This window comes from Pontibacter sp. YIM B11418 (genome assembly GCF_059278805.1).
Map to the genome: position 1 here is coordinate 229702 of NZ_JCAEMH010000006.1, position 115343 is coordinate 345044.

The 115343-nt window shown below is 51.6% G+C and carries 87 protein-coding genes (2 of these 87 only partly in view); 30 read left to right on the forward strand and 57 right to left on the reverse strand.

From position 1 onward, the window contains the following. Both AC4QZR_RS16065 and AC4QZR_RS16070 read left to right on the forward strand, forming a co-directional pair. Window positions 1-1004, forward strand: the 3' portion of a protein-coding gene (locus AC4QZR_RS16065) for a T9SS type A sorting domain-containing protein (RefSeq protein WP_494481833.1). It extends 91 nt beyond the left edge of the window; the window shows 1004 of its 1095 coding nt (coding positions 92-1095); the start codon falls outside the window, past its left edge; its stop codon occupies window positions 1002-1004. 116 nt (window positions 1005-1120) lie between these two features. Next, a complete protein-coding gene (locus AC4QZR_RS16070; RefSeq protein WP_494481834.1) occupies window positions 1121-2116 on the forward strand; it encodes an alpha/beta fold hydrolase in 996 nt (331 codons plus the stop codon). A gap of 62 nt (window positions 2117-2178) precedes the next feature. Here the strand turns inward: AC4QZR_RS16070 and AC4QZR_RS16075 are convergent, their stop codons facing one another. Next, the gene (locus tag AC4QZR_RS16075; RefSeq protein WP_101443338.1) at window positions 2179-2406 is read right to left on the reverse strand and encodes a hypothetical protein; all 228 of its coding nucleotides are present in this window, start codon (window positions 2404-2406) and stop codon (window positions 2179-2181) included. A gap of 202 nt (window positions 2407-2608) precedes the next feature. On the opposite strand from AC4QZR_RS16075, the gene AC4QZR_RS16080 reads away from it, so the two are divergent. Further along, the gene (locus AC4QZR_RS16080; RefSeq protein ID WP_494481835.1) at window positions 2609-2980 is read left to right on the forward strand and encodes a hypothetical protein; all 372 of its coding nucleotides are present in this window, start codon (window positions 2609-2611) and stop codon (window positions 2978-2980) included. A gap of 77 nt (window positions 2981-3057) precedes the next feature. On the opposite strand, the gene AC4QZR_RS16085 is transcribed toward AC4QZR_RS16080, so the two are convergent. Continuing rightward, complete coding sequence (locus AC4QZR_RS16085; protein WP_494481836.1) at window positions 3058-4470, reverse strand: DEAD/DEAH box helicase; 1413 nt, start codon at window positions 4468-4470, stop codon at window positions 3058-3060. Between the two features lie 301 nt (window positions 4471-4771). Here AC4QZR_RS16085 and AC4QZR_RS16090 point away from each other — a divergent pair, with 301 nt between their 5' ends. Both AC4QZR_RS16090 and AC4QZR_RS16095 read left to right on the forward strand, forming a co-directional pair. After that, window positions 4772-5350, forward strand: coding sequence for a helix-turn-helix domain-containing protein (locus AC4QZR_RS16090; RefSeq protein WP_494481837.1), 579 nt, complete (start codon window positions 4772-4774; stop codon window positions 5348-5350). Window positions 5351-5361: 11 nt separating this feature from the next. Then, window positions 5362-5811: a DUF305 domain-containing protein gene (locus AC4QZR_RS16095; protein ID WP_253405412.1), complete on the forward strand. Its 450-nt coding sequence runs from the start codon at window positions 5362-5364 to the stop codon at window positions 5809-5811. An 86-nt stretch (window positions 5812-5897) separates the two neighbouring features. Here AC4QZR_RS16095 and AC4QZR_RS16100 read toward each other — a convergent pair whose 3' ends face one another. Together AC4QZR_RS16100 and AC4QZR_RS16105 are read right to left on the reverse strand one after the other, a co-directional pair. Next, entirely contained in the window at window positions 5898-6314 is a 417-nt protein-coding gene (locus tag AC4QZR_RS16100; RefSeq protein ID WP_494481838.1) for a response regulator, read from the reverse strand. 2 nt (window positions 6315-6316) lie between these two features. Continuing rightward, a complete protein-coding gene (locus tag AC4QZR_RS16105) occupies window positions 6317-9664 on the reverse strand; it encodes a PAS domain S-box protein (RefSeq protein ID WP_494481839.1) in 3348 nt (1115 codons plus the stop codon). Window positions 9665-9959: 295 nt separating this feature from the next. Between AC4QZR_RS16105 and AC4QZR_RS16110 the strand changes: the two genes are divergently transcribed. Together AC4QZR_RS16110 and AC4QZR_RS16115 are read left to right on the forward strand one after the other, a co-directional pair. After that, on the forward strand, window positions 9960-12194 hold the full coding sequence (locus AC4QZR_RS16110) for a heavy metal translocating P-type ATPase (protein WP_494481840.1): 2235 nt from the start codon (window positions 9960-9962) through the stop codon (window positions 12192-12194). A 37-nt stretch (window positions 12195-12231) separates the two neighbouring features. Next, window positions 12232-12441 carry a heavy-metal-associated domain-containing protein gene (locus AC4QZR_RS16115; RefSeq protein ID WP_494481841.1) on the forward strand — a complete coding sequence of 70 codons (210 nt, stop codon included), beginning with the start codon at window positions 12232-12234 and terminating at the stop codon, window positions 12439-12441. 67 nt (window positions 12442-12508) lie between these two features. Here AC4QZR_RS16115 and AC4QZR_RS16120 read toward each other — a convergent pair whose 3' ends face one another. From AC4QZR_RS16120 to AC4QZR_RS16130, 3 genes are all read right to left on the reverse strand, one after another. Then, window positions 12509-12901 (reverse strand): transmembrane 220 family protein, encoded by a 393-nt coding sequence (locus AC4QZR_RS16120; protein ID WP_494481842.1) that lies wholly within the window; start codon window positions 12899-12901, stop codon window positions 12509-12511. Window positions 12902-13031: 130 nt separating this feature from the next. Further along, window positions 13032-14048 carry a PorP/SprF family type IX secretion system membrane protein gene (locus tag AC4QZR_RS16125; protein ID WP_253405427.1) on the reverse strand — a complete coding sequence of 339 codons (1017 nt, stop codon included), beginning with the start codon at window positions 14046-14048 and terminating at the stop codon, window positions 13032-13034. Window positions 14049-14054: 6 nt separating this feature from the next. Beyond that, window positions 14055-20591 (reverse strand): DUF8696 domain-containing protein, encoded by a 6537-nt coding sequence (locus AC4QZR_RS16130; RefSeq protein WP_494481843.1) that lies wholly within the window; start codon window positions 20589-20591, stop codon window positions 14055-14057. 986 nt (window positions 20592-21577) lie between these two features. Between AC4QZR_RS16130 and AC4QZR_RS16135 the strand changes: the two genes are divergently transcribed. The 7 genes from AC4QZR_RS16135 to AC4QZR_RS16165 all read left to right on the forward strand — a co-directional run bounded on the left by AC4QZR_RS16135 (window position 21578) and on the right by AC4QZR_RS16165 (window position 29605). Further along, window positions 21578-22972, forward strand: coding sequence for an undecaprenyl-phosphate glucose phosphotransferase (locus AC4QZR_RS16135; RefSeq protein WP_494481844.1), 1395 nt, complete (start codon window positions 21578-21580; stop codon window positions 22970-22972). A 7-nt stretch (window positions 22973-22979) separates the two neighbouring features. Continuing rightward, window positions 22980-23798 carry a WecB/TagA/CpsF family glycosyltransferase gene (locus tag AC4QZR_RS16140; RefSeq protein WP_494481845.1) on the forward strand — a complete coding sequence of 273 codons (819 nt, stop codon included), beginning with the start codon at window positions 22980-22982 and terminating at the stop codon, window positions 23796-23798. A gap of 299 nt (window positions 23799-24097) precedes the next feature. Then, the gene (gene rfbF, locus AC4QZR_RS16145) at window positions 24098-24898 is read left to right on the forward strand and encodes a glucose-1-phosphate cytidylyltransferase (protein WP_253405432.1); all 801 of its coding nucleotides are present in this window, start codon (window positions 24098-24100) and stop codon (window positions 24896-24898) included. 78 nt (window positions 24899-24976) lie between these two features. Next, the gene (gene rfbG / locus AC4QZR_RS16150) at window positions 24977-26083 is read left to right on the forward strand and encodes a CDP-glucose 4,6-dehydratase (RefSeq protein WP_494481846.1); all 1107 of its coding nucleotides are present in this window, start codon (window positions 24977-24979) and stop codon (window positions 26081-26083) included. 61 nt (window positions 26084-26144) lie between these two features. Beyond that, complete coding sequence (rfbC, locus tag AC4QZR_RS16155) at window positions 26145-26696, forward strand: dTDP-4-dehydrorhamnose 3,5-epimerase (RefSeq protein ID WP_494481847.1); 552 nt, start codon at window positions 26145-26147, stop codon at window positions 26694-26696. Between the two features lie 144 nt (window positions 26697-26840). Next, window positions 26841-28187: an NAD(P)H-dependent oxidoreductase gene (locus AC4QZR_RS16160; RefSeq protein ID WP_494481848.1), complete on the forward strand. Its 1347-nt coding sequence runs from the start codon at window positions 26841-26843 to the stop codon at window positions 28185-28187. 203 nt (window positions 28188-28390) lie between these two features. Continuing rightward, entirely contained in the window at window positions 28391-29605 is a 1215-nt protein-coding gene (locus AC4QZR_RS16165; RefSeq protein WP_494481849.1) for a glycosyltransferase family 4 protein, read from the forward strand. A 9-nt stretch (window positions 29606-29614) separates the two neighbouring features. Here the strand turns inward: AC4QZR_RS16165 and AC4QZR_RS16170 are convergent, their stop codons facing one another. The 3 genes from AC4QZR_RS16170 to AC4QZR_RS16180 form a co-directional block, all read right to left on the reverse strand. After that, window positions 29615-30856, reverse strand: a complete 1242-nt coding sequence (locus AC4QZR_RS16170; protein WP_494481850.1) for a glycosyltransferase family 61 protein — start codon at window positions 30854-30856, stop codon at window positions 29615-29617. Between the two features lie 61 nt (window positions 30857-30917). After that, window positions 30918-32042, reverse strand: a complete 1125-nt coding sequence (locus tag AC4QZR_RS16175) for an alginate O-acetyltransferase AlgX-related protein (RefSeq protein ID WP_494481851.1) — start codon at window positions 32040-32042, stop codon at window positions 30918-30920. Further along, the gene (locus tag AC4QZR_RS16180; RefSeq protein ID WP_494481852.1) at window positions 32043-33521 is read right to left on the reverse strand and encodes an MBOAT family O-acyltransferase; all 1479 of its coding nucleotides are present in this window, start codon (window positions 33519-33521) and stop codon (window positions 32043-32045) included. A gap of 602 nt (window positions 33522-34123) precedes the next feature. Between AC4QZR_RS16180 and AC4QZR_RS16185 the strand changes: the two genes are divergently transcribed. After that, complete coding sequence (locus AC4QZR_RS16185) at window positions 34124-36472, forward strand: LamG-like jellyroll fold domain-containing protein (protein WP_494481853.1); 2349 nt, start codon at window positions 34124-34126, stop codon at window positions 36470-36472. A gap of 336 nt (window positions 36473-36808) precedes the next feature. After that, window positions 36809-37285 carry a hypothetical protein gene (locus AC4QZR_RS16190; protein ID WP_494481854.1) on the forward strand — a complete coding sequence of 159 codons (477 nt, stop codon included), beginning with the start codon at window positions 36809-36811 and terminating at the stop codon, window positions 37283-37285. A 292-nt stretch (window positions 37286-37577) separates the two neighbouring features. Here AC4QZR_RS16190 and AC4QZR_RS16195 read toward each other — a convergent pair whose 3' ends face one another. The 17 genes from AC4QZR_RS16195 to AC4QZR_RS16275 form a co-directional block, all read right to left on the reverse strand. Then, window positions 37578-40196, reverse strand: a complete 2619-nt coding sequence (locus AC4QZR_RS16195) for a PA14 domain-containing protein (protein ID WP_494481855.1) — start codon at window positions 40194-40196, stop codon at window positions 37578-37580. A gap of 652 nt (window positions 40197-40848) precedes the next feature. Then, a complete protein-coding gene (locus tag AC4QZR_RS16200; RefSeq protein WP_494481856.1) occupies window positions 40849-42132 on the reverse strand; it encodes a right-handed parallel beta-helix repeat-containing protein in 1284 nt (427 codons plus the stop codon). 9 nt (window positions 42133-42141) lie between these two features. Continuing rightward, window positions 42142-42981, reverse strand: a complete 840-nt coding sequence (locus AC4QZR_RS16205) for a glycosyltransferase family 2 protein (RefSeq protein WP_494481954.1) — start codon at window positions 42979-42981, stop codon at window positions 42142-42144. A gap of 102 nt (window positions 42982-43083) precedes the next feature. Next, window positions 43084-43980, reverse strand: coding sequence for a nucleotide-diphospho-sugar transferase (locus AC4QZR_RS16210; RefSeq protein WP_494481857.1), 897 nt, complete (start codon window positions 43978-43980; stop codon window positions 43084-43086). A gap of 102 nt (window positions 43981-44082) precedes the next feature. Beyond that, a complete protein-coding gene (locus tag AC4QZR_RS16215; RefSeq protein WP_494481858.1) occupies window positions 44083-45384 on the reverse strand; it encodes an O-antigen ligase family protein in 1302 nt (433 codons plus the stop codon). 52 nt (window positions 45385-45436) lie between these two features. Next, window positions 45437-46627 carry a glycosyltransferase family 4 protein gene (locus tag AC4QZR_RS16220; protein WP_494481859.1) on the reverse strand — a complete coding sequence of 397 codons (1191 nt, stop codon included), beginning with the start codon at window positions 46625-46627 and terminating at the stop codon, window positions 45437-45439. An 86-nt stretch (window positions 46628-46713) separates the two neighbouring features. Then, entirely contained in the window at window positions 46714-48249 is a 1536-nt protein-coding gene (locus AC4QZR_RS16225) for a lipopolysaccharide biosynthesis protein (protein ID WP_494481860.1), read from the reverse strand. A 104-nt stretch (window positions 48250-48353) separates the two neighbouring features. Next, a complete protein-coding gene (locus tag AC4QZR_RS16230; RefSeq protein WP_494481861.1) occupies window positions 48354-50726 on the reverse strand; it encodes a GumC family protein in 2373 nt (790 codons plus the stop codon). A gap of 5 nt (window positions 50727-50731) precedes the next feature. Next, entirely contained in the window at window positions 50732-51430 is a 699-nt protein-coding gene (locus AC4QZR_RS16235) for a polysaccharide biosynthesis/export family protein (RefSeq protein WP_253405467.1), read from the reverse strand. Between the two features lie 552 nt (window positions 51431-51982). Then, window positions 51983-52195: a hypothetical protein gene (locus AC4QZR_RS16240; RefSeq protein ID WP_253405469.1), complete on the reverse strand. Its 213-nt coding sequence runs from the start codon at window positions 52193-52195 to the stop codon at window positions 51983-51985. 172 nt (window positions 52196-52367) lie between these two features. After that, window positions 52368-53684 carry a sensor histidine kinase gene (locus tag AC4QZR_RS16245; protein WP_494481862.1) on the reverse strand — a complete coding sequence of 439 codons (1317 nt, stop codon included), beginning with the start codon at window positions 53682-53684 and terminating at the stop codon, window positions 52368-52370. After that, on the reverse strand, window positions 53668-55047 hold the full coding sequence (locus AC4QZR_RS16250; protein WP_494481863.1) for a sigma-54-dependent transcriptional regulator: 1380 nt from the start codon (window positions 55045-55047) through the stop codon (window positions 53668-53670). The genes AC4QZR_RS16245 and AC4QZR_RS16250 overlap by 17 nt, the downstream gene beginning before the upstream one ends. Window positions 55048-55101: 54 nt before the next feature. Further along, the gene (locus tag AC4QZR_RS16255) at window positions 55102-56280 is read right to left on the reverse strand and encodes an ABC transporter permease (RefSeq protein ID WP_494481864.1); all 1179 of its coding nucleotides are present in this window, start codon (window positions 56278-56280) and stop codon (window positions 55102-55104) included. Next, window positions 56277-57518, reverse strand: a complete 1242-nt coding sequence (locus AC4QZR_RS16260) for an ABC transporter permease (protein ID WP_494481865.1) — start codon at window positions 57516-57518, stop codon at window positions 56277-56279. The genes AC4QZR_RS16255 and AC4QZR_RS16260 overlap by 4 nt, the downstream gene beginning before the upstream one ends. 2 nt (window positions 57519-57520) lie before the next feature. Next, window positions 57521-58225, reverse strand: a complete 705-nt coding sequence (locus tag AC4QZR_RS16265; protein ID WP_494481866.1) for an ABC transporter ATP-binding protein — start codon at window positions 58223-58225, stop codon at window positions 57521-57523. 151 nt (window positions 58226-58376) lie between these two features. Continuing rightward, window positions 58377-59837 (reverse strand): TolC family protein, encoded by a 1461-nt coding sequence (locus AC4QZR_RS16270; RefSeq protein ID WP_494481867.1) that lies wholly within the window; start codon window positions 59835-59837, stop codon window positions 58377-58379. A 101-nt stretch (window positions 59838-59938) separates the two neighbouring features. Beyond that, window positions 59939-61183 carry an efflux RND transporter periplasmic adaptor subunit gene (locus AC4QZR_RS16275; protein ID WP_494481868.1) on the reverse strand — a complete coding sequence of 415 codons (1245 nt, stop codon included), beginning with the start codon at window positions 61181-61183 and terminating at the stop codon, window positions 59939-59941. Window positions 61184-61446: 263 nt separating this feature from the next. On the opposite strand from AC4QZR_RS16275, the gene AC4QZR_RS16280 reads away from it, so the two are divergent. The 6 genes from AC4QZR_RS16280 (at window position 61447) to rluF (ending at window position 68724) form a co-directional block, all read left to right on the forward strand. After that, complete coding sequence (locus tag AC4QZR_RS16280) at window positions 61447-62427, forward strand: hypothetical protein (protein WP_494481869.1); 981 nt, start codon at window positions 61447-61449, stop codon at window positions 62425-62427. Window positions 62428-62511: 84 nt separating this feature from the next. Further along, window positions 62512-63651, forward strand: a complete 1140-nt coding sequence (locus tag AC4QZR_RS16285; RefSeq protein WP_494481870.1) for an OmpA family protein — start codon at window positions 62512-62514, stop codon at window positions 63649-63651. Between the two features lie 160 nt (window positions 63652-63811). Beyond that, window positions 63812-65590: an aminopeptidase P family protein gene (locus tag AC4QZR_RS16290; protein WP_494481871.1), complete on the forward strand. Its 1779-nt coding sequence runs from the start codon at window positions 63812-63814 to the stop codon at window positions 65588-65590. Window positions 65591-65710: 120 nt separating this feature from the next. Next, entirely contained in the window at window positions 65711-66640 is a 930-nt protein-coding gene (gene ctlX, locus AC4QZR_RS16295; RefSeq protein WP_494481872.1) for a citrulline utilization hydrolase CtlX, read from the forward strand. A 74-nt stretch (window positions 66641-66714) separates the two neighbouring features. After that, the gene (locus AC4QZR_RS16300; RefSeq protein ID WP_494481873.1) at window positions 66715-67626 is read left to right on the forward strand and encodes an AEC family transporter; all 912 of its coding nucleotides are present in this window, start codon (window positions 66715-66717) and stop codon (window positions 67624-67626) included. A gap of 87 nt (window positions 67627-67713) precedes the next feature. Beyond that, window positions 67714-68724: a 23S rRNA pseudouridine(2604) synthase RluF gene (gene rluF, locus AC4QZR_RS16305; protein WP_494481874.1), complete on the forward strand. Its 1011-nt coding sequence runs from the start codon at window positions 67714-67716 to the stop codon at window positions 68722-68724. Between the two features lie 171 nt (window positions 68725-68895). Here the strand turns inward: rluF and AC4QZR_RS16310 are convergent, their stop codons facing one another. The 3 genes from AC4QZR_RS16310 to hemN form a co-directional block, all read right to left on the reverse strand. Continuing rightward, entirely contained in the window at window positions 68896-69555 is a 660-nt protein-coding gene (locus AC4QZR_RS16310; protein ID WP_494481875.1) for a hypothetical protein, read from the reverse strand. 59 nt (window positions 69556-69614) lie between these two features. After that, window positions 69615-70157: a CopD family protein gene (locus AC4QZR_RS16315; RefSeq protein WP_494481876.1), complete on the reverse strand. Its 543-nt coding sequence runs from the start codon at window positions 70155-70157 to the stop codon at window positions 69615-69617. Window positions 70158-70287: 130 nt separating this feature from the next. Next, on the reverse strand, window positions 70288-71658 hold the full coding sequence (gene hemN, locus AC4QZR_RS16320) for an oxygen-independent coproporphyrinogen III oxidase (RefSeq protein WP_253405510.1): 1371 nt from the start codon (window positions 71656-71658) through the stop codon (window positions 70288-70290). Window positions 71659-71812: 154 nt separating this feature from the next. Here hemN and AC4QZR_RS16325 point away from each other — a divergent pair, with 154 nt between their 5' ends. Further along, on the forward strand, window positions 71813-72994 hold the full coding sequence (locus tag AC4QZR_RS16325; RefSeq protein ID WP_494481877.1) for an alanine racemase: 1182 nt from the start codon (window positions 71813-71815) through the stop codon (window positions 72992-72994). 73 nt (window positions 72995-73067) lie between these two features. Here AC4QZR_RS16325 and AC4QZR_RS16330 read toward each other — a convergent pair whose 3' ends face one another. Further along, window positions 73068-73931 (reverse strand): M28 family peptidase, encoded by an 864-nt coding sequence (locus tag AC4QZR_RS16330; RefSeq protein ID WP_494481878.1) that lies wholly within the window; start codon window positions 73929-73931, stop codon window positions 73068-73070. Window positions 73932-74123: 192 nt separating this feature from the next. Between AC4QZR_RS16330 and AC4QZR_RS16335 the strand changes: the two genes are divergently transcribed. Further along, window positions 74124-75005 (forward strand): glycoside hydrolase family 25 protein, encoded by an 882-nt coding sequence (locus AC4QZR_RS16335; RefSeq protein WP_494481879.1) that lies wholly within the window; start codon window positions 74124-74126, stop codon window positions 75003-75005. Window positions 75006-75105: 100 nt separating this feature from the next. Here AC4QZR_RS16335 and AC4QZR_RS16340 read toward each other — a convergent pair whose 3' ends face one another. Beyond that, window positions 75106-75846: a hypothetical protein gene (locus tag AC4QZR_RS16340; protein WP_494481880.1), complete on the reverse strand. Its 741-nt coding sequence runs from the start codon at window positions 75844-75846 to the stop codon at window positions 75106-75108. A gap of 85 nt (window positions 75847-75931) precedes the next feature. Beyond that, window positions 75932-77743: a glycosyltransferase family 2 protein gene (locus AC4QZR_RS16345; RefSeq protein WP_494481881.1), complete on the reverse strand. Its 1812-nt coding sequence runs from the start codon at window positions 77741-77743 to the stop codon at window positions 75932-75934. Between the two features lie 224 nt (window positions 77744-77967). Between AC4QZR_RS16345 and AC4QZR_RS16350 the strand changes: the two genes are divergently transcribed. Together AC4QZR_RS16350 and AC4QZR_RS16355 are read left to right on the forward strand one after the other, a co-directional pair. Then, window positions 77968-79281, forward strand: a complete 1314-nt coding sequence (locus tag AC4QZR_RS16350) for a glycoside hydrolase family 2 TIM barrel-domain containing protein (RefSeq protein ID WP_494481882.1) — start codon at window positions 77968-77970, stop codon at window positions 79279-79281. A gap of 238 nt (window positions 79282-79519) precedes the next feature. After that, window positions 79520-80335 (forward strand): nucleotidyltransferase, encoded by an 816-nt coding sequence (locus tag AC4QZR_RS16355; RefSeq protein WP_494481883.1) that lies wholly within the window; start codon window positions 79520-79522, stop codon window positions 80333-80335. A 198-nt stretch (window positions 80336-80533) separates the two neighbouring features. Here AC4QZR_RS16355 and AC4QZR_RS16360 read toward each other — a convergent pair whose 3' ends face one another. The 3 genes from AC4QZR_RS16360 to AC4QZR_RS16370 all read right to left on the reverse strand — a co-directional run bounded on the left by AC4QZR_RS16360 (window position 80534) and on the right by AC4QZR_RS16370 (window position 82574). Continuing rightward, the gene (locus AC4QZR_RS16360; protein WP_494481884.1) at window positions 80534-81019 is read right to left on the reverse strand and encodes a GNAT family N-acetyltransferase; all 486 of its coding nucleotides are present in this window, start codon (window positions 81017-81019) and stop codon (window positions 80534-80536) included. A 3-nt stretch (window positions 81020-81022) separates the two neighbouring features. Next, window positions 81023-81448 (reverse strand): EamA family transporter, encoded by a 426-nt coding sequence (locus AC4QZR_RS16365; protein ID WP_494481885.1) that lies wholly within the window; start codon window positions 81446-81448, stop codon window positions 81023-81025. Between the two features lie 97 nt (window positions 81449-81545). Then, window positions 81546-82574 (reverse strand): phosphatase PAP2 family protein, encoded by a 1029-nt coding sequence (locus AC4QZR_RS16370; protein ID WP_494481886.1) that lies wholly within the window; start codon window positions 82572-82574, stop codon window positions 81546-81548. 449 nt (window positions 82575-83023) lie between these two features. Between AC4QZR_RS16370 and AC4QZR_RS16375 the strand changes: the two genes are divergently transcribed. Together AC4QZR_RS16375 and AC4QZR_RS16380 are read left to right on the forward strand one after the other, a co-directional pair. Further along, entirely contained in the window at window positions 83024-83191 is a 168-nt protein-coding gene (locus AC4QZR_RS16375) for a hypothetical protein (protein WP_494481887.1), read from the forward strand. A gap of 175 nt (window positions 83192-83366) precedes the next feature. Next, the gene (locus AC4QZR_RS16380; RefSeq protein WP_494481888.1) at window positions 83367-84830 is read left to right on the forward strand and encodes an aminoacyl-histidine dipeptidase; all 1464 of its coding nucleotides are present in this window, start codon (window positions 83367-83369) and stop codon (window positions 84828-84830) included. A gap of 76 nt (window positions 84831-84906) precedes the next feature. On the opposite strand, the gene AC4QZR_RS16385 is transcribed toward AC4QZR_RS16380, so the two are convergent. The 6 genes from AC4QZR_RS16385 to AC4QZR_RS16410 all read right to left on the reverse strand — a co-directional run bounded on the left by AC4QZR_RS16385 (window position 84907) and on the right by AC4QZR_RS16410 (window position 92734). Then, a complete protein-coding gene (locus AC4QZR_RS16385) occupies window positions 84907-86118 on the reverse strand; it encodes a sensor histidine kinase (protein WP_494481889.1) in 1212 nt (403 codons plus the stop codon). Beyond that, a complete protein-coding gene (locus tag AC4QZR_RS16390; RefSeq protein WP_494481890.1) occupies window positions 86108-86680 on the reverse strand; it encodes a chemotaxis protein CheB in 573 nt (190 codons plus the stop codon). Before AC4QZR_RS16390 ends, AC4QZR_RS16385 begins: the two co-directional genes overlap by 11 nt. Next, window positions 86680-87510: a CheR family methyltransferase gene (locus tag AC4QZR_RS16395; protein WP_494481891.1), complete on the reverse strand. Its 831-nt coding sequence runs from the start codon at window positions 87508-87510 to the stop codon at window positions 86680-86682. Before AC4QZR_RS16395 ends, AC4QZR_RS16390 begins: the two co-directional genes overlap by 1 nt. After that, the gene (locus AC4QZR_RS16400) at window positions 87500-91555 is read right to left on the reverse strand and encodes a response regulator (protein WP_494481892.1); all 4056 of its coding nucleotides are present in this window, start codon (window positions 91553-91555) and stop codon (window positions 87500-87502) included. The genes AC4QZR_RS16395 and AC4QZR_RS16400 overlap by 11 nt, the downstream gene beginning before the upstream one ends. A 162-nt stretch (window positions 91556-91717) precedes the next feature. Next, entirely contained in the window at window positions 91718-92242 is a 525-nt protein-coding gene (locus AC4QZR_RS16405; RefSeq protein WP_494481893.1) for a DUF421 domain-containing protein, read from the reverse strand. Window positions 92243-92335: 93 nt separating this feature from the next. Then, on the reverse strand, window positions 92336-92734 hold the full coding sequence (locus tag AC4QZR_RS16410) for a GNAT family N-acetyltransferase (RefSeq protein WP_494481894.1): 399 nt from the start codon (window positions 92732-92734) through the stop codon (window positions 92336-92338). 344 nt (window positions 92735-93078) lie between these two features. Here AC4QZR_RS16410 and AC4QZR_RS16415 point away from each other — a divergent pair, with 344 nt between their 5' ends. Continuing rightward, window positions 93079-93294, forward strand: coding sequence for a hypothetical protein (locus tag AC4QZR_RS16415; RefSeq protein WP_494481895.1), 216 nt, complete (start codon window positions 93079-93081; stop codon window positions 93292-93294). Between the two features lie 160 nt (window positions 93295-93454). Here the strand turns inward: AC4QZR_RS16415 and AC4QZR_RS16420 are convergent, their stop codons facing one another. The 14 genes from AC4QZR_RS16420 to AC4QZR_RS16485 form a co-directional block, all read right to left on the reverse strand. Further along, on the reverse strand, window positions 93455-93916 hold the full coding sequence (locus tag AC4QZR_RS16420) for a hypothetical protein (RefSeq protein ID WP_494481896.1): 462 nt from the start codon (window positions 93914-93916) through the stop codon (window positions 93455-93457). Window positions 93917-93992: 76 nt separating this feature from the next. Then, on the reverse strand, window positions 93993-94430 hold the full coding sequence (locus AC4QZR_RS16425; protein ID WP_494481897.1) for a contact-dependent growth inhibition system immunity protein: 438 nt from the start codon (window positions 94428-94430) through the stop codon (window positions 93993-93995). A gap of 91 nt (window positions 94431-94521) precedes the next feature. Then, complete coding sequence (locus tag AC4QZR_RS16430; RefSeq protein ID WP_188500063.1) at window positions 94522-94890, reverse strand: methylglyoxal synthase; 369 nt, start codon at window positions 94888-94890, stop codon at window positions 94522-94524. 268 nt (window positions 94891-95158) lie between these two features. After that, the gene (locus AC4QZR_RS16435) at window positions 95159-96361 is read right to left on the reverse strand and encodes a threonine synthase (RefSeq protein WP_494481898.1); all 1203 of its coding nucleotides are present in this window, start codon (window positions 96359-96361) and stop codon (window positions 95159-95161) included. Window positions 96362-96423: 62 nt separating this feature from the next. Then, a complete protein-coding gene (locus AC4QZR_RS16440) occupies window positions 96424-97329 on the reverse strand; it encodes a LysR substrate-binding domain-containing protein (RefSeq protein WP_494481899.1) in 906 nt (301 codons plus the stop codon). Between the two features lie 72 nt (window positions 97330-97401). After that, complete coding sequence (locus AC4QZR_RS16445) at window positions 97402-97647, reverse strand: hypothetical protein (RefSeq protein ID WP_494481900.1); 246 nt, start codon at window positions 97645-97647, stop codon at window positions 97402-97404. Between the two features lie 118 nt (window positions 97648-97765). After that, on the reverse strand, window positions 97766-100495 hold the full coding sequence (locus AC4QZR_RS16450) for an alpha-L-rhamnosidase-related protein (protein ID WP_494481901.1): 2730 nt from the start codon (window positions 100493-100495) through the stop codon (window positions 97766-97768). A gap of 543 nt (window positions 100496-101038) precedes the next feature. Further along, window positions 101039-102214, reverse strand: a complete 1176-nt coding sequence (locus tag AC4QZR_RS16455; protein WP_494481902.1) for an aldose epimerase family protein — start codon at window positions 102212-102214, stop codon at window positions 101039-101041. Window positions 102215-102233: 19 nt separating this feature from the next. After that, the gene (locus AC4QZR_RS16460) at window positions 102234-103820 is read right to left on the reverse strand and encodes an alpha-amylase family glycosyl hydrolase (RefSeq protein WP_494481903.1); all 1587 of its coding nucleotides are present in this window, start codon (window positions 103818-103820) and stop codon (window positions 102234-102236) included. Window positions 103821-103971: 151 nt separating this feature from the next. Next, a complete protein-coding gene (locus AC4QZR_RS16465) occupies window positions 103972-105009 on the reverse strand; it encodes a SusE domain-containing protein (RefSeq protein ID WP_494481904.1) in 1038 nt (345 codons plus the stop codon). 67 nt (window positions 105010-105076) lie between these two features. Then, complete coding sequence (locus AC4QZR_RS16470; RefSeq protein WP_494481905.1) at window positions 105077-106666, reverse strand: RagB/SusD family nutrient uptake outer membrane protein; 1590 nt, start codon at window positions 106664-106666, stop codon at window positions 105077-105079. 13 nt (window positions 106667-106679) lie between these two features. Beyond that, window positions 106680-109970 carry a SusC/RagA family TonB-linked outer membrane protein gene (locus tag AC4QZR_RS16475; RefSeq protein WP_494481906.1) on the reverse strand — a complete coding sequence of 1097 codons (3291 nt, stop codon included), beginning with the start codon at window positions 109968-109970 and terminating at the stop codon, window positions 106680-106682. 16 nt (window positions 109971-109986) lie between these two features. Beyond that, complete coding sequence (locus AC4QZR_RS16480) at window positions 109987-111021, reverse strand: FecR family protein (RefSeq protein WP_494481907.1); 1035 nt, start codon at window positions 111019-111021, stop codon at window positions 109987-109989. A gap of 144 nt (window positions 111022-111165) precedes the next feature. Next, window positions 111166-111741, reverse strand: a complete 576-nt coding sequence (locus AC4QZR_RS16485) for an RNA polymerase sigma factor (RefSeq protein ID WP_494481908.1) — start codon at window positions 111739-111741, stop codon at window positions 111166-111168. A gap of 210 nt (window positions 111742-111951) precedes the next feature. On the opposite strand from AC4QZR_RS16485, the gene AC4QZR_RS16490 reads away from it, so the two are divergent. Further along, window positions 111952-114771 carry an alpha-amylase family glycosyl hydrolase gene (locus AC4QZR_RS16490; RefSeq protein ID WP_494481909.1) on the forward strand — a complete coding sequence of 940 codons (2820 nt, stop codon included), beginning with the start codon at window positions 111952-111954 and terminating at the stop codon, window positions 114769-114771. Between the two features lie 84 nt (window positions 114772-114855). Here the strand turns inward: AC4QZR_RS16490 and AC4QZR_RS16495 are convergent, their stop codons facing one another. Then, window positions 114856-115343, reverse strand: partial view of a M48 family metalloprotease gene (locus AC4QZR_RS16495; RefSeq protein ID WP_494481910.1) — the end only. Its footprint extends 973 nt past the window's final position; only the last 488 of its 1461 coding nucleotides appear in the window; the start codon falls outside the window, past its right edge; it ends in the stop codon at window positions 114856-114858.

Below are 115343 nucleotides of genomic sequence, written 5' to 3' on the forward strand. Positions count from 1 at the left end.
AGTCGGGCCAGCAAAAGCACAAGACGCACATCAAAATGATCCGCACCGTGGATGGCAAAACGGAGGTCATCGACACCACTTTTACAGCCGAGACCAAAGAGGCCTTGATGAAAGCCATGAAAGCCGCGCGGCTGGATAGTGCGCACCTGCGCCTGCTGGACGGCAGAGTAAGGGCCTATACTTTGGGCAGAGAGGGAAACACAGCCCTCAAGGCAAGGATGAAGGCTATGGAGGGAGACAGCGCCATGTTGCGCGCGCTGAAAGAGGTGCGCGTGCTCACCTTGTCAGTTGACAGCCTAAGCAAAGATGTCATGAAGCGCTTCAAAGTGGTACAGGGCGACTCGCTGCTGATCGGTGATGGGCCACGGGTGTTTGTGCGCACCCTCATTGACTCTTCCATCGTCCATATCGGCGATGGTGGCAAGGCCATCACCACCAACCCGAGAGAGATGGAGCGTATCGTCGTAAGAGTGATGCCTAGCCAGGAGCGCATCGACTCGCTGATGAGACTGCAGGAGAATATGAACTTCAAAGTAATCGTGAAAGACGGCGAAAAGAAGGTATACCGCATCCACGAAGATGGCAGAGAGGAAGAAGTGCCACATACCGATTTCAGGTTCGATGATGGGAAAATGGGCCGGAGGATCTTCATCTCGCGCATGGCCAAAGTAGAGGACGTGACCAAGGCTGACAAAGAGCAGCTAAAAGCCACCGGCGCTCCCGTAGAAATGAAGTCGCGCGAGGCACTGAAAGTGGAAGAGATCATTTTCTCGCCAAACCCCAACAACGGGCGCTTCAACCTGAAATTTTCGCTTAAAAACAAAGGCACGACCGTCGTGCGGGTGATGGATGACAAAGGCCAGGAGGTGTTTGTGGATACTGTGGAAAAGTTAACCGGTGTGTATGAGCGTGAGATTGACCTGACGCCTTTTGGCCGGGGGCTCTACTTCCTGCAAGTAGCGCAGGGAGACCGCTACCATACCAAAAAGGTGCTGGTGCAATAGTATAGTTTAGCAATATGGTTCAGTAAAAAGCCCGGTGCCTGCAGCGCCGGGCTTTTTGTATGATAACTCTTGCAGCCTGCAACAAGTAAAAAGAGCAGAACCTATACCTGCACCTGATGAAGAAACCGCTATACACACTCATACTCCTTTTGCTTATTCACATACCGCTTGCGGCACAATCGCAGCAAACCTACAACGCCACGCTGAGCGACTATGCCTACCGTTACCCGGTGAACTACCTGGAGGTGGAGCAGGAGGGGCAGAAGTACAAAATGGCCTACATGGATGTGTCGCCGCCCACCAGCTTCAAAAATCCGCAAACCGTCGTGCTCCTGCACGGCAAAAACTTCCTGGGGGCTTACTGGCATCAGACCATCAACTTCCTGGCCGGTCAGGGTTATCGGGTCGTGGTGCCCGATCAACTGGGTTTCGGCAAGTCGGACAAGGCAGCAGTGCATTACAGCTTCCATCAACTGGCGCAGCACACCCGAAAGCTGCTGGACCACCTCAAGATAAACCAGGCTGTGGTGGTCGGGCACTCCATGGGCGGTATGCTGGCCACGCGCTTTGCCCTCATGTACCCGGAAACCACCGCCAAGCTAGTGCTTGAAAATCCGATCGGGCTGGAGGACTACCGCCGCATGGTGCCTTACAGGAATCTGGACGAGTTGTACCAGGAGGAGCTGAAACGCACGGAAACAGGAATCCGGGATTATCATAAGACCTACTATACCTCCTGGAAGCCGGCCTACGACGAATGGGTGCGTATACCTGCCGCCCAGTTGCGCAGCCCGGACTATCCGCAGGTAGCGCGCGTGGCGGCGTATACCTATGCCATGATCTATGAGCAGCCGGTGGTGTATGAGTTTAGTGACCTGCAGATGCCTGTGCTATTGGCCATTGGCCTGGAGGACCGCACGGTCGTGGGCAAGGCCTACATCAAAAGTGAGGAGGAGCGCAAAAAGTACGGGCAGTATCCGCTGTTGGGTCAGCAGACAGCGGGCGCTATACCTAACGCACGATTGCTGGAGCTAACCGGTGTGGGACACATCCCGCACATCGAAGCACCGGATCAGTTTCACAAAGCGCTGCTGGAGTTCCTGAAGCAATAGGCTATACCTGTTACAAGCCGATTAGGCATGTACAGGGTCCTGAAGCAGTAAGCTATACCTGCTTAATGATGGTGGTGATGATCGTGGTCGTCGGGTTTGCTGTTGAAATTGGCGATGGTGCCTGCCCCGAAGAAAACAAACCAACAGAGGTATAGCGCGTTAAAGTTCTCCACTGTCTTACCGATGAACAGCAGGATCACGTTTGCCAGAATGGTCATTACCAAACCGGTCATGGCCACAAACTGGTAGGAGTTCATCTCGCGCGGGTCGTAAATTTTGGATAGTTTCATAAGCTTTTCGCTTCCGGTTCTCTCTGTAACGCAATTGGGCCGCCATACGTGCCATCGGGTCACCTAATTTCGCTCAAAGATAATTGAAAGAAATGTGACATCTGTAATAGTGTTTGGTTGAAAAGTTATGTTAAGTAACGAGAGCTATACCTAACTGAACTCATGGGTGAGCGTATACACAGGTAAACAAAGCAATTGAATTATGGCAACCAGAGATGAAGATATACAAAACACGCCCAACAGGCCGAAGAATATAAACGAGAAACACCGCAAAGGCCAGACCATGGGCAACAAACCCGACCCCAGCGCTAAACGCAATGTGGGGTATGGGGGAGCACTGGAGCGCGGTGACCAGAAAGACAGCCTGGAAAACCTGCACATACAGGGAAACGAAACCACCGGCTATGGCGCCAACAACCCCAATAGCACAGAGGAGTTCGCGCAGGGACCCGGCTTTGAATACGAAGGCAGCGATACCGCCATGGACGACGACGTAAACGGCATTCGCAGTCGTGATCAACCTTTTGGGGCAGACGACACGGAACAGAATGACAGCGACCAAAGCCGGATTTAAGGTATAGCCTCTGACGGAAAGCAAAAAGCCCTGCCACTTTACGAAGTGGCAGGGCTTTTTTTAGGTACAGCTACATACTAAGCTCCACGCTTCACAGATGGTCTGCTTTGGCCGGTTCCCTTTTTGTCGCGCCAGTTTCTATTATTTCCGCCCGCCGAGCGGCCAGAAGTGCCAGCACTCGCTGTAGCACGGTTACCGCCTTCGTTTCCACCTGAACGGCTGTTGCCGTTACGGTTCCCGGATGGTCTGTTACTGCCAGCCGCTGCACGGCCGCCGTTGTTGGAGGCACCGCCGCGGGGCTCTCTGCCAGCCGGGCCTTTTGGCTTTTTGGCATTCTCCAAGTTCACTGACAGGTGCTCTGGCAAAGCGAACGGATGGTTGGCATCCACCTTGATTTGCTTTTTGATTAGCTTCTGGATATCGTGCAGATAATAGCGTTCTTCCTCATCGCAAAACGATAGGGCTATACCTGCGTTGCCGGCACGACCCGTACGCCCGATGCGGTGCACGTACGTTTCAGGCTCATTTGGAAGTTCATAGTTTATCACGTGCGACAGCTCCTCCACATCTATACCGCGGGCGGCGATGTCGGTGGCCACCAGCACGCGGGTGCTACCATCCTTGAAATTGCTCAAAGCACGCTGACGTGCATTCTGAGACTTGTTACCGTGGATGGCTTCCGCCTGTATGTTCGCCTTGTTCAGGTCTTTTGCCACGCGGTCGGCGCCATGCTTGGTTCTGGTGAACACCAGCACGCGTTCTATATCCTGATCAGAAAGCAGGTGACGGAGCAGGTCGCGTTTGTCGTTTTTCTCCACAAAGTATACCGCCTGGCCTACTTTCTCGGCCGTAGACGACACGGGGGTCACCTCCACCTTCACCGGATTGATCAGGATGGTATCGGCGAGCGCCTGAATAACAGGCGGCATCGTAGCGGAGAAGAAAAGTGACTGGCGCTGCTTAGGCAGCATCGGGATGATGCGCTTGATATCATGGATAAAGCCCATGTCCAGCATGCGGTCCGCTTCATCCAGCACGAAGAACTCTACGTGCTTCAGGGAGATAAAACCCTGTCCGATCAGGTCCAGCAGTCGTCCCGGCGTAGCGATCAGCACGTCTACACCGCGCTTTATAGTCTGTACCTGCGCATGCTGCGACACGCCACCGAATATAACGGTATGGCACACGCCTGTGTTCTTGCCGTAAGAGGCAAAGCTTTCGTTGATCTGTATAGCCAGCTCCCGTGTAGGAGTCAGGATAAGCGTTTTGATGGTGTTGGATGCTCTGTGCTTCTGGTTGTGCAGCATTTGCAGCACAGGTATGGCGAAAGCAGCTGTCTTGCCTGTGCCCGTCTGAGCGCAGCCAAGCACGTCCCTGCCAGCCAAAAGATGTGGAATAGCCTGTTCCTGTATTGGCGTAGGCTGCGTATAGCCCTCCGCCTGAAGCGCCTTCAGGATAGGATCTATTAAGTTTAATTCGCTAAATGTCATGTATGATTGATTATTGCAAGCTACAAAGGTAAGTCTATTATTCGGGCTTGCTCTTATTTTATTTATGCCCCCTCTGCACTGCCTTGCAGCAGGTATAGAAAAGGTTGAATAAAGGTACAACAGGAAGTGTATCGTAATAATTCAAAGCAGGTACCGCGGGGTGTGATGTTCAGTAAAAAGGCGCGGGAGCGTTTGGGTGAAATGTTTTGTTAGATTTGCAAAGGTATAGGCAGGTATGCACTCCGGATAAAATTATGTTCTGGTGCGCTGCCGCCTTCTACAGACCTCAAAATAAGCTAAAATGAAGCAACCACATACCTTGCACATCCGCAACATGGTGTGCCCCCGTTGCCTGAAAGTGGTGAACCAGGAACTTGATAAACTGGATCTGCAGCCATTGGCCATCCAACTGGGCGAAGTGAAGCTCGAGCAGGAGCCTACCACCGAACAACTGCAAAAACTGCGGGAATCTTTGCACGAGAATGGATTCGAATTGATAGAAGATAAGAAGGCAGAGCTCGTCGAGAAGATCAAGATCACCATCATCGAACTGATCCGCTCGGGAGAGGTGGAGCACCTGATTATCAACCTGTCGGATTACCTGGCGCAGGCACTCGGCCGCGACTACCATTACCTGAGCACGCTCTTTTCGGCTGAGGAGGGGCTCACGATAGCGCGCTACGTGGTGCTGCAGAAAGTGGAGCGGGTCAAGGAGCTGCTGGCCTACAACGAATTGAGCCTGAGCCAGATCAGTTTTCAGTTAGGGTACAGCAGCGTGGCGCACCTGTCGGCACAGTTCAAGCAGGTAACCGGGATGTCGCCATCCGAGTATAAGAAAGCAGCGGCCCCATCGCGGAAGCCGCTCGATAACGTTAACTGAAAAAGGTGCTTATGGAGAAGGGGAACTATGGAAAGTTTATGCTGATGTTAGGCCTTTCCTTTGTGGTGATGTATGCCGTCATGTTCAGCAACATAGCCGAAATAAGCCACTTTGACTTAAACCTTAACCGCCTGTACATGACCATCCTGATGGTAGCGCCCATGGCTTTGATCATGCTGCTGGTAATGCGGCCGATGTACAGGGATAAAAAGCTCAACACCATTATCACCGTCATGAGTATTATCGCAATCGTCGGCTCGTTTATTACGCTGCGTAACCAGTCCTTTGTCGGCGACAAAGCTTTCATCAACTCCATGATCCCACACCACTCATCGGCTATACTGGTAAGCGAAGAAGCCAGAATCCATGATCCGGAGCTGAAGAAACTGGCTGAGGAGATCATCCGGTCACAGAAAGAGGAGATAGCGGAGATGGAGAAGATACGCCAGCGCATAGACTAGGTAATCAAGGCCTCCAAAAACCAGGAGCGCATGCTTCGTCGGTACAGACGGGGCATGCGCTCCTGGTTTTTATGGGGAAGGAAAGATTATTCTACTCGCACCAAAAACTCTTCTCTGATGAAATCGAGGATCTCGGGAGAAAGCGGCTTTGAGAAGAACTCTTTTACCTCTTTGTGGCTGCGGGCGCACTGAATGTCTTTGCGGTCCACGGCCGAGGATAGCATAAACAGGCTGCACTTCTGAGTAGCATGTTCCGGTAGCTTGCGGTACTCCTCAATAAAATTCCAGCCGTCCATACCGGGCATGTTAATATCCAGGAAAATCAGATCGGGGAATTTATCTCCCGAGGGCTCAACCGAAGACTTCAGAAAGTCAAGCGCCTCTTCAGCTCCTTGAAAGCTGAAAACGTCTTCGGCAAAGTTCTCATTCCGGATGATGCTCTCGCAAACGAAGTTATTCACTTCATCATCATCGATTAAAACGACTCTTTTCAATGTATTCATTACTACAGGGTGTGTCTAAAATAAATATTAAAAGTAGTGCCCACGTTTACCTGGCTTTCTACTTCCACTTTGCCGCCAAGCAGCTCTGTCTGGGTTTTGACAAGGTGTAACCCCAAGCCCCGGCCTCCTCCATGGGAATGGAATCGCTTGTATAAACCAAAGATTTTTTCTTTTTCCTTACCCAGGTCGATCCCAAGTCCATTATCCGAGACGCTCAGACAAATATAGTTAGGAATAGTGAAAGTTTTAAGCCGCAGATGCAAATTTCTCTCAGGGGATCGGTATTTCAAAGCATTTATTATTAGATTATGCATAATACTGTGCACATAGCTACGAACACCTATCACAGTGGGGGCTTCTTCAAAATCCCGTTCCAGCCGGGTACGCTCCCCTAATAATTCTGTGGGCAGGCTGTCATATATTTCATTGAACGTATCTTCAAACCGGATCTTTTCCTGCACATTGTTTAACTCGCTCCGGATCGTGAGAAGGTCGTTCAGGTCGCGGATTGTCGTGTCGAGGAGTTTAGCAGATTTGAACAGGTTCTCGATCACCCGCGGGTTCATGGGCGAGTCGGGCTTGTGCTTATTGTAAATGGTGGTGAGGCCCAGTATGTTCGCAATAGGGGCCCTGAGGTTGTGCGACACAATGTAGGCGAACTGCTGCAGGCTCTGGTTCTGCCTTAGCAACTGATCGGTCAGCTCATCTCGTTTTTGCTGCGCCTCTTTGTAAGACGTCATATCAGAGCCAGCGCCATCGATACGGTGAACGATCCCGTTTTCATCTTTCCTGGGCGAAACGCGGAACATCAGCCATCGGCACTCCCCATCCTTTGTTATGATGCGCATTTCGTAGTGCTGTCGCTCCCCTCTTTTCAGGGCAGGCAGAATATGTTGTTTAAGGTATTCCTGATCTTCCGGGTGAATGATCTTGTACCAGAACTTAGTCTTGCCTGTAAACTCTTCTTCGGTGTAGCCAGTCAGTTCGCGGCACTGCGAACTGACGTAGAGCATCTTAAGTGTCGAGTCGGCGGAGAAGATCATTTCCGGAATGTTATCCAAAGTGGACTGCAGCAGGTTCTTCGTCTTCAATGCCTCCTGCTCAGTTCGTTTGCGGTCTGTGATATCCTGAACGGAACCATGGAACCGTACCAGCCTGCCCTGCGCATCATATTCCGGCTCGCCTATCTCATAGACCGTGCGCTTTTGTCCATCAGGCCGCACAATGGTGTGCTCTACCGATAGGATCTGCTTGTTGTTGGAAGCCGCTTCGATCGCCCCCAACAGGTGCGCATGTTCTTCTTCCGGCACAAAATGCATGATATTGGTTCGCGATGGAATAAAAGACATTCTGCTGACACCGTAAATGTCATACACGCTGTCAGACCAGATAATCTGATCGTGCTCCATGTCAAGCTCCCAGTTGCCAAGCTGCGCCAGTTTCTGTGCCCGGGCCAGTTGCTCTTCGTTGCGCTTGATGGTTTCCAGGGCCCGTTTGCGCTCCGAGATATTGAGCAAGCTCAGGGCAACTGCCAGCACGCGGTTATCAGACCCAAATACGGGACGAAGTGACACTTCATGCCAGTATTTGCCGTGTCCGTCTTCACACAGGATCGTTTCGCCATTCATGGCCCGTTTATGCTGCTCCCGAAATTTCGCTTCTTTTTCTTTGCTTACCAGATCCAGAAAGTTCATACCTGCTTTCAACTCAGTTATCAACGTGTTGCGTACGTCCTTCCTCGCCACAGCATTACACATCATCAGGCGCATCGACTTATCTAGCAGGTATATGGCTTGGGGGGAGCTGTCAAGCAGGGCTTTCAGGTTTGCCTCGCTAGCCATGAGTTTGTCCTGTGCTATGATTTGCTCTGTGATATCGATCAGAGTGCCGTTCCAAATTACGTGGCCGGCCTCTTTACAGGTAGGGAGCCCGTGGGTCTGTACCCACTTCCACCTGCCTTCCTGCGGCTGTCTGATCCGGAAGCTTACTACCAGCGGAGACAGATTTTGGTAAGAGTCGCTAATTGCCTGTAGTACCTGCGCTACATCGTCAGGCTCAATGTGTCGGTATAGCGCAGCGGTACTATTATAAACCTCTTCAGGGCTTATGTGGAAAAGATCCCGGATACCATCGCTGACGAAGGTGAAGGCGTAGTGGGACAGGCTCCTCATCTCCAGCTGAAATACGGCGCCCGGTATACTGGAGCTAATCTCGCGCAGCTGTTTTTCGCTGGTCTGCAGCTTGTCTATCATTTCCAGGCGCTCATCCACGTTCATGGCCACCACCAGGCGTGGCATACTCTCCCCAATGCGGGGCAGGGCATGCGAGATCACTTCTACCTCGAACGTACTGCCGTCGCTGCGTTTGTGGCGCACTCTGCTCTGTTGCGATTTTTGCTTGTCTATCTGGTCCAGCTGCTGTTTCAGAAGCGGCACGTCATCCTCCGGCCTGATATCAAATATGTTAAGTGCCAGGAAGCTTTCTCTGCTGTAGCCGTATTCGCGTAGGGCAGCCTCATTTACGTCCAGAAACTGCATGGTGAGCCGGTCATACACCCACATGGGCATCGGGTTCAGGTCAAAGAGCATCTTGTACTGTTTCTGACTGTCGAGCAGGGCTTTTTGCAGTTCCTGCCGTTTCTGAATTTCTGCATTGAGCAATTTGTTGTCATGCCGGAGCCGCTGGATGACGTTGCGGAGCAGGAGCGGGGCCGCTACGCTGATCAATACGATGAGTGCTAGAACAAGCTTGTGGCTGTCTATGAACGAAGAAATAGACCGGGATGCCCACTCGCCACTTTGGCGCGTGGCCTGGCGTATGCTCTCGCTTAGCTCTTTGAGGTGGTTCTGGTGCTGCTGATACTCCGGGGTGATCACCAATCGGTTATAGGCCAGCGCCTCTGCTATGTTCCCACTGCGGCTAAGCTGCAAAAGGTGCGCGATCAGGGTGTCATGCGCCGCAGTTTCATTTTCAAAACGGCCGAGTATGCGTTTGCGCCCGTCATTTACGATCATGGCCATTAACTGGCTGGTGATGGTGGCACTCTGCGCCTGGGTAGCCCGGATTTCCTGTTCGTACTCGGCTTTTTCGGCTTTGCTGTCAGTGGTGAGGTGTAAGAGCACTGCTTTGTGTACGGCATCATCATTAGTCTGCAGGTTATCGATCAGCTCGAGTTCCTGCAGTGCCAGCATAACATAAGCGTCGTGACTAAGCTGCACCTGGCGGGCCTGCCAGAAGGTATAGGAGGTAAGAACAAGCAGGATGGCCAATAGGCCCGCGAACGCAAACAGCACAAGATAAGTCGTGCGCGATGCTGCATGCAGATGCGTGGGCGGGTTTGTTTTCAGCATAGGTAAGGTAAAATGTACTGAATGACGCAGTACATATATTTGGGTAGCGAATTTGCACTGATTTTCATCAGTGTTTATCCCCGAACATAAACAATTGTTATATTAAAAACAAAAATAACGCACCCGATAAGTTTCATGCAGTTGATTCACAGTTCCAATTTATATGGCCCAAAAGGGATAGCTATTGATCAGGCTACCCAAAATATGTAAACCTTTCCGGGGAAACTGTAACACTTGGGGCATGGAACAGGCGTACCTTTGTTTAGTTAATTGGAAGATAAACCAGCAACGCAACATGGAAACGATAGAAAAAAAAGCCTATAAAAAAGATACTTTCCCGGTAGAGGGGATGACCTGCGCCTCCTGTGCGTCCAGCATCGAGAGCATGCTGCGCACAGTCGACGGCGTGCAGGAGGCCAACGTGAACTTCGCCGGCAAGACGGTGCAGGTAGCCTACGCTCCAACTCAGGTAAAGCCCGACCAGCTGCGCGACACTCTGCATGAGATTGGCTTCGAACTGTTGATCGGACAGCACACGGAGGAGGAGTTGGAGGAGCGGCAGGAGCAGGCCCTTGCTGTGCTCAAGACCAAAACCATCGCGGCGGCGGTACTAGCCTTCCCGGTATTTGTGCTGGGCATGTTCTTTCACAATACCTTCAGCTGGGGCAACTGGGCTATGCTGGCCTTTACTACCCCGATCCTGTTCTGGGCCGGCCGTCACTTTTTTGTGAACGCCTGGGGACAGGCCAAGTACCTGCGCGCTAACATGGATACCCTGGTAGCCTTGAGCACAGGTATAGCCTTCGCTTTCAGCTTGTTCAATACCGTATACCCAGCTTTCTTTCTGAGCCGTGGCCTGGAGCCGTACGTGTATTACGAAGCCGTGGCCGTGATCATTGCCTTTATCTTGCTGGGTAAATACCTGGAGGAAGGCGCCAAAAGCCGGAGCTCGGAAGCCATTAAAAAGCTGATGGGGCTCCAGCCCAAAACGGTACGAGTGCTGCGCGACGGCGTGGAAGCGGAGATCCGCATAGAAGAGGTTCGGATAGGGGATGCTGTGTTGCTGTTGCCCGGCGATCGGGTACCGGTGGACGGCGAAGTGCTGTCAGGCGGTTCTTATGTGGACGAGAGCATGCTGAGTGGAGAGCCGCTTCCGGTGCAGAAACAGGTAGGTGATATGCTGTTTGCCGGTACGATTAACCAAAAAGGCAGTTTGCAGCTCGTTGCCCGCAAAACCGGTGGGGAAACTATGCTTGCCCATATTATCAAAATGGTGCAGGAGGCGCAGGGCAGCAAGGCGCCTGTACAAAAGTTGGTGGACAAGATTGCAGGTATCTTCGTGCCCGTTGTGCTGCTGATCGCGGTCCTGACCTTTGTGGCGTGGATCGTGTTGGGTGGCGAAGCGTATTTGTCTCAGGCGCTGGTGTCTATGATCTCGGTACTGGTGATCGCCTGTCCTTGTGCGCTGGGTCTGGCGACGCCTACCGCCATTATGGTGGGTGTGGGCAAAGGTGCTGAAAACGGCATCCTGATCAAAGACGCGCAGAGCCTGGAGGATGCCTACAAAGCAAATGTTATCCTGCTTGACAAGACGGGCACCATCACACTGGGTAAACCCTCTGTAACCGATGTGGTGTGGGACGAGGGCGTAGAAGGCCAGGAGCATCTGGAGCAGCTTTTCTATTCGATCGAGGCGAAGTCAGAGCACCCGATTGCGCAGGCCATCTATACCTATTACAAAGAGCAAGGTATAGCCACCCTGGAGCCAGATTACTTTAACAGCGTCACAGGTATGGGAGTGGAAGCGGCCTTTGGAGGAGAGAAATTCTTTGCCGGTAACAAGAAGCTGCTGCACCAGGAAGGTATCAGCATTGTAAGCCAGCTGGAAGATGCTGCCCGACAGCTGCAGGAAAACGCCAAAACGGCCGTATACTTTGCCAACGGGCAAAAAGCGCTGGGTGTGTTCGCGGTGAGTGACCCGATTAAGCCTGCCGCCGCTGAAGGTATAGCCCGCCTGCACGAAGCAGGTCTGGAGGTATACATGCTCACCGGAGACAATGCACAAACTGCAGCCGCCGTATCCCGACAGGTAGGAATAACTCATTACGAAGCCGAATTACTGCCAGGTGACAAGGCCGACTTTGTGAAAAAGCTGCAGGAGCAGGGCAAAGTTGTGGCCATGGTGGGAGATGGTATAAACGATGCGCAGGCTTTGGCCACGGCTGACGTCAGCATTGCAATGGGCCATGGTACTGATGTGGCGATGGATGTAGCCGGCATCACGCTGATGCGCTCTGACCTGATGCAGGTAGCGGCGGCCATTAATCTTTCACGGGCAACGGTGCGCACGATTCGCCAGAACCTGTTTTGGGCCTTTATTTACAACGTGATCTGTATACCTGTGGCTGCCGGTTTACTGTTCCCGTTCACGGGTTTTCTGCTCAACCCGATGGTGGCGGGCGCAGCCATGGCCCTCAGTTCAGTTTCAGTGGTAAGCAACAGTCTGCGTCTGCGCGGAAAGAAATTATAAAGAGTTATTTTTAATCAGTTTATAAATTATGTTAAATATGAAGACCTATAAATTTAAGACGACCATTAATTGCGGAAGCTGTATAAAAGCTGTTACACCTCATCTGAACAAGCTGGAAGGGGTGCAGGATTGGAAAGTGGATACTGACAATCCGGACAAAATTCTGGAAGTGAGCACCGACAGCCTGGATGCGCAAACGATTAAGAGCACAGTAGAAAAAGCCGGTTTCAAGGCAGAGCAGGTATAAGTATAGGAAAGAAGTGGCCTATAGAGTAAGGTCTGCTTTTATATAAAAGAATGGGCAGGCTGAGCAATCAGTTTGCCCATTTTCCTTGCCGGTATATTAGTTTTCTGGGATGGAGCCGTGCTCTGCTTCTGCTAAACAAGGCAAAGGTCAGCATTGTGATACTGTTGATGGCCAGACCCAAAAACTCACGCGCTTCCTCAATATTTTTGATATCGCCCCCGCCAATTGTTATCCCTTCCCATTTAGCAGGCCAGAAGAACACAGCCCCTATCGCATAAGCAACAAAAGCTATTAAGAGTATATTCTGGTTTATCCTGTTGAAAGCCACCAGGAAACTAAAAATGGCTGCCACCAGATAAATGGCTATCCAAACTACAGCGTCAGGGTCATTGTATTGCATAGCAGCGAAAACAATGAAAACAATACCCATAAAAGTCGAGAGGATCTGTTTGATAGCCATAATTGACAGGGATGATTACATAACTATACTGTAATAATATGTAAAAGTTTTGTGTTTTACTAGTGCTTATAAAAGTAAACGAGCAGCCATTGGCTGCTCGTCAAAATCTCTTAAACCTATACTGATTAGCTTACCAGGCCCATTGTGGACAGATAATTTTGGCGGTGTTGCGCAGTTTTAAGCCCAGCACCACTTCATGGCTGCCCGAGTTGGTGCTGCCCAATGGCGAAACGCTGGCATCGTAAGAATAGCTCAGGTCCATCAGGTAACTGATGTTAACCCCAGCCATCACGGCTACGGACTCGTTGTGACGGTAGGAGGCCGCCGCCCAGATGCGGTCGCTGTACATGGCCTTGAGTGTAGCATCCACCGACACCGGGCTTGGCTGTGCCATTTTCACCATCACTGAAGGTATAAGTGCCAGGTCAGGCGACACGTCCAGCCTGTAACCGCCGGTCAGGAAGTAGTGCTTCTGCAGTCGGCCGCTGTTGTCAGTAGCATTTCCAGTTGTCAGGTGTTCGCGCTTGCTGGGCACAAGCTGCGCACCGGCTATACCTACATAATAATTATAAGAGTACAGCCAAAGACCCAAGTTCAGGTCAAACTTCATCTCGTTGATGCGCCCGTCGTTGATGGCTTTGTCATTCGGATTGATGACGCGCACGGCCGAGGGGTCCAGGTTGTACTGTATCAGGCCCGGAGCCACACCGGCAGCCACACGCAAAGTGCGGGAAAGCGGCTGGTGGTAAGCGTAGCTCACGTTAAAACTGCTGCGCTTGAGTGGACCCGTGGCCGTCGTCATGGCCATGGCGCCCAGACCGTGGTGCGGCCTGATGCGACGGTAAGAAGTTGGCTTTTTGGTGGTGGCCTCTTTGGCGGGCGAGCTGTTACGTTGCGCCGCTGTTATGGGAGTCGGCTCTTTCATCAGTGGCGCATGAATCGTGGCATAGTAAGACACGGGAGCGCCTTCCAGACCGGACCACTGTTGCCGGGTGCCGATTTTCACGTCGGCGTAATCCTCTATACCTGCAATGGCTGGATTGAGCAGATAGTTATTGAGCGTATACTGGGAGTACTGCGGCTTTTGCTGCGCCATGGCCTGGGTAGCCAGCAGAAGCACAAATCCTAAAGCTAAAAGTTTATTCATAAACGATTATTTAACAATTGTCACACTTCCTGAAAGCGGTTTTTCCTGGTTGCCAAGCTGAATGAGGTAATAGTAAGTGGCGATTGGGAGCTCTTTGCCGTTCTGGCGTCCGTCCCATGGCAGTTTATAGCCCTCTGAGCTGAACACGGTATTGCCCCACTGGTTGAACACCTGCACCTTACAGTTCGGGTATTGCTCAATGTTGAGGATCTCCCACACATCGTTTACACCGTCCTGGTTGGGCGTAAAGGTGTTCGGCACGTACACCAGCTGCTGCACCGTAATCGTCACCTCGTCCGTAGACACACAGCCTGCTTCGTTGGTCACGGTCACGGTATAGGTCGTGGTTTTCTCCGGTTTGGCGTATGGGTTGGCAATGTTCGGGTTACTTAGGCCCTCAGCAGGCGACCAGGTATAGGTTGCGCCGCCCGTTGCTTCCAACTGCACGGTTCTGCCCAGCATCAGGGTCTGGTCTATACCTGCATGGGCGCTCGTAGCAGGCACTGTTACCGTTACCGGACGACGCTCGCTAGCGCAGGACGAAGCCACTTCCTGTACATAGTAGGTGGTGCTGCTCGTTAGCACAGGAGTTGTGAAGCTGGATCCCACCTGAATCGGTTTGCCGCCTTGTGCTTCTGTGTACCACTCCAGTCTGCCGCCCTTGCCTGAAGCGGTCAGCGTGGTTTTGGTACTGTGGCAGATGGTCTGGCTACTCGCCACCGGCATGTCTGGCAGTGGCGTCACGGTTACTTTTATGGCCTCGCTCACCAGGCGCTCGCACGACTCCGATGTCACGATTCTTCTGAACCAGGTGGTCTGGGTAAGTCCTGCCGATTGGAAATCTTTGCCATCGTTGTTTCCAACTGCTGTTGTAAAGCCATTGTCCGGACCGCTGGTGCTGCTTTCCCAGCTATAGGTATAGTTGCCGCTGCCACCGGTTGGCAGGGTACCAACTAACACAGATGGTGCCGTGCTAAAGCAAACAGTCTGACTGGTGCTGATGCGGTTGTTGGCCATTGGCGGTCGCACGTTGATGAACACGGCCGCGCTGGTGTCTGGCTTAGGGCCGGAAAGCACCACCCGGCGGAACCAGGTAGACTGCGTGAGCGCTGCCGGGCTGTAATCTTTGCCGGTGCTCTGGCCCGTAGCCGTCATAAAGCCAGTTTTAGCGCCTTTCGTGCTGGCCAGCCACAGGTATAGGAACTGTCCGTCGCCGCCTACAGGCACTGAGCCGTTAAGCATTGCCGGTTTGTTGCCCGCACATATCACCTGATCACTATAGATGTTGTTGTTTGTCACGCCTTTGTGCACTTCGATCAGTACCGGGTCGGATGTCGTCTCACAACCACCCGAGAACACACGGCGGCGGAACCAGGTTGACTCATGCAGCGCCTCCGGGGTATAATGACGGCCGTTATTTATACCTGCTGCCGGCTGAAAGCCACCCTGCTGGCTGTAGCTGCTTTCCCACAGATAGGTATAGCTGCCCGCACCAGCGCCGCCGCTCGGGTTGGTCCCCGAAAGCGGAGCCGGTGTCTGGCCACGGAAAATGCTTTGGTTCAGACCGATGGTGTTATTGCTGATGACAGGCGATACCGTAATAGTCACCACATTCGATACCTGCTGGCACGGACCGGACTCCACCACACGGCGGAAGGAGGTCGTCGTGGTCAGGATGCCCACCGTCAGGTCGGCAGATGCGCTGTTGTTTACTTTGCGGAATACACCGTCATTGCCTGCTGCTTCCCAGTAATAGGTATAGCTGCCGGTGCCTCCTGTCGGCTGTGAGCCTGTGAGTTTTGCAGGAGCAGTGCCCGTACAAATCACTTGGTCCGCAGAGATCGTGTTGTTCACAATTACTGCAATCACCAGAATCCGCACTTCTGCTGAAGTATTGAAACACTCACCAGCCACCACTTTGCGACGGAACCAGGTGGTTTCTGATAACTGGCTCGGCTGGTAGTTCATGCCGGTGTTGTTGCCTGCTGCTGGAGCAAATTCAGTACCCTCAGTGCGGCTTTCCCACAGGTATACCGGCTGCTCATTGCCGCCAGTTGGTCGGGTAGCTTTCAACTCGTCTAGCGTATCCCCCGCACATATCGCATGCGATTGTGTGGTGATGGTATTATTGGCAATAATCGGCTGCACCACGATCTCCATAACCGGGCTAACCGATTGCTGGCAAGGAGCAGAATACACCACTCTTCTGTACCACATGCGCTCGGTCAGTGGAGCAGTGGCCTGGTAGTCCGGTTGGTTGTTAGTACCTGCAGCGGCGGTAAAGTGCTGACCATCGCGGCTGCTCTCCCACAGATAGGTGTAGCTGCCATTGCCGCCGGCTGGCGCTGCGCCTTTTATTTGTGGCAGCACATCACCTGCGCAGATGGTGCTCTTCTCGACTGCAATCGTGTTGTTGCTGATGGCTGGCAGCACGTCTACTTTTACGGCAGGGCTGGTGTGCGCCTCACACGGACCAGACAGTACCACTCTTCTGAACCAGGTTGTTTTCTCCAGCGCTTCCGGCTGGTAAGTAGCGGCAGTGGCACCCGCTACTGGGCTGAAGCCTGTTTCTGGGCCCTGCTCGCTGCGCTCCCAACGGTAGGTATAACTGCCGTTGCCGCCAGTAGGTGGCGTACCTGTCAGCACCTCTGGACGCTGGCCGGCACAAATTGGGGCACTCGGGGCTGTCAGACTGTTGCTGTCGATGCGCTTGTTGACCGTTACGGTTACAGGGCGGCGCTCGCTGCTGCCGCAACCATTCACGTTCACAGCTTCTACAAAGAAAGTTGTCGTTTCGTGCAATGTTGCTGTCTCAAAGCTGTAGCCTTCATATAGGTGATCCTGAGCAGAAGCATTGGCATACCATCGGAACGTGTTAGTAGTTTGGCTGTTCACGGTCAGGGTAGCCGAGCTGCCTTCGCAGACTGTAACAGGAGCTACTTCTGGTGCTGCTGGCAAGCCTACCACCGTTACCTCGATCACATCTGAGTTGCTGATACACTCACCTGACACCACTTCACGCATGTACCAGGTGGTTTGAGTAAGGGCAGTAGGGCTGGTGTAGTTTTGATCAGTAAATTGACCAGGAGCTGGGTTGAAAGTCGCATTTGGACCAGCTGTGCTGTATAGCCAGCGATAGGTATAGCTGCCGTTTCCGCCGGTTGGTTGTTGGCCTGTGAGCGTGGCGGCGGCGGTGCCTTCGCAAATAACCGGCTGTCCGGCGATCTGGATGGAATTACCTGTAATAGCAGGCTGCACCAGTATCTGGACTTCGCTGCTGACGTTTTCGCCGCAAGGTCCGCCTGACACCACACGACGGTAGAACATGGTTTTGTCCTTGATCTGCGGCGTATAATTCAGACCGGTGTTAGTGCCAAGAGCAGGCTCAAAGCTGCCGTTCTCGCTGCGCATCTCCCAACGGTAGATCTTTTGGTCAGTGCCTCCCTGCGGCATGCTGCCGATGATAACAGATGGCGTGCTGCCACTGCAGATCGTGTTCTGCTGCACCGATACAAAGTTCATCGTGATCGGCTTCACTACCGTCACTTTCACGGCTTCGCTAATATGTTCCTGGCAAGTGCCGGAAGTCACTTTGCGACGGAACCAAGTGGTTTCATTCAACACACTCGGATGGTAGTGCTGCTCCCGGTTATTGCCGTTTGCTGCTCTAAAGCTGCCGCTGGTGCCAGTCGTACTGTATTCCCAGGTATAGGTATAGCTGCCCGTGCCGCCAATTGGTTCACTGCCAACCAGGGCAGGTGCCTCAGCGCCTTCGCAAATAGGAGCAATGGCGGTGATTGTATTTTGATCGATGACAGGTGTTACAGTGACAGCAATAGGAGCAGAGGTATGGGAGCAACCTGCTGACATTACCGTTCTTCGGAACCAGGTGGTGCGGTTAAGCGTGCCCGGCTGAAAAGTAGCGCCCGTAGCGCCAGTTAATACTTCAAATCCCTCGTCAGCGCCTGTCACGCTGGCTTCCCAGGTATAGGTATAGCTGCCGTTTCCGCCGATAGGAGCGGAGCCTGTGAGCAGAGCAGGAGACTGGCCTGCGCAGATCACCGCTACTTCATTCAGCATGTTGCGGTCAAGGGCCGGTAAAATAGTAACAACTGCGGCTACCACCGGACTGTAGCAGCCATTCGTAACACCACGCACATAAAAAGTGCTGATGCCTTCCGGCAAGTTATTAGCAGTGAAGCTTCTGCCAGTTTCCAAAGCTTGAGTAGCTGCTGCATCAGCAAACCATTCGTAGGTGCCGGCATTGCCTTCTGCGATCAGGGTGGCACTGCTGCCTGACCTGCAGAGGGTAACAGGAGCTATTACAGGAGCTGGAGTGGCTGGGTATGCTTCTACTTTGAATGGCGTGCGCACACTCGAGCAACCGCCTTCTACTGTGGTTTGGGCGTAAAATGTTGTAGTCTGATCAAGTGTTGAAGTCTGAAAACTGCTGCCTTCGTACAGCAACTGACCGCCGGTTGGCTGGTCGTACCACTGAACAGTGCCTTCAGCCTGCAGTACCTGTAGCAATGCGGTGCTGCCCGGACAAAGTGTCGCCACCGGCTGCACGGTTGGAGCAACTGGTAAGTCATTCACCGTGATCGTGATAGACTCGGAAACTTCGCACACACCAGCACGATAGGTATAGGTTAAGGTATAGGTGCCAACAGCAGCCGGGTTAAACTGTCCATCAGCTGATACATACTCAGAACCGCTCCAGGTGCCGCTTTCGTGCGAGGCCTGCAACGGCATGATGCCGCTGTTCAGACAGACCACTTCTTTTGGAGCGCTCAGCTCAAGCACAGGTATAGCATCGATGGTGATTTGCTGTGTGGCTTCTTCTGAGTCGCCGCATTCGTTGGTTGCGATCACTTTCACGCTGTAAGTACCCGGCTCAGCAAAACGGATGACCGGATAAGCAACGCCTGCATGGGTTCCTTCCTCAAAACTCACATTGGCAGGTCCGCTTACTTCCCATCGGTAGGCGCTGATCGTGCCCGACTGAGCGTCATACACCGGTCTGTGGGCAGGGTTAGCCTCTGAAAAAGCAATGGTTTGTGGTCCACAGTAGGTCTGCGCTGCTGGAAGCGTGGCAATCGGTTTATGAATGACGATGATCTCGGTTTCCTGCTTGCTCACGGCAGAACAGAAACTGCTGGCCAGCAGGGAAACGGTATAGGAGCCTGATTTGTCGAAGCTGAATACTGGATTCTCGGAGTTTGCATCGGTGCCCTCGGCAAAGCTCCAGCCTTCAGCAGCCGAAACCGCCCAGGTATACTTCAGATCTGCGCCAGTGGAGTTGTTTTGGGCTCTATAAATAGCAGGAGCGCACACGCCGCCGTCCGGGGTTAGGTCGAAAGCTGCTTTCGGAACGTCGTTTACCACGATCATCTGCTCCATTACCGTTGGTAAGCAGGTCGAGTTCGGGTCAAGCGGGTAGGCGGTCAGGCGCACCAGGTACTCGCCCAGTTCGTTGAAAACCACATTCGGAGAAAGTGTTGTGCCATTACCGGAAGAGAATCTCCAGCCAGTTTCCGGGAAGATCTCCCATTGCACACGGTAGCGGTCGTTTCTGGCGGAGGCGTCGTAGCCGTTTTTGGTCTTGTCCTGGAAGCGAACCGGCTCGTTCAAACACACATTGCCGATGGCAAAATCAGCTATTGGGCCTTTGGAGATACGAATGCCGGTAAACGTGGCAATCGATACGTTACACTGGTTAGTAGCGGTGCCTTTCAGGGTAAAACCGTTAGGCTTGTCTTTGGAAGACTCCAGGAATTCGTGGCGCAGGATGCGGTCGGCGGGTAGCTCATTGTGCTTGAAAACATAGGCTGGCGTGCCGTCGTCGAACTGGAAGGTATAGACGGTGTGCGGTGAGTTGCCTTCCACACCCGTGATCCGGAAGCCATAGGATACCGGGGCACAGTCGATGTTGTTGCCATCGCTGGTGATGCCCAGGCCGGGGTTGCTGCCGATAAACAGTTTTTCCGTGAATGTGCCTTCGCAGCCGCCAGCGTCGGTGGCGGTTACAGTGATGGTGTACAGGCCGGCGGCCGTATAAGTATGGCTGGTTCGCTCAAAATCAGCACCGAAGGTATTGCTTTTGCCGTCGCCCCAGCTAATGGTATAGCCCGTGTTAGTGGCTGCCGTTTTAGAAGCATTCTCGACTTCCAGCTTAAAGGAATTAGCGCTACCGGTATAGCTGCAATAGGTAAAGTCATACAGCGGGTCTTTGATAGTGGCATCGGGTCTTTCACTGATCTGGACAGGTGCCGAGGTTGCTGTACAGCCATCCTCAGAGGTGGTAGTCACCGTGTAAGTGTCTGCTGTTGTGACGGTAATGCTACGGGTGGTTGCGCCGTTCGACCAATTGTAACTAGCTGCCTGTGTGGCAGTAAGGGTTGTTTCGCCCTCAGCGCACAGCGAAGGGGAGCCCGAAATAGTTATAATAGGAGTGCAACTTTGCGCTAAGGTTTTTGCACCAAAACAAAGCACAGAAAGCAGGGTGAGCACGACAAACGCGAGGCTCTTTTGTACCAGTTGCATAGAGGGTTCTGTATAAGTTTGCTATAGATGAATGCTTTTATATGAAAATGGCTATGGCCGGAAAATTCAATTCAGTTTCAGGGGATATCTTTATAGAAAAGGAGCACTACTGGCTTTTTCTTATGTCACTCAGATAGTTATCAGGGTATCATAAAAATGAATTTCGAAGCCTGAAAACTTTTATCACCTTTTGCCGAACATTTTTATGGTCTGTCCGTATTGTGCAAAATGTTTTTTGGAGTTACTTGGTTCAAAAAATAGTAAATTTTTTATGAACTGGTTTTTTAGGCTTTTAATGTGATAGGGTCTTTTATCAGTTGTTTCCGTCCCAATGACCCTCCGGAACCCGCCTTCTAATCAATTCCTGCCTGTTAACACACCCTGCAGTAAAATAATTAGATAGTACTTTGTATTATTTTTATATGATATTAAAATATGCTTGGGTGTGTTTAAGTGGTGTATTCTCGTGTATCTTCTAATAAAATAAATCCACTTTTTGGTGACAGGTTTTAAAAGAATCTCTTTTGAGGTTTTCGGGCGGGCATAAATATTTTTTTACAAAATAAATAGACTCCCATATGTAACCTTTTGAGAAATGACAGGCCAAAACAAGGTGTTTTATTAGAATGGTTATATAACAAAGTTGTTAGTTATTATTTTACCTTATAACTATTTAAAAATATAAATATGTTAATATTTACGCTTTAAATTTTATTCCTGATTTAGCGATAAATTAATAAACCTTAATATAAATGCAGTCGTATTTCAGTCTAAATTCTGATAGCTAACTCGAAGCCAAATCTAATCTGGCAGAGGAAGACCCAAAACAGAAATAAAACTTAAAATATAAAAGTGAATACAGACATTAAGAATGTCATTGCTCCCGGAGCAACGTGGGGATTGACAAAGTGATTGAAGGTTAGAGGCGTTAGAAGGTCAATTTAGGGAAAAAGGGAATTATGATTCAATAAGTACAATTACAGGTTATGCACAAATACAGACACTATAATAGTTTTAATAGAATAATCTTATTAATACTAGACATTACGCTGATAGCTTTCGCTTTTAAGCTTTCAAACCTTTTCAGATACGGCGATCTGGAACTCACCCACCAATACAGTATCTTCTTTGTACTTTTCGCGCTGGTGTGGTGGATCGTATCAGGGTTCAAGAACTTCGTTTTCAGAGTGGACGCTTTCCTGCCAGTGGGCAGAAGGACAGGTAACCTGTTGAATGCCTTTGCGATACACGCCGTGATCCTCACCAGCTGTATCGTAATCTTCAACCTGGAGCATCTGTCCCGCTTGTTGCTTCTGTATACCTATCTGTTTACAGCCTTGCTGATTGGTGTTAGCCGTGTGGTTCTTTTCCTGGCCCAGCGCTACTTCTCGAAATCGGATATGGCTTACAGCCGCTACGTGATCGTAGGGATGGGACCAGCCGCCATCAACCTGCACCAGACCTTCAGCAACGACGAAGCGCCAGGCCGTAAGTTTATGGGCTTCTTCACAGACAAGGCCGACGAACTGAGCAAACACAGCAGCATGGTGAAAGGCAATGTGTCTGATCTTCAGGATTTTTGCCTCCAGAACAACATCGACGAGGTATACTATACCCTGCCTGTAAATGACAAAGAGCACATCGACGAGCTCACTGAGTTTGCTGACGAGAACTTCATCTACTTCCGTATTGTGCCTGATTTCAGCGCCATTGTGCAGCGTGAAGTGAATATGTACTTCTACCAGAACATCCCAATGATCAGTGTGCGTAAAGAGCCACTGGAGCAAGTGACCAACCGTGTTGCGAAGCGTGTATTTGATATTGCCTTCTCTTCTGCTGTTATCCTGCTCCTGTTCCCGATCGTAATGCCGATTATCGCGCTGGCTATCAAAATCAGCTCACCGGGGCCTATTTTCTTCAAGCAGCTGCGTCCTGGTAAAAAGAACCGCCTGTTTGTGTGCTACAAGTTCAGAACCATGCGTGTGAATAACAGCACTGAACTACAAGCCACTAAGAATGACCCGCGTATTACAAGAGTGGGTGCCTTCCTGCGCAAGACGAACCTGGACGAATTGCCACAGTTTTTCAACGTGCTGCTAGGAGATATGTCGGTAGTGGGACCGCGTCCGAACCTGGTATCGCAGCTGGATCACTACTCTAAAGTGATCAACAAATACAAGATGCGTCACTTCGTAACACCGGGTATCACAGGATATGCACAGGTGAGCGGCTACCGCGGCGAAACCAAAGAAGTGCACCTGATGGAGAAGCGTGTGGAGTACGATGTGAAATACATGGAGAACTGGAGCTTCATGATGGACATGAAAATTATTTTCCTGACCGTGTGGAACATGGTGAAAGGCGAGAAAAATGCATACTAACGATATAATGGAACCAAGCACCCTACGCAGAACGGCAGCACCCCTGCAGCAGAAGCGTCGCTTACTGAATTCCTACATTACCACGGGTCGCTTCGATGAATTTGTGGAGCAGGTCTTCTGGATGACCGAAAACAGAGACTCTTCTTATGTGTGCTTTGCCAATGTGCATATGCTGGTAGAGGCTTCTCAGGATCCGGGATTCAATAAAATTTTAAATGAGGCAGATGTGGCCTCGCCAGACGGAGGGCCTTTGTCGAAACTGATGAAGCTGAAGTACGGCCACCAGCAGGACCGCGTGCCAGGTATGGACCTGATGCCGCGCCTGATCGAGGAGGCTGCTGCCAGAGGCAAGTCGGTTTTCTTCTACGGCTCTACAAACGATGTGCTGGAGGCTGTAGTCGCCACAGCCAAGGCGAAGCACCCTAACATCGAAATAGCGGGCCATTACTCGCCGCCTTTCCGCCAACTGACGGAGGCTGAGGACCAGTCGATCGTGGATATGATCAACGACGCAGGAGCTGACCTGGTGTTTGTTGCCCTGGGTTGCCCGAAGCAGGAGCGCTGGATGGCTGAGCACAAAGGCCGCGTGAAAGCCTGTATGCTGGGAGTAGGACAGGCCTATATGACGTACGCCGGTCTGGAGAAGCGATTGCCGAAGTGGGCGCGTGACCTGTCGCTGGAGTGGACGTACCGGCTGTACCAGGAGCCAAAGCGGCTCTGGAAGCGCTACCTCGTCACCAACAGCACCTTCGTATACCTGACCCTGAAAGATGCACTCTTTCCAAAAGATAAACATAGCAAAGCCACCACCGTTACGGTAAGCTAGCCAACAAAAAATGCGCTGTGCAGGTATAGAAGCCCGCAGCGCATTTTTTTCATTCGATCTTCCCGATTTTCAAAATGGCGCTTTTTGGAGGATACTCGGCAAAGGCCCAACCTATCCGCCAAATGCAGGTATAAGAACGGAAGGTTACCGGCTGAGGCGTGTTATAACATGTGAGGTCCTGACTATCAGGTAGCTAATTTGTCGCCTTCAGAAAAACAACATTATCAAAATCAAAATATAGTAATTGTCGTATAGATGACAGATTTAAATATAAATTCAACCCAAACCCTTAGAAATTAATGAAAGCTGTAATACTGGCAGGCGGATACGGAACCCGCATCAGTGAGGAGAGTGGCATCAGGCCGAAGCCTATGGTGGAGATCGGCGGAAAACCCATCCTCTGGCATATCATGAAAATATACTCGGCCCACGGCATCAACGACTTTGTAATCTGCTGCGGCTACAAAGGACACATGATCAAAGAGTATTTCGCCAACTACTTCCTCTATAACTCCGACGTGACCTTCGACATGAACAACAACAGCATGGAGGTGCACCAGAATAAAACAGAATCGTGGAAGGTGACGCTCGTGGACACGGGTGAAGGCACTTTGACGGGCGGCCGTCTGAAGCGCGTACGTGACTACATTGGTGATGAAACCTTCTGCCTGACGTATGGCGACGGCGTGAGCGACGTCGACATCAGCGCCTCTATTGCCTTCCACCGGCAGCAGGGCACCAAAGCTACGCTTACGGCCGTGCAGCAGCCCGGTCGATTTGGTGTTTTCACACTTTCCGGAGAAGATACACATGTGCGCCACTTCCAGGAAAAGCCGGAAGGCGGCGAGCAGCCTTGGATAAACGGCGGCTTCTTTGTGCTAGAGCCTTCTGTAATTGACTACATCGACGGTGACCATACCACCTGGGAGCGCGAACCGATGGAGCGACTGGCCCGCGAAGGCGAGATGTCAGCTTTCAAGCACACCGGCTTCTGGCAACCAATGGACACCTTGCGAGACAAAAACTACCTGGAGGAATTAATTCAGGCTGGCAATGCGCCATGGTACAATGTAATCAAAAACCAACCCGTAAATGCCTAAACGGATCCAGGTATACCGGAATGTTTGCGCTTGCGTATAACATATCCTATACCTGACCTTTTAGCGAAACATAAGCTGATGAAGAGAGAATTTCTGCAGCAAACCTATCAAAACAAAAAAGTATTTCTGACGGGCCACACTGGCTTCAAGGGTTCCTGGATGCTGCAAATGCTACATTCCCTGGGCGCTGAGGTGATGGGCTACGCGCTTGCACCTGAAACTGACGAAGACCTGTACCACCTGATGGACGGCGACAGTCTGTGCGAGTCGGTGATTGCTGACATTCGTGACAAGGAGGCGGTGGAAAAAGCCATACTGCGTTTTCAGCCGGACTTTATATTCCATTTGGCAGCCCAGCCGCTGGTGCGTCTTTCCTACGAATTTCCGTCGGAGACTTTTGCCGTGAATGCCATCGGCACGGCCCATGTGCTGGATGCGGTTCGTAAATTGGAAAAGCCTTGCACCGTTGTGCTGATCACAACGGACAAGGTATACGAGAACAAGGAATGGGTATACCCCTACCGCGAAACCGACCAGCTGGGCGGCTACGATCCATATAGCGCCAGCAAAGCCTGTGCGGAACTGGTAATTTCGTCCTATACCCGCTCGTTCTTTCATCCGGACACCTACCACAAGCATCAGAAAACAATTGCCAGCACCCGTGCCGGTAACGTGATCGGTGGCGGCGATTGGGCCAAGGATCGTATTATACCGGATATTGTGCGGGCGCTGCGGGTAGGAGAGCCGGTGACGGTGCGCAACCCGAATGCGGTGCGTCCGTGGCAGCACGTATTGGAGCCGCTGGGCGGTTACCTCTTGCTTGGTGCTAAAATGGCGGAAGATCCGAAAGCCTTTGGGGGTGCCTGGAACTTCGGTCCACAGGCCGGCGACAACAGTCCGGTGGAGGATTTGGTGCAAAAAGCCTTACAGGTATGGGGCTCAGGCAGCTACGACAAGCCGGAGCTCAAGAACCAGCCACACGAAGCAGGTCTGCTCAAACTTGACATTAGCAAAGCGCTGGTAGAGTTGGGCTGGACGCCGAAATACAACTCAGCGCAGGCCATTGAGCGCACCATCGGCTGGTATAAGACTTACCACGAAGGTATAACCGACATCAAAGAATTTACGATGGGGCAGATCGCGGAATACCTGGGAGAAGAACAACCCGTATACCTGCCATCTTAATCCGAACGACAGACGCCTGCAAGGCAGCCCTTTGCAGGTGTTCTCAAATACATCAACACACATGATCTTTACAGAAACCAAGCTAAAAGGCGCCTACATCATCGACATCAAAAAGCTGGAGGACGAGCGTGGCTTCTTCGGCCGGGCCTATTGCCAGAAGGAGTTTGAGCAGTACGGACTCAACACCAACCTGGTGCAGGCGAATGTGAGCTACAACTACAAGAAAGGCACTTTGCGTGGCATGCACATGCAACTGGCCCCACACGTTGAGACTAAACTGGTGCGCTGTACCCGAGGTGCTATTTACGATGTGATTGTGGATCTGCGTCCGGACTCCGAAACGTATAAGCAATGGATAGGCGTAGAACTGACTGCTGACAATTACCGCATGCTTTATGTGCCGGAAGGATTCGCGCACGGCTACCTCACGCTGGAGGATAACTCCGATGTAATGTACCAGGTAACGGCCTTTTATGCGGCAGGAGCAGAGCGCGGCCACCGCTGGAACGACCCGGCTTTCAATATTGAGTGGCCGATGGAGCCACAGATCATCTCGGAGAAAGACCAGAACCATCTTTTGCTGGAGACCATACCTGAGCAGTCGGCTTTGTAGAAAAGAACCTGGCAAAAGACTGATTGACAAAGGACAAAAGACTTTCAAAATGCGATTACAGCTGATTACAGCGGGGCCTATATAGTAGTCCTTTGTCCTATGTCAAAAAACTCCTTTGTCTAAATTTTACTTAACGAGAACAATATGATCATTATAGATACTGCATTAGCCAAACGAGAAGCCGAGGGCAGACCTGTCCGCGTAGGGATGGTAGGAGCCGGCTTTATGGCCAAGGGTGTGGCGTTGCAAATAAAAAACCACGTGCCAGGTATGCAACTGGTGGCTATCTCGAATCGGACCATTGACCGTGCCCGCGAAACTTACAACGAAGCAGGTATAGCTGACGTGGAGGAAGTAGATTCTGTAGAGGCTTTGCAGGAGAACATCCGGAACGGCAGGTATAGCATCACCAACGACCCGATGCTGCTGTGTCGCGCAGAAGGTATAGACGCTATTCTGGAAGTTACCGGTGCCGTAGAGTTCGGAGCGCAGGTGGCGCTGGAGGCTATCCGTAACGGCAAGCACACCATCATGATGGATGCCGAAGTGGACGGTACGGTTGGTCCGATTTTGAAGGTATACGCCGACAAGGCGGGCGTCGTGTTCACGAATGTGGACGGCGACCAGCCCGGTGTGATCATGAACTTGTACCGCTACGTGAAGTCCATCGGCATGAAGCCCGTGCTTTGCGGCAACATCAAAGGCCTGCACGACCCATACCGCAACCCGACTACGCAGGAGGGTTTTGCCAAGCGCTGGGGACAGAACCCTGCCATGGTCACTTCCTTTGCCGATGGTACCAAGATTTCCTTCGAGCAGGCCATTGTGGCGAACGGAACAGGTATGCGCGTGGCCAAGCGCGGCATGCTGGGGCCATATGCACCCCAAGGAGCCAATATCCGGGAGTCGGTGAATCTGTTCCCACTGGAAGAACTCACCAACGGACCCGGCATTGTGGACTACGTGGTAGGTATAGCCGAGCCGGCTGGCGGCGTGTTTGTCCTCGCTACGCAGGACAATCCGCGGCAGCAGCATTACCTCAACTATTACAAAATGGGCGAGGGTCCACTGTACTGTTTCTATACCCCGTACCACCTCTGCCACCTCGAAGTGCCTCTCACCATCGCCAGAGCCGTGCTCTTCCAGGACGCCGCCCTCACGCCACTGGATCGTCCGTATGTGGAGGTAGTGACTGCCGCCAAGATAGACCTGAGAGCGGGAGAAACCATCGACGGCATCGGCCACTACATGACCTACGGCCTTTGCGAAAACGCCGATGTGACCGAGCGCGAGAATCTGCTACCAATGGGTATAGCCGAAGGCTGTGTACTGAAACGCGACATTCCGAAAGACCAGGTACTGACCTACGACGATGTGATTCTGCCGGAAGGCCGGACGATCGACAAGCTACGGGAAGAGCAGCGCCTGTATTTCGCTTCTGCTTTTGCGGAGAACAAAGCACAATCACCCAACACAACTGCGATCGCCTAAACCCTCAGGTTTATAAAATACGGCATCATGCAAAATCCCGCCCGGGCCATACCTGACCTAGTCGGGATTTTGCATGATGGATATGCTACTGCCAACAGGCGATCAGGTATACACTTATCTCGTAGGTATTGGGCTATACCTTGGAGCAGACGCGATTTTAATTCTTTACAGTTACAGAATCATTGATTTAACTCACCCTTTACATGCGCATTCTTCAAGTTCACAACCATTATAAAATTTCCGCTGGCGAAGACACCGTTTTCTATGCAGAGGCGGCTTTACTTGAAAATCACGGGCATACGGTGGCTAAATTCACGCTCTCTAACGAAGATGTAAACTCGGTCACTGAAAAGCTCGGGGCTGCGCTCGGTGTGGTATACAATACCAAAAGTGCCCGCATGCTGAAGGATAAAATCAAGGCCTTTCAGCCGGACATCATCCACGTGCACAACTTTTTCCCCCTGATTTCGCCTGCTGTGTTTGATGTCGCCTACAAACTGGGTGTGCCTGTTGTAATGACCCTGCACAACTACCGGCTGATCTGCCCAAGCGCCTACCTGCACTATAACGGCCGCATTCACATGGAGAACGTTCACAAGGCTTTTCCGCTACAAGCTATACTGGACAAGGCCTACCGAAACTCCATGTTTCAAACGGCATCCGTCGTGCTGACCACAGGTGTGCACAAACTACTGGGTACCTGGCAGCACAAAGTGGATCGATTCATCACGCTCACACAAGGGGGCAGCGATCTGTTTTTCAATTCCTCTCTCAAACCCAGACGAGGGCAGCTGGTTGTAAAACCGAACTTCACGGCTGACCTGGGTCTGAGCGTAGCAGAAAGAGGGGACCACTTTCTTTTTGTCGGAAGGCTGTCTCCGGAGAAAGGGATCGGCACACTCCTGAAGGCAACGGAACTGTATCCTTTTAAGCTTAAAATAATAGGGGATGGCTCCATGCGCGAAGAAGTGGAACGGCATGCCGCAAACTATCCGAATGTAGAATATTTAGGCTATCAAAAACTAGACAGGGTGGAGCAGGAGCTGAAAACTGCCAAAGCGCTCATTTTTCCATCGGAATGGATGGAGACATTCGGCATGACCATCATCGAGGCTTTCTCGACTGGCACACCGGCCATAGCCGCCAAAATAGGCGGAGCGGAACAGCTGGTCGAAGATGGTATAAACGGTCTGCACTATACCCCCGGCCAGCCCGCTGAGTTGGCTGAAAAAGTGCGTATGCTGCTGCACGATCAGGACTTGGCGCAGCGTTTAGGTATAGCCGCCCGGCAGCGCTATGAAACGCAATACACCCCGGAGGCGAATTACCGCATGCTCGTCTCCATATATGAGGATGTGATCAGGTCTAAAAAGAGAAAAGCCCCTGCAACCGAAGTCGCAGAGGCAAATTTTTCCTAAAATCAGGTTCTAAACCGTTTCCACACTACTTTTCTTTCCCGAACTCTTTCGCATTTTCTCAAGGATTTCTACTACCTGATTGGTGTCTACGAGCAGGTGCTGGCGTTGTCCTTCGTCGGCATTGTGCACCGGCTTGTCGCCTTTGCAGATGATGTAGTCGTAGTCCAGATCTATTTTAGTGGCGATATCATAGAAAGGCTCTATTACAAACCCTTCATGGAAGATCTCAATGATTTTGGTGCCCGGCTTGCAGAAGAACATGCTGATCAGGCCGGCCCCTGTGGCGGAAACGACCACTTTGGCCTGTGAAAACATCCTGATCTTCTCCAGAATGCTATACTTACTCGAAACGATCGACTTAAAACTATAGGGTTCCAAGGCCTCCAACAGTTCCTTTTCATTCAGTACATTGCGCATAGCCGAGTCGCTACGGCTGATGTACAGGTAAGGTACCCGCTCAGATGCAGGTAAGATTTCATGCTGTACCAAAGGCAGGAAGGAGTCGCGGATGTACTTGCCCAGCCAGCGCGGCACCAGGGTATGGTTTCCGCGCGGCGCCGTGGAGGCGATGATGCGGTCAGCGGTGAGGTGATGGTATTCTATCGATGTGATGATCTTCTCGGCAGGTATACCCAGCAGTTCCAATGTTTCGGTTTGGTAACTGTAGCGTGTGCTGGGCACCAGGAACCAGTCTACTTCGTTGTAAAGGCCGCTTTCGCGGAGCAGGTGCAGGCGCGGCAGCACATCCATAAACCAGTGGCCGATGTTGTTGAGTCCTGCGCCACCGGTCAGCATGCTGAACACTGTGCCCTGAAAGCGGGTCGGTGCCTGAAAATAACTCTGGGTAAAGATATTATTCTTAGCGGCACTTACCACTTTGCCATCCACCAGACTAAGCGATACATTTTCTATGATGCGGTTTTGCTGAGACACGATGGCCACGCTGCTCTCATTGTCTGTGTAGATGCGTCCGTTAGGCACCTCCGCCACAACGTAGTCTGTAGTGACGCTTCGCATAGGCTTCCAATAGTCAGAGCAGGCCTTGTAAAGGTCCTCTGATATCTCGAGCGGGGTAGTCAGGTTAGGGTAGATGCTATGCACCTTCACCTCGGATGTGGGGCAGTCAGTCTGACCACCTTTGTTAATCTGGCAAACGCCAATAGGTCTGAATCGGGTGTTATGGGGGATGATACGTCCAAGAATCTTTTTCAGACGTTTGGTAGATTTATCGTAAAATACCTTTGGTTTCATATATATAAGGTGAGTAATAGTTGCTATACGTTTGTAATTCGAATTTGGCTGTGTTGTACCATCAATCCAGCTGTTTCACCAGGTGCCGGGTGTTGAGCTCAGTGCTGTCACCAGCCTGTTGCAAATGTTGCGTCAGTAGGCTTGCGGCAGCCACCACCGCTATGTTGTTCCAGTGCCCGTCGTCGGCAGGATACAGCTTCTTCTTTTCGTTTTGATACAGGTGTTCGAACGCGCCTTGCGTGTCTACTACTGTTATGTCCCTGCTTTGGAGCTCAGCAACCAGCCGGGGCAGAAAATCCGGTTTACGCACCGATGGCAGTAGCTGGTGGTAAATGTTTTCTTTGTTAGGTATAGGCATGAACACAAAAGGTATTCCACGCGCTGCCAGTGCATGTTTGTAGCCTTCCAACACATCGGCAATCTGCTTTATTTCTTCGTCACTGAAGGTTCGGTTAGCGAGCTCGCCTTCCATGAAAAATTCATTCTGGTACTGGATGTACTGCTTTTTGCCAAACTTCCGCTCAATGTTAGCCAAGGTGCGGTGATAGAGCGCCAGCTTCGAAATGCGGTCTGCCGTCACGGCCAGCCAGGTTAGCACTTCGGAGGAGTTAATAAAGGTGCCTGTGCGGTCGCGGAGTTTGTTGCCTATACCTGTGGCGCCCACGGCGGGCAGCTCGGGTATACGGCGCTCAATGCTCGAAACCACCACCATCTCAGGCGGATTTTCCTCGAAGCGCCTAGTACCCAGAAAACGGTTGACCGTGGCGGGCGCGAAGGAGTATACCTCTTTTGCCAGCTGCTTTTCCAGCACTTCAGCCAGCGTTTCCTCCTGCGAGAGCTTGGCACCGGTGATGTTGGAGTCCCCGATCAGCAGCACCTCGGCTTTGGTGTCGCGGTTGCGGTAGCCGTAGGGGTCCGTAAACCATTCCACCTGCTTTTTCTCAGCATAAGGGGTGCGTGGGGCCAGTTCGCCCTCTTCCTCCATGCGCAGGTGCATGTTCGGGTAAAAAGGTCCTGACAACAGGCGTACACTGTTCACCGAAATGGTTTCCCATACCCTGAAGGTGAAGGTGTCCATCGGCAGCACTACAGCCTCTATAATGGGCCACAGCACGAACGGCAGCACGAGTAGCGTCAGTTTCCCGAAGAGCCTTTTTACCTCGTTATTTTTCGTTTCGCGTGCCATTTAGAACTGAAAGTAAATGAACTCCTGGTGTCCGAACTGCCCGAAAAGCAGCACCGCAACAATGGCTGCATAGTAAAGTCCCCAGCGCACCACGGCGGGTTTTTGGCCAATGAGCTGCGATACGCTGCCGTGCCGCTGTATGAGGTGCACCGTTTCCATGATCATGATCGAGACAACAGACACGGCGAATACCTTAAAGCCCTGGTCCATAAACAGGATGTGCTGCAGGTCTATACCTGCCAGCAGCTGCCGGACGTTGCTTATACCTGTCACACTTCTTTGTAGAATGTAGAAGGCTTCCCCGATAGAGTTAGCCCGGAAAAACACCCAAGAGAAAAGCACCAGTGCAAACACACTCAGCACCTGCACCCATTTGTAGAGCAGCGGGCTTTTCATAAGGCCCAGCGATCTGGCCAGGGCATTTCGCTGACTGGCCGTCACGATAGCAAACACCAGGTAAAAGCCGTGCAAGGCTCCCCACACTACAAAGGTCCAGTTAGCGCCGTGCCACAGCCCGCTCACCAAAAACGTAATGAACAGGTTGTAATACCAGCGCCATTTTACCACGCGGTTGCCTCCCAGCGGAATATAGAGGTAGTCGCGAAACCAGGACGAAAGTGAAATATGCCAGCGACTCCAGAACTCAGAGATGCTCTTAGAAAAGTAAGGCCTGCGGAAGTTCTCCATCAGCCGGAAACCCATCACCTGCGCCGCCCCTATGGCGATATCAGAGTAGCCCGAGAAGTCGCAGTAGATCTGGAAGGCGAAAAAAACAGTGGCGATGATCAGCGTGATGCCTTCATAGTCGGTTGGGTTGTTGTATACCTGGTTCACCATCAGGGCCAGGTTGTCCGCGATCATGATCTTCTTGAAAAATCCCCAGCCCATGCGCCGAAGGCCAGCCACAACGCGCTCGTAGCTGAACTCGTGCTTTATTTTGAGTTGTCCGATCAAGTTCCCCGCCCGCTCAATGGGACCCGCCACCAGCTGCGGAAAAAAGGTGACAAACAGCGCAAAGATGCCCAGATGCCGCTCTGCCTTAATGCGCCCGTGGTACACGTCGATCGAGTAACTCATGGTCTGGAAGGTATAGAAGGAGATACCCATCGGCAGCAGCAGCTCAAAAGCCGGCACGGCATAGCTCATGTTCAGGGCCGAGGCCACATCCCGTGCGCTGTCGTTAAAGAAATTGTAATACTTGAATAAGCCGAGTATGCTCAGGTTAGAGAACAGCGAGAGCCAGAGGTAGGGCTTGCGTTTGTGTTTTTCCTCGTCGCTATACCTGCCCATAGCACGGCCGCAGAAATAATCAACCAGGGTAGACCCGATCAGGATCAGGGTATAGGCGGGCCGCCATGAGGCATAGAAGTAATAGCTGGCCAGCAGCAGGATGAGCCATCTTCGGTTCGGGGGCGTCAAAAAGTAGAGCGTGACTACTACCGGGAAGAATATGAAAAATTCAGTAGAGTTGAATAACATACGCAGACGCTGTTATGGATCGAGAGAAGTGTGTAGTCCTATGCCGTTTGTCTGCTTTCAATCCCTCCCTGACTTGTGACAAATGAAACCAGCAGGCATTTTCCCCTATTATATTTAGTGTCGGGTCAAAAGGTTTAGGATATTAGTATATATTTTACCGGCAGTAGAGGCGCCTTGGACTAATTGTGCAGCTTTCTATACGCATCTTGTCTGAAATAGCTGTTAGGTAAATGAAAAAATTGCATTGACCGGCTTATCTGCTATTCTCCTGCGCCGTCGTGTGTCAGGTAGGTTATGTTATCAGATCTGTATTCTCCAATTTTTGGCCGCTATATTCCTTGCCAGTACCTCTTTTTATGCCCGTTGCTTTGTGGACAATTTAAGTATGCTGCAAAGCCGAACATCTGGGCCGCTGCGGCGTAATATTATTGTACTCTAATACAACAGTAGTCCTATACTCTCCGTAAAGGACATGCAGTGTTGCGAATTAGTATTTTAAGTAGAACAACAGCTGTTCAGCCCTAAACGAGACCCTAATACAACCCAAATCAAAGTAGCGAGCATTTATTAAATGCCGTGATACAGATACTTAGTGAGCTTATATGATAGCATCTTCTTTCAGGTACATTTTCCGGTACCTTTCTTTATACCCTTGGGGCGGTAAGCGCAAAATAGCCCTGGCAGGTGCACTTAGCATGCTGCTGGGTTTAGCAGCTCAGGATGTGGCGCAGGCTCAGACGAACTGCCCTCCCGGTTTGGTGCATCACTTCGGGTTTGACGAAAAAGTGGCCGGCAGCTACACAGATTACATAACCGGCGCCAGTGCCATCTGTACAGGTTGTCCTGCCCCAGCTGTTAGTCGCTTTGGCGGTGGGCAAAGTTTCAACGGTTCCAGTGGCCTTCAATTCAGTGAGATAGAAAAATTCCAATGGGGACCCAATCATAATTTTACGCTCGAGGTATGGGTGAAGGTAAACCGCAAGTCATCCAATCAGGTAATCGTCGGTCGCAAATCGAGTGATGGTCTGACGGCATGGTGGCTGGGGGTGGACCCGGAGGGGCATGCTGTTTTTGACATGCAGGATAATTATGGCGCCCCACATACCATGAAGGACTACCTGAAAGCTGTCAATTTGTTTGATGGCAAGTGGCACCACCTGGCAGTAGTTCGTGAAGGTGGCCCCCAGATTACCAAACTGTATGTAGATGGGTTTCGGGTAGACGACAGGAGGACCGAAATAAGGGAATACCGCGGCAGTATGGAGTCATCCAGCCCTGTCACAATCGGGTACATTGATATTGACTCGAAGTATTATTTTGACGGCATAATTGACGAACTGCTGGTCTATGACACCAATTTGTCCGAACAGGCAGCGCGTGACCGCTACAATCACGGAGCAGGCAATTACTGCGGACCTGAAGACATCAGCCCCGAGATCGTATCCACGCCCATTACGTTTGGCACAGTCAACCAGCAATATAAATACGATGTGAATGCCGCTGGCAAACCCGCCCCTCGGTACATCCTGATATCAGGCCCGTCCGGTATGACCATCAACGCGGGTACGGGTCTCATCTCCTGGGTGCCTCAAGCCGCCGGAAGCTTCGCAGTGGAGGTGAAAGCCAATAACAGCCAGGGCGAGAGCGCCCCGCAACGCTTTCAGGTCGAGGTAAGAGCCGCCACGGAAGAGAGCATCGGGATACTGCACCACTGGAAGCTGAATGAAAATTCAGGCCCTAATTACCGGGACGTGTATACGCCGATTGATGCAGTTGCCCAGGCAAGAAGCCGTCCTTCCTCCGTGAAAGGTGCAGTAGAAGGGGGACAGCGTTTTAATGGAAAGGACACGGGGCTTGATGTAATCGGTAGTCCGAACTTTGACTGGAAAGCGAATGAAACCTTTACGATCGAGCTATGGCTCCGCACCGATACCAAAGAAGGTAGTAGTGAAGCCCAGAATCAGGTTCTGATCGGGCGCCATGCCACGGACTCGCCATCGCAGTGGTGGCTGGGACTCGACCAAAACCGGAAAGCCGCTTTTTACCTGCCAGACATCGAGTTTAAAGGAAATCTTATCAGCTCCAGCGGCCCCAAGCTGAATGACGGGGGCTGGCACCAACTCGTGGCGGTGCGGGATGGCAGTTCAGGGGCTACCAGGCTGTATGTGGATGGTGAGCAAATTGCCGCCGGCAACTTCGTGTATGATTTTGGATTTAGTAGCCGGTCGCCTGTTAACATTGGCTACTTCAATGCGAGTCTGCTTAACAGTTACCACTACGAAGGCGACCTGGATGAAGTAAAGCTTTTTGGCAGAGCGCTCACGGCAGAAGAAATAAGAGAGCGCTTCGTAGAAGTGTACAATAACCTGACAGGCATCCTGAGCTTTAAAGGACGCTACGCAGATGGCGAGGGCTTCAGCCAGAAAACCGTCCTGCTGGACTGGAGAACGCTTTATGAGCTGGAAACGAATTTCTTTGAAATAGAGCGATCTGAGGATGGTGAGAACTTCACCGCCATCGGTCAGGTAAAAGCTTCCGGCACCACAACGGCCGCCATCGACTATACCTTTACAGACGAAAAGCCACTCAAAGAGCAGGGTTATTACAGGCTCCGGCTAGTTAGGATGGACGGTACGGCTACCTACTCTAATATTATTCTGGTACAGGACCGGTCGCCAGCTGCTTCCTCTTTCAGGGTGTATCCGAATCCGGCTGCAGTGGGAGATGAATTGACCATCGAGGTTGCCAATCTGAAAGAGAGTGAAGAAGTAACCTTTATGATAACGGACGCTTCCGGAAGGCAAGTGCTCAACCGGAAAGTACGGACAGATGAGCTTGGTGAACTGTACCTGACGCTGCCTGTCGGGGCAGATTTAAAACCTGGTATCTATAACCTGACAGTGGCCGGCAGTAACAAAACCCTTAACCGTAAGCTCGTGATAGCCCGTTAGTGCAATTGAACTGAAAACATAAAGAACAAGGCCTAGACGATGCTGCATGACGAATACCGGGCGAGACTGAAGTACAGTCAGGTAAAGCCGGCGATAACTATCCTGCGGCGTCAGGAGACTTGCTCAGATTTTAGGTATACGAGCAGGCTATAAATTTAAATTATATTCAATAACTCATTGAATATAAGGTGTTTGTATATAATATTTTCTAGATGTCAGTTTTTTGATAAACCCTACTAATTGTAGCTCGTACTAAGCTTGAAAAACATCGAATACTCTCCGCCAGATAAACACCCGATCATCAGATTCCTTTACTAAATTTAATTGTATTATTTTATGAAAAAACTATTTATAATTCCAATACTTTTCGCGCTCTTCCTTACTTCATGCGACAAGGACAAAGATGAAAAGTTGGAGCCACCAGTTTCAGAAATTGATGCAAAGATGCGTGGCGACTGGACAAACACACAGATCAAAAGAGTTTACTATTCAGATCAAAATGAGGTTATGTTCACTGACTCAGTTCAGTATCAGACGGTCTTTAGCTTTAACGGAAAACAGTTAACTGTTACAGCGCCAGGAAGTCAGCCAGAAGTAATGAATTACAGTTTCCCAGACCCTAACGATTCTACTGTAATTGAATTGCAGCGAGGTAGCGATAGGGGAAAGTACACTGTTAGCTCTATCTCAGGTTCAGATATGACTTGGACAGAAGAAAAACCATATGCCGGTTTCCCGGAAGAGGCATCGGATGCGGAGAAAACAACATCTCAAAAAGGTGTGTATACCTGGAAATTCGTTCGCAAAAATTAGTAGCGAATGACGTATCCTGATCTTCAGGTATGCTAGGATAAAGGGAAACCTCCGGTTTCAGGTATACAGTCGCTGTATTACCTAAAATGGGGTCATGAATATAACTTCTGAGAACCTTATATTCGGTCCTAAGACTTTCTGCTGATCAGGTATAGAGCTGCTATAGAACAGAAAAGCGGTGCAGGAAAACTCCTGCATCGCTTTTTATTATCCGGCTGGCATTGGCCAAGCCTAGTAGTCTATTGTTTCTGTCCCTTGATCAACCAAGGAAGATCCGTTTTGTAAGAAATACTTACTCTTTAATCAGCTTGATTGTAGCGCTTTTGCCGGCGTTGTCAGTATACTTCAGGAAGTATAGACCTGCTCTTAGACCGGTAGCAGCCAGGTTTATCACCAGCTTGTTGTTCTCTACCTTCAGGTTTTCTTCTTTGTATACCACTGTGCCAGCCTGGTCTAGGATAACAACTTCCTGCAGCTTGATCTCCTCTTTGCCCAGGTCGAGTGTTACCACGTCGTTGAATGGGTTAGGGTATGCGCTTACTTTTTCGAAGCTGATGTTTGTATCAGTTGTCTCAGCAGTAAGTGCTGACGAAGAAGAAGCAGTCAGAGACTCGATTGGAGACAATCTGTTAGCAGCGATCGGACGCTCCAGCGTGCCGTTCGGCAACTGCCAGCCCACGGCCAGGTTGTCGCCGCCGCCGCCCTGCAGCATCAGCGCCTCGATGTAGTAGCGCTTGCCGGCCTCCAGGGTGATCTTGGCCGACTGCTGGCCACTGGTCTTGGTCCACTCACGCGGGTTGGTCCAGGTGCTGGAAAGGGCGATTCTGGTCTTCTTGGTTGGGTCCTCCGAAGTGCTCAGGTATAGCTCAGCCACGTCGTCGGCCGCGATCCAGAAGGTGTACTGGCCTGAAACAGGAGCAGTCACGTAGCCGCGGATGCGCTGGCCGTAGTTGTTGCCCTGGCCACCCGGCGCTTCGAATGAAGTCAGTTCAGTAGTCGAGGCAGGCTTTGTGTTCACTGGGATCACGCTCACCGCTGAGCCGTGCACATTTGACCAGTAATCGCGTGTGATCTTGCCTACAGGTGTTGTCGTTGCAGTAGGTGCTGTTACTGTTGCTACAGGAGCAGTGCTTCCCATTTCAGACAGTCTGTTTCCAGCGATCGGACGCTCCATGGTACCGTTCGGCAGTTGCCAGCCTACGGCCAGGTTGTCGCCACCGCCGCCCTGCAGCATCAGCGCCTCGATGTAGTAGCGCTTGCCAGCCTCCAGGGTAATCTTGGCAGACTGCTGACCGCTGGTCTTGGTCCACTCACGTGGGTTAGTCCAGGTGCTTGACAGGGCGATTCTGGTCTTCTTAGCCGGATCCTCGCTTGTGCTCAGGTATAGCTCAGCTACGTCATCGGCCGCGATCCAGAAAGTATACTGGCCTGAAGCAGGAGCAGTCACGTAGCCGCGGATGCGCTGGCCGTAGTTATTGCCCTGGCCTGTTGGTGCTTCAAACGAGCTAAGAGCGCTTGTAGAAGTTGGATTTGTTGTTACCGGAATTGCGCTTACAGTAGAACCGTGCACATTTGACCAGAAATCACGAGTGATCTTACCATTACCAGCTGTGCTGCCAGTCGAGCCAGAACCAGTAGTTGGTGCCTGGTCAGCAGGTATAGTAGCTACCGGATCCTGTACTGGTTGTGTAGGTGAAGTAACCGGAGCTGAACCGTTAGGGCCTAGTACAATACCGTTGCTGCTAAGTTTATTCAACCAGGCAGTGTATTCGTTCTTTTCGTGCTGCTTTGTGATGTTACCACCAACGTATGGATTGTTCTCGTTTTTAACCAAACCGTCCGGGAAGTAATTCTTGTCGAACAGGCTGCCCTGGCTCATAACACCGGTCACGTTATTGCGCATTACGGCATTGAAAGTAGCGCCTTTCTTATAGTAGTCGTAGCCGTACAGGCCTACGTTGTGCGTGTTTACGCGAGTGCCATCGTCAAACAAGCCAGAGTTCACGCCACGGTTGTTGTATACCTCGATGTTGTTACCGCCTGCGATAGCGTAGTTATAGTTGCCAATGTTCACAGTCTGGTTGTCGTATACCTTCACGTAAGCAGTAGCTATGGCAGCCGGATCGCCCATACCATCCTGGTACCATGAGTCAGCGATGATACCACCACCTGAGAATTTGGTCTCTGTAGCAGGTATAGGGTAAGCACCCTGGATATAGTTGTTGTGTACTCGGATTGGAGAAGCGGAAGTACCGCGTGAGTTTGACAGGTTGATGTTGTCTTCTACCAACGAATTGTTTGGCTCGTTGATGATTTCATTCCAGGCAATTTCGGCATGTGGCAGGTTACCACGGTAGTTGAACTGAGTGAACTGCGAGTGCTCGCGCTGACCACCGTATACACGACCGTCAATGTTCTTGGCCTTGTTGTAGCGTATTTTTACCGTGTTGTTAGTAGATCCGTCACCTTCATAGCGCGTGCCCACATAAATGCCGGCTGTACCTTCCAGGTAGCAGTTCTCTACAATAACGTTCTTGAAGTTGTTTACAGTTAAGAAACGACGTGGTTTCTTGTAATCCCTGAAAGGAGTAGGGGTAAGGCCGTAGCCTTTTGTGTTTTTTACGGTGATGTTGGCGGCATAGCCCCAGCTTTTGATCAGATAACCGGCACCACGAATGTTCGAATTAACGATGGTTACAGGTTCAGAAGTACGAACATCGACAGCAGCTACCTCAGAATCTCTTGATTCCCAGTTGCCTGTGTAAGTACCTCCTTTTGTGATTACTAATGGCCCGCTGTAAGTCTGGGCGTTAACGAAACCCGTCGAGAACAGAAAGGCTACGAGTGTGAGGATAAAAGCAGACAGAGTTGTCCCCGTCCACTTAGTCTCCTGAGTGGAAATTGTATTCATCTTTTTGGCTAAAAGTTGAAAAATTAAAAAATGTACTCCTTATAAGGCACCAGGCTTGTTTCTGTTTTCTGATACAGAAGCAGATGTACTGCCTGTTGCTTTTTATGAAAATACTAAGCTTGGTAAACCGAAGCGCGTATGTTCATATATAAGTTGTTGCAAATATAAGTCGGAATTTTTTAGAAAAACCAGTCTTTTTTGATTTATTCTTGAATAAATCATAAGTACTTGGAATATTTAAATTATCAAAATAAGCGAATAGTGTATTTAAATCGTTTTTAGCAGGTTTGAATGCTTATTAAATAATTAAAAAAGGTTACATAAATTTAAAAAATACAATATTATTAATTTAATAAAATAATGATAAAATATGAAATAAATTATAATTATTAATTACAAATATAGAGTGCTAGTATAAGTGAAGGGTGAAGAGTATACAAAACAGATAAATATATTAAATATAATATATTTAATAATGCGGCTTTTGTACTTTAGTTTTTTAAAGGTGTTGCAACGCTGAATTGGCAGCTTTAAAAATGCCTAGGACTGAAGTAGATAGGGTGAATGGGATTGCTTGTTATTACTATGATAAGCAATGACATGGAGGGCTTTTCGTTGAATAGATTCAGACACCTGTTCGCAGGTTTACTCGCTACTGGATAGATGACGGTTCAGCAGACGTTGCTGGTTGTGCCGGAGGGGGGCCAAGCAAGATGCCGTTATCCGCAAGCTTCGACTTCCACATCTGATACTCGGTCCGTTCGCTTTGCTTCGTTATGTCGCCTTTTAGGAAGGTGTTGCTGTGTTCGCGCACCGTCCCGTCCGGAAAATAATGGTTGTCGTTCCGACCGTCCTGCCCCATGATTCCGATCACATTACTATGGAAGATATTGTTGAAAGTAGCATTTTTTTTGTAGAAGTCGTAGCCGTATAGACCCTGAGTCCACATCTTAAACTTCTCTCCATTCTCAAAGCGGGCAGAGGTAACAGCCCGGTTGTTAAAAACCTCAATGTTATTGCCGCCAGCGATGGCGTAGTTGTAATTGCCGAGGTTGACAGTCTGGTTGTCGTATACCTTCACATGGGCAGTGGCCACTTCTTTTGGGTCGCCCATGCCATCCTCATACCAGGAGTCCGCAATAATGCCACCACCAGAGTATTCTTTGCTATCGGCCGGGTAAGGATAAGCTCCTTGGATGTAATTGTTGTGAATGCGGATGGGAGAGGCCGGGGTGCCGCGCGAATTCGACAGGTTGATGTTATCCTCCACAAGCGACTTGTTCGGCTCATTGATCACCTCGTTCCAGGCGATCTCGGCATGCTGGATCGGGTTTCGAAAATTGAACTGTACAAACTGCGATCGGTACCAACCCTCATAAATGCGCCCGTCGATGTTCTTTGCCACGTTGTAACGAATCTTGACGGTATTGTCCGGACTGCCATTGCCCTTGTAAGCGTCTCCAATGTAGATACCGGCCGTGTTCTCGAGGTAACAGTTCTCTACTACCACATGCTTGAAATCGTTCACGATCAGAAAACGCCGGGGCTTCTCATATAGGATCCAGGGGGTGGGGGGAAGGCCGTAGCCTCTGGTGTTTCTGACGGTAATGTTGGCCGCATGTCCCCAGCTTTTGATCAGGTAGCCGGCGCCCCGGATGCTGGAATTCTCGATGATGACGGGCTCCGATGTTCTGATTTCCACAGCAGGCACCTCGGAGTCCCTGGATTCCCAGTTGCCGGAGTAAGTGCCTTTCTTCGTGATCACGATCGGGTCGTTGTAGCCAACTGTTGTGGCTTTGGCACTCCTTTTTGCTCCAGGCAGGTGCCCCTGGGTATAGTAATAAGCAAAAAGCATTGCCACTACCACCAGGGGAATAGCAATGCTTCGTGTTTTAAGGTATGGAAATTCTTTCTTCAAATCAATCGCCTGGTACATCAGGTGGTGTTATCTTAAAAAATACCCGAACAGCCTGCGGGTATAGCCGTTTGCCAAATGGAACGGAATATAAGGAGCAGGACAATTCTTCAGCGTAAACCTTGTAAAGTCACGCAGGTTACCGCCGCCCTTCAGGTCGAACAGGTGCTTGTAGTAGTTTTTAAAGTTCTTGTCGCTCCTTATCTGGCGCTCCCCGCTTTCTTCCGGGTAGGTGAGTAGCCTGGCGTCGTAGTTTACGTACAGCTCAAATCCTGCTCTCCTGGCCGTATGGGTATAGTCGTAGTCGGCAATGTAATGCGGGAAGCGGTCCTGGTCGAAGAGCCCTATCTTTTCGATGACCGCACGAGGTATAAGCAAGCCTCTGCCCGGCAAGTGGGTCACCGCATGCAGGCCCTTTTGCTCATCTTTCGACAGGGTAGGCAGCACTTCTTCGATGGTATTCAGCAGCCAGTTTAAGCGCTCCCCTCCAAAGATAGGCTGTTGCGTATTGGCATCCAGTTCGAGCGCTCCCAAAAGGGCTTCTGGCTTTTGCTCATGCCAGTAGTACATTTTCTCGATCAGGCGCTCATCCGTGATCACGTCGTTGTTCATGGTCATGATAAGCTCAGCGCCTTGCTTCAGGGCATGCCGGATACCCATGTTTACGCCGGCTGTCCAGAACAGGCTGCCACTGCCTTTAAGTACTTCCACTTCCGGAAATTCCTGCCGCAGCATGTCTTCTGTTCCGTCTGTAGAGCCATCGTCCACAATAACCACTTTAAAACGCTGGTCTGTTTGTTTGCCTAAAGATAGGAGGCACTCGCGTGTATATTCTTTTCTGTTAAATACAGGTATGATGATGCTGATCATATGTTTCAAATGTGAATCTGTTAATAGGTGCAGATCATGCTGTCAGCGTTGCAGCTAAGCAGCACTATCTACGAAAATAAGAGAGGTTGTTATTGGATTGTTTTACAAATTCAAACTCAGGATGCTTTTGAGCTTTGAACTTACCTTGCCTTTGATCAAGTGATTGAAGTTCTTGGTGTCTGACTCAATGTCTCGTACCACAAAACGCGGGTGTCGCAGCGGGAAAGCGATCTCGTTTTCCTTGATCTGTGCCTTGTTATCGTGGGTGTTAAACGTGTGCGTGGCGTCTTCTCCAAAGCCGATATTGCGCACCAGGTTTACCTCCGGCACAATACAAAGCCCTGAATTGCTGTATACAGTAAACTCCCACTGGTAATCCCATATATCGCCGTTCGAGATACTGGCGAACGCTTCTTCGAGCTTGCTCAGGCGATAAGTCTCTTCAAACTTGTTCAGGAACAGACCTTTCAGGTAGCCTTTCTCCTTCAACTCTGGGTAGGCTTTCAGGTTGAAGTCAAAGAGCTGCCAGGCTCTGCGCCAGGTGGCCCAGCCCCAGGCGTTCACTTTGTTGGAGAAGTAGTACGAGTAGTCATTGTCTCTGCGCCAGCCATTCAGGTAGTTGTTGCCGCTGATGTGCATGATGCGTGTATCGTTTTTATACTTGTCCAAAAGCTCCTGGCAAAACCAGAAAAAGCTTTTGGAGGGTACGCAGTCGTCTTCCAGGATAATTCCGGACTCTTCATGCTCAAAGAACCAGCTAATTGCTGTAGCAGGCGCCACACCACACTTCAGGTTTTTCTCCTGGAAAAGCGTTTTTACTTCGCAGTCCCAGTCCACTTGTTCTACAATGCGCCGGGTCTCGGCGCATTTAGCTATATCTGTCTCCACGCCAGGTCGCGGGCCATCGGCGGCTACATAGAGTCGCGCTGGCTTTACCTGGCGGATACGGTCGAATACTTGTTGTGTGGTATGAGCTCTATTGAATATAATTAATAGCACGGGTGTGTGCAGTGGGGTAGTAGGAATAGAATTACTCATAATATTAAGGTATAACGATATGTCTGTTTTGTATACTGAAATTGCCGTCAGAAGTTACTGTAATCAGGCAGCTGTTAGCTTGCGGTACTGTCCGACTGCTTTGGCCTTCCAGCGCGAGCCGAAATCGCGCAGATAACTGGTGCGCTCCACTCCATCTTCTTCCATGTAAACGATGGCCCAGCCCAGCACGGCGTAATAGAACACGGGTAGTACGTACGAGAAACCATAGGCAAAGCCTGTGCTAATAAAGGCGATCAGGATGATCTGGTTTACGGTCATGGCTTTCGAGCGCAGGCCTTTCACGATCGCGTAAATAGGCATGATGCAGTAAATGGCGAGTCCGACAAAGCCGGTATAGAACAAAATATCTACATAGAAGCTGTGGAAGTGGTGCCCCTGGCCATCGTCGAACACGGGCTCATTGGTATCGTCACGCCAGAACTGAATGGGCAGCTCAAAACCTTCGAAGCGCATGCCTATCAGCCAGTTATCCTGAATGAAGGGCAGGTACGACATCCACTGTATGTAGCGCCAGCCCCCCGTGCCCTGCGAGTCGAAGTTCTCTATGTCAGAGAAGCTGTCCTGTATCTTGTTAATGATCTCGGGGTTCGTCGAGAAAAGGAAAGCACTGCTGGCTATACCTGCGATCAATAGAACGATACCGATGGGCATGAATTTCGCAGCGAAGTTGATCGATAAGCCAGACTTAAACCTGATCAGGAGGTAATACACAACCAATATGATGGCAGTCGATATCCAAACTGTCCGGTGTTGAAAGAAAACGATCGAGACCAATATAAAGAAAGCCATAAACAGGCTCATCAGTTTGCCATGGAAAATGTATTTGCTCAGGAAATACATGAAAGGAATCACCAGCATGTATACGGAAGAAGCGTACACCCCCCGCTCATGTGAGGTAAAAGCTCCCAAGCTAAGCTTATCAGGATGCACCACGATAACGCTGACCCAAAAGCCGCCCAGTATAAACCAGACTACGTGCGAGAACTTCAGGTGAAAATTGCCTTTGTAAAAGGTATAAACAAAGAAAATGAAGTAAAATAAAAACAGCTTCTGGAAAACGTGCGGGTACACCATGGGGGTGCCATAAAAGTAGTACGACTCGAACACCATGGCAAATACATACAACGTCGTGAGTACGTAGGCTACCCGCATGACGGGCGACATGCGCTTAAAATAAAAAGCACTATAGCCAAACGAAACAGCCGCCATACCTTTCAGCAAAAGGTTCAGCATGTTGCCCTGCGCTTCCAGGTTGTGCGGGAATGCCAACTCTGTAAAAGCATTGTCCATGATGAGGATCATGGCAAGCGGGATAATGAATATAAAGCTGTAGTTAAATTTCATACGGTTGTTTCATTCTAAAGCCATTTTCGGAAAGTGGCTCGCAGTAACCCGTTTAGGCAACCTGCTTTGGCTTACCGGACTGTACCGCAGGCTGCAGGGGCTTGCCCAAAATCTCGCTGTAGTACTTCAAATGCCGGTCAACGATCACGTGCTCAGAGAAATTCTCCTCGGCATAGGTATAGCCTTCGTGTACAAGCGTCTGGTATAACTCCCTGTCTGACAGAAGGCGTCCCACTTCGGTCGCCATAGAGTCAGGTGATTCCACGTCGCACAGCAGGCCAGCTTTGCCATAATTGAGCAAATGCGGAATGTAGCCACTGTCTTTGCCCCCAACTGTCGGCGTGCGGGCCACCATTGCCTCGAGCAGCACCATGCCAAATGACTCTTCCCTGGAAGGGTGCAGGAGCACCTGGGCATTCTGGATCAGCCTGAACACCTCGTCATAAGGCATCGGGCCCATAAACCGTACGCCATCTGTTAAGTTTTGTTTCTGCGCATACTGCTGTGCCAGGCCTCCCTTTTCAGAGTCGACCCCCACCAGGTAGTACTCCAGGTCCGGAAACTGCTTGCGCAGCAGGGCAAAGGCCTGCAATCCGGTCTCTATGTTTTTACGGTGTGTGAAGCCCTGGGCTACCGTAATGATATAATTTCCCTTTTGGGCAGTAGCGGCCAGACGCTGATGCAGTGTACTTGGATAAAAATTGTCGATGACTCTGGTTTTGGATTTGGTTTTACTATCAAGCTGGTTGTAGGTATAGGCCGAGTTGGCCAGCAGGAAATCCGCCTTGCTCACGACGATGTAATTGATCATCCAGCGCACCATCCGGAACATGTCTGGTATTTTGCGCAGGATCTGGAACGCCACATCATGCAGGCTCACCACGGTTGGTTTTCCGGTTTTCAGGGCCGCCCAGGCAAACTCGTAGCTCCAGAAAGCACTGATGAAATCTGCCGGATGGGCTGCCATCATCTTCCGAAGGTCTTCCACCTCGAACAGAAAAAAACGGCGGCCCGGCTGTGGCTTCTGGCGGCTGATACAAACCTTGAGGTTGCCGCTTTCCAGCACCATCGGCTCCGAGATTTCTGTTGAATTGGTGTAGGCGATCACTTTAAAACCTCTTTTAAGCAAAGCGTTGATGAAGTGCGAGGTGAGGGGGAACGCATTGGTCGGGGGTAAGTTCGTATCTTTCAGGTCCCAGTCAAGTATTCGCAATTCAACGGGCCCAGCTACTCCTATAGTCATTTGGTTTTCTTCTAGAGTAAATTAGTATGCATTAGACGAGCCAAGGCTGGCTAACTAGTGTTGTCATTGTTGTGTGTATACCCTGTTTATACCTGCTCAGTTTCTTTTGTCAGGCTCTTTCTATACCGCATTAGCATACGGCCAGAGTAGGAGCTTGGGTTATCCTGCACCCCCAGTTTGGAAAAGATCATATGCAGCTGCTCCTTAAGTGCACTGTGCGGGAAGAGCAGGATCATAGCCAGAAATATAAAGCCGCCCACAATCATCTGTGAGATCAGGATCACCAGGTGTGGCAGTTCCATGTTACGCAGCAGGGTGCTCACCAGGTATACGACCATAGCTACCACAGCTCCGTTCATGATACCGGGCAGGTATACGCGTAGCTGCTTCCAGTAGGAGAGATACAGGATCTTTTTCATCAGGGTCTGGTACATGCCGATGCGAACCAGCTCACTGATCAGTAGCGCAAAGCCGAAGCCTACCAGGCCATAGTCGCGGAGCAGGAAAAACAGGCCACTGATCACTACAATCAGCGTGATGGTGATGACGATCTTCCAGTTAAGTACAGCCTTGGCGTCGCATACGATACCGGCAAACATGGTGACAAAGCTCAGCGGTATGGCCAGGCTGAGCACCTGCAGCACAGGTATAGCCTCCAACCATTGGTCGCCCAGCACCACGCGCACAATTTCCGGTGCGGCCACCATAATGCCCAGGCAGACAGGTATAATGAGAGTCGCCAGCAGGGTAGTGCTGGATAGGTATACCCTGGCCAGCTTCTCAGTTTCAGTTTGTAATTTGCTGAATGAAGGAAAGACCACCCGTGACACCGTGCGCGTCAGGTTATACATGGGCAGGTTCACCAGCATAAAGGCCCGGTTGTAGATACCCAGTTTGTACGCGCCGAACACCCGGCCTATCAGCAACGTGGCCAGCTCGGTATAGATGAACTCAAAAAAGCTGATGACGGACATTTTGCTGCCATATGCCAGTAGCGCCCGGTACGCTTCCCAGCGCACGACTGGCAGCACATTGTGACGTGCCATGGCATGAGCGCCTATCGCCACCAGTGCCTGCTGCACCAGCGAGGCGTACACCAAACTCCACACCCCAAAATCCAGCCAGGCCAGCAGTATACCTACGCCCAGGTATGAGATCACGTAAGAGGCCGTCTCTACAATGCTCAGCTCCTTGAAGCGCATGTTACGCTGCAACAGGCTGGTAGCCGTGGCAGAAATGCCCCCAACCACAAAGGCCAGCGACATGACGCGCACAATCGGCACTACTTCAGGCATGTCGAAAATAAGGGTGGCATAAGGCGCCAGCACCCAGGCCAGTACGGTAAATATGGCTCCGAGCAGGGCGGAGGAGGTAAAGGCTGCCCGAATGTTTTCAGAAGTGAGCTCTTCTTTCTGGATGATGGCCTGGTTGAGGCCCAGATTGGCGAAATAGTAACCGAATCGCAGGATAACGGCCGAAAGGGCTACCAGACCAAAGGCCTCGGGAGCAAGCAGACGGGCCATAGCGGAGGTATAGCCAATCTGCATCACGGCGTTGGCGATGGTGCCCGCCGAGCTCCATTTCAACCCGCTAACCGCCTTCGAAGCTAAATTTTTACTCATGTATAGGTTCAGGTAATCGTGCTTCGCTTGAAAAAAGGTGCTGTGGGAATCTGCATCCTACAGCACCTTTCTAATCAAGCGCGCATTTAATTCTTGCTCTGGCGCTACGCGTAGTAGTAGCTGCCCTTTTTCTTGTATCCGTACTCGTAGGTATTGTTGTAGTTCAGGTCGTTAATCACCATGTAGATGTTCTTCAGCTTGCGGGCTGCGTACAGGTCGTTCACCTGGGTCAGCATGTCCTTGCTGGTGTATTTGTGTTTCACCACATACAGGTTTACGTCCATGTGCTTCATCAGGATAAAGTACTCGGCCACGAACCCTATCGGCGGTGTATCGATTACCACATACTCGTACTGCTCCTTCAGTTTGGCGATCAGCTCGGCCATGCGCTTGTGTTCCAGTAACTTAATGGCGTTGTCAGGTATAGGGCCGCACGAAATGATATCCAGGTTCTCGATATCGGTTTTCTGGATCACCTCCTCTAGCGGCAACCCCTGGCTCAGGTATGAGGACAAACCGGCTGCATTGTGCGTGTTGAAATACTTACCAAATGTCGGCTTGCGCATATCCGACTCAATCAGGATAGTACGCTTTCCGGCCATGGCCATCTCGCTGCTTAGGTTAACCGAGGTAAAGGTCTTACCCTCGCCCGATACCGATGAAGTCACGCCCAATACTTTAAAGTTCGTTTCAGACATCAGGTACTGTAGGTTGATGCGGATCGATCGGAACGACTCGGCAATGGCAGAGCGCGGGTTGTTTTTCACTGCCAGCTTATCAGCCTTGGTGCCATGCGCAATCACACCCAGGAAGGGAATGTTGGTTACGTTGTTCAGGTCGTTTTTGCCCTGTATGGTGTTGTCCACGTTGTCCATCAGAACAATAAGCACGGCAGGTATGATCAGACCCAGAATAAGGGCCAGCATAAAGATCATCTTCGGCTTCACGTTCACCGGACCAGAACCCCACATGGCAGCTTTGTCCACTATCTTTTTGTCGGTGGTGTTGGTAGCCAGGGCTATCGCAGCTTCGGCACGCTTCTCGAGCAGGAAGTCATACTTCTTATTCACGAAGTCGGCCTGGTTCTGCAGGTCCATCAGGCGGCGCTCGTGCTCCGGCACTTTCGCTATACCTGTTTCGAGCTGGCCAATGCGCTTGTCGGCGTTGGCAATGGAAATGTCAGTCGAGCGAATCAGGTTTTTGATGTTCGCAATAATGGCATTACGCGTGCTTTTGATCTCACTGTCAATTACCTTAATTCTCGGGTTGTCCGCTGTGGCGCTCACACTGTAAGAAGCGCGCTGCTGGTTCAGACGCGATAACTCGGTGAACAGGTTCGCCAGGTTCGGGTTCTGCACGCCTGCTACTGCAGGAGACACTGCCTGTGTAAAGCTCTCATCATCCTCAATCTGGTCCAGTACCGTCACGTAATACTGCTTCTCGGTGCTTAACTTCGACTTCTCCATTTCCAGCTGCGCGAGTTTCTCGTAGCTAATATTTGACTGCACATCGATGTTGGCAATGCGGTTAGCCGAACGGAAAGACGAAAGCGCCTGCTTGCTCTGGCGGAGCGAGTCGGTCAGGCCGGAGATCTGCTCGTCGATAAACTCGAGCGTTTTCTGACCGTTCATGTTTTTCTCATCCAAGTCACGGGCCACGTAGGTGCTCATCAGTGTGTTCAGGAAAAGCATCTCTTTCTCAGGTATGGTGCCTTTGGTGCTCAGCTCCAGTACCCGCGCCTCGCGCTCAATTGGCTTAATGTGTAGGCTGCCAGCGTACTGGGCTACCAGGCTTTCCAGGCTGTTAAGCACGAAGTAGTGTTTTTTGGCGTCAATCTTGTCGTCAGGATTGGCGCGTTTTATCGTAAAGCTAAAGTTTTTGTCCTTGTACGGCTTGCCGAATTCCAGCACTTTAGTGAAATTCACCTCTGGTACGATTTGCTTTACAGTATGCGTTGTGTAGTCGTACAGGGGAGGGGTTTGGGCTTTCACAGTCAGCTCGTACTCTTTGTCATTGAGCACACGCACCTCCAGCGGAATGTCCACGATCTGGAGGGAACTGGTGTCAAGTTGCACGATGAACGGAGCGTTGTCGTACTGTTCCTCTTTAATAAGGTCCAGGCCGGTGTTCAGCCAGTGGTCGGGCACTTTGTAGTAAGACACCGAAAAGTCGAGCTGCTTTAAGGTACTGCGAATCATGTCGGCTGAGGTCAGAATGCCGATCTCATCCTCCACCTTAATGCCCTTGTTCTGCACATCGAGCAGGTTGAGGAGCTCCTGCGCCTTTTTAGAACCGGTATGCTGATCACCCAAAAGGAGGGTGGATTTAAACGCGTAGACGCGGGTAGAGCTTTTGACATAGACGTAGGCTCCTGCCATGGCTACCATCACAAAAGCCAGGAACAGATACCATCTGGTCCGGAACTTGAACAGCCAGCTTCTTAAGTCTATTTCGTGCGCTGTGTTTTTTCGTTTCATGGGTACTATTTAAAGTAATTCAGGATAACTGCCGCCGTAGAGATAACACCCAGGGCTATGGTAATCACATTAAGCGACACCAGGTTGTCACGCTTCACCTGCGCAACGGACGGCTCTACGTACAGCACATCGTTAGGCTGCATGAAGTAGTATTTGGATTGTACGATATTCGGGTCTTTCAGGTCGAGAAGTACCACTTCAGATCCACCGGGCGTCTGGCGCACCAGCTTCACGTTCTCGCGAGCTGCACTGCGTGTCAGGTCGCCCGCCATACCCAGCGCATCGAAGAGTGTCGCGCGCTCGTTGTACACAAAGTACTGGCCGGGGCGGTTTACTTCACCCAGTACGCTTACCCTGAAGTTGATGAGCTTTACCACTACGGTCGCATTGGTAATGTAGCGGTCCACGTTGCGCTGAATCAGTTCCTGCGTCTGTTGCAGGGTTAGGCCCGATACCTTTACTTTGCCCACGTTAGGGAGGTTCACATTACCTTCATCGTCTACAGAATAGCCGCTCAGGAACATAGTGCCAGGGTCGGCAAAGCCGAAGGCGCTGGAGGGAGGCACAATGTTGTAAATATTAGAAATTTCAGGTTCAAGACTCTGCACCTTAATAGAGAGCACGTCGGCAGGCTGTAGCTGGTAAGGCTTATAGGTGGTCTGCATGGGCGTAGCCACTGTCTCTTTCAGGTTGTCATTTTGCATGTATACAAGCTCTTTTTTGCTTAGGCACGAGGTCGCGCTTATTATTAGGAGCAGGAGGTATACGACTCTTCTCATGTGTTTTGTATAAGGGTGTTGTGAATGATGATACTCGTACGTTTATTTTGATTTTATGATAATGGGTACGCATGCCTTTTGTGTTTCGGCATGAAGTACCCAAAAAATTGTATCAGCCATATATACTATAGGAGCCACAAAAAGATGCTTGTTTTCAAAAATATTATGTGAATTTAATGTTGGCAGTCAGGGTTTTTAATTGCAAGTTTCTTTAAATCAGAATGTTGCTATTTTTCGAGATCGGTAATTATTAACACAGGATAACACTGTATTTGCACAACGTGTATATTCGTACATAAATGATTTGTTGGAATAATTATATAATTTATATTGAGACAGGAGTTGTCGTGGTAGTAGGGGAAGGTAAGACGGCTGCTGTTATAAAAAGGGACTGCCATAAAACAGAGCCACCTTCCCCATGCGTCTGGCACGAAGAAGGTGGCTCACTTACTGATAGTAAGGTATATCGTATACTAATTATTCAATCCATTTGGTGCGGCGCTGTTTGGCACGGGGCGCGGGCATCTGGCTCTGTTTCAGTTTATCGGATGCCTTGCGTATCAGCTGTTGCGAGAATCCGTCAGCGTGCTCAATAATTCCACCTTTCAGCTTCCAGCCTTGCGGAAATAATACGGCAACCTCTGTTGCCAGCGTCTCGAGAGTAGGGGCTACTATAATATTGTATTCCATCTTAATGTGTAAATAAACAAACGGTAGAACCAATATAGGGGGTAATAACATAGGTTGTATGCGCGCGGTTACGAAATTTAGTAAATGAGGTTACATTCAAAATAAAATTTAGATGATTATTAAAATGATTCAACGAAAGCAGGGGCCTGAGTAGCTTTTTGATGAATTAGTTCTATTTGGTATTTTCTGAGGTTAGGAGAATTTTGAAAGAGGTCAGCCCTTTATTATCAGATTCAAGCGAAAACTGGAATCCGTGGCTCAGTAAGATCTCCCGAATCATGGTTAGGCCGATGCCCTGTCCGGTTTCTTTGGTACTGAAGAAGGGCGTAAAGAGCATGGGGCGCACGTGCTCCGGTATACCTTCGCCGTTGTCGGAAATGGTCAGGCAGAGCGGTTGCTCCTGCAGTTCCACCCAAATGCTGCCATCCGATTTCACGGCTTCCATGGCGTTCTTTAGTATGTTGAGCAGGGCCTGTTCCATCTGCTGCTCGTCCATGGGGAGGCAGAGCGGGGTGGCAGGGAGTTTGAGAAGCAGGCTGATGTGCCGTTGCTCCAACTGGGGCAGCATCAGGCGCTCGAGCCGTTTGAGCAGGGCTTGCACCTGTACCGGCTTTTTAGAAGGAGCGGGGAGGCGCACCACATCGGCAAAATTGGCCATGAAACGGCTCAGGTTCGTGTTCCGGTCAATGGCTACCTGCAGGGCGTAGGTGAAGTCCTCTTGGTGTTCCTCGTCAATCTGCGGAGTATAATACTGCACCGAGTCCAGGATGGAGTTGATGGCGCCGGTCGAGTTATTCACTTCATGCGACATCATCCGGATGACTTTTTCATAAGCCTGGCGCTCGTTTTTGATGATGGCCTCGGTGAGTTCCTCCAGCATAATAAAGGCCCGCTGAAAACCGCGGTCGATGAAGTGCGCCCGGTGTGCCCGGAAGGTACGGATGCCATTGAGGCGGAAGGTATAGGGCTGGCCTGCCTGTACCTGCGTAAGCTCCCGTGCCCAGGTGTTGGGCAGTGCCGCCAGATCGTTGCCCTGCAACGACTGGCCGGACAGGTATAGGAAACGCTCTGCAGCGGGATTTATACTTTCGATGCGGTTGTCGAAGTCGAGCAGGATGATGCCGGCGGGAGAGGCCTGAATGATTTTCTCGAGCAGGAAGTGTTTTTCGGCCTGCGCCACACGTTCCTGCCGCAACTGCTCAATCATGCGGTTGTACACGTCCACCAGTTCGTCCAGTTCCGGCTGCCCTACCTGCACAAACTTGGTCGAAAAGTCTTTGTCGCGAATGGACTCTATACCTGCCCGGATCAGGTTGAGCGGCTTGAAAAAGGCATTGTAAAGATTTATAGTCAGTACGACGGAGATCATTATCAGCACCTCCATACCTATAAACAGCAACTTGTTTTCCTGCAGCAGGAAATAAGCCATAGCCGCCAAAAGGCCATGCATGACAACCGCAAAAAAGATGAACTTAGTCCTGAGCTTCATACGGGATGCCGAACTTTTCGAGGCGACGGTAGAGGGCGGCACGGCTGAGGCCCAGCGCACGGGCTACCTTGCTGATGTTGTTGTGGTAATAGGCCATGGATTTTCGGATCATGGAGGCTTCCATTTCGTCCAGCGTCATGGTGCCGACGGCCGGCAGGGCCTTGTCGCCAGTCTTTACGGGGCCCTGCTGTGCCTGCGCCTGGAAGTCCTCTGCGCTCAGTACTTTGTCTTCGGCTACCAAAACGGTCCGTTCCACCAGGTTTTTTAGCTCCCGAATGTTGCCCGGAAAGGGGAGCTCTTTCAGCCACTGCAGCGCTTTGGGACTCAGTTCCAACTCCGGACGGTGGTAGGTCTTTTTCATGTTCTCCACAAAAAACTGCACCAGCAGCGGAATATCGTCGGGTCGTTCCCGCAGCGAAGGTATACGCACCTTGATCAGGTTGATGCGGTAAAAAAGGTCTTCGCGGAATTTGCCTTCCTCCACCATCTGTTCCAGGTTTCGGTTGGAGGCGCACACCACCCGGATGTCGAGTTTGCGGGAGCGGCTGTCGCCGAGCACTTCGTAGGTGCGGTCCTGCAGCACACGCAGCAGTTTCACCTGGCTGTTCATGTCCAGTTCCCCGATTTCGTCGAGGAAAATGGTGCCTTTGTTAGCCATTTCGAAGCGACCCACCCGGTCGGCTTTGGCATCAGTAAAAGCACCGCGCTTGTGGCCAAACATTTCGCTTTCAAACAGACTGGCAGAAATACCACCCAGGTTCACTTTCACAAATGGCTGGGATTTGCGGAGGCTGTTGCGGTGCACGGCCTCCGCGATCAGTTCTTTGCCGGTACCGCTTTCGCCTTCAATCAGCACGGAGGCGTCGGTTGGCGCAATCTGCCCGATACGCTTCAGGATTTGCAGCAGCTGCGGGTCCTGTCCCACAATGTTGCTGAAATCGTATTGCTGGTCGAGCTTTTTGCGGGTGAGCGCTTCGTCTTTAACCGGAGCCTGTTGCGATAGACTGAGCGCCGTGCGCACCGCCTGCAGCAGGTAGTCGTTGCTCCAGGGTTTGGTGATAAAGTCCGCTGCTCCCAGGCGCATCCCCTCCACCGCCAGGCTGATAGAGCCCCAGCCAGTGATCAGGATGACGGGCAGTTGGGGCATCAGTTGTTTAAACGTTCCCAGCAGCTGAAGCCCATCCTGGCCAGAGGTCTCGATGGAGAAATTCATGTCCATGATCACGAGTTGCAAGGCCTGCTGCTGCGCCATTTCCAGCGCCTCCTTCGGAGAGGCTGCTTCTTTTGTCTTGAAACCGTGTTGCTTGAGCAAAATGCTCAACGAAGCGCGAACGGCCACATCGTCGTCTATTATCAGGATCATGCTCAGCGTGCTGTTTGTCTGCTCTAAATTAAGTTTTTTGTCAATTATATTTTATTATTCTTCGTGCAATGCCATGGCTGGATGTATGGCTGCGGCCTGCCGGCTGGGGTAGAAGGCGCAGCCAATGGCTAAGAGATAAATAAGCCCTATCGCTATACCTAGCGCGATGAAGTAGACTACAGACTCGACCTCAAACACCTGCAGCAGCGGAAACTGGATGGCAAATGCCACGCCCAGCACCAGGCCAAAAGTAGCCAAAACCAGCACCTCGCCAATAAATTGCCGGTATACCTGGCTTGAAGCAGCGCCTACTGCCCTGCGCAGGCCAATTTCACTATTGCGGCGACTGATGTTGTACCAGAGCACTCCGAACAAGCCTAGCGCCACGTTTAAAATCAGGAATCCGCAGATAATGGTCAGGGCTACCATCGGGACTTTGGCCACCTTGGCTTTATTCTGGCGCATTTTTTCCAGGGTAGCTACTTCTATGGTCCAGCCCTTGCCTATACCTGAAAGCTCTTTCACCATTTTCTCCTCAAACTCCACGCCCATACCCGGTTTTACCTTTATCAGGAGTTCCCCATAAAAGTCTTTTTCATCTCTGGGCAGATGGATACGGTTAAAAAAACCTGGTTCTTCGGCCGTATACTCACTGCTTGGCCGGTAATGCTCCACCACACCTACCACCTGGTAGTTGGAAGAGTCATTCCGATGCAACAATTTACCCAGTGGGTCTTCTCCTTCAAACAGCTGCTGCTGCATTGCCCTGTTTATAACGATAGGGTAGTGGTGGGAGGCATTGTCCTGTTGCCCAAACCAGCGTCCGTGGCTCACCTGCATCCGCATTACTTTATCGAAGTCGTCCTGGACCAGATACTCGTTGGCCATGATCATTTTCTCTCCATAAGAAAGTTGATTATTCATCTGGCTAAAGGCAAAAGGGGCGTTGCTGTTGGTCAGCGCCATGCTCTCAATTTCCTGAAAGCCCTTAGCACGCTGCAGTATCTGCTCCTGGGTTTGCCGATTTAGAGCCGTCGAGTCAGTATCGGGGCGCATGGTTAGCAGCCAGACGTTTTCGTGTTCAAAACCCAGCGGTTTGTTGTAGTTGCGCACATTGTACACAATTAGGCTCAGCACTGCGAACAGCACCAGGAAACAAAAGAAAATCTCAGTTATGAGCAGAAAGTTGCTTCTCTTCCTGTTCCAGATTAGTTTAAACAGATGGCGTATCATTTGGAGCCTCCTTTCAGTGCCTCAACGGCTTTTAAGCGTGACATTTTATAGGCAGGGTACACACCGGAAATCAATCCGAAAATCAAACTCAGTAACAGCCCCCAGGCGAACACCCGCAGATTCAGTCCCAGATTGGCATACACAATCACGCCGCTGTCGTTTATGAGCTTCAGCACCGCCGCCGAAAGCGCAAAACCAAGTATACCGCCCAATAGTGTCAGGAAGACGTTCTCGACTATAAACTGCCCGATGATGGTGGATGAGGTGGCCCCAAAGGCTTTGCGAACCCCGATCTCGGAGGAGCGCTCCATGATACGGCTGATGTTGATGCTGACCAGGTTGATGGCAGGTAACAGCATGAACAGGAATGTCAAACCAGCTAGAATTGTGTAAAGTACCGCCAGACCGGGCTCTCTTCCTCTTCCCAGGAAGGTCCGGGCAAAAGCCTCCAGAATCGTGTCAGGGAAGGAGGAAAGTTTGGTGCCCTTCACTGCATGCTGATCTTCTAGCTTCTGAAGCATAGCAGCATACTCATCCTTTATCTTAGGAACATCATCAGGGCTGTGCGCTTTAATAGTGGCAAAGTATAACCCCCTAAACCCAGGTTTGTTGAAGTCCTGGCTTCTGAGGGTGATGGGCACCCAAACATCAGCGTATGAGTTTACGCGCAGCACGGGCACATCTTTTACAACACCCACTACTTTGTATTTAACCTGGTCTACTTCTATGGTTTTACCGACGGCCTCACCTTCACCAAAATACTGGTTCCGGGTGTTCTCATTGATGACGGCCACACGGCTGGCGCCTGCTACTTCCTGCTGTCCGAAGGGGCCTCCTTCCAGGAACTCAAACTCCAGGATGTCCCAGAACTCCCGGTCGGTGTACTTGATATCCAGGGCAAGTTTGCGGTTGTTGATGTAGCTGTTCACCTGGAAGAACATGGAGTTTACAGACACTTGTTCAGGCGTCTGCAGGGTGCGCACGTTGCGGTCCAGGAAGTGGTAGCTCGGTGGGCCACTGCTTGAGTAGCCCTCGGAATGCTCTTCGCGCATCATATTGACGAACAAAAGCTTATCCATGTCGCGCTCCGGTATCTGTGGCCCAAACGTGTGATCAAAGAGGGAAGTGGCCACCATCAGTACCATTAGGGTGAAGCTGATGCCGAAGAGGCTGATGAAGGTGAAGAACTTGCGCCGCAAGAGCACCTTCCAGGCTATTTTGAGGTAATTTTTCAGCATGGCTATACCTTTTGATAGTCGAAAGAAGCGGTTTTGGCATCGGACACCTGCTGGCCATCGAAGAAGCGGATGAGTCGCTCGGTCTTCTGGGCCATGTTCTCGTCGTGCGTCACCATCACAATCGTGGTGCCGTCGTGGCGGTTGAGGTTGAGCAGGATGTTCATGATTTCCTCTCCCATCACGGAGTCGAGGTTACCGGTCGGTTCGTCGGCCAGGATGATCTCAGGCTGACCAATCAGTGCACGGGCAATGGCCACGCGCTGGCGCTGTCCGCCGGAAAGCTGGGTAGGGTAGTGCTTGGTGCGGGCGCTGAGGCCTACTTTTTCCAGGGCAGTGAGCGCCAGGCGGCGGGTTTCTGCAGCAGACACGTTGGTGCGGTATAGCAGCGGAAGCTCCACGTTATCGAGCACGCTCAGGTCGTTGATCAGGTGATAGCTTTGGAACACAAACCCAAGTTTCTGGTTGCGGATGTGCGCCAGTTCTTTGTCTTTATACCTGCTGATAGGTAGGCCGTCAATCTCCACAATGCCATTGGTTGGCTCGTCGAGCAGGCCCATGATATTGAGTAGCGTGGACTTGCCGCAGCCCGAAGGGCCCATCACCGACACGAATTCCCCTTTCGGGATGTGCAGGTTAACGTTGTGCAGCGCTACCGTCTCAATGGTCTTGGTCTGGTAAACTTTTTCGATGTTCTTTAATGTGATCATAGTTTTATACCTTGGCTTCTAATGTCAATGAAATTGTTGAATTGCTGCATGGTTAAATTGTTGGTGCACGATTCGGACAGGTCGCTGTACATTTTTAAATTCCCCAACTTTTCCTTCATACCTATATTTAATCACACATTCACTAAATCACTCATTCGCTCATTTCTATCACCTGCTGTTGTTCAAAATCGTAAAGCGTCAACAATCGCAGGGTATAGTGTGCGGTCCAGAATTCGCTGAGTGAGGCGATGTGGGCGCGGCGGGCCTGGTCTTTTTCTGCGAGCGCGATGTTGAGGTCGGTAATGCTGATGCGGCCAATCAGGAAGGTGTTACGGGCAATTTCGTAACGCTCTTCTGCAATGGCATCGGCTTCGTCGGTGGTGGCGATGCGGGCCTTCAGGGTGTTGTACTGGTTCACTTGTGTGAGCACCGCTTGCTCGAAGTTGGCATCTTCCTGGTCCACGGTATACTGTACCAGCTGTTTGTTCAGCTCTGCTACTTTATAAATAGAGCGCTGCCGCCCCCAGTCCATGATCGGCATGCTGAAACCAATGCGGGCTCGCTGCTGGTTTTCGGGACTTGTATAGATGTCAGTGAAGGAGGCGCCACGGTTGGTGAGGCCAAAGGTGGCAAACAGACTGGCATTGAAGCCATTGTCGCCATGGGCTTTGGCCATCAGTGCTTCGGCCTCCAGCAGTCTTCTGCTAAAGTTGATGCTTTCTTTCCGGTTCTTGCGGGCTTCGGCAAGCGCTACCTCGGCAAGTACGGTTGTGGCAGGTATACCTTCAGGCGTTATCAGCTCCAGTTGATCTGTCTCTTTCATGCCGATGTAGGTTTTAAGGGCAAGCGCTGCGGTCTGCTGATCGAGGGCCGCCTGTGCCATGGCCAGTTCGGCGTTCAATACCGCCAAGCGTAGTTGCAACAGGTCGTTTTTTGAAAGGCGACCAAGCTTGTACTTCTCCTGCGCGATCTGGTATAGCGTATCGTTGCTCGACTGGTTCTGGCTCGCGATGCGCTGGTTTGTCTGGGCAAGCAGCAGGTCAAAGTATAGTCTGGTCGCGTTCACGGCTATGTTTTCGCGCTCTTCCAGGTATACCTTCTGTGACTCCTGGTAACGGAGCGGCTCTATCTTTTTAGCCCAGGACAACTGGTTATAAGCAAACAGGGGTTGCTCTATACCTATAATCGCCGGGTTGCCGTTATAGCGGGTCTGATCCCGGTCAAAATCGTCGAAGCGCTGCATTAGCGACGTAACAAACACCCGGCCACCGGTCGGACTCACCACCTGGCTCAGACTCAGCCCCAACTCGGAGTTGTTGATCGATACTGGTTTGAAGTCGATGGTGCCGTCGGGCTGCGTAACGGGCGTAATCGTGCGGCTGAAATCGGGGAGGGTACCGGTGAGGCTGAGCTGCGGCTTGTAGTCGGACTTGAAGCTGCGCCACTGCCAGTAGCTGTTCTCGCGGCTGGTCTCTGCCTGCCTTGCTGTTGCTGACTGCTCCTGCGCCAGGGCAATCACTTCCTGCAGACGCAAAGTGCGCATAGCAGGCTGTGCTATACCTGGCAGACAGGGCAGCAGCATCACAAACAGCAAACAGTAAAGTTTTTTCATAATTTTAGTTACGTATTCCGACTTCCTTCTTGAATAAGGATTAGTAGATAAAAGGGAAAGAACTTTTCCTTCTTAACTCCCCAACTCTCAAACTTCTAAATTTACCTCACTTTCACTTTGTCGAGGTGCTGGTATTCGGTCAGGTCAGAGATCACCACTTGTTCGCCGGCTTGCACGCCGCTTTCCAGCTCCAAGAATTCTACATTGCTCACTCCGATCTTCGCATCTCTTCTGATCAGTTCACCGTCGCGCAGCACGTATACCTGGGGTTTGCTGGCCGTTCTGAAGTAAGGGCCGTTCTTCACGCGCAGCGTGTTCGGTTTGGCAACAGTGTGCACATACACATCCACGCGCAGACTTGGCCGCAGCTGCTGGTGTGCTTTTTCTTCGAGGGCGACAAAAAAGGTGACGATGCCATTTTCGATGGTTGGTTTGATAGAGGCAATACTGCCTGTGAGGTTAGTGTCGTTAATGCGGACAGTTACGCTGCTTCCAACGCTGATCTGGCTGGCGAAGGCATCAGAAATAGTAGCCTGCACGCGGTAGCTGCTCAGGTTAGCAAGCCGGGCAATGATGTCGCCGGCGTTTACGTTGCTGCCGATCTCGTTTTTCACCCAGGTAATCACGCCCGGCTGTGTGGCACGCACTTCTGCCTGTTCCATTTTGCGCTGCAGTTCCTCGATCGAGCGGCTCTGCATGGCCAGGGTATAGCGCAGTTCCTGTTCGTCGGCTTTTAAAAGCTGGCGCTCTGTTACGATTTCACGCTCTATCTGCGCCAGTTCCTGCTGCGCGATGCGGAGGTTGAGTTCTGCCTGCTTCACGCTTTCCTGTGTTCCGCCGCCAATTTTGAGGAGGTATTGTTCATCTTCAAGCTGAGCCTGCAGGCTTTTCACCCTCATGCGCTTTATTTCCAGCTGCGATGCCAGGGCATTTAATTTTTTTTCGAGGTTGAGGTTGAGCTGCACTGTTTTGTGGCGGCTTTGTTCCTGCTCGTCTTTGAGTTTGTCGTAGGCCAGCTGGGTATAGGCTCTGTCGAGCAGCAGGATCTGGTCGCCGGGCTGCACCTGCTCGCCCGTGTTGTGCACCACCTGCTCGATACGTGCCTGGATGGGGCTGGTGATCACCTGCTCGTGCTCCGGAACTACTGTGCCCGAAGCCGTGATGGTAGCCACAACCGGCCCTTCCTCCACTAGTGCAGTTCTGAGTTCTGACCTGGCAATGCTGGGTGTAATCAGGCTTCTGAATCCGAGGATAGCAACTGCGACCAAGGCAGCGGCTATACCTATTTGCCAAATGCGCTTCCGCTTCCGGGCTTGTCTGGTGCTGGCTGATAATTCACGATCCATTGTCTGAAGTTGGGTTTTGCTCGTGAGGGTATAGCCAATTTAGATGCCAATAATGTATATTGTTGATTTATAGCTAGTTAAAGTATAAATAATTGGTTTTAACCTCATTATACCTGTTCAATAATGAACAGTTTGTTCGCTTTTGTGAGGGCAGTATGGAGAGGAGATGATTTAAATATAGTATTCTGTTGATTTTTATTAGTTTTAGGTGTGGGTAGATGTGAAGCTACCTTCGATGCAACAGAAAATCCTTCCCAGAAAATATGAAAACAAACTATGTGCTATACCTTGTAGCGATGCTCTTGATGGCTTGCAACGAACAGCCGGTGCAGGAACTTGCTACTGCTTCAACGTCAGAAGCAACACCATCAACTGAAACTACTGCAGAGCTCACGGACGAGCAAATGGAAGCCATGCGGCAAAAGTGTGAGGCCTATTATGCTTCGCTGAATGTGCACGATTCGGTGCGGGTAGCATACCTTGACAGGATTCTGGCAGACAACCAAAGCAAGCTCACCGCCAACAATCGTCGGTTTCTGACACAGCTTAAGCAGGAGTTTACCAAAAGCAATCCCAGGCAGCCTAGCCTGACCATTGAACAGGTGCTGTTCCCGGTTTTCAAGATTCCGAACCAGCCATTGGGCATCATTGGGCAGCCAGTGCCGGACATGGACAGACCTAACGAGTTTACAGATGTTTCAGCAGAAGCTGCGTTGCTGCAGAAATGGGTTGGGCCTGACTGGGCAAACAGCGCTGGAACACGCTTGGTGCACTATCCTGAGCTACTTGAATCTGTTTATCCTGCCGGCAAACCCCAGGTATACCTGTACACCACAAATACAGCCCGAACATCCCAAATAAAGGAGCTGGGACATTACTCAAACGAATGTTCTGAATACTATCACTATACCTTTGATGAGCAGGTATTGCAAAGTGGGGATGAAGTGCTTTTTGCCAGCCGCCTGCCGCTCGACCTGGCCTTTGAAAACAATCAGGCTTTTGATACCTGGTTCAAGTCTAATTTGATCCCAGACTGCGCCGATTGTCCCAGCAGTCACGACCAAGCTAAATCCATCGCTAAACTGACAGGCACCGAAAATCTCTATTTTATGTATGCAGATGCCTTTCCGGATAACCAAGAGTTGCATACCCCGCTTCGGGCTCTAATTGCAAAAGGCGAGAATGGGAAGTGGCTATACCTATGGTACAGCGATATCGATAATTTCGGTTGCAGCTGTTTGTAGTTGCGATTTTAGCTCAACTATAAATAGAATAGCAGCTTATCGTTTGCGTTATACCTTCCGCCATTCATCCCCGTAAAAACTGAAATGAAAGCAACGCTGCTATACCTACTTCTCAGCCTATACCTGAGTCAGGCTCTGGCGCAGAATCTGGTCCGGAACCCCGGACTTGAGCAGTTGAAAGGGGGCGTTATCGGATTTAAAGGTGTAAGCGGCACCCCTGATATTGCCTCTGTGGAAGGAAAAGTAATGCAGTTCCCGCCTTACTTCAATGCCTATCAATCCAACACCCCCTCCAGGCAGCTTGCCACGATTGAATTCGGGGAAGTTTGCCTGTGTCAGTGGTTTAGTTTTGAGGCAAGTGAGCTGACGCAGGTGGAATTGTCGAAGCCGCTTCGGAAAAACCAGGAGTATGTGGTGTCGCTTTATACCATTCGGGCCTCTGTCATTGAGCCGCCCATCAGCGAGGTGACAGTACATTTTAGAAGCAGACCTCTGGCAGCCATTAAACAGGTATACGGACTCAAAGAGCACCCCTTGACAGCAGCCGTTATACCGTATATCTCCCTCCAAACTGCCACCGGAGCGCCATTGGACTCCCGCACATCCTGGGAAAGAGTAAGCGGCACCTACAAAGCCACAGGCGGTGAGCGCTACCTGCTGATCGGTAATTTTCTGGGAGCCAATGCTGCCGCGCTGGGTGTCATGAATCCGGATACCGTTGAGAGCGATGAGGAACCTAAAAGCGGCAAGGCCAAAGGCACCTATTATTGCTACGACAACTTCGGCGTGGTGCCCAAGGCGGCGGCTGACAAGGAAGCGTCTGCTGAATCGGATGCCGCGCTACCACTGGCGTCGACAGCTGATGCGCCCATCGCCATCGGCAGTACCCTTACGCTGGGCGATGTAAACTTTGCTACCGCAGAGCATACCATCAAAGCAGTGGCTTTCCCGCTGCTCGATTCACTGGCTGCTTTCTTGACGAAGCAGGCGCAGGCGGGCGTTCTGATTGTAGGGCATACCGATGATGTGGGGGATGAAGCAGACAACTTGGCTCTTTCTGAGCGGAGGGCAGCCGCTGTAGCAGCGTACCTGCAGGAAAAAGGTATAGCAGCCAACCGCATTTCGGCCAATGGCTTAGGGGAGTCTTCTCCGAAATTAGATAACTTCACCCAGGAAAACAGGGCCCTAAACAGGCGGGTGGAAATCGAGATTTTCCAGAAGTAAATGCACCAGCTTTTTAATCAGGTATAGCTGCGCTTTGTCTAATCGATATTTCCCGTTCAGGCAAAAATTAACCAGCCGATAAACCAGTAATCAGAGCCAGAAACTGCGCATTTCTCCCCATCTTTCCTTAATTTGCCTCTTTCACTAAGCCATACAAACTATGAGTTATAAAGAGAGACTGGCCGCTATACGCCAGCAAATGAAAGAGCAGGGATTAAGCGCCTACATCATTCCTTCCGCAGACCCGCACATCAGCGAGTACCTGCCCGACCGCTACAAATGCATTTACTTCGCTTCGGGCTTCACGGGCTCGGCAGGCACGCTTGTTATCACCCAGGACTTTGCCGGTCTCTGGACCGATGCCCGCTATTTTGAGCAGGCAAGCGAGCAACTGGCAAGCAGCGGTTTTGAACTGGTGAAACTGCAGGTACAGCACGCACCCGAGTACATTGGCTGGCTGGCCGACCGCCTGAATCAGGGCGAAGTAGTAGGGTACGATGCGAAGCTGATTTCAGTGGGACTGGCAGAACTGCTGGAGCAGGAACTGGCACCGCTAGGTATAGCAATGGCCTCTGACCATGATTTGCTGGATCCGATCTGGGAAGGCCGTCCGGAGTTGCCAACTGCCGCCGCCTACCTGATAGGAGAGGAGACAAGCGGACAATCCACCACTTCCAAACTGGAAGACTTGCGCAAGTCCCTCAAAAAACAAAGAGCTGATTATCACCTGATTTCTTCCCTTGACGACATGGCCTGGCTCTTCAACATGCGCGGCGCCGATGTGAAGTGCAATCCTGTCGTTCTCAGTTTTGCACTGATCAGTCAGGAGAACACGGTGCTGTTCATTGACCAGGCAAAACTGAACGAAACTGACAAGAAAAAGCTGATGGCCGACGGCGTAGAGCTGCAGCCATACGAAATGGTAGAGCGTTTGCTGGCCGAACTGCCTGCTGGTTCGTCTATCCTGATCGACCCGAAACGCAATTGCTATGCGCTGTATAAGCAACTTCCATCTGGCACGCGCGTGATTCAGAACACGAACCCGACAACCTTTTTCAAGGCTGTTAAAAATGAAGTGGAGGTAGAAAACACCCGCAAAACGATGGTAAAAGACGGCGTGGCTTTGACGCGGTTCTTTAAGTGGCTGGAAGAAAACCTGGGCAAAGAGACCATTACCGAAATGTCCGTGGCAGATACTTTGCGTGACTTCCGGGCCGGGCAGGAGGGCTTCATTGGCGAGAGTTTTGATACCATTGCCGGCTACAAAGCGCACGGTGCCCTGCCTCACTACAAAGCCACACCAGAGAGCGATGTTGAACTCAATGCCGACGGTCTGTTCCTGCTCGATTCTGGCGGACAATATACTACCGGTACCACCGACATCACCCGCGTGGTTTCACTCGGCAACCTGACCGAAGAAGAAAAGACTGACTATACCCTGGTGCTGAAAGGCATGATCGACGGCGCCACTGCCCGTTTCCCGAAAGGCACCCGCGGCTACCAGATCGACGCCATCACCCGCAAACCGCTCTGGGACCACTTCCGCAACTACGGCCACGGCACCGGGCACGGCGTTGGTTTTGCCCTGAACGTACACGAAGGTCCACATGTGTTCAACCCATCGCCCACACCAGTAGATATTGAACTGGGCATGATCACATCAGTAGAGCCCGGCCTGTACCGCCCAAATCAATACGGCATCCGCATCGAAAACCTGGTGCTAACTATATCGGACGAGTCGAACGCCTTTGGCGAATTCTATACCTTTGAGCACCTCACCCTGGCTCTGATCGACACCGCTCTGGTGAAGAAAAAACTGCTTGATGAACGCCAGATCAAGTGGCTCAACAACTACAACCAACTGGTAGTAGAAAAGCTCGGCCCGCACCTGAACGAGGAGGAGCTGAACTGGCTTAAGGAAAAGGCTAAGGCTGTTTAGTTGTTGATTGCTAATTATTGAAAACAAAACCGGCTATACCTCCAACAGGTACAGCCGGTTTTTTTAAGCTTTTCCAATCCTCCATTTTCTCTGGTATATTTGTAAAACACCTAAACCACCATGAAACAAACCACCCCTACCATTTTAATGATCGAGCCAACGGGCTTTGGGTATAACCCGGAAGCGGCTGCAACCAACAGTTTTCAGCAAGAGTTGCGTGACTTTACGCCCGGTCAGGTGCAGGATATTGCACTACTCGAGTTTAGGAATGCGGTGTCGGAATTACGGAATCTGGGCGTGGAGGTGATCACCATGCGTGACCCTCAGAATGCGGGCACGCCTGACTCTGTGTTTCCAAACAACTGGTTCTCCACGCATGCCGAGGGGCATTTGGTGACCTACCCGATGGCATCGCCCAGCAGACGAATCGAACGCCGCGCCGAGGTGATAGAACAGATCAAACATGCCTGTCAGTGTGAGGAACATATAACGCTCGAGTTTTTTGAAGAGCAGGAAACGCCGGTATACCTGGAAGGAACGGGAAGCATGGTACTAGATAGGGTCAACAAGATAGCCTATGCCGCTGTATCGCCGCGCACGAATGAGGATGTATTGCGGCAGTTTTGCGATAAGCTGGGCTACAAGGCAGTCACATTCGAAGCTTATGGTTCGGCAGGAGAGTTGATCTACCACACCAACGTGATGATGTGCGTGGGCGATACCTATGCTGTAGTGGCGCTGGATACGGTAGCAGAGCAGGACCGCGAAATGCTTCAAACTATTCTGACTGAAAACGGGAAAGAAATCATCGAAATCAGCAAAGAGCAGACGTACCAGCACTTTGCCGGCAACATGCTGCAGGTCGAAAACCAGCAGGGTGAGCGAATAATGGTGATGTCGAAGGCCGCTTATGAAAGTCTGACGCCCCAGCAACTAGAGCGCATGCAGGCCCACAATGAACATATCCTATACCTGCCCATCCACATGATCGAAAAAGCCGGGGGAGGTAGCATCCGGTGCATGATCGCGGAGCTGTTCAGGAAACAGTAATTTTTCCGCTTCGCTATACCTGATACCTGCCGCCGTATACCTAGCTTTGCGGTTTCATTTATACAGGAGCCTGCATGAGCAGTATCATCTTACTTTTTCTTTGCCTGATTGTGGGGGTGCTGCTGCGGCGGGTACCGGCTTTCCCGAGCACGTCGCCGGTGGTGCTCAACCAGTTCATCATCTATATTTCGCTGCCTGCGCTGGCGCTCTATGCTATACCTGAGGTAGAACTTAACAGTACGGTGCTGCTGCCGGTGGGCGTGGCCTGGATCTGCTTTGGGGCGGCTGCGTTGTTTTTCTATACCTTAGGCCGCATCTACGGCTGGTCCAAAAAGCTGATCGGCTGCCTGATCCTCACCGCCGGTCTGGGCAATACTTCCTTTGTTGGTTTCCCGATCATCGAAGCACTTTATGGGAAGCAGGGTTTGCAAACAGCCATCCTCGTTGATTTGCCCGGCACTTTTGTGGTGGTCTCTACGCTAGGTATAGCCCTGGCTGCCTACTTTTCCAAAGGACAACCGGATTTTAAAGCCATCGGCCTTAAGATTCTCACTTTCCCGCCATTCATCGTATTTATCATTGCTTTCGCCATGAACGTGGCCAATCTGCATTTTTCAGCTGATCTGAAAGAAGTATTCAACCGATTGGGCAGCACTGTGACGCCGCTGGCGCTTGTGAGTGTGGGCATGCAGCTGCGTATCGAACGCAAGAGCAAGCACTGGCGATTTCTGTTTTTGGGCCTTGCTTTTCAGCTGATTCTGGCGCCGCTGCTGATTTATGTGCTCTATGCACTGGTGCTCGGTATGCGCGGTCCGGTGGTACAGGTGAGCATTCTTGAAGCAGGTATGGCACCCATGATCACTGCCTCCATCGTGGCCATTTCTTACGGACTCAAACCCCGGCTGGCTTCCATGATGGTGGGCTTTGGTATACCGCTCTCTTTTATCACGCTGGCCATTTGGTACATGCTGGTGCAGGGGCTATAGGTATAAGAGGTTAGCTATTCCTGAAGATTTCTCGTTATTTTACAGGTATAAATACTGGCCCGGGCTATACCTGGGCCTATTCAGATTATGACACAAAACACAACCGAGGGCATCCGCCTGAATAAATTCATCAGCGACGCCGGCATCTGCTCGCGCCGCGAAGCCGATAAACTGATTGAGCAAGGGAGGGTGCTGGTGAATGGCAAATTGCCTGAGGTCGGTGCCAGGATTAAAGGCAAAGACAAAATACAGCTAGACGGCAAGACGCTACAATGGAACCAGGTGGCACCCGTATACCTGGCGCTCAACAAACCGGCTGGCATCGAAACCACTACCGATCTTTCGCAGCGCGACAACATCATCCGATTCGTCAATTATCCGGAGCGCATCTTCCCAATCGGCCGTCTCGACAAAGACTCTGAGGGCCTGATTTTCCTGACAAACGACGGCGACATCGTAAACAAAATTCTGCGGGCGGGAAACAAGCACGAGAAAGAGTACATCGTGACGGTAGACAAGCCGATCAACGAAGATTTTGTGCAGCGAATGAGTAGTGGTGTATCGATCCTTGGTGTGAACACGAAGAAGTGCTTTGTAGAGCAGCTGAGTGCAAACAAATTCCGCATAATACTCACCCAGGGGATGAACCGCCAGATCCGTCGCATGACCGAAACGCTTGGTTACGAAGTGCAGACCCTGCAGCGTATCCGCATCATGAACATCACCCTGGCTAAACTTCCGCTCGGCCAATGGCGCGAACTCACTGACGAAGAAATTGCCACAATCCAAAGCCAGGTGGCTGACTCAGCGAAAACGGAAGAAGGGTCAGTGAGCAAAAAAAAGGCAGCAACAAATCAAACATCATCTTCACAACCAGCTCGAAAGAAGCCAACTTCCAGCAACCGACCGGCCCGCAAAGAGGGTGGTGCAGGCAAGAAAAGCGGTTTCGGAGCTAGTGATGCGAAAGGAGGCAAAGGCCAGCGCGGCGCTTCGAAAGGGCCGGGCGCTAAAAAATCAGGAGGGAAGAGCAGCGCAGGCGCCAGAGGAGCCAGCCGGAACGCCCCGGCAGCCAAAGGCGGCGGACGGAAGAGGCGGTAACTTATACCTGTAGATTAAGAAAGCCGGTGCAGCAGGCAGGTTGATATACCTATACCTGTTGCACCGGCTCTTTGCATTTTATGTCCTGATACCTATCTGCTGTCGGATTAAAAACTACTGCTCGTTCCAGTAGACTAACTTTTGACTTCAGAAGCGACAGCAAAAAGGCACTTACTGATTATCTTCCTCTTCAGTTTCTTCCTCTTCCGGATAAGCGTTCAGCTTGATTTTCTCGATTTGGAGGTAGGTTTTGAATTGATGAATCAGCTTGTCCATTTCCTTTTCCTTCTGCTGCAGAGCGTCTATTTCTTCGTCTGATGTTTGCAGTACGGGGCGCAGACGGTTCAGGCTTTCTTTCATCTGAGCTACAGCGTCTTCTGTGTGGTTGATTACATCCTGGTTTTGCTCGGCGGCCATGGCCAGTTGCAGTTGCCCGATGTACATTTCCAGAAATTCCACCATGTCCCAAGGGTTATTTGGGCGGTTCCAGGTGAAGCCCGTGTTGCAGCGGCGGCACTTGTAGGTATTGCATTTCCAGCCGTACTCGTTTGTGGTCGAACCGGTGCGCTTCAGCATGTCGGCTTTGCTGCACTTGGGGCACTGGGCATTGTCTTCGATGATGTTGAGCAGGCGCTCCCGCTTGTCCATAATGGCTGTGCGGTTGGTGGCATGCGTGAGCAGCTGCGTCTCCAGGTTCTGGCAGGCAGCAGTCAGTTGGGAGTGTTCCGCGCTAAGCTCACCTTCCTCCATCAGCTTGGCTGCACGCTTGCTAAAAAAGCGCGTCAGTTTAATCAGTTCTCTCTCGTTGGGCTTTAGAACGGCTTGTTTCATGGGGTTTCTATTTATTCAAAGTTACGAAATCCGTGGCAAAGCACGAATTGTTGGGCTGATTACCGGGATGCTTTTGCTTCGCGGGTGCGTTTGTAGATGCGGATCGCCAGCATCAGCATAGCCGAAAACAGGAGTAGTCCCACGATGCCCCAAACCATGCTCAACGCGTTTTTGAGGACCACCAGAAAGACGATGGCGATCAGAAAGACTGTGGCCACCTCGTTCCAGATGCGTAGCTGGGTAGAGCTATACCTGATGATGCCGTTTTGCTGCTGTTTGAAAATGCTGTGGCACAGGAAATGGTACACGTACAGGGACACCACAAAAGCCAGTTTCCAGACAAGCCAACCCGGAAAACCGCCACCGTACAGGTGCCACATCGTAATCCCAAAAATCAGGGTGAGCACCGCCGAGGGCCAGGTGATGCCGAACCACAGCCGCTTCTGCATGATGCGGAACTGGTTCTGCAGAATGCTGCGCTCCGGTTCCGGTTTTTCTTCTGCCTCTGCAAAGTATATGAACAGGCGCACAATGTAGAACAGGCCTGCAAACCAGGTAACTACAAAGATGATGTGCAGGGCTTTGATGTATAAAAATGACATAGAGCGTCAGGTTGCTGTTTCGGCAAAGGTACGTAAAAACAAAATTCCGGAGGGGAAGGCCCCATCCGGAATTTTCGGGCGGTTTAAAGTAACAATAAAAGCTTTAAACCATTTCTAAACTAAACTTATCTTAAACAGATTTACTGAAAATCGGTACGGTTAACTTGCTGGCCCACAGACGCGCATCCAGGCACATGGCGATGTTGCGAACGAAAGGCTTACCAGCAGGCAGCACTTGTATGTCGTGGTTGCTGTACTCTACCAAGCCGTCGTCGGCGAGCGGTTGCAGGCGCATAAGGGCATCTACAAAATAAGGAAGTTCTTCAGCAGACCAGCTGGTGTAGTCGCGGCACATCAGGTTTTGGATGTGGGTACGGAGCAGCATGTCCTCGCCGGTCAGTTCGTGACCTTTCAGGATCGGCAGATGACCAGTCAGAACAGCTTCTTCGTAGGCTTCCACTTCTTTGATGTTTTGCATAAAGGCCGTGCCAGTGTCAGAGATGCTGGAGCAGCCCAGTCCGATCAACAATTCGGTATGGCGTGCGGTATAGCCCATGAAATTGCGGTGTAAAGTTCCGTTATCGGCCGCAATGCATAATTCATCTTCTGGCAAAGCGAAATGGTCCATACCTGTTTCGATGTAACCGGCCTCTTCCAGCATGGCTCTGCCAAGTTCGTACAGACCGCGTTTCACTTCCGGTGCCGGCAGGTCAGCCTCAGAATAGCGACGCTGGCCTTTGCTCTTCCAGGGCACGTGTGCGTAGCTATAGAAGGCAATACGCTCCGGACGCAGCTCTTTCACTTTCTCGATCGTCATGCGCACGCTCTCTGCCGTCTGGTGGGGCAGACCGTAAATAATGTCGCCGTTGATAGAGTTATAGCCGATTTCACGGGCAATGTCAAAAATCTCTTTTGTTTTGGCGAAGGTCTGAATACGGTTGATCACGATCTGCACACGCGGGTCGAAATCCTGTATACCTACACTCAGTCTGCGGAAACCCAGATCATAAAGCACCTGCAGCTGCTCGCCATTGGTAGCGTTCGGATGCACCTCGATGCTGAAAGCCGCGTCGGGCGTCACTTCGGTAGGGGCCAGCAATCGCTCCAGCAGGTCTTTTAAGTTGGCCGCACTGAAAAATGTTGGCGTGCCGCCACCCAGGTGCAGCTCCCTGATGCGTGGTTTCTCATCAAAAAGTGCCAGATACTGCTCCCATTCCTTCAGCAGGGTTTCCAGGTAGGGCGACTCTACTGCGTGGTTTTTGGTGATGCGCTTGTTACAGCCGCAGTACGTACACAGCTGCTCGCAAAAAGGGAGGTGCAGGTATAAACTGATCCCTTCTTTTTTATTGGTAGCACGAAAAGCCTGCTGCACATGGCTCATCCAACGCTCTTCGGTCAGGGGCTTTTCGTCCCAGAACGGCACGGTGGGGTAGCTGGTATAACGCGGCGAAGGTACATCGTACTTGGCCAGTAGTTCAGCGGGGGTGACAGCAGTTTTCATAATCGACTCTTCTTTATTCTATACCGAAGCAGACATCTGCTCCATTACGTTTACAAAGGTCGGGCACACAGGCTGCCGAAGAAATGACATTTGTCAGTCAGCGCGTTTTTTCTGAAATTTAGGGCAGGGCAAAGGGGTGATTTTTGTCATAAAAATGATTTTCCTGTTACAGGATCAGGTGCTATACCTGCCACGCAACTGCCCGCTATACCTGTTAAGCCAAATTACTATGCTCGACCATATTACCCAAACCACGCTCTTACTCGACGAAGAAAAATGCCGCCAGAACATTGCCATGATGGCTGAAAAGGCAGCCCGCAACAACATCCGGCTGCGGCCGCATTTCAAAACGCACCAGTCGGTGCAGGTCGGGGAGTGGTTCCGGGAAGCTGGTACAACGGGCATCACAGTGTCTTCGCTCAAAATGGCGCGCTATTTTGCCTCTCATGGCTGGACTGATATACTGGTGGCTATACCTGTGAACATCCGGGAGATAGCGTTGGTGAATGAACTGGCTGCTAAAGTGCAGTTGCATCTGGTGGCCGTGAACATCGAAACGGTGCAGGCGCTGGCAGAACATTTACAACACCCGGTTAACCTCTGGCTCAAGATCGATACCGGCTACCACCGCACGGGCATCCTGCCGCACAGTCACGACGAACTCGACGAGATAGTAACACTGGTGGAGCAAAGCGACTTGCTGCATTTTACAGGCGTGCTCGCCCACGACGGCCATACCTACAAACAAACCGATGCCGATGCCATTCGCACCATCCACCACACCACTGTTTTCCTCCTGAACCTGGTCCGCGACAGGTATAAGACCCGTTTCCCGGCGCTGAAGGTATCGATAGGAGACACGCCTTCGTGTAGTATTTTGCAGCATTTCAGCGGGGTAGACGAGATCAGGCCGGGCAATTATGTTTTTTACGACCTCACTCAGCAGCACATTGGCTCCTGCAGTTTTAGCCAGATAGCAGTGTGCATGGCTTGTCCAGTCATCGCCAAACATCCGGAGCGTAACGAGATCATCGTGCATGGCGGTAGCGTGCATTTCTCTAAAGACAGCCTGGCCACGGCAGATGGTTCGCTGATCTATGGGCGTGTGGTGGAATTGTCTGAGAACGGCTGGTCAGAGCCCCTGGAAGGTATAGAGGTGGTGTCGCTTTCGCAGGAGCACGGCACGCTGCGCGCTAGCAAAGCACTCTTCGACAGGTATAAGATCGGTGATCTGGTAGGTATATTACCGGTGCACTCCTGCCTCACCGCCGATGTGATGGGAAGTTATACCACACTGGACGGCAAACGACTTGAGCATCTGTCAGGTATAGGGTAAGTATAAGTTAGCTTAATGATGGCTATACCTGTAGTCGGTGCCTGACGGAATTTAGCTAAAAGCACAGGCCTTTTTACAGGCGGATGAGCGCTCCGTATACCCCCTGCACTACAGCCCCCATTTTGTAGAAGTCGAGCGTGTCGATGGTGTCACTGGTCTGGTGGTAGTGCGGATTGCGCAGGAAGGACGAGTCGTTGATCATGATGGCGTTGATGTCGTACTTCCAGTAGTTGCGGTGGTCGGAGAGGCCCGCCAGCCCGAAGCTAACCGGTAGATTTACCGATTGCACATCGATGTCGGTATGCTGGCGCATGAGGTCACGCACTTGTTGGGTATAGGTTTCCTGGCCTGTTTTGCCGACCACGACGATGAAGTTGCCGGTATGAGGGTAATGTTTAGCCAGTTCCTGATCCGGAAACTTCTGCGAGTTGGGTTCATCTGAAAAGTAACCGATCATTTCATAGCAGATCATAGCGCGCACCTTTATTTTCTGTTCGTGCAGTTTTCGGGCGTGCACGGCACTGCCCATGTCTTCGCTGGCAAAGTAGGGCGGCTCTTCCAAACAATAGGCGACCAGTTCGATATCATGCTTTAGCGGTGGTTTGTGCTGGTGCAGGAGGCGGGCAGTTTCGAGAAGACCGGCCACACCGCTGGCATTGTCATCGGCGCCGGGCTGGTCCCCGCAAACGTCGTAATGCGCTCCCACTACAATTCGCTCGGCACTGCTGTTGCCCTTAAACAGGGCCACCACATTTTTGTAGGTCCTGTTATCGACTTTAAAGGGCTGCTCCCTAACTTCACACTCCAACTGCTCAAATTCACCTTTGATGTACAGGACCGCCTCCTCCAATGCCTCCAGGTTCCGGTAGTTCCGTGCCGGTTTTATACCTGTCAGCTTCTCCACATCCCGGTAAAGTCGCTCTCTGTTGTTTTCCATAGCATCGCTTTCTTGTAGACTTCCTTTTACGATATTGACTGGAACTGTTTGGACAGAAACTCAGGATAGCAGTCCGGGATATTCTCTTAAGTTTCGCTAAGGTATAGTCTGCTTGGTCGGCAATCTTTTTTAAACAGACCTATACCTTCCATATGCCTGAAAGGTATATCTTTGCTTCCCCCGCAACAAACCATGAGCACCGTTAAAACGCCCGCACCACTAAAGCCCATCAAGGCGCCCAGAAAGGCCACGCTGGCCCCGAAGGCACCACGTGCTGCGCCTAAGCGGAAAAAAGGGAAGAAGAAGCAGTCCAAACTACCGTTCTGGATCGGAGTGGGGGTAGTAGCGGCTATTGGTTTGCTGGTGCTCTATGTGGAGTTCTTCCGGGAGAAGGAGCAGCCCATCTGGCCGGAGGGGCACAGCCCGCTCGGCAACACCATACTAGGTATAGACGTCTCCAAATACCAGCGTAAGATCAATTGGGAGAAGGTGCGCGACAACGATGTATCCTTTGCCTTTATCAAAGCCACCGAGGGCGTAAAGCTGAAAGACAACCACTACGAACGCAACTGGGAGGGAACGCAGGAAGTAGGCATCATCCGGGGAGCCTACCACTTTTACCGGCCCAACGTGTCGCCGGAGGAGCAGGCCCGCAACTTCATACAGACCGTGGTGCTGCAGCCCGGCGACTTGCCCCCCGTGCTGGATGTGGAGGTGCGCGGCAAGCAGCCGCTCAACCATTTCCGGGGCGATATCAAGGAATGGCTCGTGCACGTGGAGCGCGCCTATGGCGTCAAGCCGATCATCTATACCGGCTACAGCTTTTATAAGGATTACCTGGAGGGCTTCTTTGATGAATACACCCTCTGGATTGCGCACTACAATGTGAAAGAGTTGCAAATGCAGCGCACCGACCGGGCCCTGCTCTCGTTCTGGCAGCACACTGACCGCGGCGTGATCGAAGGTATAAGAGGACCTGTGGACTGCAACATCTTCTACGGCACCAAAAAAGAGATACTGAAGTTGTGCATCCAACCGAAAGAACCTGCCAAAACAGCAAAGGCGCAACGATAAGCTGCGCCTTTGCTGTTTTGGCAGGCTATACCTGCTTTTAGTCTTTTGTCAGGATTTAACGATTTAGGTATACATTGCCTAAACGGGAAGCTATACCTGCTTACCAATCAGTATTCCAACGGTTCTGAGCCGTGTTGAATTCACGCGAGCGGTTCTGACGATCGCGGTCCCTGCTGGTTTGGCTGCCTGACTGCAGGTAGCCGCTCGAGCCGTAGTCGCCTTCGCCATACCTACTGCGGGATGCGCGGTTGTAACCACTGCCCATGTAGTTGCCCTGATCATCGCCGTAGTTGGAGCTGTAGTAGTCGTCGCGCTCAAAGTCGTAGCGCTCCTGCCCGCCACGTCCCTCAAAACGGCGTGACACCTCGTGTCCATACAGATCTTCGCGGTCGGCGCCATAGCGGTTGTGGCGGCTGTAGTCCCGGCTTTCTTCGCGGTAACCACGATTGCCCATCGATCCTCTGCCTTCACCGCTATACCTGCGCTGCGAGCCCATGCCGCTGTCGAATGGGTGACTCGAATCGTGATGGCCGCCTCTGCTGTCCCCAAAGCCTTGGGCACCACCGTAGCTGCCCATGTTGCCGTAATTGCGGGAGGTGCTATAGGTGTTGCTGTCGGTGATGTTTGTGTTGGAATAGTTGCGCGATCCGCCGCGTTCATTGCCCTGGTTGCCCCAGGTACCCTGGTAGCTCTCGTTGCCATAGCCGCCGTGCGCAGCGGAGCCGTAGTCGTCAAATCGATAACCGCTGTCCTGTTCCGGATGACGGTAGCGTTCTGAGCGATGGGTATGGAAACCTCCTTCGTGGCGGTCGTAATCCCGGTCTGATGAGTGTCTGTTCATAGTTCTAAGTTTTAGCGTTTTACATCAATACACTATACTTATAAACGGGAGCGAACCTCAACTGTTGGGCAATTTGTGACCGGACTTAGTGAGGAGTGGTCAGCAGGTTGGCAGGAAGGATCGTATGGGTGCGTGATCCTGATTTAACCGGCTTTTGTACGAGGGGCTTGTCCTGCTGCTGGGAGGTGCTATACGGTTTGTAGCCAAACAGCAGGAAACTGGTCGAGACGGCCACGGACACCATCGTGATGACAATGGCCACGTACCGGATGCCGTCGTAGAAGCTGTGGCGTGTGCGCCAGATGGCCAGCCGGAGCGGCTGCAACACAGGTTGCAGGGCATCGGCGTGCAATACATTGTGGCGTACCCACTGTATGAACTTTTCCTGCCCGATCACCACAACCGAACCCAGTATACTGATGTTCACCAGCGAGAACATGGCCATCATCTGCACATACGGGTTGGTATACAGGTGCCCGTACAGGTGCTGGCTGTAGGCAATGGCACCGAGCATCAGCCCGATCATTAGGATATTCGGGAGGCTCAGCAGCCAGTTGTTCTTTGGCTTGTCGTCCTTGGGCGTTGGAATATAGGGCACCTTCACCCGGAAAATAGAGTAGATGAGCCCCAGCAGGAAAATCCACCAGGTGCCGGTGCGCAGAATGCCGCCGAATAGGTGGAAGCCCTTCTCGTTTTTCTCGTGGTACCAGCGCTGCGCATACTGCCGGATGGCAATGGAGATGAGGAAAAACGGCGTGAACATGATCAGAAACTCACCCAGCGACACATACCACGGAAACTCTGCCATAATCAGGGCCAGCGAAGGAATCAAGAAATCGATCAGGTTGAACACTCCGAAGAGGTAGTAGAACGGAAGCGTGCCGTAGTGGATGCGCTGCCGCCAGGTGAAGCGGCTGAATAGCTTCGGGTATACTGTGAAAAGCAGCTCAAACGTGCCGCGGCTCCACTTTACCTGCTGTTTGTAGTAAGCTGAAAGGGTACCGGGCACCAGGCCACGATTCAGGATCTTGGGAACGTAAACTGATTTCCAGCCCTCGGCATGCAACTGCATGGCGGTGTGCATGTCTTCGGCCAGACCAGCAGCATGTCCGCCTATGCTGTCGAGAGCGCTGCGACGGAAGGTGCAGTTGGCGCCAATGGCCTGTGCCGTGCCGTGGGCATTCATGCCCATCATCATCGGGCCGTAGAAATTGTAAGTCTGCTCGGCCGCGCCATAGGCCACCAGGCTTTCCTTTTGGTTGTAATAGGCCTGCACGCACTGCACATAACCTATTTCAGGGTCTTCAAAGTAGGGCAGCACCTCATCTAGAAACTCAGGAACGGGCACGTGGTCCGGATCCAGCACCAGGCAGATATCGCCGGTGGCCTGCTTCAGGGCATTATTAATGTTGCCGGCTTTGGCATTGATCTTCTGGGTACGGGTAACGTGGATCACGCCCAGACGCGCGCATTCCTTCCGCAGAAACGGATCATCAGCCTCATCGCAAAGGTAGGTCGTATGCGGGTAGCGGATGCGCTGAATGGCCTCCAGTGTGTTGATGATCATGTCGTAGGGCTCGCCGGGGCAGAAAGTTGTGAGCACATCGACCTTAAACTTAGTGCGCAGTTTGGGCTTTACCGGAACGCTCACATCGAAGTAGTGGTACCACTCATGCAGGGTACGGAGGAGCTTGAAACCCAGCGCAGTCGTCAACATAATGTAGAGCGGCAGGTAGCCGATATGGTCTTTATCGATGAACCAGTAAAGAAAAAGTACCATCGTGATGAGGCCCATCACGATCATCAGCCGGATTGTCAGGATATCTTTCTGTTTGGGAACAACGCCGGGAATAGAAGCTTGCTGCACTTTCGGATTACTGGCAGGAATGTTATACATCAGTAAAAGGGGTCGTGTATTATCTTAGGGGTGGCTTACTTATCATGCAAGTGCTGTTATGTATGATTCGGGGTTGCCTGGCACAATAACATCTGAAGTTTATACTCGTATTAGCCTCAAAAGTTCTATTGCTTTACCCGGAATTTTATCACACATACCCCGCTACATCCGACTATATGTTCACCCACAGTATGGTTTATCTTACCAGTAAGAGTACAATTTTATTGTTTTGCTTACTCCTTATAAGCGCCTGTTCGTTCAGAACATCTGATAATCAGCAATATGTAAAAAAAGGCCGCACAGTAGAAGTGGTGAAGGAAGGCGACAAGTATACCCTGTACCGCAACGGCGAACCCTACTTTATAAAAGGAGCGGCCGGGTACGAGCATTTTGACAAGGTGGCGGCCTATGGCGGCAACTCCATCCGGGTGTGGCATACCGACGACGATACCCAGCGCCTGCTGGACGAAGCGCATCAACAAGGCCTGACCGTGATGCTGGGGCTCTGGATGGAGCGTGAGCGGGAAGGGTTTAATTATTATGATAAGGACGATGTGGCCGCCCAGAAGGAGCGCCTGCATGCGGAAGTGCTCAAGTACAAAGACCATCCGGCCCTGCTGATGTGGGTGGTGGGCAACGAGCTGTATGCCGAAGGGTCAAACGTGAAGGTATGGGATGCCGTGAACGGGGTTGCCGAAATGATTCACGAAGTAGACCCCAATCACCCGACCACGACCACCGTGATGAACGTGCCAAAACAGGTGGTGAACCTGATTAACCGCCGCTGCCCGGCCATCGACATTCTGTCTATCAACTCATTCGGAGCCCTGCACGACCTGCCTACTGAATTACGCGGAACGGACTGGAATGGTCCCTATGTGATAGCCGAGTTCGGAGGCCGGGGCTACTGGGAGACCAGAACCACCTGGTGGTATGCGCCCATCGAACAGACCAGTTCGGAGAAAGCTGCCTTCGCCCGAGAAAGGTATGAGAGCACCGTGCTGGCCGATCCTGACCGTTGCCTGGGTGCCTACGCTTTTATCTGGGGCTACAAGTACGAAACGACCCCGACCTGGTTCAGCATTATGACCGAGACCGGCGAAGAAACCGAAATGGCGCAGGTGATGCGCGAGATCTGGAGCGGAAAACGCGATTTCAACCGGGCACCGCACATTGCCTACCTATCGCTCAAGGGCATCTTCCCGTTAGACCAGGTATACCTGCAGCCCGGTGAACTTTCCACGGCAGCCGTGTTTGCGACCGATGCCGACGGCGACAGCCTGCGGGTAGATTGGGAGCTACTGCCTGAAACCGTGAGCGAAGACGGCAACGCCATAAAAGAGCAAAAGCCAGAAGCCGTACCTGGTGTGATCCAACAAACGGAGGGCAGCAGCGCCACCCTGAAAGCCCCGCAGCGGGACGGCGCCTACCGGCTGTACGCCTATGTGTACGACGGCCAGGGGAACGTCGCCACCGCCAACTTTCCGTTTTATGTGAAGGCCGGCAACACCTTTAGTTCAGCATTGGATTTTTACTAAGCCAATCAACGCTGTAGTTAAATTATTTGGCTGATTTTTAGACTTATTTCATCGTCTTGCCTTGGGTTAATCTTTATTTAGTAACCGCTACAACCAATTCGGCGCTTCTGCAGTAAACCACTTACCTCAGTTTTAGATTTAGGAGTAGTACAATTTAGACCGTTTCCGATAGAAGCAGTCTTCAGGCCATGCTGTCTCCTGCTGAACATTTCAAAGATCCTAGAGCCTGAATGAACACATGAACAAGCAACTGAATAATACAAAAATAAAAAAGGCCCAGACTACTGGTATACCTACCGGTACAATGTCAAAAAATGTGCAAAAAGCACCCAAAAAGCTGGAGGCGGGGGACTTTTACAAAGAGGCGCTGAGCCTGCTAGTGAAGAGCGAAGCGAAGTTTCTGGTTGGAGGCGGACTCGCGCTGGACAGGTATACGGGAATCAACAGGGCAACAAAGGACCTCGATGTTTTCTGCAAAGTGGGAGAGTGCCCCCGCATTCTCAAAACCTTCGCGGAGAGTGGCTACGATACCGAGATGACTGACCCACGCTGGCTGGCCAAAGCCAAGAAAGAAGATCACCTCATGGACCTGATCTATAACAACCCGGCCAGCCTGTGCCCCGTGGACGACCGCTGGTTTGAGTATGCCACTGAAGGAGAGCTGTATGGAGTGAAAGTGAAGTTTATGCCGCCCGAAGAGCTCATCTGGTGCAAACTGTACGTGCAGAACCGGGAGCGCTACGATGGTTCTGACATCAACCACCTTCTCCTGCGCTGCGGCGAAACGCTCGACTGGAACCGCCTCTGGTCCTATACCGAACAGCACTGGCAACTGGTGCTGGCTCAGTTCATGAGCTTCCATTTTGTATACCCTTCCGACCGCGACATCATACCCCGCTGGCTGATGGACGAGCTGCTGCTGCGGGCCAAAGAGCAGTACGATGTGGAAACGCCCAAAGAGAAAATCTGCCGCGGCCCCTACATCGACCAAACCCAGTACGGCCACGACATCACCGTTTGGGACTACAAAGCAATGACCATGCGCACCATATAGATACCAAGGCTGATGTGTACGCTGCTATACCTGTAGGAGGCAGAATGAGACTTCGTGTTTTCTAGAGTCAGAAACAGATATTTGGGCAGGTATAGCTTGTGTTTAAATTCATCGTTCCTATAGGTATAGCCTTCTTGATTAAATGCTATACCTACAGGTATCACGACAAAGGCCCTGTGTTACAGGGCCTTTGTCGTTTCAGAATTTATCGCTCCGTCGCTCCAGCAAAATGGTGTTGCGCCATACGCCGTGCAACCGGGCAATGCGGTCGCGGTAGCCGATCTGGCGGAAGCCGTGCCGTTCCTGCATGTGCAGGCTGGTGGTATTATCGGCGAAGGTAGAGGATTGCAGCGTCCAGATGCCGTTGGCCTCGCTCTCCTCGATCATAGCGCGCATCAGTTGGTCGGCTATACCTTTGCCGCGGTGGCGGGTAGCAATGTAAATGCTGAACTCAGCCACGCCACGGTAGCAGGCTCTGGAAGACACAGGCAGCAGCGCCACCCAACCCAGCACTTCATCGTTTTCAATCGCCACCAAACGGGTATGTGGCAGGTGGCTGTGGTCCCATTCTTCCCAGGTGGGCACTTCGGTGTTGAAGGTCGAGTAGCCGGTTTCCAGGCCCTCTCCATAGATGCGGAGCACCTCGTGAGCATGCTCCGCTTGCATCGGTACAAGCTGTATCATCGCTTATTTCCAGATCAAAATTAGCGTGCCGCACAGGATCACGCCCATGCCCAGCATTAAACGCGGTGTGAGCGGCTCGTTCAGCAAAAAGTAGGAGAGGCCGACCGTCACCAGTATACCTGCCCGGTCTATTGTCGCCACCACCGACACATCGGCTGTTTTGATGGCTTTAAAGTACAGAATCCAGTAGACGGCGGTGCAGGCGCCGGCCAGTATGAACCAGGTGAGCGTTTTATTATCGATTTGCCGGGCTGTTTTGAGCCCGCCTGCGTATAGCGCGTACCCGAGCACCATCATAAACAGCACCCCCGTGCGTATAACCAAAGCCAGGTGCTCATTGGCATTGTTATTCATTCCCATCTTCGCAAACACCATTGCCACGCCCCCTGTGAGCATGGCAACGAGTGCGTATCCTAACCAAGGTTCCATTGTCCTATTAATTTCAGGCTGCAATAGTACGATAGGTTTTGTTCTTTCCCGCTACTTCCAGTCGGAATTTTTTATCCTACTGCCAGCCCCGGCACTTTTACTTTTTGGTGAGCTGGTTAGCGGCTCTCACCTGAATAATTTCAGCTTTCATGTCTTCCAGATCAGTACGGAATTTTGGACTCTTCATCAACTCGTGCACAAACTGGCGGGCAAACTCCTTACCAGCTTCTGAGTCGCTTGGGTAGTGCACACCGCGGGTTTCTCTGGAGAAGGCCATGTCACTAGCAACACCCAGGAAGTGATTCTGATACTCCGGGAAGATGTGGCCCAAAATATAGGCATGCACATGGGAAGTAGAGGAGTGTCCGCTCGGGTAGGAGGCGTGCCCCGGCGCTTCGAGGTTCTGGATACGATTATCTAACTGGTATGGCCGCGGACGCTTGAAGTCATTTTTGAGTGAAAAGATATAATAAGTAGCGTCCTGTATTACATGCTGCAGCACCTGCGAGGTAACCGGCAGCTTTTCTGCATTGAACCATGGCCCCAGATCGCGCCCGATGTAGAACAAGCTGTTGAGGTTTCGGGTATAGTCCGCATCAGTTGGGTTGGTAGTCAGTGGGTCGTAGTATACGGCAGCCAAGGTTTCGGTGCGGTTGATGGCTTCGGGATTCCGGTTCTTTTGCAGGTATAGTAGAAAGTCGAGTTCAGCGCGGGTCTCAGCAGAATTATTGGCCGGAAAAGGCTTCAGTTTGAACTTGCTGACGGGCACGGCCAGGTATACCGTGCGCAACTTCAGGTAGGCGCCCCGTTTGAAATCTGCTTCTGGGAATGTGATGTCATCGAGAGACCCGATGGCCACATCCGACTTATTTTCTTTTGCGGGTTTCTTGCCGCCATCAATTACCATAGCCGTTTGAGCAAGCGCCGCTGTTTGCAGGGCCATGCTCAATAGCAAGACCAAGGTGAGCATGCGGAGGGGAGAGGCCCCTTTATGTTGGCGCTCACAAGCGGCTTTGTTGCAGGTATGCTGCGCATCCGGCTGTTGTTCTTTTGTCGTTTGGCTGTGCTGCGCTGCTTTTTGATTTTTGACAGACTGTGGTGTTGCGAATTGATAGATCGGTTCCATATGATGAATTCTTTAATGTTTTGGTTTATATTCATCAGGATGACGGGGAGGAGAGCGGAAAGACGCAGGGTTTTGGGAAAATAATTTGGATAAGTATTCTCAGGATGCTCGTGCACGATTGTCATCCCCTGCCTTTTTTGTCTGAATCAGGATTTACAGGATTCTCGTGCACAATGAACCCACCCCTGCCCCTCTCGAGAGAGGAATTGAGGAAAGATTGACATCCCCCTGCCCCCTTCAAAGGGGGACTTCTGCCACTACCAATTTCAGGTATAAGTCATATAGTTAGCATCACACCACTGGCACGCATTGAAAGAGTATCTTGCCCCTCAGCTATAAAACAGCCAGCTGTGCCAGGTGCACTTTTAGGCGCTCCACTGTTCGAGCGTTCAGCGAGTGGGGGTAGGGGCCCTCGATTTGGGGAGTCTTGACTTTTTTGCTTACTTTTTGTGTCAAGACAAAAAGTGAGTGCCCGCCGCACAGGCGAAGCAATGAACCAGAAAGGTTACTATACCTGCAGCAGCCACCGCTACGCCAGTTGCAAACTGGCCCAAGCTTGCGGTATGCGGCGTGATAAGCTGTTATCAGCTATACCTGGGCCAGAGGTCCCACCATAGCAGTCATGAGCGTGGACGCTCGCGCCATTAGATATTAGCACCATCAAACTATAACTTCAACACCTGAAGCTACACCTACAAACCAAAACCTTTCCCATATTCTTACTACCTTAGCGCCACATTGCCACTGGCAATTGAAGACAAGATTTTAAACATTAGACATAAACAATCATACATGAGCACTGAAGTAAGAGCACTCGAGCCGAAAGCCCTCTGGAATAATTTCGCTGACCTGAACGCCGTGCCGCGTCCATCCAAAAAAGAAGAACGTGTCGTCGCCTTCATGATGGAGTTCGGTCAGAAACTCGGCCTGGAAACCATCCAGGATGAGATCGGCAACGTCATCATCAAGAAACCCGCCACAACGGGTATGGAAGACCGCAAAACGGTGCTGATCCAGAGCCACGTGGACATGGTGCACCAGAAAAACGCAGATACAGATTTCGATTTCAACACGCAGGGCATCGACATGTATGTGGACGGCGACTGGGTGAAGGCACGCGGCACGACATTGGGTGCTGACAACGGACTGGGTGTGGCTTCCATCATGACTTTGCTTGCCGCTAGGGATATTGCGCACCCAGCCATTGAGGCGCTGTTTACGATAGACGAAGAAACAGGTATGACCGGCGCCCTTGGCTTGAAAGGCGGGATCCTGGAAGCTGACATCATGCTCAATCTCGACACCGAAGACGACACCGAACTGACCATCGGCTGCGCCGGAGGTGTGGACATTAACGCCAGCGGTACTTACCAGCCTGAAGTTATAAGCGGCGACATGAAAGGCTACAAGATCAGCATTAAAGGGCTGACTGGCGGACACTCCGGTATGGACATCTACTTGGGACGCGGCAATGCTAATAAACTGATGAACCGTTTGCTGCACCAGGCTGCTGAAAAAGTTGGCCTGCGCATCGGCTCCATCGACGGGGGTAGCCTCCGCAACGCCATTCCGCGTGAGTCGGTGGCTGTGGTGGCTATACCTGCTGGCGAGGCGGCAGCTTTCGAAAAGTTTGTGGAAGAACTGACGGCTATTTTGAAGAACGAGCATGCTACGACTGATCCTAATCTGGCTGTGACGGTGGAGCAGGCAGAAGCACCGGCGCAGGTATTGCCAGTTGATTATCAGGCAGATTTGTTGCGTGCACTTTACGCCTGCCAAAACGGGGTGTACCGCATGAGTCCGGACATTGAACACCTGGTGCAGACCTCCAACAACGTAGCCCGCGTGCTGGTGCAGGACGGCAAACTGACCGTACAGTGCCTCACGCGCAGCTCCGTGGACAGTGAGAAAATGGACCTGGCTGCTGGAATTAAAAGCGCACTTGAGTTAGCAGGCGCTACCGTGTCACTGAGCGGGATGTATCCGGGCTGGATGCCTCGTCCGGGTGCCGGCATCGTGCAGCTGATGAGTGATCTCTACAGAGAGAAGTATAACGGGGAAGCCCACGTGAATGCCTGCCACGCCGGTTTGGAGTGCGGTATCATCGGGGCAAATTATCCGGAAATGGAGATGATCTCGTTCGGACCTAACATCCGCGGCGCACACTCACCTGACGAAAAAGTACAGATCAGCTCGGTGCAGAAGTACTGGGATTTCCTGCTGGATACGCTGAAACGTATACCTGCCAAGGCCTAACTCAATATTAGTCTGAAAGCAAAGCCCCTTCCGGATGATTCCGGAAGGGGCTTTTTTATACCTGGATGCTGAGGTCTTAAACTCCCTTCAGGTATACCCTGAACTCGGAGCCTTTACCCTGTTCGCTGTCGCACTCTATTTTGCCATCGCAGTTCTCCACGATCCGCTTCACGATAGCCAGGCCGACGCCGGTGCCTTCTACGTGCGCATGCAAGCGCTTGAACATGTCAAATACCTTTTTCCGGTCATCAGACCTTATACCAAGCCCATTGTCTTTGACACGGAACACGGTATAGGCGTCTTCGTGGTAAGTGCTGACCTCGATCAGCGGTGGACGCTCCGGTGAACTGTACTTAATGGCATTCGACACAAGATTATAGACGATGCTGCGTAGGTTCTTTCGAGAAAAAACCATCTCCGGTACTTCAGAAAAGTCTGTGTCGATCGTGGCGTCGTATTTGAGAATCAGGTCCTGGATGTTCATAGTCACATCATCGATCAACTCCGCAAACCGAACACTTTCGATGGGAGCTTCGTCCTGGTGCTGCAGCTTGGCCACTTCAGTCAGGTCCATCAGCGTGTGCTTGAACCGACCGATGGCATCCTGAATCATGTGCATGATGATGTTCAACTCACCGTGATCAGGCTCGGGGTTATCCAGTACCTCTCTCAGCGCCACTACCAGCCCTTCGATGTTATTAATAGGGGCCTTCAGATCGTGTGAGGCGGTATAGACGAAGTTGTCCAGGTCTTTGTTCACGCGGGTGAGTTCGGCTGTGCGGGCGTTTACTCTTTCTTCCAGCTCTCGGTTAATCTCCTGCGTGCGTTTGTGAGCGAGTTCTACTTCTTTCTTTTGCAGGTAAAAGCGCACAAAAGCCGTTACTTTGGCCTTGGTGATGGCAGGGTGCAGGGGTTTAAACAGAAAATCCACGGCACCAGCCTCAAATCCCTCCATCACATGCACATCCTGCTGGTTAATGGCCGTCACGAAGATGATCGGAATGTCGCGTGTTTTGGAAATATCGCGCAGGTAGCGGGCTACTTCGTAACCGTTCATGCCGGGCATCTGCACATCCAGCAAGATCAGCGCAATTTCATCTTGCAGCGCTATTTTAAGGGCTTCTTCCCCTGAACTGGCAAACAGGTAGTCGGTATTGTCGCCGTCTTCCGACAGCAGGCTCGCCAGGCTGACAAGGTTTTCCTGCTTGTCGTCCACGAGCAGTATCTTTACCGGATGGGTAGAAGTAGGCAAGGTCGTAATAGGTAAGGTATCGTGGTCAGTGTCCATGTAAGGTTAGCAAATAAGCTTGTATGCGCTCAACATTTAGGATACTACAGCCGGGTGTGCTATGGATGGCTGCCAGCGGCATGGTAGCAATTTCCGCTTCGCCAGGGTGCTGCACAATGGCAGTGCCCCGTTTGTCAAATATATGCTTTAATCCTGAACTTCCATCCTTGCTGGCGCCACTAAGTAGTATCCCCACCGTATTTTCCCCGAAAACATCAGCTGCGCTGGTAAAAGTCACATCAATGGAGGGGCGCGAGTAGTTCTCCAACTCCGAATCGTCGAGCGAGAAGGTATGGTCCTTTTCGAGCAGCACATGGTAGTTGGCCGGGGCAATGTAGACGTGGCCCGCCTCCAGTGGCGCTTTGTCATCAATCTCCACCGCTTTCAGCAGCAGCTTTTTTTCGTAGAGTTCCTGCAGACTGCCCTCCTGGTTGCGCAAACGGTGCAGCACGAGCACGATGGGAACGCTGTAGTCGGCGGGAAGTGTCTGCAGTATTTTCATCGACGCCTGTATGCCGCCCCAGGAGCCACCAATTACGATCAGTCTGGAAGTGTCGTGCATCAGGAGTTTTTGCGGTATATGCGGTTATTTTTGTCTACGAAGTCATACCTGTCGCTGATGTCCGACATGGCCAGCGTTTCTTTTTTGCCCAGTGCCAGGTAGCCCAAATCCACCAGACTCTCGTCGAACAACTGGTAAACGCGCTCCTGCAGCGCCCGGTTAAAGTAGATCAGCACGTTGCGGCACACGATCAGGTGAAACTCGTTGAACGAGCTGTCGGTAGCCAGGTTGTGCGGGTAAAACACCACGTTCCTGACGAGCGACGAGTTGAACTTCACGCTGCCGTAGTTGCTGGTATAGTATTCCGCGAAATCGCGCTTGCCGCCTGCCGCATAGTACGCTGCGGTATAGGCTGTCATGTTTGTGGCCGAGAAGATGCCGTCTTTCGCCTGCCGCAGCACCTTCTGGTTGATGTCGGTGGCGTAGATCTTGGTGCGGCCCAGCAGCCCCTCTTCGTCCAGCAGGATCGCCAGCGAAAAGAGTTCCTCGCCGGTAGAGCAGCCCGCGTCCCATACCTTGATAAAAGGGTAGGTGGACAGGATCGGGAGCACATTCTCGCGCAGCGACTTGTAAAAAGTCGGGTCACGGAACATCTCCGTCACATTCACGGTGATCTCCTGCAGGAAATTCTCGAAGAAGAAACTGTCCGTGAACAGAAACTTGCGCAGGTCTTCGATGGTTTGCAGGTGCTTCTGCCCCAGAAAACGCCTGACGCGGCGGTACACCGAGGCCCGGGCGTAGCCACTGAAATCGTATCCGTAAGCTGTGTGTATTTCCTTGATGAGCGCCTCTACCTCCAGCTCAAACAATTCATCCGGATCAGGCTTCATACAACCAAACCCGCATCAGGGTCAGTAATTTATCGGTATCTACTGGTTTCGGAATATAGTCAGAAGCGCCGGCTTCGATGCATTTTTCTCTGTCTTCTTTCATGGCCTTGGCGGTGAGTGAAATGATTGGCAGTTGCTTAAAACGTAAATCCGCCCGGATTCGTTTTGTCGCTTCTATACCGTCCATTTCCGGCATCATCACGTCCATTAGCACCATGTCTATACCTGTCTCAGTGTCAAGTTTTTCCAGGGCCTCTTTGCCATCGTACGCGGCTACCACCTGCATACCGTGCAGTTCCAGCAGACTGCTTAGCGAGTAGATGTTGCGCACATCGTCGTCCACCACCAGTATCTTCTTGCCGCGCAGCACTTCCTCGGGCACGTGCAACTTCATCTTGAACTCGTTGCCCGGCGGCAGCTTCTGGTTTACCTTGTGCAGGAAAAGCTGCACCTCGTCGAGCAGACGCAGGTATGAGTACTCGTTTTTGATGATGATCGTGTTGGCGAACTCCTTCAGCTTCGTCTCTTCCTCCTCGCTCAGGTCCTTGCCGGAGTAGATGATGATCGGAATGTCGCCGAGTTTGGTCTGCGACTTGATCTTCTTCATCCAGTCGTAGCCTTTCATGCCCGGCAGGTTCAGGTCGAGGATGATGCAGTCCACTTTTTGCTTGGCCAGCACCTTCTCGGCTTCTTCGGCAGAGTAGGCGGAGGTAGATTTGAGACCATGGGCCAGCAGCAGTTCGGCCACGGCTTTGTTCTCGATCTCGTTGTCCTCCACGATCAGGATGTTCTCGATGTTCGCACCAGACCTGTTCACGATGGAGCCAAAGGCCTTGTTGAGCATCTCGAGCGTCACCGGTTTGGGCAGGTACTCTTCGTTTTCAGCATGCTCCCCAATTACCTCTTTGTCGTAGGCCGACATCACATGCACGTTAATGTGGCGCAGGTTTTTGTCTTCGCGCACTTTTTTGAGCACATCCCAACCCGACATATCCGGCAGCTGGATGTCGAGGAGCATGGCGTCGGGTTTGTGCTGCAGGGCCATGCGCAGGCCCTCGCGACCCGTAAAGGCCTGGTGCACCCGGAAGTTCTTGGCCTTGGCGAAGTCAGCCAGGATGTCGCTGAAGCCCTTGTCGTCTTCCACGATCAGCACACAGATGTCTTTTTTGTCTTCACGCTCCATGTCCCGGAAGACCTGCCCCATGCTTTGGCTCTTTTGCTGGCCCGCTGATAGGACGGCCTCGGCAGGCTGTGCAACTGGCCTATGGGCCTGGTGCTGCTGCTGCGCAGGTATAGCCGAACCGTTTACAGCCCCTAACGGCACGCGCGGCAGGTATAGCGTGAAGGTGCTGCCCTTGCCTGGCTCACTCTCCAGCATCAGCTCACCGCCCAGCAGGCTGGCGAGTTCCTTGCTGATGGTTAGGCCCAGACCGGTGCCGCCGTATTTGCGGGTGGTGGAAGTATCGGCTTGCTGGAAGGCTTCGAACACCATCTCCTGCTTGTCCTGTGCTATACCTATACCTGTGTCGCGCACGGCAAAGGCCACCACCTCCTGTGACTCGCGCAGTTGCTCTGATTTGAAGGCAGGACGCTCGGTAACCGGGTATACCTTGAACTCAACTTCGCCGCCTTCGTCGGTAAACTTAATGGCATTGCCAATGAAGTTTTTCAGGATCTGCTCCAGTCGGAAGCGGTCGGTTACGATGCTGTCGAAAGCGCCTGGCAGGTGGCGCTCTTTGAAGTTGATCTGCTTTTTGGCGGCCAGTTCCCTGAACATCGACTCCATTGAAATATCGGACAGTTGCAGCTCCTCTGTTTCCAGTTTCACCATGCCTGACTCGATCTTGGAGAGGTCCAGTATCTCATTGATCAGGCGCAGCAGGTCGTTGCCAGACTTGTGGATGATGTGGGCATGGTCGATCTGTTTAGTAGACAGCGTGTTCTCTGTATTGTCGGCCAGCAAACGCGAGAGGATGAGGATGCTGTTGAGCGGGGTGCGCAGCTCGTGGCTCATGTTGGCCAGGAAGTCGCTCTTGTACTTGCTCACGGTTTCGACCTGTTGTATTTTCAGTTCGATCGCTTCGCGGGCATCCTCCAGGGCCTTGTTCTTGGCACCCAGTGCCTCGTACTGTTCTTCCAGCAGTTGTGCTTTTTCTTCGAGCTCGGCGTTCTTTTCCTGCAGTTCTTCCTGGTTCACGCGCAGTTCTTCTTCCGAGGCTTTCAGTTCAGCATTGAGCTGGCGTAGTTCCTCCTGCTGGGTTTCGAGCTCCTCGGCCTGGTTCTGTGTTTCGTAGAGCAGTTCCTGGGTATGCAGGTGGGCTTGCAGGGTATGGATGAGAACTGAAATGCGCTCAGAGGCGGAGTCGAGCAGGCGGCGCTGCACCTCGGTGTAAGGCGTGCGTGAAGCCAGTTCCAGGGCCCCAACGATGGTGTTGCCAAAATAGAGCGGCATGATGATGACTGTGGCCGGTTCAATATCGGCAAGGCCGGTGCGGATGCGCAGGTATTCTTCCTGCACGCCTTCGAGCACTTTTACCTTGCGTTCCTGCACCGTCTGACCTACTGTGCCGGTTCCAACTTCAAACACAGGCAGCTGCGCTTTGCTCTTTTGCAAACCATAGCTGGCAGCAGGTTCCAGTTTGCCGGTGTTGTTATGCAGGTACAGCACACCGGCTTCGGAGTCGGTGTAGTTGCAGAGGTAGGAGAGGGCGTGTTTGGACACATTGTCGAGTGTGGACTCGCCCCCGATCAGATTGCTGAGTTCGGCCACGCCGGTCAGCACCCAGTTGCGGTTGGCATTCTCGGTGGTGTAGGAGTGCAGGTTCTCTTTCATGGTGCGGATGGACAGGCTGAGCGTGTCTGCCTCACTCTGTGGCTCCACATCCATGTCGTAGCGTCCCTCGCCAATGGCTTTGGTCACTTCCGAGAGCATCACCGTTTTCTTGACCACCCCTTTGAACGAGTCCGCCACGCTGCCAATCTCGTCGGTGCTGTCGATGTCGATCTGCACGTCGGTGGCACCCAGCCGGATGCGGTCAGCAGCGTTTTTGAGAGTAGCCAGGGAGCCGGAGATCAAGCTGATGATGTAGTAAGACAGGAAGCCAACCAGCAGCAGGATCGCCGCCAGGCTGGCAAACAGTACCTGCAGGTAGCGTTCTTTGCGCTCGCTCTCGGCTTCAACTCCAACTCTGATCTGGTCTATCAGGGCCACCTCAGCTTTGCGAAGGGCTTCGATGTTGTTGGTGAAAAGGGTATAGACTTTGAGAGGCTGAAACCTGTTCAGGTCTGTTTCGGGATTCTCCTGAAATGTCTTCAGAATGGCGTCGCCGCGCTTGTACTCGTCCGACACCACGATCTGCTGTACCACATTGACCGCCTCATTTTCGCCATAGCGGTAAAACTCTCCCAGAGCAGCGCTGTGCGCCGCGTACTGCGCCATGAGCTGTGCATAATCCTGGTACGAGAAGATGCCTTCCTGCAGGGATTTCATGAGCTGGCTACGCATGCGAGCAAGGTGTATTTTTGCCTCCGACAGACTCTTGAAGCTGATCAGTTGCTTACTGATTTCAGCATTGTTAATGCCGATGGCGCTGGCATCCATGCGGTTCAGCATGCTGAAAATAAAGTCAGAAGAATAGCGCCGGAAGTCCACAGCGTCGAGTGTGCCCTTGTCGAGTTCGCTGCGGTATTTTTTAAGGTCATCCAGCATGCTGAGTGCTGGCAAAGCCCGGTTGTTCTCGCTCAGGAAATTGGTTAACTCCAGTCCGGCCGCATCGGTCAGACCGCGTTGGGCGCGGGCATCCAGCATAAAGGCGGAGTCGCCGGCAGAGGCGGCCAGGATGCGGGCCCTTTCCCGTTGGAAGGAGTGTACCAGGGCGGAGATCTTTTCGGACTCGTTTAACTGCACCACCTCATTTTGCAGCTTCTCGTTGTCTTCGAGCTCGCGCTGCACGGTGGTGGCCACAAAATAAACGAGCGGGAAGAGGAGCAAAGCCAGCAGGAGGAGGAGTTTATCCCTGATCTTCAGGTTACGGATAATGTTCATCGAGTATGCGTCGGGTTAAGCAAGGGTGAATAAGAACCTGTTGAAAAGGCAAGTTAGGAAAACATAAGGAATTTTGGGCGCAGGTTGCTAAAAAGCACAGGCAAGGTACTTCGGCTTATACCTGGGCTTATCAGGGTATGGAAGTGTTGCCAGGTGCCGGGCTTACCCCGGGAAATTGCCGGCGTCTTTCAGTGTGTTAGGCGTGTTGGATCTTAGCGTAGGTATAACCGTTATCTCACCAGTCGATTCCAGAATCATCGCATCAATTACCGACAGGTCTTCCTGGCCTCCGTTGCGTGCAGCAGAATTGATTTCCTCGATCGTAACACGTTCTCTTTTAAGCGCATCTTTCAAAAGTTCACCCTTGTAGAGCAGTAGCGTAGGCTGACTGGTAATAACCTGCTTGACTTGCTTGATGCGCACAGAAAGCCAGGTGATGAGGTACTGCAGGAAGATTAGCACGAAAAATGAGGTGACACCGTCGGCCAGCGATACGCTTTTATTGAGCGAGAGCGAAGCCAGTACAGAGCCCAGGGCTATTGTCACGATAAAGTCAAAGGCATTCATCTTGGAGAGGGTCCGTTTGCCGGAGGCCCTTAGCAAAAAGATCATGGCGATATAACCCATGATCGTGACAGAGAAGGTTCTGATGATGCTTTCCCAACTATCAAAGAAGATGTTTTCCATAAGGTACGTATCCCTGGGCTCAGGTGTAGGTATATGCCCCTTGTACTGGATTATGCTGGTGCGGTTACGGATGAGCGGGAAATAGAGACACCGCTACCTGCTCCGTTTGATCATAAAGCCATTATCCACTTTATCAAATCCTACTTTCGGGTAGTAGTCCATGGCAGCCGGGGCCGACAGAAGTAATAGCATGCTTTGCTCTCCTATTATCTCCTTCGTCAAAGCAATCAGCTGCCTGCCGATTCCATCTTTCTGATATTCCTTCCGGATGGCCAGGTCTGACAGGTAGCAGGCATAGCAGAAGTCGGTGAGTGAGCGGGCTATACCTACCAGTGTTTCCCCATCCCAGGCGGTTACCACCAGGTTAGAATTAGCATACATCTTCTCGATGCGCTCGCGGTCTGCAGTCGGGCGGTTTATACCTGAACTGTTGTAGAGGTCGATGATCTGCTGGGTGTCTGGGGTCAGGTCTGATTTGTAGGTGATGTTCATGGGGTAGGAAGGATGTTGGAATTTAGGTTGACTGATTAGTGCAGGCAATGTGTGAGGCGTCAGCCGAACGTAATCCCTGTGCTTTGTTGGCGTATCGAGTTTTTCACCACTTTATTTATTCAGTGTAGGGTTCTGCTCTATACTCAATGAAATCTCTAACCTTCGTCTTTTCAAGTATCTCTAAGTTTAGCTCCCATACTCCACCTTACCACTCCTTTAGACTAGGATAAAGCAGCAAGCCTACCATATAACCTTATGCAAATAACTTTTTAGGAACGGTTGGGCATTAAGTAAAACTTCATATTCCAAATGTCGTTTCTAACGAGAAACATAAAAATACTACTATGAATAACTTATTCAGAGGATTGCTTGCTGGCTATGGTGCTAAAAAACTAGGTGGAGGATGCTTCAGTACGATTCTAATTTTTGTAATTATTTGGGTGGTGCTTGGTCAATGTAGCAATACATTTAAATCGAACGAAAGCAAAGAAAACACGACTAATCAAACCGAGATAAAAGAATCTGGATTTGTCACTTTATGTATCCCCGCCATTCGGTAAAAGTTTGTATGCTTTTATGCTAATTTACTGCCTCCCCAATTATAGGTGTAAGTAGGGCACATGATACACTTCATTAATTCAACTAACGGTGTGGTACATGAGGTGAGCGGGGCGCAGCCGAAGTTTTGCTCATATGCTTTGTTGCTTGATGTTTGTTCTTCTACCATTTGCTCCCTGGCAAGTTGATGAGGAAGTAAACAGAAAGCATTAATATATAAGTTATTCCGTTTACTTTCAGCGTTATTAGACTTAACTTTTTAAGAGTTTGCTTTTCACGCAAAGCCACCGCAAATAGTGGCAGCTCCAGGATAACTGTGGTAATGAACGCCATGCCCATACCGAAGAAAAACCCTTGCATTTGATAGTTTCCGTAACTTGTTGTATTGCCCCAAAAGTCTGTGTTACCAAGCCACTCAGCTGTAAGGGGAGCAATAAAAAAAAGGCCTGCGACCATAGAAACATAGTTTGCAAGGACTATCAGCCATGTTCTATTTTCTACCTTTAACCTTATCAATAGTCTGCTTTCTACTACCCCAATAGCCGCGTTGATAAACAACAAGTGGAAGAGCCCAAACCACATCATCGGAGAACCAGCGTTAAGTAGAATTAAGTTTAAATTCATCTTTTTGTAATTACAAGCAACGGCTTTGCTATAAGGTTGCGTAGCTAACTTATAGGTTTTGTTGTGCAGCGTTTTTCTAATTTATTCTTTCAAATTGTTCGAATGTGCTAAACCATTCTTTTTTGATACTACTGGTATTGTAGTGATTTTCTAAAAGGCTTATATCTCGGTTGAATATGCCGCACATCCTTTTCCAATTTCCTTTTTCTGTTTTCCAGTACTCCTTGTCGCTTTTTAGAACTGCTTGCAATAAGTCACCTTCATATAAGTCACCGTCAGCCAGTATATTTTCATCTAATTTATCGAGTGCTAAAGGTATTAAATACCGGAGCCCAATATTCTGCCCAATCATGATTCTTAGGTCTTCCGTCTCAAAGTCATTGAGTGCCTTTTTTCTAAGTCTATGGCAGGTTGTTACTAAATGGCTGTTGTACTCTGGTTCACCCCATACATCTTTTTCTAAACTTTCTAATGTTTCTGAGAGCCAATTATTCTCAAGCTTGGTTTTGCTCACTTTGTTTGAATTTCTATTATTCAAATGATGCACAACTTGTTCAAAAGCGTGAACATACGCTTATTAGCTCTATATCAGAAGGTCTATATTCCTAATCCTCCCGCTCCAGCACGATCAGATTAGCAGAAGCCCTGTTCAAGGCTATTGGGATATTATTAAGTACCGCCGTCCGGATGAGGGTTTGTATATCGTGCTCGTGGCCGTGCGGGGTTTCCACGTCGATGAAGAAAATCACTTTCTGGATCTGGCCTTGAAGCAGGCGTGCGGCTAGCAGAATGTCACCACCGCTGGGGCCGTGTCCGAATGGCTCAATGTTCATGTCGAGCAGTTCGTTGATGAGCTTGGCGGTATTGGTGGTGCCGATCAGTTTGTATTGACGGAGCGCCTGCTGGTTCTCCTTTACCCAGTTCAGAAGCTCGGTTTTTTTGTTGTTGTGGGCAATGAGTGCAATCGTTGACATAAGATTTCAGGTATTATAGGGTATAGGCACAACACCGCTGCCTGGGTGTCGCGCAAGTGAAGATAGCGCTTTTCCTATTAATTGTTGATACCGGAAAGCTCGAAAGATTACGGGGTAACAGGAGTTGCAGCGCTACTGCAACGGCTTTGTGTATAAAAAAAGCGCCGCCAGTAGCTACCGACGACGCTTTTGATGGCAGTCTTGGTGGAAGACCGCTTTCTATCCCGTTTTTGTAAAAGGGCACTACATTAAATCAATCCTTAATCGTTTAATCCGGCTGATAACCGCTCAGGTTCTCCATGTATTTCTGTCCCGAGCCGGTGTTGAGCAGCAGAATTTCTTCATCGTACTGAATGAAGCCGGTGTCCAGCAGTTTGCGGGCCGCCATCCAAACGGCCGCGCCCTCCGGCGCTACAAACAGGCCTTCGTTGGTGCCCAGTTCTTTCAGACCGGTGATCATTTCCTGTTCTGAAATGCTGATGGCCGTACCGCCAGATTCGTGCAGCGTCTGCAGCATCAGTTGCTCGCCCAGCGGGCGAGGAACAGCCAGCCCGTTCGCGATGGTCGGTTTGCCTACGTAGTTCTGGGCGTTTGCCTGCCTACCGTAGAAAGTCTCTACCAGCGGACGGCAGTTCTCGGCCTGCACGGCCACCATGCGGGGCAGCTTCATATTCTCTGGCAGCCAGCCTATCTTTTGCATCTCCTTGAAGGCCTTCCAGATGCCGATCAGTCCGGTACCGCCACCGGCAGGGTATAAGATCACATCCGGCAGTTGCCAGTTGCCCTGCTCGGCAATTTCGTAGCCCATGGTTTTCTTGCCTTCGAGGCGGAAAGGCTCCTTCAGCGTGGACACGTCCAGCAGTTCGCCTTGGTTGTTGAGCTCCTTCACTTTGGCGGCACAATCGTTGATCAGGCCATCTACCAGCACCACTTCGGCACCATACCAGTAGCATTCGTCCCGGAAAGCCTTCGGCGTGTGGCGGGGCATCACCACGGTGGCGCGCATACCTGCCTTGGCACAATATGCGGCCATAGCCACCCCGGCATTGCCGGCCGTAGGTATAATGCAGCCCTCCACGCCATGCTCCTTGGCTTTGGAAATGGCCATGCTGAGGCCGCGGGCCTTAAACGAACCGGTTGGGTTCTGACCTTCGTCCTTCAATAGCAATTTTCGAAGTTCGTATTTCTGCGCCAGGTTCTTCAGTTCCAGAATAGGGGTATAGCCTTCCCACAGACTCACGATGTTTTCTTTTTGCAATACGGGCAGCAGCTCGAGGTAGCGCCACATGGTACCTTCCCGGGTGAGCAATGCCTCTTTTTCAGGCACGACGTCAGGGGAATAGCCAGCCAGAAGCGGGAGCTGGCAGCAGGCTGAGACCGTTTGTTTATCAAAAGGAGAGTAAGGGGCGCCACAGCCGGAGCAGGTCAGGGTGCTCAGGTGACTAATAAGAGGTTGAAGCGTCGTTTTCATATCAGTATCTACGGCAAATTGCACTCCTGATATGACCAAACAAAATAGCTAAAAGGAATAGGCTATTCCATTTTGGAATAATAACGCTTCGTAAACTGAATGAAGTTCTTGTAAGGGAAATTGTTCTCAGTGCCTTTGCGCTGGATGAAGTTAAAGCTCCGTTTGATGGTAAGTCCGTTGATGGGTACCTGTACCAGCTCGCCTGACTGCAACTCTTTAATAACAGCCTGCCGGGGCAGGAAGGAAAGGCAGGTATCTACACGCACAAAGTTCTTGAGGGCCTCCGTGCCGCCCAGTCTTATTTTGATCGGCAACTCATTCAGCTTCACTTGTTTTTTCTCCAGCGCCATTTCCAGCACGGCCAGGGTACCCGAACCACGTTCGCGGAGCGCCAGCGGAATATCGTACAAGTCACGGATCTCGAGTTGCTGCTTTTTGAGCGGATTGCGCGAAGAGCAGACCGCGATCACCTCGTCCGTCAGAAAAGGCATGTAGGTCACGTTGCTCACCTTATTGACGCCCTCCACAATGCCCAGGTCTATTTCATGGTCGAGGAGCGCTTTGAGGATGTTCTCGCTGTTGCGGTTCTTGAGGTCGAGCTGCACGTTCGGGTTCTTCTGCAGGTACGCCGAGAGCACAGGTGGCAGGATGTAGAGCGAGATGGTGGTGCTGGCCCCCAACACCATGTTCACATGCGGCGAGAAACTTTCACTAAGTTGCTTGAAGTCCTGGAACAGCTCGTGCTGCAGTTGCTTTGCCGACAGTAGTTTATCATACAGCAGCCTGCCGGCAGGCGTGAGTACCACACTGTTGCCTAGTCGCTCAAAAAGGCCGGTTTTATAGAACTCCTCCAGCGCTTTGATGTGCTTGCTGATGGCGGACTGGCTGATAAAGAGCGTCTGGCTGGCTTTGGTAAAGCTCAGCAGCCGTGCCACCTCCATAAAAATCTCGTGCCTGTGAGAGAGCATGCCTGTCAAAATGTGTTCCTGCCAATATAACGAAATGCCTTGGTGTTTGGTAGCAGCTATACCTGAAAGGTGTTAATGCTGCTGCGCCGTGATCTGATCGACTAGCTCTTCGTCGGTCACAGCCTCCATCCAGTTTTTTGGCAGCTGCAGCCGGACTGTCTGGGCGCCCCCGCTGGGGGTGCAGACCACCGTCACTTCGCCGTTTGTGTCTTCGGTTAGTTCGGCTGCCTTCTCGGCGTTTTCTTTTGAAAGGGTGCCATAGGCCTGCACGCAGGTCCAAGTGGTGTTTTCGGTGTCGGTTACTTCTCTTTGTGTCATCGTTCGGGTTTTAAGGTATAGGCTATACTCTTTTGTGCGGGATAGGATGCAGGCAAATAAAAAATCCCCTGCCTGAGTCAGATCGGGCAGGGGATTTTCAGGTATAGCGAGCACCAAACTACTGCACCCGGATCAGGCGCAGGTGGTCGATCATAGCCTGGTTCACTTCGCTGTTCATGTTCTCGTTTTGTGGCTCAAAGCCGAGCGTAAGCTGGTTTGTGCCTTTGTTGAGCTGTACCCATACCTTGTTGCTGTAGCCCCAGTCGCTCCACTCGCCAATGCCCCGCTGCGGCAGCACAATGGTGCCGGCCATTTCCTTGCCCTTGCGGAGGGTACGCATGGCTGCTTTGTTGTCGGTGTTGATCGGGCCGTTGCCATTGGCATAGCGGAAGTCAATGGCGTACAAACCAGCCTGTGGAGCGTTTACTTTGAAGGTGATGGTCGTGTTTGTCTTTTTGCTCACTTCCACAAAGCCTTTGCCCGTGAAGCCCTTGTATGGTTGTTTGGCTGAGGTAGCTGTTGCTTCCGCTTCGTATACCTGTTCCAGTGTTTTGGCATACACCGGAATTGGCTCGCTGGCAAAAGAACCGTAACCTGCCGCATCGGTCGCGATCACCTGATATTCGGTATAGTTATCGGCTTGCACCGCTATACCTGTTTCTTTGGTATCCTGCATTGGCTTGCCATTACGCAGCACGGTATACTTCACCGCTCCTTCCACAGGTTGCCAGCTATACCTGCCGTTAGCGAAAGTGGCGGTGGGAGCAGGAGACGTCACATGGTGAGCCACCTTGTTCTGACTTCCTTTGTCGCTTATTTCATTAGCAAGAACGATCTGTATATTGTGCTGACCCGTGAGGCTGGCAGGTATAGCGGCACCTTCCAGCGGTTGGCCATCCAGGGTAATTGAGCGAATGCTGTTGCCGAAGCCCTGCATTTCAATGTTAAGCACGGCGTTCCTATACCTGAAGTTGGTGAGTTGATGCTTGCCTTTGTATACCTCCGGCACAAAAGGCTTGAATAACAATTGGTCCGCCTGAAAGTCCATGCCGAAAAGCAGTTTGTAGGTCATGCCCAGGAAGCCCCCTACACTCCAAAGCTGACGGTCGGAGTTGACCTGCGTGCCGGCATAGTCGCCGTTGCTGGCCACAAAGTTCTCTTTGTTGGTGAGGAACAGGGCGGCCGGACGGTAAATGGCGTTCAGGCTCTCCAGAGTTGCGGTTTCATTGCCGGTTTTGGCGGCGGCCAGTGTCCAGTAGGCCTGCACGAAGGGCCAGATGCCGTTGTTGTGGTAAGGCGGAATGTTCGGGATCTGCGGGAAAATGCTCGGTACACCAAATTCATACACCGGTGTGTTGGCTACGATCTTCTTAGCCCGGTCAGCATCGGCAATGCCAAACAGCACGGTCAGCGCCTCACCCAGCGCTTCAGACCTCGGGGAGAGCGACAGGTAGTTGCGGCCGTACAAATACTGCCCGTAATAGCCTTTGTCTTCCTGCCACAGGTGCTGGTTTATACCTGCCTTGATGCGCGCGGCCAGTTGGCTATACCTGTCAGCCGCCTGTTTGTCGTTGAGCATCGTCGCCATCTGGCTTAACAGCATATTAGCCTGGTAGTGCACGGCGTTGGTGCCCAGGTTCTGCGAAGCGTAAATATCGACAGGTTGCATCCATTTCGGGTAGGTCTGTTCGCGCCAGTCCAGGAAGGAGGATTCGCCGCGCATCAGGTTCGTTTTCTGGTCGAAGGCGTTGAGCAGGTCGTCTTCCACAGAGTTACGGATGATCTCGTAAGATTCACGCAGCCAGTTCTGGTCGCCCGTCACTGTATAGATCTCCCAGGCGGCAATGCCCCACACAATGCGGTCAGTCGAAACAGGATAGGCACCACCCGTACCGGTGTCCTGGATGATGCGTTGGTTCTTCACTTTGCGCATCAGGCTTTTGCGCGCTATCTCCGGTTCAATGGCGGCTAATCCTAGTATCAGAGCGTAGCTGATGTCGCGGGTCCACACGCCGGCCCATTCTTTACCTGTGCGGAAAGTGCTGTCGGCCTCAATGTTCTTCACCACTTCCTCCAGCGTCATGTTATAGAGCGCATCGGTCAGCACATAGTCAGATTTGTACTGCGGATAGTGGTCGATCTTCGAGCTCAGCTTCCAGTGCGATGCCGTGAATTTCTCTTCGCGGTGCGCGTTCATGGTGAGCGTCACTTCGTAAATGCCATCGCCGTCCGGGTCCTCCAGTTGCATGCCTTCCCGACTGGCCAGGTTGTCGAAGTCCCAGGAAAGGGGAGTCGTATTGCCGGCAATGTAAACGCCCTTGAAATCGTCTTTGTATACCTTGCTGCCGTTATAAGCGGTGTAAAATCCGTCCTTCTCAAATGCAGCGAACACTTCCCGCATATCCACGCGCACCGTTAAAGGTGTGTTCGGTGGCAGAAAAGACTTTGGTGGAGCGGGGGCCGTCGCTTTCAGCTGTTGACCGAACTTGATGATCGGAGTTTCGCAGCTCCCGCCTTCCTCGGCGAGGCAGATGAACTGGTGGTCCATACCCGGTGGCATCTCGTTGTCCTTGCTGTTGATGCTGAACTTGAACATGATCTCCGGCGACTGGAATTCATTGGCCGGGCTTTGGTAACTGGAGGTGATCTCGGTAGGGGAGAGCGCTTTGGCTACGTAGTCGCCTTGAGAAATGGCATCAGGGAATACGCTATAGGCCTGCGATTCCCAGATAGGTGCCGTGACTACCTGTGACTCAGAAACACCTGAGTCAGGCTGTTGCGTTTTGCAAGCGGTAGCAGTTAGTAGCGCTGCTAAGCCTAGGGTATGTATGTAATAGTGTTTTTTCATGGTCAATGTTTATGCTGTTCTATACCTTGGTTTTCGAGTTACAGGTATAGCGAACTGTATTGTTTTATAGCTTGGGGTGGCCGGGTTTCTACTGCTGTAGGTATAGTAATCTGACATGTTTTATAGCTTGGCTTGGCCAGCCGGGCCCTACTTTTATTCTTGATAAAAAATTCGAGGGCCCCTACCCCCAGTAAGCAAAAAAACAAGAAGCTTTTGAACTCGCTGACCGCTCAAACAAAAAATCGTCAAAAGCGCACCGTGCACAGTTGTCTGTTTCATAGCTTCCGGGGCAAGTTAGTCTTGCTATACCTGCCAGTAATGTGATGCTGTAACTACAGCGCTTATACCTGTGAATTGGCAGTTACGGGCTCCCCGCCTTAGACAAGGAGGAGTTAGGGGTGGTTGAACCCGGTAGAGCAGAGCAGTAACTACGAGACTTATACCTGTTGAATGGCAGTATCCAAAAGTCCCCCTTTGAAGGGGGCAGGGGGATGTTAATCGTTCACGTAATCTTGCCAATCCTTAAATCCTGATCCAGACAAACTATTCCCCCTTCACCTCAAACTTATAAACCGTCGTCTCGCTGTACTTTTCGCCTGGCCGGATGATCGTCGAAGGGAAGCTTTCCTGGTTCGGGGAGTCGGGGAAGTGCTGAGCTTCGAGGCAGAGGCCGGCGTAGCGGTTGTAGGTCGTGTTGTTGTGGCCGGTCAGGGTGCCGTCGAGGTGGTAGGCGGTGTAGAACTGGATGCCGGGCTGTGTGGTTTGAACCTGCATCACCCGGCCAGTGCTGGGGTCTTCTACTGTCGCAGCAGGCACCAACCTATCGCCGCCGTTACGTACCACGTAATTCAGGTCGTAGCCGTAGCCTTGCAGGTTTTCGATGTGGTCGCCTACGCGAGTTGGCGTGGTAAAATCGTACGGCGTGCCATTCACTGGCTTCAGCTCGCCGGTAGGTATAAGTGTCTCGTCGGAAGCAGTGAACTGGTCTGCGTGGATCGTGACGATGTGGTTGAGGATGTCCTTTTCCTTGCCCGCACTCAGGTTAAAATAGCTGTGGTTAGTGAGGTTGACCGGCGTGGCTTTATCGGTAGTGGCTTCGTAGTCAATCTTCAGGGCATTAAAGCCCGTCAGGGTATAAGTCACCACAACGGTCAGGTTGCCGGGGTAGCCTTCTTCACCGTCCTTGCTTACGTACGTCAGCCGGATCGCGTTTTGCTTCTGCAGTGGCTCAGCCTGCCACACCACCCGGTCGAAACCCGTGATGCCGCCGTGCAGGTGGTTGGGTGCATCGTTCACAGCCAGGGTATACTCTTGTCCGTCCAAAGAGAACTTTCCCTTGGCAATGCGGTTGGCATAGCGCCCCACAATGCCCCCGAAATGCGGATCGTTGGGTACGTAATCGTTCACGCTGTCGAAACCGAGCGCTACTTCGCCTAATTTTCCATCGCGATCCGGTGTTTGAATGGAGGTGACAATAGCACCGTAATTGGTAATTTTGACGGTCATGCCGTTGGCATTGGTCAGGGTATAGAGCTGCACTTCCTGCCCGTCAGGGGCGGTGCCGAAGGGTTCGGATTTTATTTCCATGTTGTTCACTTGATTACTCATACTTTGTCCGGGCTGACCCGGCTTGCCGCCGCAGCCTGTCAGGGTCGCGACACTCAGACAAGCATAGAACGCCAGGGAGCGCAAGGTATAGAGGCCTTTTCGTTTTTTCATAAACTCTTTTCGGGTTGGTTTATTTTCTAATGATAAGGGAACTGTACGGTGGTAGCTGCGCTGTAGAACCATTCAGTTTGGCAGCATTGTGCTGATGCATCAGCTGCTTGTGCTCCTGCAGACTGGCAGGTATAGTAACGCTCACTTCTTTGCCAGATAGGTTGTGCAGTACCAGTACCGATTCATCAGCCATGGTACGCACAAAGGCACTCACCGCCCGGTTGCTCAGGTTCACCGGTTCCAGTTCTCCTTGTGTCAGGGCTTTGCTGCTGTTGCGCAATTGGATGTAAGCCTTGTAATGGTTGAGGAGCGAGTTCGGATCCTGTGCCTGCTGTGCCACTGGCTTCACGTTCTGCTCAGTGCTAAACTTCGGCGTTACCCAGGTGGTGCGGCAATCGTCGCTTGCTTTGGTGTCCCAAAGGAAAGGCTCCCGGATCATCTCATCCGGCTTCTTGCCCTGCATCCCGATCTCCTCGCCATAATACACGTATGGAGCGCCAGGTAATGTAAAGAGTAATGCCGCCGCTACTTTAGCTTTGTTCAGATCGCCGTTCACTTCGCTCATGATGCGGTTCTGGTCGTGGTTGCTCAGAATGGTGGCGTCCACAAAGTCTGGATTCACCTGCTGATAGGTGTTGATGATGCGGTCATGGTGAATAGCCAGCGAGTCGCCGTTTCCTGTCTTCAGGGCATCGAGTATTTTCCAGCTCATCTCGAAGTTGAAAAGGGCAGGGAGGCCTTTGGTATAAGGCGCCACTACATCGGCCTCGGCCCATACCTCGCCCACCAGGTATACGTCCGGTTTTACTTTCTGCAACTCGGCTCTGAACTCCTCCCAGAAAGCATGATTATCGGCTGGTCTGTCATCTGGAAAAATGTGGCGGGCCGCATCCAGACGGAAACCATCCACACCCACTTCCTCGAGCCAGTAGCGGCCTACTTTGTATACCTCCTGCCGCACTTTCGGATTGTCGAAATTGAGGTCGGGCATGCCTCCCCAGAAGTAGCCGAAGTATTTGTAGTCGCTGCCTTTCACCTCATGCCAATGCTGGACGTTGTGGGAGTCATCGCCAGTCGTTTTGCCCTCGCCTTTGGTCTGCGGATCGTCTTTGTGCGCCCACACATAGTAGTCGCGGTAAGGACTTTTCTCGTCTTTGGCCGCTTCCAAAAACCAGGGATGCTTGTTGCTGGAGTGGTTCACCACCAGGTCGATCACCACTTTGATGTTGCGTTTGTGCGCCTCCTCCACAAAGGTTTTGAAATCCTCCATGGTGCCGTAGTCGGGGTGAATGCCGGTATAGTCGGTCACGTCATATTTGTGGTAGGAGGGAGAGGGGCTCATCGGCATCAGCCAAATGCCTTCTATACCTAGCTCAGCCAGATAATCAAGCTTCGAAGTCATACCTTTGATGTCGCCAATGCCATCGTTGTCGGAGTCGCAGAAAGACTGCACAAAGATCTCGTAACTCACATTGTGCGGCCATTCACTGGCCTTGGCTTCTGACTTAATCCCGGCTTCACTGTCGAGTACTGTAGGTGCACTACAGCCCGTCGCCAGGTATAGCGCAGGTATAAGCAGGAGGTGATGCAGGTTTCGTTTTTTCATGGTTGTTTATGTGTACCCATTCCCACCAGTGTAGCTAGGCTCGTGGGAGTGGCTTGGGTTTAGAATACGGATGATCAAGTGGGCTTAACATAGAAAACCCGACAGAGCGGAGCTGCCTGTCGGGTTTCTGATATGTTAGGTTTTAGTCCGATTACAACTTAACTAAAGTGTAGGTTGCGGTTTCGTCCTCTTCATTTATTTTGAGTGTGATCTCATACTTGCCTGCTGTCGGTACGGCAATGTTATCGCCCCCAAGGGTTAGATTGCCGCCGGAGCCGCCATAGTTGGTAACCCAGTCATCATTGAAGCGGAATTTCATCTCACCTACTGTTAGGTTCAGCGTAGCTTTCCACACGTTCTCCTCGTTGATATAGCGCATGTTCTGGTCAGAATCCCAGCCACCTGCCGTCGCGCTACCAATTATACCCCAGGAGTACTTGGCAGCGCTCCAGGTCATGGTATTCAGGTTAACGGTCAGCATGTAGCTGTCATTAGCCGGTACTGACAGGTCGGAGCCGTTCGCAGCCAGTGTGCCGGCAGATGGTCCGTTGCCCCAGTTCAGATCCCAACTGCGGTCTGCCGTGAATTTGAACATGCGGCTGTTTGGCTCTGTAAAGCTGATTACCCCTTGATAAATATTGTTAGCCTCCACTGAGATCAGACTTGGCGCATTAGCTGGATTCCAACCCTGGTAATCGCCCGGCACATAGATGAAGGTTGGTTCAATGTAAGTGCTGTATGGGGTAATGTTAACCGTTACCGGGTTAGAGTAAACCGGGTCCACAAACTCCGAAACAACAGCTCTTATTCTGAACTTCACTTCGTGAGCTTCCTCCGGCGTATACTTCAGTCGGCTCATCAGCGTGTTCAGTTCCTGACCTGTGTAGGCTTTGGAAGTTATCTTGTTACCTAACGAAACAGAGTACGGACCCACAAAGTTGTCGCCAGCCGTATCTATCTGCACAGAGTACTCCGTAGCTGCATCAAAACCAAAATCAGCCTCGTTCCAGTTCAGTGTAAGCGCTGTGCCCTCAGCGGTCTCTTCCGTTAACACCACGTTCGTCGAGCTAGTCGAAAGCACAGGAGGAGTCCCCGCACGTAGTATCAATTTATCTTCGTCTTTCTCGCAGCTCATCAGCGTGAGGGAGGCAACCACGAAGAGCAGTGATTTATTTAACCAGTTTTTCATAAAAACGATTTTTAAACATTTAGAAAAGGGAGTTGCAGGCACGGAGCCTGCAACTCCCGTTAATCAGTTAATAACCTGGCGTTGGTGTCAGGTTAGGATTCGCTATCAGGTCGTTGGCCGGTATCGGGTATAGCTTCCTGAAGTCTGCCACGCTGGTGCCTTCCATCATGCCGCCTTTCCATGCCCACACATAACTGTCACCTGCGAAACGATTGAAGCGAATCAGGTCAGTACGGCGGTGTGCCTCCCAGTTCAGTTCACGGGCACGCTCATCCAGAATGAAATCGAGTGTCATCTGGTTCGAGGCGATGTTACCTGTGGAGGCTCCATTGTAGGCGCGGGTGCGCAGCGCGTTCACATACTGCAGCGCCAGCGAAGCATCACCACCTGTACCGCCACGCAGCACAGCCTCAGCATACATCAGGTACACATCTGCCAGACGGAACATCGGGAAGTCGGTGTCTACAAAGGTAGGGTTAGAGCCAGCCTGACCAGCAGGGTTGGTATTCTTCCATTTCGTGATCGGGTAGCCGTCTGTGAAGGTAGCAATCGTGTTGATTTCCTTCTCCTGGCCATCCGTATGAAAATTAGCACGGTCATCACTAGTAAGCGCTGTGGAAGAGAACAAGTTATAAACTGAGGGAGTGGAGCGAATACCTCCCCAGCCTGAGTCAATGCCGAACGCGGAGGCTGACATGTTGCCGCCGACAGCCGCGTGCGTCAGAAAAGTGGTGCCACCGTAAGACTGCGTGCGCAAACCGTCGAACGTAATCGGGAAAATGATCTCGTTAGAGGTATGGTTGGTCGTCATGAACAGGTGGTCGTAATCCGGCTCCAGGGTATAGCCTGCTGTTATCACCTTCGTGGCGTAGGTAATCGCCTCTGTGTATTTTTTCTGATTTGTGTATACCTCAGCGTTCAGATAGAGTTTGGTGAGCAGCGTCCAGGCCGCGGCCTGGTCAGCACGACCATACTCATTCTGACGGGCGGCTGCCAGCTCGTTCTCAATAGCCAGCAGTTCGGACTCAACATAAGCGAATAATTCGTCTCTGGAGGCCTGCTCCGGGAAGAACTTACCGATCAGGTCTGCTTCGGTAACAAACGGAACGCTGCCGTACAAGTCGAGGGCATGCCAATAGCTGAGGGCACGCAGAAAACGGGCCTCAGCGCGGAATTTCCTTGCCTCATCCAGGTTGGCACCCGTAATGCCGCGCTCATCAAGTTTTTCATCACTCATCTCCCGGATAAATTCGTTTGCCAGCGTGATCTGGTAGAAGATGCGGTAGTACATAGCTGTGGTCACGTCGTTGTTCGATGACCAGGTGAGGGTATTGAGTGCAGGCAGGCCCGGGTCATTCCAGGCGATCACTGCCTCATCGGTGGGCACCTGCTGCAGCATCCAGTAGGTACGCACGTAGTTGGAGGCACCCTCGTCTATACCTCCCACGTCTGGTTTTCCGGCTGGGCCTTGCTGCCCTGTTAGGGCGAAGCCGGCGTATAGTTTGGCCAGAATAGGCTTGTAGCTGGCAAAGTCGCGGTAAACGTTTGCTGAAGTAGCCTCATAGAAAGGCTCTCTGTCGAGATCATCGACGCAGGAGGTAGCAGCCATGGCCATGAGTCCTGCACAGAGTATGGTTTTTAGATATCTTGATGTCATGATGTTGCTCTGATTAAAGTTCAAGGTTCAGGCCAAGGCTAAATACACGCGGTCTTGGGTAGAAGTTATTGTCTATACCGCTCGCGATCTCAGGATCCAGACCGGTATAATCGGTGATCACAAACGCGTTCTGGATGTTGGCGTTCAGGCGCAGGCCAGCACGCTCGTTCATGATCCTGCCAAAGTTATACCCCAGGCTGATGTTCTCCATGCGCACGAACGAAGCGTTCTCGATGTAGTAGTCAGACTCGTACTGACGGATGTTGAAGCCCGTTTCATTCACGTTGCGCGACATGTTGGACAGCCAGTTGCTCACAGAGGTCACCTCGTAAGCGCCCGTGTTGGAGTGCACGTTGTTGTATACATAGTTGTTAAAGTTTCCGCGCATCAGCAGTCCCAGTGACCAGTTGTTGTAGTTCAGCTGTGTATTGAAACCCATGAAAAGACGTGCTTCCGGGTTCTTGTAGCGGTACTTGTCCTGCTCGTTGACGATGCCGTCTTTATTGAGATCAGCATACAAACCTTCGATCGGACGACCGTCCTCCCCGTATACCTGCTTGTATACATAGAAGCTGTTCGGAGCGAAACCTACTGTGTGCACCTGTATGTTACGCCCTGTGGCACCGGCAATGCCACCAGTCACCACACCCACCGAATTCTCTTCGTCCACCGTGTTCAGCTTAGTGATTTCATTGCGGATAACGGAACCGTTGATACCCACAGACCAGGTGAAGCTCTCACGGTCAATGGCCACATAGTTCAACACAGCTTCCAGACCCTTGCTTTCAATGCTTCCTACGTTGGTAAGCAAGAGGTTGGTCAGGTTAGTACCAGCCGATACCGGAACCACACTAAGAAGGTCTTTGGTGTTGCGCAAAAAAGCATCGAAGCTACCATACAGGCGATTGTTCATGAAACCAAAGTCGATGCCGGCGTTCCAGGTTTTGGTTTCTTCCCATTTCAGGTTCGCATCATATCCTTCCGGGCGAAGCAACAAATAGTATTGATTACCGATCTGGTACATGGCAGCGCTGTCACTAGACGTATAGCGTGCCAGGTATGGAAAGTCGTTGCCCACATCCTGCTGGCCGGTAATACCGTAGCCAACACGCAGTTTCAGGTCTGACACGACCGGGTTGTCCCTCAGGAATGCCTCCTCGTTGATTCTCCAGGCAAGTGCCAGGGAAGGGAAAGTACCCCATTTCTGGCCTTCTCTGAAACGGGAAGAACCATCACGACGCACAGTGGCTGTCAAGAGGTAACGGTCCATCAGGGCATAGTTCACACGACCAAAGAAAGACACAAGCGTGTTCTGTGTTTTGAAAGGGAAGGGAGCCGCTGCCCGGCGCACATCACCATTTTCTCGCAATAGGGGGAACGCCGGGCGCTCCGTTACCCAGTCCTGGTAAGAGTAACCACCTGTCACATCAATACGGCTGCGAATCCCCTCGATGTCGTCAGTGTAGTTCATGTAATAATCGAGGAGTTTGTTGGTTCTCTTCTCCTCGTATCGCTGGAAAGAGCCGCCTTCGAATGATTCAGAGGCAAGTGTAACAGGCGCATTGTTATTGCCCTCGCTGTCAGACTTGTCGTACCCTACGTTCAGGTTAGCACGCAGCGCTGGCAGGAAATGGAATTTGTAGTCAACCTGTATGTTACCAATGCTACGACGCGCCTCTCCTTCGTTGCGGCGCTGCTCCAGCATGCTGAGCGGGTTACGGGTCGCAATGGTAATCGGTTTTTTGTCAGCCGGGTCGAGCCACTCGAAATAACCTCCAAAATTGTTCTCTGCATAAACAGGCTGTGTCGGGTCGAAATTAACTGCTGCTCCGATGGCACCTTCGTCTGCGAAGCGGCTGTTGGTCAGGGCACCCTTCCAGTTCAGGTCCACATTTAAGTGATTGTCCAGAAAGTTTGGTGTCAGTTTCACACTACCCGTCAGACGCTCAAAGTTGGAGGTTTTAACAACGCCATCCTGGTTAAGGTAACCGAGCGATATGCGGTAAGGCAATTCTTTCACTGATCCGCTTACGCTCAGATTGTTGTCGATGGTATAGGCATTACGGTAGATCTGGTCCTGCCAGTTGGTGTTCTCACCACCCAACAGCCTGATCTGATCCTGGTTACCCAACTCTGTTACGGTTCTTCTGAACTCATCAGCATCCATTACGTCTACCTGTTTTGTGTTAGTAGACAGGGAGTGAAGTGAGCTGAAATTAACACGCGTCTTCTGTCCGGCCTCTCCGCTTTTAGTGGTAATGATGATCACACCGTTGGAGGCGCGCGAGCCGTAAATGGCTGTCGCGGAAGCATCCTTCAGGATGTTCATCGAGGCGATGTCGTCCGGGTTGATAAAGTTGAGCGGGTTAGCTGAACCAGCAATCACCTCGTTGTCGATCGGCACACCGTCGATCACGATAAGTGGGTCGTTGCTGGCGTTGAGCGAAGCACCACCGCGTATACGGATACGGCTACCTGAACCAGGGGCACCGCCGTTTGAGGTGATTTGCACACCAGCTACTTTGCCGGTAATGAGCTGTTCGGCTGTAGTTACTTGTCCGTCCTGAAAATCTTCTTCTGAAACGGTGGTAACGGCACCTGTTACGTCTTTCCTCTCCTGCGTACCATACCCTACAATCACCACTTCCTGCAAAGCGCGGGCGTCGGTGCGCATTGTAATGTTGAAGTCAGTCTGGCCACCGATGGCCACTTCCTGTGTGGCGTAACCAATGAAAGAGAATACCAGCGTACCGCCTTCAGAAGGAGCTGGCAGTGTAAACTCGCCATTGGCATTGGTAGCAGTACCGCGGGTAGTGCCTTTGAGTACAACCGTTACGCCTGGCAGTGCTTCGCCATTCTCGTCTAACACGCGGCCGCTAACGGTTACATCCTGCTGTACCGCCGTGCGTGGTTTGGCTACCACAGTTGTGGTGCTAGCTGCGGCAGGGCGTGCCTTCGAGATGATGTATACCCCCCTCACTTTTTTATAAGCCAGATTATTGCTGGCCAGCGTGGCACCCAGGAACTCATCCACGTTCTGCACGCCGCCTTTCGGCTCTGGCACAATCAGCTGCACGTCGTCGGCCAGACTAGCCTGGTAAGAGAACTGTATGCCGTGCGAGTTTTTGAGATCATTGAGCAAATCCTTGAGCGACTTGGCTGTCAGGGCCTGTCCGGAGGTGTGGTTTACTGCAAGGCTCGGACCAGGGCCCGGATAACCCTGAGCGGTTCCCGGTACCTGAAAGCAGCACAGGGCTACTGCCAAACCAAAGGAACCTAGTCTCTTAGTAGATTTATTTGACATAGATTATGAGGTTAATTTATAGTGAGCTTATGTATATAGTGTTCTCTTGTTGGGTGATCTTGAGTTCAAATGTCTCAGCCAGTGTGTTCAGGATGTCTTCGGGGTTATTTACTTCCAGGAAGGCCGTGATGCGCTGCCCGGGAAGCTCTTTGCCACTGAATTCTACCTGATAGCCATACTGCTGCTCGATCAGCGTGCCTACTTCACGCAGTGTGTAATTGTCAAAATATACCTTGTTGTGCTGCCAGGCAGTATATAGCTCCGGGTCTACGCGACGGTGGCTAAGACCGCCTGCTGCAGACACTGTTATCAGATCGCCGGGCTGCATTTCTATTTGTCTTGCTGCACCGTTTTGTGTGGCGCTCAGCCTTACTTTGCCGCTCGCCAATATAACCCGGTTTTCCTGGCCGCGGTCGTATACGTTAAATTCTGTCCCTAGTACGTTTATTTTGGTGCCTTTGCTGGTTGTCACGATAAACTGCTGTCTGTTAGCCTGCTGTGTTACCGAGAAAAAAGCCTCGCCGCGCAATTGAACGGTTCTAGGCTCATTCTTTTTCCATTTTTCAGGAATAGTTATACTTGAATTGGCATTAAGTACTATTACGGATTTATCCGGAAGTTGGACAATGCGCTTCTCACCGTAAGCAGTGGCGTAGGTGACCGGCTCAGCACTTTGGCGGGTGAGAAGAAGGGCGACTGAAGCTAACAACAGAGTGATGACGGCCGCCGCAGACAACCAGGTTTTGAGGGGATAGCCCCATAGCGAGAACACACGGCCACTATCCGGTCCGCGCTCCCGATCATGCTTCATCGCTTCCTGCAGTTGCTCCCAAACCAGCTGCGCATCTTCGTCGAAGCTATGGTCATCAGCCTGCTCCTGCGACAGCAATAATACTAAATGACGCGCCTCCGCCATTTCCTGCGCCCTGTCGGGGTATTGTTCAGCAAACTGCGACCAGTACAGCGTACTTTCCTGCGTAGGGTATTTGACCCATTGTATAAAGTCATGGTCGGCTGCCAGTTCAGCTGCAGTGGCTGTTGTGTAGTTCATGTAAGGCGTCTGTTTATTGGGCGGTTTCAGCGTATAGGCACACACTATAGACAATAGCCGGCAGGGTCAGAAATTATCCCTCCTTTTGGCTATAAAAAGTAAAATAATTTATAAAGTATTGTAAGTGAGTGGGATAATTTTCCCCTAAAAGAAGAGCATAAATAGCAGGAGGGCGCTGTTGTGGAGCAGCTGCTGCAAACGGGCGATTGCTTTGTAGGTAGTTTTGTACACTGAGTCTTGCCCGATGTCCATGATAGCGGCGATCTCGTCGTACTTGAGGTTGGCGTAGTATTTCAGGAAGATGACTTCCCGCTGGCGGGCCGGAAGCTGCGAGAGTAGTTCTGAGATCCGTTGGCGCGTCAGTTCGGCTGTCTGCAGCTGGATCATGGTCTGCTCGTGAGAATCCTCGAGCTCAAAGTGGTAATTTTCGGGCAATTCCTCGTGCAGTTTAGCGCGATTGCCTTTTTTGATGAGCTCGTTGCGGATGGCTTTGAGCAGGTAATGCCGCACACTGGCAGGGGTGCCAACAGTGGTACGGCTCTTCCAAAGCGAAAAAAATACCTGTTGCAGACAATCGCGTATAAGTTCTTTGTCAGATGTGATCCGGTTGCCGTAGCGCAGCATGATGGGAGCAAAATGATGGTACAGTAGCGAAAAATCATCTTCGCTTCCTTCTTTAAACCTGCCCCAAACTTCCTGCTCGTCCATGCGCGATTGCACCGTTTTCGAAACGGATTACAACAATTATATTAGAATTTAATCGGATATCATACCTTTAGGCTCTGAAAAATATACAATCGTATCTGGTGTTATAACATGTAACTGAGGATATGGCCATACCTGCTCTGCCTGGCGCATGTTGTAATAGACAGAAGACTAACCTGCTTGCTGCTGTGTACCTGAATAACTTTCATTCATAATTCCCCCTTTATGGCAAACAAATACCTCAACCACTTGCTGATCCTTTTTGTTTTTTTGGCAGGTATAACGTGGCAGGCAAAGGCGCAGGCAGTCCAAACTATACCTGAGTTCCCCAACGGCGGCCAGGAAATCACGATCATTTTTGATGTGAAGCAGGCTAAAGACGGGCGTGCTGCCGGACTGCTGGGCAAGACCGACGACGTATACCTGTGGTCGGGTGCGGGCGTTGTGGGCAATCCAAATGCCTTCCTGTATCAGCCGGCCGGGCAGACGAGTTTTAATCAGCCTTTTAATCCTGGCAAGATGACCTCGCTCGGCAACGACCGCTGGCAGATCAAACTCACGCCCCGCACTTATTTCGGAGTGCCGGCCGGTCAGACCATCGACAAACTGGGGCTGCTGTTGAAAAACGGCAATGGTACCGCCCAAACCGAAGACTTTATCATCCAGCTCTATGACGGCAGTCTGCAGGTAGCCCTGCGCGAACCTGCTCAGAAGGACTTTTTTGTGGCGGCCAACAGCGCTATACCTGTGCGGGCCGTTGTCTCGGCTAAAGCCGACGTGACGGTGAAGCTGGACAACACGGTGGTGTACAGCGCCAGCAACACGGATCAGGTACAGACCACGATCAATGCCGGGAACCAGCAAGGCTTGCTCCGCACTGTCACCATTGAGGCGAAACTTGGTGGGGCAACCACCACTGAAACCTTCACATTTCGGGTGAGGCCGCAGCCGGCTGTGGCAGCGCTGCCGGCAGGTATGCGGGATGGCGTGAACTATACCGGTGCCTCCAGCGCCGTGCTGGTGCTGTATGCGCCCCACAAGAATTTTGTGTACGCCATTGGGGAGTTTAATAATTGGGAGAGTTCGCCGGAATACCTGATGAAGCGTACCACCGACGGCAACCGCTATTGGATCGAGCTGAGCAACCTGCCGGCAGGGCAGGAGGTAGCCTATCAGTACTTGGTGGATGGCACGCTGGCCGTGGCCGACCCCTATACCGAGAAGATCCTCGACCCGGCCATGGACCAGTACATACCTGCCAGCACGTACCCCAACCTCAAAGCCTACCCAGCGGAAGCGGAAGGCATCGTGTCGATCCTGCAGACAAACCAGCCCGGCTATACCTGGGAAGTGACGGACTTTGAAAGACCGGATCCGGAAAAACTGGTGATCTACGAGCTGCACGTGCGCGACTTCATCGAGGCCCGCAACTACAAGGTGCTGGCCGATACGCTCACCTACCTGAAGCGCCTCGGCGTGAATGCCATTGAACTCATGCCGGTGATGGAGTTCTCCGGCAACGACTCCTGGGGCTACAACCCGATCTTCTTTTTCGCGCCCGACAAAGCTTACGGCACCAAAAACGACCTGAAGGCTTTTATAGACAAGGCGCATGAAATGGGTATTGCCGTCATTCTGGACATTGTGCTCAACCAGGCGGATTACGAGTACCCTTATGTGAAAATGTACTGGGACGGCAACCAGCCGGCGGCCAACAACCCGTTCTTCAACCAGCGGGCCACGCACCCCTTCAGCGTCTTCTTCGACTTCAACCACGAGAGCGAAGCCACCAAGGAACTGGTGGAGCGGGTGAGCCGCCACTGGATAGAAGAGTACAACATCGACGGCTACCGTTTTGACCTTTCGAAGGGCTTTACACAGAAAAACACTGGTGATAACGTGGGCGCCTGGAGTTCCTATGATGCCGGCCGCGTCGCCACCTGGAAGCGCATTTATGACGAGATCAGAAGCTACGACGAATCGGCCTATGTGATACTGGAGCACTTTGCAGATAACCAGGAAGAAAAAGAATTGTCCAGCTACGGTATGCTGTTTTGGGGCAACCACAACCACGACTACCGCAACATGGCAAAAGGCGTGCTGGCCAATCCGCAGGGGATTTCTTATAAAAACCGCACCTGGGAAAACCCATACCTGATCGGGTACATGGAAAGCCACGACGAAGAGCGTATACTATACGATGTGCTCAACAATGGTAACCGCAACGGCAGTTATAATACCCGCACCCCGAGTACCGCCCTTGACCGCGCCAAACTGGATGCCGCCTTCTTCCTGCCCATACCTGGTCCGAAGATGATCTGGCAGTTCGGAGAACTCGGGTATGATGTGTCCATCGACCAGAACGGCCGCACCGGCCAGAAACCGATCCGCTGGGAATACCAGCAGCAAGCCGACCGGCAGAAGCTGTACCAGGTATACGCCGAGCTCATCAAGCTCAAACTAAACGAACCGGCCTTCACAACCAATGATTTCGACCTCCAGTTGAGTGGCCAGGTAAAGCGCATCTTCCTTTTTCATGAAGACATGGATGTGTTCATACTGGGTAATTTTGATGTTCGGGCGCAGCAGATAAACGCCAATTTCCCTACCACTGGGGTATGGTACGACTACTTTACAGGCAGGGAAAACAGCATCGAGGACCCCGGCCAGGCGATGGAACTGCAGCCGGGCGAGTTCCACATTTATACCACCAAAAAGCTCGAAACGCCACAGCCTAACTTAGTGCCCTGGCAGGGACTCGTGCTCTCAGCAGAAGAGGAACTGGCCGAAAATGGTGTGAGCGTATACCCGAACCCGATGCAGGAGACTACCGTGCTACACCTGGAAGGCGACTATCGCGGAACGGTGCAAGTGCAGCTGGTGGACATGACCGGGCGCAATCTGCAACACGTTCGCTTCCTCAAGCACCAGCAAAGCCACCAGGAGCAGCTCCGGTTACAGCGGGTACCAGTAGGCATTTACTACATGCAGGTAGAGCAGGGCGGAAAAAAATCGGTGCATAAACTGCTCAAGGTAAACGAATAAAGGCCTATCCGACAGGTATAGCGCAAAGCAAAAAGCCCTGCTTCCTGAAAAGGAGGCAGGGCTTTCTTTGTATACTGGTTATACCTATTTCTTTACTACTTTGATCAGGGTGCCAGCAGGTAGCTGATCACTTAGCTGCATGCCGTTGAGCACGGCCAGTTCGTTGTGGCGGGCATCGGGCATGTTGTTGCTGCGCAGCGCCTGGGCCAATGTAGTGGCCTTCGGAACCGTTACGATACTGATGCGCTCCGGCTTGCGGTTCAGCTTCTCTGGGTCCGAGAGCACCTTGAAGCTCTGCATACTCCCGCTGAAAACCTGGAAGTAGTTGTTGAAGTTCTGTGCCGTGGTAATGCCCATCAGACTGTAGATGTTTTCGCCGTGCTGGATAAAGTACGTAAGCGTGCGCAAAGGCTGTTGTTGCTGCTGCTGCTGCTGTTGTTGTTGGGGCTGTGGGTCAGCCACTACCGCAATGGCAGGCAGTCCATTCACAGTTACCTCTTTGCTTTCAACAACTTGTAGGCCGTAGTTCTGCAACGACTGCTGGGCAGCTTCTTGCAGGCTGGCTCCAGGAG

Bases quoted from the DNA above. Each gene is read 5' to 3' on its own strand.
- AC4QZR_RS16070 (WP_494481834.1), top strand. From the start codon at position 1,121: ATGAAGAAACCGCTATACACACTCATACTCCTTTTGCTTATTCACATA.
- AC4QZR_RS16075 (WP_101443338.1), bottom strand. From the start codon at position 2,406: ATGAAACTATCCAAAATTTACGACCCGCGCGAGATGAACTCCTACCAG.
- AC4QZR_RS16080 (WP_494481835.1), top strand. From the start codon at position 2,609: ATGGCAACCAGAGATGAAGATATACAAAACACGCCCAACAGGCCGAAG.
- AC4QZR_RS16085 (WP_494481836.1), bottom strand. From the start codon at position 4,470: ATGACATTTAGCGAATTAAACTTAATAGATCCTATCCTGAAGGCGCTT.
- AC4QZR_RS16090 (WP_494481837.1), top strand. From the start codon at position 4,772: ATGAAGCAACCACATACCTTGCACATCCGCAACATGGTGTGCCCCCGT.
- AC4QZR_RS16095 (WP_253405412.1), top strand. From the start codon at position 5,362: ATGGAGAAGGGGAACTATGGAAAGTTTATGCTGATGTTAGGCCTTTCC.
- AC4QZR_RS16100 (WP_494481838.1), bottom strand. From the start codon at position 6,314: ATGAATACATTGAAAAGAGTCGTTTTAATCGATGATGATGAAGTGAAT.
- AC4QZR_RS16105 (WP_494481839.1), bottom strand. From the start codon at position 9,664: ATGCTGAAAACAAACCCGCCCACGCATCTGCATGCAGCATCGCGCACG.
- AC4QZR_RS16110 (WP_494481840.1), top strand. From the start codon at position 9,960: ATGGAAACGATAGAAAAAAAAGCCTATAAAAAAGATACTTTCCCGGTA.
- AC4QZR_RS16115 (WP_494481841.1), top strand. From the start codon at position 12,232: ATGAAGACCTATAAATTTAAGACGACCATTAATTGCGGAAGCTGTATA.
- AC4QZR_RS16120 (WP_494481842.1), bottom strand. From the start codon at position 12,901: ATGGCTATCAAACAGATCCTCTCGACTTTTATGGGTATTGTTTTCATT.
- AC4QZR_RS16125 (WP_253405427.1), bottom strand. From the start codon at position 14,048: ATGAATAAACTTTTAGCTTTAGGATTTGTGCTTCTGCTGGCTACCCAG.
- AC4QZR_RS16130 (WP_494481843.1), bottom strand. From the start codon at position 20,591: ATGCAACTGGTACAAAAGAGCCTCGCGTTTGTCGTGCTCACCCTGCTT.
- AC4QZR_RS16135 (WP_494481844.1), top strand. From the start codon at position 21,578: ATGCACAAATACAGACACTATAATAGTTTTAATAGAATAATCTTATTA.
- AC4QZR_RS16140 (WP_494481845.1), top strand. From the start codon at position 22,980: ATGGAACCAAGCACCCTACGCAGAACGGCAGCACCCCTGCAGCAGAAG.
- rfbF (WP_253405432.1), top strand. From the start codon at position 24,098: ATGAAAGCTGTAATACTGGCAGGCGGATACGGAACCCGCATCAGTGAG.
- rfbG (WP_494481846.1), top strand. From the start codon at position 24,977: ATGAAGAGAGAATTTCTGCAGCAAACCTATCAAAACAAAAAAGTATTT.
- rfbC (WP_494481847.1), top strand. From the start codon at position 26,145: ATGATCTTTACAGAAACCAAGCTAAAAGGCGCCTACATCATCGACATC.
- AC4QZR_RS16160 (WP_494481848.1), top strand. From the start codon at position 26,841: ATGATCATTATAGATACTGCATTAGCCAAACGAGAAGCCGAGGGCAGA.
- AC4QZR_RS16165 (WP_494481849.1), top strand. From the start codon at position 28,391: ATGCGCATTCTTCAAGTTCACAACCATTATAAAATTTCCGCTGGCGAA.
- AC4QZR_RS16170 (WP_494481850.1), bottom strand. From the start codon at position 30,856: ATGAAACCAAAGGTATTTTACGATAAATCTACCAAACGTCTGAAAAAG.
- AC4QZR_RS16175 (WP_494481851.1), bottom strand. From the start codon at position 32,042: ATGGCACGCGAAACGAAAAATAACGAGGTAAAAAGGCTCTTCGGGAAA.
- AC4QZR_RS16180 (WP_494481852.1), bottom strand. From the start codon at position 33,521: ATGTTATTCAACTCTACTGAATTTTTCATATTCTTCCCGGTAGTAGTC.
- AC4QZR_RS16185 (WP_494481853.1), top strand. From the start codon at position 34,124: ATGATAGCATCTTCTTTCAGGTACATTTTCCGGTACCTTTCTTTATAC.
- AC4QZR_RS16190 (WP_494481854.1), top strand. From the start codon at position 36,809: ATGAAAAAACTATTTATAATTCCAATACTTTTCGCGCTCTTCCTTACT.
- AC4QZR_RS16195 (WP_494481855.1), bottom strand. From the start codon at position 40,196: ATGAATACAATTTCCACTCAGGAGACTAAGTGGACGGGGACAACTCTG.
- AC4QZR_RS16200 (WP_494481856.1), bottom strand. From the start codon at position 42,132: ATGTACCAGGCGATTGATTTGAAGAAAGAATTTCCATACCTTAAAACA.
- AC4QZR_RS16205 (WP_494481954.1), bottom strand. From the start codon at position 42,981: ATGATCAGCATCATCATACCTGTATTTAACAGAAAAGAATATACACGC.
- AC4QZR_RS16215 (WP_494481858.1), bottom strand. From the start codon at position 45,384: ATGAAATTTAACTACAGCTTTATATTCATTATCCCGCTTGCCATGATC.
- AC4QZR_RS16220 (WP_494481859.1), bottom strand. From the start codon at position 46,627: ATGACTATAGGAGTAGCTGGGCCCGTTGAATTGCGAATACTTGACTGG.
- AC4QZR_RS16225 (WP_494481860.1), bottom strand. From the start codon at position 48,249: ATGAGTAAAAATTTAGCTTCGAAGGCGGTTAGCGGGTTGAAATGGAGC.
- AC4QZR_RS16230 (WP_494481861.1), bottom strand. From the start codon at position 50,726: ATGAAACGAAAAAACACAGCGCACGAAATAGACTTAAGAAGCTGGCTG.
- AC4QZR_RS16235 (WP_253405467.1), bottom strand. From the start codon at position 51,430: ATGCAAAATGACAACCTGAAAGAGACAGTGGCTACGCCCATGCAGACC.
- AC4QZR_RS16240 (WP_253405469.1), bottom strand. From the start codon at position 52,195: ATGGAATACAATATTATAGTAGCCCCTACTCTCGAGACGCTGGCAACA.
- AC4QZR_RS16245 (WP_494481862.1), bottom strand. From the start codon at position 53,684: ATGAAGCTCAGGACTAAGTTCATCTTTTTTGCGGTTGTCATGCATGGC.
- AC4QZR_RS16250 (WP_494481863.1), bottom strand. From the start codon at position 55,047: ATGATCCTGATAATAGACGACGATGTGGCCGTTCGCGCTTCGTTGAGC.
- AC4QZR_RS16255 (WP_494481864.1), bottom strand. From the start codon at position 56,280: ATGATACGCCATCTGTTTAAACTAATCTGGAACAGGAAGAGAAGCAAC.
- AC4QZR_RS16260 (WP_494481865.1), bottom strand. From the start codon at position 57,518: ATGCTGAAAAATTACCTCAAAATAGCCTGGAAGGTGCTCTTGCGGCGC.
- AC4QZR_RS16265 (WP_494481866.1), bottom strand. From the start codon at position 58,225: ATGATCACATTAAAGAACATCGAAAAAGTTTACCAGACCAAGACCATT.
- AC4QZR_RS16270 (WP_494481867.1), bottom strand. From the start codon at position 59,837: ATGAAAAAACTTTACTGTTTGCTGTTTGTGATGCTGCTGCCCTGTCTG.
- AC4QZR_RS16275 (WP_494481868.1), bottom strand. From the start codon at position 61,183: ATGGATCGTGAATTATCAGCCAGCACCAGACAAGCCCGGAAGCGGAAG.
- AC4QZR_RS16280 (WP_494481869.1), top strand. From the start codon at position 61,447: ATGAAAACAAACTATGTGCTATACCTTGTAGCGATGCTCTTGATGGCT.
- AC4QZR_RS16285 (WP_494481870.1), top strand. From the start codon at position 62,512: ATGAAAGCAACGCTGCTATACCTACTTCTCAGCCTATACCTGAGTCAG.
- AC4QZR_RS16290 (WP_494481871.1), top strand. From the start codon at position 63,812: ATGAGTTATAAAGAGAGACTGGCCGCTATACGCCAGCAAATGAAAGAG.
- ctlX (WP_494481872.1), top strand. From the start codon at position 65,711: ATGAAACAAACCACCCCTACCATTTTAATGATCGAGCCAACGGGCTTT.
- AC4QZR_RS16300 (WP_494481873.1), top strand. From the start codon at position 66,715: ATGAGCAGTATCATCTTACTTTTTCTTTGCCTGATTGTGGGGGTGCTG.
- rluF (WP_494481874.1), top strand. From the start codon at position 67,714: ATGACACAAAACACAACCGAGGGCATCCGCCTGAATAAATTCATCAGC.
- AC4QZR_RS16310 (WP_494481875.1), bottom strand. From the start codon at position 69,555: ATGAAACAAGCCGTTCTAAAGCCCAACGAGAGAGAACTGATTAAACTG.
- AC4QZR_RS16315 (WP_494481876.1), bottom strand. From the start codon at position 70,157: ATGTCATTTTTATACATCAAAGCCCTGCACATCATCTTTGTAGTTACC.
- hemN (WP_253405510.1), bottom strand. From the start codon at position 71,658: ATGAAAACTGCTGTCACCCCCGCTGAACTACTGGCCAAGTACGATGTA.
- AC4QZR_RS16325 (WP_494481877.1), top strand. From the start codon at position 71,813: ATGATTTTCCTGTTACAGGATCAGGTGCTATACCTGCCACGCAACTGC.
- AC4QZR_RS16330 (WP_494481878.1), bottom strand. From the start codon at position 73,931: ATGGAAAACAACAGAGAGCGACTTTACCGGGATGTGGAGAAGCTGACA.
- AC4QZR_RS16335 (WP_494481879.1), top strand. From the start codon at position 74,124: ATGAGCACCGTTAAAACGCCCGCACCACTAAAGCCCATCAAGGCGCCC.
- AC4QZR_RS16340 (WP_494481880.1), bottom strand. From the start codon at position 75,846: ATGAACAGACACTCATCAGACCGGGATTACGACCGCCACGAAGGAGGT.
- AC4QZR_RS16345 (WP_494481881.1), bottom strand. From the start codon at position 77,743: ATGTATAACATTCCTGCCAGTAATCCGAAAGTGCAGCAAGCTTCTATT.
- AC4QZR_RS16355 (WP_494481883.1), top strand. From the start codon at position 79,520: ATGAACAAGCAACTGAATAATACAAAAATAAAAAAGGCCCAGACTACT.
- AC4QZR_RS16360 (WP_494481884.1), bottom strand. From the start codon at position 81,019: ATGATACAGCTTGTACCGATGCAAGCGGAGCATGCTCACGAGGTGCTC.
- AC4QZR_RS16365 (WP_494481885.1), bottom strand. From the start codon at position 81,448: ATGGAACCTTGGTTAGGATACGCACTCGTTGCCATGCTCACAGGGGGC.
- AC4QZR_RS16370 (WP_494481886.1), bottom strand. From the start codon at position 82,574: ATGGAACCGATCTATCAATTCGCAACACCACAGTCTGTCAAAAATCAA.
- AC4QZR_RS16380 (WP_494481888.1), top strand. From the start codon at position 83,367: ATGAGCACTGAAGTAAGAGCACTCGAGCCGAAAGCCCTCTGGAATAAT.
- AC4QZR_RS16385 (WP_494481889.1), bottom strand. From the start codon at position 86,118: ATGGACACTGACCACGATACCTTACCTATTACGACCTTGCCTACTTCT.
- AC4QZR_RS16390 (WP_494481890.1), bottom strand. From the start codon at position 86,680: ATGCACGACACTTCCAGACTGATCGTAATTGGTGGCTCCTGGGGCGGC.
- AC4QZR_RS16395 (WP_494481891.1), bottom strand. From the start codon at position 87,510: ATGAAGCCTGATCCGGATGAATTGTTTGAGCTGGAGGTAGAGGCGCTC.
- AC4QZR_RS16400 (WP_494481892.1), bottom strand. From the start codon at position 91,555: ATGAACATTATCCGTAACCTGAAGATCAGGGATAAACTCCTCCTCCTG.
- AC4QZR_RS16405 (WP_494481893.1), bottom strand. From the start codon at position 92,242: ATGGAAAACATCTTCTTTGATAGTTGGGAAAGCATCATCAGAACCTTC.
- AC4QZR_RS16410 (WP_494481894.1), bottom strand. From the start codon at position 92,734: ATGAACATCACCTACAAATCAGACCTGACCCCAGACACCCAGCAGATC.
- AC4QZR_RS16415 (WP_494481895.1), top strand. From the start codon at position 93,079: ATGAATAACTTATTCAGAGGATTGCTTGCTGGCTATGGTGCTAAAAAA.
- AC4QZR_RS16420 (WP_494481896.1), bottom strand. From the start codon at position 93,916: ATGAATTTAAACTTAATTCTACTTAACGCTGGTTCTCCGATGATGTGG.
- AC4QZR_RS16430 (WP_188500063.1), bottom strand. From the start codon at position 94,890: ATGTCAACGATTGCACTCATTGCCCACAACAACAAAAAAACCGAGCTT.
- AC4QZR_RS16435 (WP_494481898.1), bottom strand. From the start codon at position 96,361: ATGAAAACGACGCTTCAACCTCTTATTAGTCACCTGAGCACCCTGACC.
- AC4QZR_RS16440 (WP_494481899.1), bottom strand. From the start codon at position 97,329: ATGCTCTCTCACAGGCACGAGATTTTTATGGAGGTGGCACGGCTGCTG.
- AC4QZR_RS16445 (WP_494481900.1), bottom strand. From the start codon at position 97,647: ATGACACAAAGAGAAGTAACCGACACCGAAAACACCACTTGGACCTGC.
- AC4QZR_RS16450 (WP_494481901.1), bottom strand. From the start codon at position 100,495: ATGAAAAAACACTATTACATACATACCCTAGGCTTAGCAGCGCTACTA.
- AC4QZR_RS16455 (WP_494481902.1), bottom strand. From the start codon at position 102,214: ATGAAAAAACGAAAAGGCCTCTATACCTTGCGCTCCCTGGCGTTCTAT.
- AC4QZR_RS16460 (WP_494481903.1), bottom strand. From the start codon at position 103,820: ATGAAAAAACGAAACCTGCATCACCTCCTGCTTATACCTGCGCTATAC.
- AC4QZR_RS16465 (WP_494481904.1), bottom strand. From the start codon at position 105,009: ATGAAAAACTGGTTAAATAAATCACTGCTCTTCGTGGTTGCCTCCCTC.
- AC4QZR_RS16470 (WP_494481905.1), bottom strand. From the start codon at position 106,666: ATGACATCAAGATATCTAAAAACCATACTCTGTGCAGGACTCATGGCC.
- AC4QZR_RS16475 (WP_494481906.1), bottom strand. From the start codon at position 109,970: ATGTCAAATAAATCTACTAAGAGACTAGGTTCCTTTGGTTTGGCAGTA.
- AC4QZR_RS16480 (WP_494481907.1), bottom strand. From the start codon at position 111,021: ATGAACTACACAACAGCCACTGCAGCTGAACTGGCAGCCGACCATGAC.
- AC4QZR_RS16490 (WP_494481909.1), top strand. From the start codon at position 111,952: ATGGCAAACAAATACCTCAACCACTTGCTGATCCTTTTTGTTTTTTTG.